Genomic DNA, 115,343 nt, shown 5'->3' with positions numbered 1-115,343 from the left:
AGATTTTTCACGCGCGTCCCCCCTGCTCTCTGAGGCGGCCGCGGCCCTGCGCACTTCTGTTTTTCGCTGCAGGATTGCCGCTCCGCCAGAGCGTCATCAAACTGTAATATTTGGAGGCTACGCGAGTTCAGATCGCTACGAAATAGTTCTTATCAAGTACAATTTGATGCTTAAAAGATATTCATATCGCTGTTGCAATTATATCATAAGTATAAATATGCGTAACATCTTAGATTATTAATGAAAACGTCGCGCGTATATTAAATAGTTTTTTAGACCGACTCCCTCATCCCGATGCATGCCGGCACGGCGTCGCGATCGGGAGCCATTGCAGACTCGATCGCGGCGCGGATTTGCGGATCAGAATGCGAGTGGGCTCGTCAAAAGACGGGACAAGGATGATGCCTCAGAGAGCGCGCTCAGCCGCTGTGTTGCTGAGACATTGGGCCCCCACTTCTGCGCGATCCGACACATGCTTCTTCAAAATCCCACCCGCAGAAGTCACAAGTGGGATCGTCGTTGTTCGAAGTGATAATGCCGCGGCACATGCTAAGAAAAATATTATCCGCTTGAATTGCCGCGAACCCAATCATCTTTGCCAATATGGTCTTATATTCAACTTCCTATAAGGATCATATTCGGAAGAGGAGGTCGAGGATGCGGCTCGTTTTGAAGCTGACTTTGATCGCTGCTGCGCATTGCCTGGTAGGCGCTATAAGCACTCCGTCGGAAGCTCAACAATGGCGATACGCTCCCCCCGCCGAGCATTACAGCATCTATCAGAACCCGGATGGTACCTACGATTCCCCGGCCGACCTGTCGCGGGACATCTGGGGCGTCCCTTGCGGTGTCGAATGCGTACGGGAAGCGCAAGCGCGCTGGTCGCGTTATGCCGCCACGCATCCTGAAAGTGATCATCGTGCTTACCGCTATCGAGGCACAACAGCCCGCCTTCCCAGTCAATAGGGTCAACCTAGGCGTCTCGTGATCTATTTTTGCGACTTGTAGGCATCCGGCGCAGCTACAGTCTATTTTGATCGGGTCTTCTGTGCTCTTTTTTATCTGGTACTCGACAAGCTGTCATAAGTGGTATCCAGAAGCGGAATGAGCCCGGCGGCGGCCAAAAGGGCTTGTCCGCGCTCGGAGAGCAAAAACAGGGCGAACCGCAGCACGGCCGGCCGATCCGCGAGAACCGCCAGACCGAAGACCGGCGCGGGGTCGAGCGCCGGCGGCAGTGGGATTGCCGCAAGACCCGGCACTTGCCGCCCCAGCGTCGCGCTGGCGCTGCAATAGGCGATCATCACGTCGATCTTATTGGTCCGGAACAGGTCCGCCGGCGCGGCTTGCGGCTCGTCTTTCAGCGCGTCGCGCAGGGCCTGCGCCTTGTCGCGCAAAATCTTGCCGGCGCCCGGATGCAGTTTGTCGATGCGGTCGAAGATCTCGATCGCATAATCGCCGCTGGGGTCGGCGACCGGCGCCGAAGCCCTGATCCTGATCTCCTTGGCCAAAAGCCTCGGCACGAGATTGTTCGCCGTGATGCCGAGCGCGCGTGGGGCATAAAGGCACATACGATTGCGCGCGAAAGCGGTGGGCGGCAGGACTGTCCGGCCATCCGCCGCAAGCTTGCGCGGCGAGGCCATGTCGGCGGAGAGAAAGAGGTCGGGCTTTTCCCCGGCCTCGATCCGCGCCCGCAAAAGGCCGGCGCTGCTGAACGTCGGCTTCAGATCGAGGCCGGCGAGCGGGCCTTTCTCCTTCGCCAGCAAACCGACAAAAGCTTTCAACGAGCCCGCAGCGTAGATCGTGACGGGTTCGGTGGCACTTTGCGTCGCCTGTTGCGCGGCTTGCGCCGCTGTCGCGACAAGGGCCGCCAGGGCCGCCGCGCCCAACAGAGCGCGCAAAGCACGCGGGATCGTGTTCAAAGGTCCACCTGTCAGAAGTCCCCTCATCAGAAGTCCACTTGCAGGCTCGCCTCGAAGGTCCGCGGCAGGCCGAACCAGGCCGTGTCACCGCCGTTGGCGCCGACGATGGACGAACCATCGGCGATCGAGGAATAGTAGAATTTGTTGGTGACGTTCACGACCTGGAAGCGCGCTGTAGCGCGGTGACCGAAGAGAACGGTCGAATAGCGCCCGCCGATATCAAGCGTCGCATAGGGATCGGCGAAGCTGTTGTTGGTGTTGGTCGCGGCACGTGAGCTTTCATAATGTACCGCGCCCGTGACGGCAAAGCCACGCCAGTAAGCCGGGTGGAGGTCGATCAAGATGTCGCTCTTCCAATGCGGCACGCCGATCACGAGCATATTGTTGGTGGCGACATTGTCGGTTCCTTCCAACCGCGCGTCGATATAGGTGACGCCGCCGAAAGCACTGATGTCGGGCGTGATGTCGCCCTGAGCGAAGAGTTCGCCACCCCAGTTGCGCTGCATGCCCGTCACCCCGAAAATCTCAGACGTGGGATCGGTCGTCGCATAGGGCCGGGTCATACGGAATCCGTCGATCGTGACCAGGAAATTGGGATTGAAGGCATATTTGGCGCCGGCCTCGTACATCGTATCGTGATAGGGCGCGAGGAAAACGCTGGGATTCTTGACCGGGGTAGAGGCCGAGGACGTCGGCGCCTGATCGCTTAATTCAGTGCTGTTCGCCCAGGTAAAGTACGTCATGAGCTGCGGGTTTGGCTTGTACATCAGGCTGACGGTCGGGCTCAGCGCGCCGTTCTGGCCTGTCGAACTCGTCAACGCGCCGGTGCCGGCATAACTCGAGGAGTGAATGAACGAGGTGTTCAACACCGCCTGCAAAGCCCACTGGTGATTGAAGTGGATCGTATCGCCGGTGATGATCGACTGTTCGAAAAGTTTGCCCGCCTCATATTCCGGGCCGTGAACCAAGGCCGAGGAGAGCGCTGGCGAGAGCACGGTCGGCGAATAGAGATTGCCGCATGCCACGGTCACCGACCCGCAGGTAAAGACCTTGAGAGACGGATTATAATTGTACTGGCCGTTGATGAAGCCATTCGTGCCAAGGGCAATGTCGTTCTCCATTCCATAGAGCCAGACACGGCCGTTGAGATAGGCGCTGTTGCTGCCGATGGTAAAACGCGGAACGGAGGCAAAATTCTTGCTTACGTAGTAATCGCCGCTGTTGTTGATCATCGTGTCGGTGATGCCGTAAACGCCGCGGTTGGCGTTTTCGTACAAGCCGCCGGCCTCGAATCTCCAGTCCTGATTGATCTGATGCGTGATCTTCACCATGCCGGTGTCGCTGATCAGATTCGAGCCGGCGCCCGGCTGACCGATACCCATCTGGGACGGATCGACGGCTTGCGGCAGGATCGTGCTTTTGTTGCTCTTATTCGTCGAGTTGCCGTTGTAGGAAATTTCCCCCGCGACGCCGGTGATGTCCGTCGCGTAATGGCCGAAATAGGCCTCGACATCGGTGTTGTTGTCGAACCGATAGTCGAGATCGATGCTGCCGAGCGTGCGGTTGACCGAGCTTTCGTCAACGTAGCTTTCGCCACCGCCGTGGACGATATTGATGCGATAGCCGAGCTTCTGATCCGGCCCGATGCGGCCGCCGGCGTCGATCTGCTCGGTCAGGACGCTCTGCGATTGATAACTTTCGGTATAGGTGAAGAACGACTGATCCGTCGGATGCTTCAACAAGTAATTGAAGACGCCCGAGGGCGATTCCGGCCCGTAGAGCGCGCCAGCGAGACCGTTCAGAACTTCGATGCCGGAAAGGTTCTCGCCGGCGATCGCCGAGGTGCCGATATAATTGAGGCCGTCGAGCCGGACGTTCTGGACGATCGAGCCCATGAAGCCGCGCGATTGCGGCCGCGACACTTCGAGGCCCTGCTGATCGCGCACTTCGACCGAGGGCAGATAGCGCAGGATATCGTTGACCGTCTCGGCCTGCTGATTGTCGATCAGCGATTCGGGAACAATGTCGACCGATTGCGGGGCGTTAGCGATGTCCTGTGTGCCTAGCGGGCCGAGATCGGCCGGCGGCGGCTGATAAGGCGCTTGATAAGCGTCGGTCGGCGCCGTCGTCTTATTGGCGCCTTCGACATTGATCGTCGGCAAGGCGGAGGGAGAGCTTGACGTCTGCGCCTGCTGCGCCCGCGCCGCGCCGGCGGCGAAAACCGAAAGAATCAAGGCCAAGCCACGACCAGTCAGGCGCGCCAGCGCCTTTTGATTCCGGGACGCGAATATAGACAAGCATCTGCGTGACATTTTCCGATAGCCCCCCGGCCTCGTGCGACATTTGCTGAGCGGTCGATTCCAAGGAGGCGAAAACCACGCCGGAGGAAATCTCAGACCCTGACATCAGCTATATATGGCTATATATAGCTTTGTATAGCAATTAAATTTTTCTACAGACTCTTGAACTGGAGCTTGAGGCCGACATCAACATCACCCGTCTGGAGCACGGGCGACACATCGCCGAAGCCTGTCGGCTTCGAGGCCACGACGATCGCCGGAAACTCCGCGAAGCCTATTTCGTCGCCATCGTCAGCAAGGATATTGCGAGCCTGACTGGCGCAGATTGACGCCGGGCTGGGGAACCCGGATCAGGTCTTCCGGTCCGTCCGCGGTACATAACCGCTGAGTTCCATCCCCGCGTCGTCGGCAAATTTCATGTTCCAGTAATTCGCCAGCAGCGAGATGGCGGTCACGATGAGGAAAGCGGCCGTGAAATGCCATAGCAACGGGATCGGGCTTCCGCTGATCAGCATCGCAAATTGCAGCGAGGCGGAGCCAAGGCAGACGCCGAACGACAAGGTCAGCTGCTGAAAGGTCGCATAAAAGCTCGTCGCGGCGCTTATGCGCGATTTCGAAATTTCGGCATAGGCGATCGTGTTCAGCGCGGTAAATTGAAACGACATGAAAGTGCCGCAGACGAACAGAATGCCGAAGATAAGCGGCACCGGCCAGGAGGGTCGGAAGAAACCACAGACCGCGTAGCCCACACTCGCAGCGACGCCATTAAAGATGAGACAGCGGCGGAAGCCGAAACGGCGCAGCACACCGGGAGCGATGCTCTTTGTCACCAGCGAGCCGAGGGCACCGGCGACGGTGATGATCCCGCTCGTGACCGGCGGCAATCCGAAGCCAAACTGGAACATCAGCGGCAGCAGCAGCGGCTGGGCGCCCTGGGTAATTCGGGTCAACGATCCCGCGATCACCGAAAGCCGGAAAGAACGGACCGCCATCAACGACAGGTCAAGCACCGGATCCACGCGCCGGCGCGCGTAGGAGACATAGGCCAGCCCGGCAGCAAGACCCACACCGATCAGGGTCAGCGCGAGCTGTCCCTCTCCGCGCCAACTCCCCAGTTCGAAGCCGAAGAGCAAACAGCCCAGCGAAACGCCGGACAGCAAAAAACCAGGAATATCGGCCGGCGGCGCTTCCTCCCGCACCTCTGCAATAAAGAGCCGGACGAGAACGAGCCCGATAAGTCCGACCGGCACGTTGACGTAGAAAATCCAGCGCCAGCCGAAATAAGTAACGATGAAGCCGCCGAGCGGCGGTCCAACCACCGGGCCGACTATGGCCGGCGTGATGAGCCACGACATGGCCGAAATCATGTCGCGCCTGTCCACGCTGCGCAGCAGCACAAGCCGGCCGATCGGAATCATCATCGCGCCGCCCAAACCCTGAACGATGCGGGCGATGACGATGAAGCTTATGCTTCTCGCCTGCCCGGACAGCATCGAGCCGACCAGAAAGAGCACAATCGCCGCCTCGAACATGGTGCGCGAGCCAAAGCGGTCGGCAAGCCGCCCACTCGTGGGGATGAAAATCGCCAGCGCGAGAAGATAAGACGTGAGCGCAATCGACATGCTTGGGGCGGGGACGCCGAATTCATGCGCCATCGTCGGCAACGCCGTCGCCAATATCGTGCCATCCATTTGTTCCATGAACAATGCACAGCCGATAATCAGCGCGATCCAGCGATAGTTCGGAGACATCTTGAAATTGGAGATGCGTGCTGACCCGTTACGATGAGATGATCCGGAGATAGCGGCCCGGAGTTAATGAGTAGTCCGGTGGACGCGGACACTGCCCACTCATAAAGGGATCGGCGCGTTTTGCCGAGAGTGAGCGGGCGACGTTACGCCAGATGCAGCCGTCGGGCTCCGGCGATCACATCTTTTTGAGAAAATCGCTGCGGGCCTTAGGTAAGAGCAGTTCCGTGAAAGCCCGGATAAATGAAATCGCACCGAAGCTGAGACGATAAACGCCGCAGCCCCGGACGAATTCGGTTCGCGAATAGGAAAGCCGGGGAGCGTTGCCGCTCACGTATCATCGTGAAGCGGCAACGACAGGCCCCCGAAAGGAAGGCCCCTTGTTACGGCTTGGCGCCGCCAGCAGCAGCGGCTGGCGCCGGGGCGGAAACCGCCGCGGGGGCGGCAGCAGCGCCTGGCGAGGCCGCAGGCGCGCCTGCTCCCGGCTGCTGCGAAACGAGGGCGACCTTGGTAAAGCCGGCGCTGTTGATCAGGCCCATGACCTTGACGACCTGCCCGTAAGGCAGATTCGAATCGGCGCGGACATGAATGCGACGGTCCTTGGTCGGATCCTCGGCGTCGAGCGTGGCGACAAGTTGGTCCGGAGCGACAGGCTTGGTATCGACATAATATTGGCCCACCGCGTCAACGCTGACGCCGATTGGTGGTTTCTGATCGCTGAGCGGCTTCGTCTGCACCTTGGGCAGATTGATCGGCACGCCCTGCGCAATCAGGGGCGCCGCGACCATGAAGACAATGAGCAGCACGAGCATCACATCGACGAGCGGCGTGACATTCATGTCGCTCATCGGCGCGGCTTCGAAGTCGCTATCGTGTTTACGCAGCGCGAAGGCCATTGCGATCTCCCTTTCGTGAAAGCTGGCGCGACAGTTCGACTTCGAGCACGCCGATAAACGTGTGCAGCTTCTTGCCGTAGGCGCCGATGTCGGTGGTGATGCGGTTGTAGAAAATGACCGCCGGGATCGCCGCCGCAAGGCCCAGCGCCGTGGCGAACAAAGCCTCGGCGATGCCCGGCGCGACCACCGCCAGGCTGGTGTTGTTCGAATTGGCGATGCCCTGGAACGAATTCATGATGCCCCACACCGTGCCGAACAGGCCGACGAAGGGCGCCACCGCGCCGATCGTCGCAAGATTGGGCAGGCGTTTTTGCAGATGCTCGAGCGCGGCGCCGCTGGCAAGCTGCGCCACCCGATGCACCCGGTCCTGCAGATTGTCCGACTGCGCCTCGGTGTGGACGATGTCGGCGGAGCGGTTGTTCTCCTCGACCACCGCCTGATAGACGGAGACGAACGGATCGCTCGCCGGCGCATCGGCGAAGCCTTCCGCGATCGTCGCCACCGGCAGACCTGACTTGACGCTGGCGATGAGCTTGCCCGCGCGCCGGTTCAGCACCGCCAGACGCAGCAGCTTGTCGATGATGATCGTCCAGCCCCAGGCCGAGGCGAGCAGCAGCAGGATGATGACGCTTTTGACGATCGGATCGGCATGCAGAAACAGATCGACCGGCGAAAGACTGGCCGCGACAGTGGCGCTCGCCGCGCTGACGGGATCGGACATTACGGGTTCTTCCTCTGATGAAATGATTCAGTTGCGATAGGCGATGGCGCCGTAGAGCGAGACAGGGCGCGCGGTTCCCGTCGCCGGGAACGGCGCCGCCCGCTCCAAAGCTTCGGCCGCGGCACGGTCGAAGGCGGCGTTGCCGGACGGTGTAATGCTCTTCGAAATCAGATCGCCCGAGGGGCTGATCACGATGCGATAGGGCACCCGCCCGCTGCCGGTGAAGCCATCCGGTGCGGTCTCGCTGGCAACCCGCGCGATGCGGGCATGCACCTCATTGGCATAATAGGACGGCAAGGCATTCGAGGCGCGGCTGGCGCCGCTCGCAGCCGCCACATGCCGGGGGCTGGCCGTATGCGCTGCAACGGTTCTCGGCTTCGGCCTATGCTGGACGGCGACGGGCGGGGGCGGCGGCACCGGCGCGACCGTCTCCTGCTGGTCGAGCGCCGGCGGCGGCACATCCTGGTCCGGCGGCGGCGTGTCCGGCGTCGCCAGCGCGGTCTGCTCCGGCGGCGTAGGGTCGGTGACTGGCGGGGTATCCGGCGTCTGTTCGGCAACGTCCGGCGGGGTCGGCGTCGTATCCGGCGTATCCAGCGGCGCGGGATTATCGTCCGCCACCATCGTCAGCTCGATCGGATCGTCTTGCGGGATCGGCTTCGGCTTCGCAAGATAGCACAGGCCAACCAGCGCCAGCGCATACGCCACCAATGCCACACCCTGCGCAACATACGCCGGACGAACATGATAATGCTCAAGCAGTGAATGCGCGCCGCCAGTCACAGATGAGGCTGGTGCTTCCTCTTCGTCGGCAAAAGCAAAATCCCGCGGCGCCGAAACAGCCGTCATCATTGACCTCTTCCATATTGTCTACTTACTCTATAAAACTGATGGAAACATCATACAATCATTTTTTGCAGAGCAAAACGGCGCGACGGCGGGGCCAAAAGGTTGGGCCGAGCGGCAGCCGGTCTTGCCAGACATGATTGTCTGGTCTTTCAAGCCATAAAGAGGAGTCGGCGGTGCGGACTTTAGTGAGATTTGGATTTGCGGGCTTTTGGCTTTTGGCGGCGGCGCCGGTTGCGCTGCCAGCTGGGGGCGATGCGCTGCAGAAGGGCGCGGCCGCCTATAGCCACGGCGATTTCGATAAGGCGCTTCAGCTCTTGAAGCCGCTCGCCGAGCACGGCGACGCCTATGCGGCGATGACGCTTGGCCTCATCTACGCCAAGGGCCAGGGCGTGCCGCAGGATTATGCCGCGGCGGCAGGCTGGTATCGCAAGGCGGCCGAAAAGGGCAATGCCTTCGCCCAGACCAACCTCGCTCTCTTCTATGCCGAGGGCCGCGGCGTGACGCAGGATTATGCGCAAGCTGCGAGCTGGTATCGCAAGGCCGCCGATCAGGGCGTCACTTTCGCCGCCGGCAGCCTCGCCCGTCTCTACGCCAAGGGCCAGGGCGTCAAGCAAGACTATGCCGAGGCCGCAAACTGGTATCGCAAGGCGGCGGAGAAAGGCGACGTCGCGGCTGAGGTCAATCTCGCCGCGCTTTATCTGCGCGGTGAAGGCGTCGCCAGGGACGAACACGAGGCTGCGATCTGGCTGCGCAAGGCCGCCGACAAGGGCAATTCATATGCGCAATCCGCCCTCGCCTCTCTGCTCAGTGGCGAACACGCGGTGAAGCACGATGCAGCCGAGGCCGTCGCGCTCTATCGCAAGGCGGCGGAAAAGGGCGACGTCGCGGCCGAGACGCATCTCGCCGATTTGCTGGCGAGCGGCAAGGGCGCCGAAAAGGACGAAGCCGCGGCGTTCGCGCTCTATCAGAAGGCGGCAGCGCAAGGCAGCGTCTACGCGCAGAGCGTGCTCGGCACATTTTACGCGCAGGGCCGCGGCACGAAGCAGGATTATGCGCAAGCGGCGCTTTGGTATCGCAAGGCGGCCGAGCAAGGCAACGCCGCAGCGGAGGTGCGTCTTGGCCTGCTCTATCTTCAGGGATCGGGCGTGGCGCGGGATGAAGCGCAGGCGGCGCTCTGGCTGGAAAAGGCAGCGGCGCAGGGCGATGTGGCGGCTGAAGCCAATCTGGCGCGGCTCTATGCCGAAGGCCGCGGCGTGCCTGAGGATTATGCCAAGGCCCGCGATCTCTATCGCAAGGCCGCCGACAAAGGCGATCTCGCGAGCGAGATCAATCTCGCCCTTCTCCTCGCCAAAGGCGGCCCGAGCGGCGCGCCGGATTATACGGAGGCTGCGCGCCTCTTCGGCGCGGCGGCGGCACGCGGCAATGTCACCGCGCAAAGCAATCTCGCACACCTCTATGCCGCGGGGCTGGGCGTGACGAAAGACCCGGCGCAGGCGGCGGCCTGGTATCAGAAAGCCGCCGATCAGGGCGATCTCGCCGCAACGCTCGCCCTCGCGCACGCCTATGAAACGGGCGCGGGCGTCACCAAGGATTTGACGCAGGCAGCAAGTCTCTATCGCAAGGCGGCCGACAAGGGCTTTGCCGGGGCTGAAGCCAAGCTCGGCGCACTTTACGCCACCGGCGCCGGCGTGCCGCAGGATTATCAGCAGGCCACGGCCTGGTTCGAGAAAGCAGCGGCGCAAGGCGATACAGCGGCAGCGGCCAATCTCGGCCTCCTCTATGCGAAGGGCGAAGGCGTCAAGCAGGATTATGCTGCCGCAGCCAAATGGTATCGCGCGGCAGCCGAGAAGGGCGATACCTTCGCCGCCGCGAGCCTCGGCCTGCTCTACCGGCACGGCCAGGGCGTCACGCAGGATTATGCTGAGGCGGCGAAATGGTACGCCAAAGCGGCGGATGCGGGCGACCCCAGCGCGGCGTTCAATCTCGCTTTGCTCTATGCTGGAGGCACGGGCGTCAAGCAGGACTATACCGCCGCCGCAACCTATTACCGCAAAGCGGCGGAGCACGGCATTGTCGCAGCGCAGGTCGCCCTCGCCCAGCTGTATGAGAAGGGCCAGGGCGTCAAACAGGATTATGCGCAAGCCGCCGACTGGTATCGCAAGGCCGCCGATCAGGGCAATGTGTTCGCGCAGAGCACGCTCGCCCTGTTCTATGCCAAGGGTCAAGGCGTGAAGCAGGATTATACGGAAGCCGCGAATTGGTATCGCAAGGCGGCGGACAAGGGCGATCTCTTCGCCGAGACGGGCCTTGCCCTGCTCTATCAACGCGGCCAGGGCGTGAAGCAGGATTATGCCGAGGCCGCGAAATGGTACGCCAAAGCGGCGGAGCGTGGCGATGCCTTCGCGCAAAGCAATCTCGGCCTTCTCTACGCCGACGGCCAGGGCCTGAAGCAGGATTATGTCGAAGCCTACAAATGGTTCACGCTCGCCGCCGAGCACGGACCCGTGGGCAATCGCGCAACTGCGCAAAGCAATCGCGACATCATGACCGACAAATTGACCGAGGCCCAAATCAAACAGGCAAAAGACCTCGTCGCGCACTGGCGGCCACTACCGTAAAGCAATCCATATACGATCGAGAGCAACTGCGACACGCGTCGCAGTTGCTCTCGATTTTCTACCCTCGCCGAGCATGCCTTCGGCCCAGCTTTGCCATAGACCACAACAGCTCCGCTCACGGATCGGTGAAGCTGTGAAATCCGCTAAAACCGGACCAAGCCTTGTTTACGGCGATCTTGTTGGCCATGTTCCATCGCGAATCGCAAAAAGCCCGCACAATCGCGGGCAGACAGGGAGGAGCAGAAGCCGCGTTGCGGGTGGAGAATTAAGTGACCGAGCAGGAAGCCAAACAGCCTTGGCCGAGCCTTGTGATTTTCGCGCTGGCAATGGGGGGCTTCGCCATCGGTGTCACCGAATTCGCGACGATGAGCCTGCTGCCCTATTTCGCCCGCGACCTCGGCGTCGATGCGCCGACCGCAGGCCATGCGATTAGTGCCTATGCCCTGGGCGTCGTCGTCGGCGCGCCGATCATCGCCGTGCTGGCGGCGCGGATGTCGCGGCAGACCTTACTAATCCTGCTGATGGGTCTGTTCGCCGCCGGCAACGCGCTCGCGGCTTTGGCTCCATCCTTCGGCTGGCTCGTCGCCTTCCGCTTCCTCAGCGGACTGCCGCATGGCGCCTATTTCGGCATTGCCGCGGTGGTTGCTTCCTCGCTCGTACCCGCCAACAAGCGCACGCAAGCGATAGGACAGATTTTCCTCGGCCTGACCGGCGCGACGGTTCTGGGCGTTCCCCTCGCCAACTGGTTCGGCCAGGCGGTGGGCTGGCGCTGGAGCTTCGCCCTCGTCGCGCTTCTCGGAATCGCAGCTTTGATCGGCGTCGCTTTGCTCACGCCGCGCGATGCGCCGGACCGAACGGCGAGCCCGCTCGCCGAACTTGCGGCGCTGAAGCGCCCGCAGGTCTGGCTCACGCTCGGCATCGGTGCGATCGGCTTCGGCGGCCTTTTTTCCGTCTATACCTATCTCGCTTCGACGCTCGCCGCGGTCACCCATGTCTCGGCCTTCTTTCTGCCGATCGTCCTCTGCGCTTTCGGCCTCGGCCTCACGGCGGGCAATCTCGTCATCCCGCGCTTCGCCGACCGCGCCTTGATGCCGACCGCCGGCGTCCTGCTCGTCTGGACCGCCGGCACGCTCGCCCTCTATGCATTTGCGGCACATAATATCTGGACCATTACGCTCGATGTCTTTCTCATCGGCTGCGGCGGCGCGCTCGGCACCGTTCTCCAGACGCGGCTCATGGATGTGTCCGGCGAGGCGCAGGCGCTTCCCGCAGCGCTCAATCATTCTGCCTTCAACACCGCCAATGCGATCGGCCCCTGGCTCGGCGGCATCGCCATCGGCGCAGGTTTCGGCTGGACATCGACCGGCTGGGTGGGCTTCGCGCTGGCCTTCGGCGGCCTCGCCATCTGGTTTCTGTCGGTCGTCATCGACAGCCGCATCGAGGGCGAGCCGAAGCTTGTGGAAGACGCGGCGGAATAGCCGTCATTGCGAGCGAAGCGAAGCAATCCAGAGTCGCTGCTGGATTGCTTCGTCGCTAACGCTCGTCGCAATGACGGCGGCTAAGCCGCCTGCCCCTTCGCCTCGCGGCGGCGGTCGTGGAGAATCCATTCGGTATAGCCGTTCGGCTGAACCCGGCCCTTGAAGATCAGATCCTCCGCCGCCTTGAAGGCCGGCCCGTCGAAGCCAGGCGCCATCGGCCGATAGGCTTTGTCGCCATCGTTCTGCCGATCGACGACTTTCGCCATCCGCTTCAGCGTCTCGGCGACCTGCGATTCGCTGACGATGCCATGCAGCAGCCAATTGGCGATGTGCTGGCTCGAGATGCGCAAAGTGGCACGATCCTCCATCCGCGAAACATCGTGAATGTCGAGCACTTTGGAGCAGCCAATGCCCTGGTCCACCCAGCGCACGACATAGCCGAGAATGCCCTGGCAATTGTTGTCGAGTTCCTCCTGCACCTCGTCCGGCGCGAAATTGCCGCGCGAGACCGGGATGGTCAGCAGATCGGACAATTTCGCATGCGGCCGGCTACGCAATTCCTTCTGCCGGTTCACGACATCGACGCGATGGTAATGCGTCGCATGCAGAATCGCCGCGGTCGGCGAGGGCACCCAGGCGGTGTTGGCGCCGGAGGTCAGATGCGGAATCTTGTCGAGCAGCATATCGGCCATACTGTCCGGCATCGCCCACATACCCTTGCCGATCTGCGCCCGGCCCGGCAGACCGCAGCGCAGGCCGACATCGACGTTCCAATCCTCGTAGGCCGCGAGCCATTTGGTCTTCTTCATATCCTCCTTACGCACCATCGGCCCCGCCTCGATTGAGGTATGGATTTCGTCGCCGGTGCGATCGAGGAAACCGGTGTTGATGAAGACGACGCGATGTTTCGCCGCCGCGATCGCCGCCTTGAGATTGACGGTCGTGCGCCGCTCCTCATCCATGATGCCCATTTTGAGCGTGTGGCGCCGCAGACCGAGGAAATCCTCGACCGAGGCGAAGAAGCGATCCGCCAGCGCGACTTCCGCCGGCCCGTGCATCTTCGGCTTCACGATATAGACGGAACCCTTGGCGCTGTTGCGCCGCCCCTGCCGATGCAAATCGTGGATCGCGGCGAGCGACGTCACGGCGGCATCGAGCAAAGTCTCCGGGATTTGTGCACCGTTCGCATCGAGCACGGCGTCGGTCATCATATGATGGCCAACATTGCGCACCAGCAGCAGGCTGCGGCCGGACAGCGCGAGCGATGTGCCATCGGGCTCAATAAAGAGGCGGTCGTCGGCAAGATGGCGCTCGACCAGCCGGCCGTTCTTCTCCACCTGCGTGGAGATCGTGCCCCGCATCAGGCCGAGAATATTGCGATAGAGCGCGACCTTGTCGGCGGCATCGACCGCGGCAACGCTGTCCTCGAGGTCCATGATCGCAGTCAGCGCCGCCTCGACGACAATATCGGCAACGCCGGCGAGATCGTCCGCACCGATGCGGCTTTCCCGGTCAATGACAATTTCGACATGCAGCCCGTTATTGCGCAGAAGCAGCGCGCGCGGCGCGCTAACCTCGCCGCGATAGCCCCGAAATTGCCCCGGGTTCTGCAAGCCTGTTTCGGAACCGTTGGTGAGCTTGGCAACGAGCTTGCCGTCACCGATGCGATAGGCCGCGACCTCGCTATGGCTCGCGCCGGAAAGCGGCGCCGACGCATCCAGAAATTCCCGCCCCCAGGCGGTGACGCGCGCTCCGCGGATTTTGTTGTAGCCCTTGCCGCGCTCCCCGCCGTCGGCGTGGGAAATTGCGTCGGTGCTGTAGAGCGCCTCATAGAGCGAGCCCCAGCGCGCATTGGCGGCATTCAGAACATAACGCGCGTTCGACACCGGCACGACCAGCTGCGGGCCGGGCACGAGCGCAATCTCCGCATCGACATCCTCGGTCGAAATGGAGAAGTCGGCGGGCTCCGGCACGAGATAGCCGATCTCGCGCAGAAACCGCTCGTAATCCGCCGGATCGAACGGCCGGCCGCGATGGCCCAGGTGATAGGCGTCGATCTGCGCCTGCAAATCGTCGCGGATTTTCAGCTGCGCGGCGATCTGCGGCGCATATTCGCCGATGAGCCTCTCGAACCCGTCCCAAAATGCGCTCGCGGCGACGCCGGTGCCCGGCAGGGCCTCGGCCTCGATAAAATCGTAAAGATCCTTCGCGACTTTGAGGCCGCCGACTTCCTGATAATCACGCATGCGCAAGTCTCCCCGGCGCACCAAATTCAGACCGGACGCGAGCCCGCGAATTTGACGAAATTGTCCTCGAACAGACCGACGAGCCGGCGCGCCTGCGCGGCATAGGCCGCGGGGTCGGGCCAGGCGCGCGCGGGATCGAGAATCTCGTCCGGCACGCCCGGAACATGCAGCGGCACGCTCAGACTGAAATAGGGCTCCTCGCGGAATTCCGCGCCGTCGAGCGCGCCACTGAGCGCCGCGCGCAGCAGCGCCCGTGTATGCGCGATCGAAATGCGCTTGCCTACGCCATAGGCGCCGCCGGTCCAGCCCGTATTGACGAGCCAGGTCGCCGCACCGCTCTCGGAAAGATAGCGGCGCAAGAGTTCGCCATAGACCTGCGGCGGGCGCGGCAGGAAAGGCGCGCCGAAGCAGGCGCTGAAGGTCGCCGACGGCTCCTTGCCGAGACCCTTTTCCGTGCCGGCGACGCGCGCGGTGTAGCCCGAAAGGAAATGGTGCATCGCCTGCGCCGGGGTGAGCCGGGCGAGCGGCGGCATCACACCGAAAGCATCGGCCGTCAGCATCACCACATTGCGCGGCACCCCGCCGAGGCCGTTCGGCTTGGCATTGCCGATGAAATTCAGCGGATAGCAGGCGCGCGTATTGGGCGTCAGCGAATCGTCGTCGAGATCGAGTCCGCCGTTCGCATCGACAGGCACATTCTCCAGCACCGTGCCGAAACGGTGCGAGGCTGCCCAAATTTCAGGCTCTGCCTCGCGGCGCAGATTGATGACCTTGGCGTAACAGCCGCCCTCAAAATTGAAGACACCTTCCGGCGACCAGGCGTGCTCGTCGTCGCCGATGAGCTGACGCTCAGGATCGGACGACAAGGTCGTCTTGCCCGTGCCCGAAAGGCCGAAAAACAGGGCCGTATCGCCGGCCGGCCCGATATTGGCGGAACAATGCATCGGCAATACGCCTTTCGCCGGCAGCAGCCAATTCATCACGGTGAAGATCGCCTTCTTGATCTCCCCTGCATATTGAGTGCCGGAAATGACGATCAGCTTTTGGGCAAACGACAAAGCCACCGCCGTCGAAGAGCGCACGCCGCAGCGGGCGGGATCGACCGGCAGATCGGGCGCGTGGAGGATCACATAATCCGGCTCGAAGCCTTGCAGCTCCGCCGGCGCGGGCCGGATGAACATGTTGCGGGCAAAAAGCGCATGCCAGGCATTCGTCGTGACAAGGCGGACGCGAATGCGATGCGCCGGGGCCGCCCCGGCGTAAAGATCCTCGACGAAAAGGGTCTGGCCCTGCAGATAGCCGCGCACGGTCTCGGTGAGCGCGGCGAACCCGGCGGCCGAGAGCTTCTGGTTGACGCTGCCCCACCAGACGTCGTCATGCACATCCGGCTCATCGACGATGAATTTGTCCTGCGCGGAGCGGCCGGTATGCGTGCCGGTGCGCACGACCAGCGCGCCATCGGCCGAAAGCTTGCCCTCGCCGCGCTGAAGCGCCACCGCCACGAGCGGCGCGGCCTGAAGATTGGCGTAGACGGCGGGCGCGCCGAAAAGCCCCGTCCCGCTCAGCGCTGTCCCGCCAAGCTCCCAGGTTCGCGCAAGTGCGTTCATCAAAGCGGCCTCCGATTGTGATTCCCGTGCCCGCGGCGCACGCAGGTCATAGGTCGGTCATCACCGCAATCGCACTGCGGAACAATTGGACTTTCAGCGGATGCAACCTTGGCTTTTAGTCGGAGTGCTTGCGAAAGTCGGCGCAGCCTGTCCGGCGCTTGCCTTGTAAAGCCCGTATTTTTCAAGCAGATGGTTGAGCTTGTCGGGAGACGGCTGCCGCCAAATTGGGAAGGCGCGGAAATTCCTGCTAGGGTGGCCCAGGGTCTTTGGGACGAATGGATGGCTTTGGCGAAATCTCTCATTTGGCTGCGCGGCACGCTGGTCGAGCTGGTGGATGTGCTTGTCCCCAAGCCGGCGCTGCGGCTGCTGGCGCACCCCAGGCTCCACGCATTCATTGGCCTTGACCGGATCGACGCGGTCGGTAACTGGATCGACAATAATTTCATGCTCAAGCGGCGGCAGAAGCGGACCGCCGAGCAGCGCATCAACGTCAGCACGCAGGATTATCTCAAGACGCATTTCTGCGCCGCGCCCTTCGAACAGCTCGAAACCGCGCCGACGGGCCTCGCCTATGCCTGCTGCCCGGTGTGGCTGCCAACGCCGATCGGCCGCCTCGACACGCCCGCGCACGAGCTTTGGAACAGCACGCCCGCGCGCAACATCCGGGAGTCGATGATCGACGGCTCATTCCGCTACTGCAACCACGTGCATTGCCCCGCGATCTCCGGCCGCAGACTGGAGTCCCGTGATTCCGCGCACGCCAAGGCGATCATCGCGCGCTACCAGTCCGGCGTCGAGACATTGCCGGAGCATGTGAAGCTGTCGCACGACAAATCCTGCAATCTCTCCTGCCCGTCCTGCCGGACGAGCACCTATGTCGCCAATTCCGCCAAGCAGGCCAAGCTCGATCAACTCACCGAAGCGACGCTCGTGCCGCTGCTGCGCGAGGCGAAATCCGTCCTCGTCACCGGCTCGGGCGATCCCTTTGGCAGCAAGCACTTCCGCAATCTGCTCAAGCGGCTGAACGGCGGCGATTTCCCCGATCTGAAAATCGACCTCATCAGCAATGGCCAATTGCTCGACCCGCGCGCCTGGTCCGAACTGGGGCTGAAAGGCCGTGTCAGAAACGTCGAGATTTCGGTCGACGCCGCGAAGGCCGACACCTATGCGATCGTGCGCCGCGGCGGCACGTTCGAGCGGCTGTTGAAGAATCTCGCCTTCCTGCGCGACATGCGCCGGTCCGGCGAAATCTCATCACTGCATTGTTCGATGGTCGTCCAGGCGCTGAATTACCGGGAAATGCCTGAGTTCGTGCGCCTGTGCGAGGATCACGCCGCCGACCTGATCATCTTCAACATGATCCGCCAGCGCGATATTTTCGGCAAAGAGGAATATATCGAAGCCTTCATCGGCAGCCCGGATCATCCGGACTACGCCGACTTCCTCAAAGTTCTTGAAGCGCCGGAACTGGCGCAGCGCAATGTGCTGATCGGCAACGTGCGTGAATATGCGCCGCGCGGGACATTCGCCGAAGCCGCGGAGTAATTGGCGTCATTCACCAAAGCGAAGCAATCCAGAAGTCGTCTGAATCGCTTCGTCGCTTTCGCCCCCCGTAATGACGGCTTTTCTGCCTACGCCCGTCCGATGGACAAATATTTGAATCCCTGCCGGCGGACTTCGTCCGGGGCGTAGATGTTGCGCAGATCGACGAGGACCGGCTCGCTCAGCAGCGATTTGACGCGGCCGAGATCGAGCGCGCGGAACTCGTCCCATTCGGTGACGATGACCAGCGCCGCGGCATCCTTGCAGCAGGCATAGGGGTCGCTGCAGTAATTGAGATTATCGAGATAATGGCGCGCCTGCTCCATGCCCTCGGGATCGAAGGCGTTGACCTTGGCGCCGGCGTCCTGCAGCGCGGTGATGACCGAGATGGCCGGCGAATCGCGCATGTCGTCGGTGTTCGGCTTGAAGGTCAGCCCCAGCACCGCGATCGCCTTGTTGCGCACCGAGCCGCCGCAGGCGGAGAGCACCTTGCGGGCCATGGCGCGCTTGCGCTGATCGTTGACCGCGGCGACCGTCTCGACGATGCGGACCGGCGTGCCGTAATCCTGCGCCGTCTTGATCAGCGCCTGGGTGTCCTTGGGGAAGCACGAACCGCCGTAGCCGGGCCCCGCATGCAGGAATTTCGCGCCGATGCGGTTGTCGAGGCCGATGCCGCGAGCGATATCCTGGACATTGGCGCCGACCTCTTCGCACAGGCTCGCGATCTCGTTGATGAAGGTGATCTTGGTGGCGAGAAAGGCATTGGCCGCGTATTTGGTGAGTTCCGAGGTGCGCCGGTTGGTGATGAGAATCGGCGCCTGATTGAGATAGAGCGGCCGGTAGACTTCGCGCATCACCGCCTCGGCGCGCTGATCCTCCAGGCCGAGGACGATGCGGTCCGGCCGCTTGAAATCGGAGATTGCCGCGCCCTCGCGCAGGAATTCGGGGTTGGAGACGACGGCGAAATCGGCGTCCGGCCGCGCCTCGCGGATGATCCGCTCGACTTCGTCGCCGGTGCCGACCGGCACGGTGGATTTGGTCACGATCACCGTGAAACCCTCGATCGCCGCGGCGATCTCGCGCGCCGCCTGATAGACATAGGTGAGGTCGGCATGGCCATCGCCGCGCCGCGACGGCGTGCCGACGGCGATGAAGACCGCCTGCGCGCCGCGCACCGCCGAGAGATCGTCGGCAAAGGTCAGCCGGTTCTGCCGCACATTGGTCATCACCAGTTCGGCAAGGCCCGGCTCGTAGATCGGCATCTTGCCGGCCTTCAGCGCCTCGATCTTCCCGGCATCCTTGTCGATGCAGCAGACCTTGTGCCCGAAGTCCGCAAAACAGGCGCCCGAAACGAGGCCCACATAACCAGAGCCAACCATCGCGATCTGCATTTTCCGCTCCTAAAGCGTCGCCCACACCCCGCGGGGGCTTGCGACCGAAACGCTGCCAGTGCCATTTTCACGACCGGGAGGCAACCGAACCGAAACACCCAAATGACGAACCGGGCGCCACAGATTCCCAACCGCGTATTTCGCTTCCGCCAAGTCTTTGTCGACATCAAGTCTTTGTCGACATTAGGGAATGACAGGCAAGCGTGGCGTTGGGCAGCGATAATGGGTTCCCATTACGAGAAAGCCGCATGACAGACGTATTACACTGCGATCTCTGCGTGCTCGGCGGCGGCGGTGCCGGCGTGGCCGCGGCGCGGACTGCGGCGGCGCTGGGCGCCAAGGTCGTCATCGTCGAAAAGCGGGCTCTCGGCGGCGCTTATCTCACCAAGACCGTGCCGGTGCTGGCCTTCTGCACCGCCGCCTTGCAGGCTGCCAATGGCGCGCATGGCGCTGATTTCGGCACTTCGGCGTCGCGTAAGATCGATTTTGGCCGTTTCCGCGCCCAGGTGCTTGCCGCGATAAAGATTTTTGCGCGCGACTTCACACCCGGCTCGCTGACAGCTTCAAATATCGAGCTGATCCGCAGCGTCGGCAGCTTCAGCGGCTCGACGCGGCTCGACGCCGGCGGCCGGACGATCGAAGCCAAACATTTCCTCCTCGCGACCGGGGCCACACCGGCGCTGGCTTCCCTGCCGGGCCAGGAGCTGATCCGGTCGCTCGCGCCGGAGGATCTGCTGACGCTCGATCGGCCGCCGGAGGACCTCATCATCGTCGGCGCGAGCTTCCAGGGCCTGACCCTCGCGCAAGCCTTCCTGCGGCTCGGGACGCGGGTGAGCCTGATCGAAGGCGGCCCCATCCTGCCGAGCGAAGACGCCGAACTCGTCGCCCCCGTGTTGACGCAGCTCGCCCGCGAGGGACTGACGCTCCATCCGCACGCGCAAATCACCCATGTCGAACCGCTGCGTGGCGGCCTGCGAGTCCATCTCAAAGGGCTCCCCGCTCCCCTCGAAGCCGCGCATATCCTCTTTGCTGGCGCGGCGCCGCCGCTCGTCGAAGGGCTCGGATTGAAAAATGCGGGGATCACCTATGCCAATTCCGGGGCTCTGATCGACGCCGACGGCCGTACGAGCAACCGCCGGGTCCACGCGATCGGCAGCGCCGCGGGCGGCCCCGAGTCGGCGCTCTCGGCGCTGGGCCAGGCCGAGCGCATCGCGCGCCGCCTGTTCGGCCAGGCGGGTGGCGGCACGATACCGCCCGCGCGCGTCCTCGACACCAGTCCGGAAATGGCCATCGTCGGCCTTACTGAGGCGCAAGCGCGGGAAAAACACCGCAGCGTGCGGGTTTTGCGCGCGCCCCTCGGCGATACGCCCCGCGCCCGGCTGACCGGCGCGCCGGCGGGGCATGTCAAGATCGTAACGAATTCAGTTGGTTATATTCTCGGCGCCGGAATAACGGGCGCTCAGGCGCGTGAGATCATCGGGATTTTCGGCCTGGCGATCGGCAAGGACATAAAAGCAGCGGATCTCGACATCATCGCCAACGCGCCAATTCTGGGGGAAGCCATCTCGAAGGCCGCGCTTGCATCGTCACCGCAACTCGGCAAAGCTCCGCGGCGGCGCGCATTTTTCCCGCGCCGGGCGAGATAGGCCCAAGATAGGCCCAATGCGCGATTTCATCACGATCAAGCAGCAGTCCGACCCGGACGATAGACAGGCCGAACAGCAGGGCTTGCACGGACACCGGCCGCGTTTCGGCTTGGCGACGCGCGTGGTGCTTGTCGTCGCCGCTTTCATCATGGCGACGGAATTCATCATCTATGTGCCCATTGTCGTCAATTATCGCGACAATTGGCTGCGCAACCGCCTGGCTGCCGCCTATACCGCGACGCTGGTTCTGGAAGCCGGGCCGCGCGCAATGGTTTCGCCGCAACTGTCGCGCGAACTGCTGGACAGCGTCGGCGCGCGCATCATCGTCCTGCAGACCCACGGCACCCGGCGAATTCTTGCTGCGACGAGCCTGCCACCAGCAGTCGACGAATTCTACGACCTGCGCCACCCGACCTTCCCGCAGGCACTGGCTTCGACATGGCGGACCTATTTCGCCAAGGACGATCGCGTCGTCACCGTCCTTGGCGCCGCGCCCATGGGCGATGAAGCGATCGAAGTCACGATGGACGAAGGGCCGGTCAAAGAGGCGCTGCACATCGTCGCCGTCCGCGTCCTGACAATCTCGCTGACAATATCGGCGCTCGTCGCGGCCCTCGCCGTCGGCGTCCTCAATTTCATGGTGCTGCGGCCGATGCGCCGCCTGACCAACAATATTACCGAATTCGGCGCCGATCCGGAAAATGCGAGCCGCATCATCGTGCCCTCGGGCCACACGGATGAGATTGGCCGCGCCGAAGAAGCGCTGGCGACGATGCAGGACACGCTCGTTCGCGAATTAACGCAGAAGAAGCATCTCGCCGCGCTCGGCCTCGCCGTCGCCAAGATCAATCACGATCTGCGCAACATGCTGGCCTCGGCGCAACTGCTGTCCGATCGCCTCGCCAATGTCACCGATCCTCTGGCGCAAAGACTGGCGCCGAAACTGGTCGCCACGCTCGACCGCGCCATCCGCTTCTGCCAGGCGACCTTGACCTATGGGCGGGCGACGGACGAGGCGCCGAAGCCGCGGCTGGTCGATCTGCGCCCCGTCGTCGCCGAGGCTGCCGAAGCCGTCTGTCTCAGCGGCGGCCGGGTGATGATCCTCAACAAGGTTTCCGACGGCTTCATACTTTGGGCCGATCCGGAACATCTTTTTCGGGTCATGATGAACTTGCTGCGCAACGGTGTGGAAGCGCTCGACCGGGCCGGCCCGTCCGGCGGCCAACCGGCGCAGATCATCGTCTCCGCCTCCGCATGGGAGGAATTCGCCATTCTCGAAATCGCCGATACCGGGCCGGGCGTGCCGCCGAGCGTGCGGGCGCAATTATTCACGCCTTTTTCGAGCTCGTCGCGGCCGGGCGGCTCGGGACTCGGCCTCGCCATCGCCGCCGATCTCGTGCGCGCCCACGGCGGCAGCATCGAACTGATGCCCGAGACGGACGAGAATATCGGGGCGCGGTTCCGGATCACTTTGCCACAGCGCCGCACCGGCGCTGCCTGAAAACGTCAGGGCACCGGCGCGTCCGCGAGCACTTCCGGCAGTTGCCATGCCCTGCCCGAGTCGCTAAAGGGAAGCCGTTCGATCCTTGGGATCGGCACCTTCCACTCATCGGCAAGCTTTCGGCTTCCCTTGAGACTCTGCGCGCCCGTAGCTCAGCTGGATAGAGCACTAGACTACGAATCTAGGGGTCGGGAGTTCGAATCTCTCCGGGCGCGCCACTTCACGCCGTTCCAGAATAAAACCGGGCGCTAACGTCCGCATCCGACCGGCCGGTGCAAATCCGACGAAGGCTTGCTGGCCGACAGCTTCGGGCAGTTTTGCCCGAGCGTTGCCGGGATTCGGAGCAGCCTGTCGCGGGACCATGTGGACGGTCGCTGCATCGACAAGGCTGGCGCAGCGTCAGCCGCGAAGAAACGCCAGCAGATCGACATTGACTTGGGCCTTGTGGGTCGTCGTCATGGCGTGCGGAGCCTTAGGATAAATCTTGAGTATCGAGTCGGGGACGAGTTTGGCCGCGATGTAGGCGTTTGCCACCGGGGCGATCTGGTCATCATCGCCATGAAGGATCAGCGTGGGGACGTCGATCGTCTTGAGGTCCTCGGTCACATCGGTCTCGGCAAACGCGGCGATCCCGAAGTAGGAGGCCGGGAAGCCGGAGAGCATCGTCATGGTCCAGTTCTGGTCCAGATCGCTCTGCGGAACGGTCGACCACTCGCGGTTGACGGAGAAGTGCGCCGCGATCATCGCCTTGAAGTGCTGGCCGCGGTCCGTCAGGACCCTCTCCCGCAGTCCGTCGAAATAGGCGGACGGCGCGCCATCCGGGTTTCCCGGCGTCTGCATGACCACGGGGATCGTTGCACAGATAAATACCACCTTGGCGACGCGGCCCGTGCCGTAATTTCCGATGTAGCGTCCGACGACTCCGCCACCCGTGGAGTGGCCGACCAGGACGATATCGGTCAGATCGAGAAATTCCAGGAGTTCGTTGAGGTCGTCGACATAGGTGTCGACGTCATTGCCTCCCCAGGGCTGTCCGGAGCGCCCGTGCCCGCGACGATCGTGAGCGACGACCCTGTAACCCTTGGATGCGAGGAAGAACATCTGGTCCTCAAACGTGTCGGAGTTCAGGGCATAGGCGTGGAGGAAGACGACGGGCAGTCCTTTTCCCCAGTCCTTGAAATAGAGGTCGGTGCCGTCCTTGGTGGTGAAGTAGCTCATGGCTTTTCCAATTGTTGACGGCCTTGATCAGGCGGGGCATCGCCGCTGCTTGCATGCGCGAACTAGCCGCCCGCGCATGCAATTGAATTGCGGCCCACACGAAACGCTTCACTCAAAGCGGGCGAGGTAAGACTGAGACCGGTCGATTTCGGGCCGGCGTCCGACTGCTCTTTCCACGGTGAAGGGCTTGCCCGCCAGAGTTTCAGCACGATCGCGCAACGGATTGCCGATGGTCCGGACGCTTGCAGCTTCATCGCCGGGATTTTCCCGCCTGAAGGCCTTGCCTTCCGCGTTTTCCACGGTGAAAGCCTTACCCGCCAGCGTCTCGGCGCGATTGCGCAGCGGGTTGCCAACTATCCGGGCGCCGGCAGCTTCAGCACCGGGATTTCGATTGAGCGCGCCACCTTCGGTGCGTTCCACCGTGAACGCCCTGCCGCCTAGCCGCGCGACGAAGTCCGCTTCCGGATTGTAAGGTGATGCCGCGATCGCTGACTGGCTGCCTGCCAGGACGAGAGCGCCGAGAATTGGAAGAATGCGGGAACGTGTCATTGCTTTCATTCCTTGAATTTGAGGCCGAAACAAACCGATTGGCTTGCTGCATTGAAGTAGCTATGAATTAGCAAGTCACTTTTCAATAGGTATCGACTTGTAAAACTTTAGCGACGGGACTATTTTGTGATTATGAGAAACGGCTACGCGCTGGACTGCCCGATCGCCCACACGCTCGACGTGGTGGGCGAGAAATGGAGTTTGCTCATCCTCCGGGATCTCACCCTGAAGGGACCGCTACGGTTTCAGGACCTGGAGGCAGGGCTCGGCGGTGTCGCGCCAAACACGCTGTCCGCACGGCTAAAAACCCTGGAAGCGCAAGGTGTTATCGGAGCACGGCTCTACGAAGCGCACCCGCCAAGATATGAATATTTCCTCACCGCCAAGGGTCAGGCTCTCGGCCCGGTGCTACAGGCGCTTCGGAATTGGGGCGAGCACTACGCGCCGGACGTCGCAGCGCCTCAATCGCGGTAGACAGCGGTCATTTTGCTATCTCCGATTGACTTACATCCGCGCTTGCCCTATCCGGAACACGCTGCGTCGCAGCATGAGGCGCTCCAGCCGCGTAGATCAGGACTTCGCCCTTTCGGCGTCCGATTCGCTGTCGAGCCTCCCCATTCTTCAGTTGACGGCCAGTTTACGCGAGGCACGTCTCCCTTCTCCCCGATCGATAGACCGCGCGGTGTCCAAACTCGCGGCATGCGATCCTATGAAAGACACCTCGTGACAAAATTTTCCGATCTCGGTCTCGCCGAGATGCTGCTTCGCGCTCTCGACCGTGAAGGCTACGAAACTCCGACTTCCATCCAGGACCAGGCCATCCCGCTTCTGATGCAGGGCCGCGACCTTCTCGGCATCGCTCAGACCGGCACCGGCAAGACCGCCGCTTTCGCCCTGCCGATCCTCAACCGGCTGATCGCCGATCGCCAGCGGCCGGCGCCCTTTACGGCCCGTGTGCTCGTGCTTGCGCCGACGCGCGAACTCGCTGCGCAGATCGCCGATAGCTTCCGCACCTATGGCCAGTTTCTGCGCCCGAGCGTCGGCGTCATCGTCGGCGGCGTCTCGCACCGTCCCCAGAATGACATGCTGGCGCGCGGCCTCGACGTGCTGGTCGCGACGCCCGGCCGCCTGCTCGATCATCTCGGCTCCGGCCGCTTCAAGCTTGCCGCGACCGAGGTTCTCGTGCTCGACGAAGCCGACCATATGCTGGATCTCGGCTTCATCGTCCCGATTCGCCAGATCGTCGCCAAGCTGCCGAAGCAGCGTCAGACGCTGCTGTTCTCCGCGACCATGCCGAAGGAAATCGCCGGTCTCGCGCAGGATATGCTCAACAATCCGGCCGAGGTGTCGGTTGCACCGACCGCCACGACGGCCGAGCGCGTCGAGCAGCATGTGTTCCTGGTCGATGGCGCTGCCAAGCGCGATATGCTGGTCGAACTGATGAGCGGCGCCGACGTATCGCGCGCCATCGTCTTCACCCGCACCAAGCGCGGCGCCGATCGCGTGGCGCAGCATCTCGATGCCGCCGGTGTCGGCGTCGAAGCGATCCACGGCAACAAAAGCCAGAGCCAGCGTATTCGCGCGCTCGACGGCTTCCGCCGCGGCCGCACGCGCGTCCTCGTTGCCACCGACATCGCCGCGCGCGGCATCGACGTCGACGGCGTGACACATGTCGTGAATTACGAATTGCCGGAGACGCCCGAAGCTTACGTCCATCGCATTGGCCGCACCGCGCGCGCCGGTGCCTCGGGCCGCGCGTTCTCGCTGTGCGATAACGGCGAGCGTGGCTTGCTGCGCCAGATCGAGAAGGCAACCCGCCAGACATTGGCCTTCACCGACCGCCGCAGCGCCGACGCCCGCAATGCGGACGCCGAGCCGGCACGTCACAATCCAAGAGCCCCTAGGGCCGGCGCCGCCAAGGATGACGGCGGCCGCGGTGCTCAGCAGCGTCCGCATCGCGAAGGCCAGCAGCTTGACGGCCATCGCCCCGGCGGCAAACGCCCCGCACGCGCCGCTCAAGGGCGCAAGCGCCGGCCTTTTAACGGCGAAAGCCGTCCGCAATTCTCCCGGCCGGGATGATGCACGCGCTTTAGAGCGTGTTCCGGAAAAGTTGGATGACTTTTCCGATCAGAACACGCTCCAACGTTTTGAATCGGCGCGATTTCCTATCGACCGGAATGATTCCATCCGGTCGGAAAGCGCGCTAGTGCATCTTCATTCCATTCATACCGCCGTCCATCTTCATCGCGTCCGGTGCCGTGGCACCCATGCTACTGGCCGCGACGAAGGTGACGGCGATCTTGCCGGCCTTGGCGAATTCAAGCACCGCGTGGATCGCATCCCCCGGCTTCACCGCCCGCTTCAGGTCGGTGAACATGATGTGATAGCCGCCGGGCTTGATGGCCACGGTCGCGCCGGCGGGGATAACAAGCCCGTCCGGCAGCTCTGTCATCTCCATGATGCCGTTTTCCATCTTGGTTTCATGGATCTGCGCGCCCGCGGATAGGTCCGATGTCACCGCGACCAGCCGGTCGTCGGTCTTGCCCGTATTGACGATAGTCACATAGCCGACCGCCACGGTCGCGCCGCCGGGCGTCGGACGCGTGAAAGCCCCTTCAATCGTGAGCGTACCCGCCGCCGTGCTCTGCTCGGCGGCGAGAACGATCGGCATGGCAGACGGCATTTCCAGAACCGGATTGGCGAAAGCAGGCACGGCGCAAAGCGCTGCGAACGCGCAGCCGAACAGATGAGACTTCATAGATGTTCTCCTAAAGCGGGCGCGAAGGCCGGCTAAGCGATATGGACTGAGGCCGCAGCGGAATGCGGCGATCCATCTCGGGAGAAGCGGGGTGGCGCGCGAGCCTTCGCCGCTCCGACAGGCTGCGCGCGCGTCGCGGCGTAGGCCCAAAGCGACGCGCGCATATCGATGGACGACGGCGCGGCTGCGAGCGCCTGCGGCGAAGCGGGCGGGGCGAAGGTCGCGTGAGCCTGTGTGTAGAAGGCGCAGCAATCCTGGGAATGATGGCCACGGTCAGGCGGTGCTTGCGGCACATTGGAGCTCGACGCGCAGATCGGCCAATCTGCCTGCGGCGCGCGGGCAATGGCGAAACCGGCCGTGACGGAAGCAAAAAATTGCCCCAACAGCGCGATCAAAAAGAACGGCGCTATCCAGTCCAGGCTGCGGCGCAAATCATTTCTCCTTTTTACGAGACTGGGCTGCTCGCTTGTGTCGGTCAAGCGTCCGGCTGGAATCGCGAGTATTATCGCTGTCGCGAAAGCGTGACCGGCGCAAATGCACATCCCGGCTGCGAGTTGCAAAAACAGAACAATCACAGGCTTTTGAAAAATAAAGAGTTTCTGTCTGCTAATTTGGCCGCGCCATTTATCCCGCCCGGAAGTCCGGACCCAATCTTGCCAATCTCTTATGTGGAATGCGAAGGAAAGGCCTTGCCGCGAGGGTCGGCAGCGAGGCGTCTTAGTGGCCCGCATCGCGGCGATGAGTTTCAGCCATTGAGTTTGCCTTCGCTTCATTCCCTGCCGCGAACCGGCGCGAGACTGCGGGCCATCGTCTGCATCATCGCGGGCGTGTCTCTCAATGCCTGCACGATGGGGCCGGACTACGTCCGCCCCGCCGCGCCGATCACGCCGAAGTTCAAAGAGGCAAAAAAGGGCTGGAAGATCGTCGACCCGCGCGATGCGCTCGACCGCGGCGAGTGGTGGAGCGTCTATCGCGATCCGCGACTCTCGTCCCTGCTCGGCCAGGTGGAGATTTCCAACCAGACGGTGAAGGAGGCGCTTGAATCCTATCACAATGCGGTCGCCCTGATCCGCGAGGCGCAGGCCAACTACTTTCCGACGGTCACCAACAGCTATAGTGCGACCTACCAGCACGAAGGCAGCGCAAACCTCACGGGTTCAGCTATCGCCGCGCGTTCGGAAACTTTCACCACCTATAATCCGGTCGCCAACATGACCTGGGATATCGATGTCTGGGGCCGCATCCGGCGCCAGGTGGAAAGCCAGGCTGCGGCAGCGCAGGTGAGTGCGGCCGATCTGCAGAACGCCAAGCTCTCCGAGCAGGCGGCGCTCGCCACCGCCTATTTCGATCTGCGCGCGGCGGATTCGCTCAAGGCGCTGCTCGATCGCACAATCGTCGCCTACAAGAAGACGCTGACGATCACCCAGAACCAATACAAGGTTGGCGTCGTCTCCAAGGCCGACGTCATCACCGCCGAGACGCAGGTTCTGCAGACAGAAGCGCAGGCCATCAACGTCGGCGTCGAACGGGCGCAATACGAACATTCGATCGCCGTTCTGATTGGGCGCCCGCCGGCTGATCTTTCGCTCGGCCCGGCGGAACTCGCCAAATATCCGCCGCGGATTCCGATAACCGTGCCTTCGCAGCTCCTCGAGCGGCGCCCCGACATCGCCGCCGCCGAACGCCAGTTGCAGCAAGAAAATGCTTTGATCGGCGTCGCGGTCGCCAATTTCTATCCCGACATCAACCTCACCGGCGCCTTCGGCTTTGCCGGGACGACGCCGTTGCCGGTTTCCGCCGCGGCGGAGGCCTGGTCGATCGCCGGCAGCGCGACGCAAACGATCTTCGATGGCGGTCTGCTCGCCGCCGATCTCGCCGCAGCCCGCGCGACCTATGCACAGAACGTCGCGGGCTATCGGCAAACGGTTCTGACGGCCTTCGAGCAGGTCGAGGATGAACTCGCCGCGCTGCGCATCCTGGCGAAAGAGGCAGCCAAAGAAGCTCAGGCCGTCGACGCAGCCAAACAGGCCGTGCAGATTTACCTTAACCAGTATCAAGCCGGCACCGTTTCCTTCACCACCGTGGTGACGGCCGAAGCCACGCAGCTTGTGGATGAGGAGAATTTGCTGACGACACGGCAAAATCTTTTCATCGCCAGCGTCGCCTTGATCGAGGCCTTGGGCGGCGGCTGGGATGCCTCGCTCCTGCCGAGCTTCGACCGTCTTTCGAAAGTGCCGACGCTCACCCCGCCCCTCTAGGAAATGCCGTAGAGGCTTACAAATCTCACCAAGAAGTAATTTGCTTTTTTCGACCCCAATGCGAATTGGATGCGGAAAGGTTATATATTTATTGGACTTGCGGGCCCTTGGAACTGCCTTTCGCCCGTTTTGATCAATTCGACGACTGATCTGCGCCGTGCGGGTTGCCCATCGCTCGGACCTTTTGGATGGACAAAAAGCCAATGGACGAAAAAGTCGACCCGACGCGCCGACCGCCGCCGCCCGGCGATGCGCGCGAGCCGGGCCCGGCTCAGGCTGAGCCGCTGGCGCGCAAGACGCAGCCGGAAATCCCGGCTCCGGCCGTGTCGCCACCGCCGGAGAAAGAAGGCCCGCCGGAGCCTCGGCGGCGCCGTTCGTTCGTCGGCTTTCTCATCGGCCTCATCGTCATCGGCGGCCTTGGCTATTACGGCTATCGCGTCTTCTTCGCGCCCGCCCCCGCGACGCACACGCATGGCCAAAGAGCCGGCGGCGCGCCGCAATCGGTCGGCGTCGCCACCATCGGCACCGGCGACATCAAGATCATTTACGGCGGCCTCGGTACGGTTACGCCGCTCGCAACCATCACCGTGCGCACGCAGATCAACGGCATATTGATGGAAGTGCCCTTCAAGGAGGGCCAGTACGTCAAGAAGGGCGACCTGCTCGCGCAGATCGACGACCGGCCCTACAAATTGGCCAAGGCGCAATACGAAGGCCAGTTGGCGCATGATCAGGGTCTGCTGCAGCAGGCGCAGACCGATCTCGTGCGCTATCAAACCCTCGTCGCACAGAATTCGATCGCCAAGCAGCAGGCCGAGGATCAGGTCTACATCGTCAAGCAATATCAAGGCTCGGTGCAGACCGATCAGGCGCAGATCGATACGCAGACGCTCAATATCGCCTATTGCCATATCACCGCGCCGGTCACCGGCCGCGTGGGCCTGCGGCTGGTCGACCCCGGCAATTACGTGCAGACCTCGGATACGACCGGCATCGCGGTGGTGACGCAATTGCAGCCCATCTCGGTCATCTTCTCGCTGCCAGAGGACGACATTCCCGATGTCATGGCGCAGATGAAAAGCGCGACGGCGCTCACCGCTACAGTTTACGACCGCGCCAACGTGCATGAATTGGGGACCGGCGACGTCACGGTGCTCGACAACCAGATCGATACGACGACCGGCATGGTGAAATTCCGCGCCGAATTCCCCAATGCCGACGAATCGCTGTTCCCCAACCAATTCGTCAATGTGCAAGTGCTGGCGCGGACGCTGAAGGGCGTCGTCACCGCGCCGGTGCCGGCGATCCAGCGCGGCGCGCCCGGCACTTTTGTCTATCTCGTCAACGCCGACAATACCGTCTCGGTGCGCAAGCTGACCCTCGGGCCGACCGAGGGCAACATGGTGCAGGTCCTCTCCGGCCTCAAACAGGGCGACCGCGTCGTCACCGATGGCACCGACCGCCTGACCGATGGCGCAAAGGTTTTCGTGCCCGGCGCGCAATCGACGGCGGCACCGGAAGGCGCGGCCGGCCATCACCACCATCATCAACGGAACCCCGAGTGAGTGCTGATCGTGCAGCGGAGCGGCTGGGATGAATCCATCGCAGACCTTCATTCTGCGGCCGGTCGCGACCTCGCTTCTGATGGTGGCGATCCTGCTCGCCGGCGCCTTCGCCTATAAGTTTCTGCCGCTCTCCGCCCTGCCCGAGGTCGATTACCCGACGATCCAGGTGCAGACCTTCTATCCCGGTGCAAGCCCGGAGGTGATGACCTCGTCGGTCACCGCACCGCTCGAGCGCCAGCTTGGCGAAATGCCGGGCCTCAGCCAGATGACCTCGGCGAGTTCGGCCGGCGCCTCGGTCATCACGCTGCAATTCGATCTCAGCCTGACGCTCGATGTCGCCGAACAGGAAGTCCAGGCCGCAATCAACGCCGGCTCGAACCTTCTGCCCTCCGATCTGCCGACTCCGCCGATCTACGCCAAGGTAAACCCGGCCGATGCGCCGATCCTGACCATCGCCATAACTTCGGATACCTTGCCGCTTACCTCGATCGAAGACCTGGTAGAGACGCGGCTCGCGCAGAAAATCTCCCAGCAGCCGGGCGTCGGCCTTGTCAGCATCTCTGGCGGCAACCGCCCGGCGATCCGCGTTCGCTTCAATCCGCGCGCGCTTGCCGCCTACGGCCTCAATATCGACGACGTCCGCACGACGATTGGCAATGTGAACGTCAACACGCCGAAGGGCGGTTTCGATGGACCGGCGCAATCCTCGACCATCGACGCCAACGACCAGATCACCGACGCCGCCCAGTTCAGCAACGTCATCATCGCCTATCGAAACGGCAATCCGGTCCGGCTGTCCGATGTCGCGACGGTCGTGCGCGGCCCGGAAAACACCAAGATCGCCGCCTGGGCAAATCGCACGCCGGCGATCCTGCTCAACATTCAGCGCCAGCCGGGCGCCAATGTCATCGCGGTCGCCGATGGGATCAAGGCATTACTGCCGCGGATCGAGGCGAGCCTGCCCTCGAGCCTCAATATCGCGATCCTGAGCGACCGCACCAATACGATCCGCGCCTCCGTCGCCGATGTCGCCTTCGAGCTCGGGCTTGCCGTCGTGCTGGTGGTGCTCGTCATTTTCGTCTTTCTGCGCAATCTGCCGGCGACGCTCATTCCGAGCCTTTCCGTGCCGATTTCGCTCGTCGGCACACTCGTCGTCATGTATCTGCTCGGCTTCAGCCTCGACAATCTCTCGCTGATGGCGTTGACGATTTCGACCGGCTTCGTCGTGGACGACGCCATCGTGATGATCGAGAATATCGCCCGCTATGTCGAAGGCGGCGAGGCGCCTTTGCAGGCTGCGCTCGAGGGCTCGGCCCAGATCGGCTTCACCATCATTTCGCTCACGGTGTCGCTGATCGCGGTGCTCATTCCGCTTCTCTTCATGGGCGAGGTCGTCGGCCGGCTGTTCCACGAATTCGCCATCACACTGACGGCCACAATCCTTATCTCCGCCTTCGTCTCGCTGACACTTGTTCCGATGCTCTGCGCCAAGCTGTTGCGTCATCAGCCGGAGGCGCAGCGCAGCCGCCTGGCGATCGCCGCCGATCGCGGTTTCCAGTGGATCATCAATCAATATGCTGCGGCGCTGCGTGTCGTGCTTGATCACCAGCCGCTGACGCTGTTGATCGCCATCGCGACGCTGGTTCTGACCATATTGCTCTACATCGTGATCCCGAAGGGGTTTTTCCCGGTTCAGGACACGGGGTTGATCCAGGCGATCACCGAGACGAGCCAGACGGCTTCCTTTGGTGCGATGGCCGGGCGCCAGCAGGCGCTCGCGGACGTTCTGCTCAAGGATCAGGACGTCGTAAGCCTCAGCTCCTTCATCGGCGTCGACGGCAGCAACATGACGCTGAACAGCGGCCGCTTCCTCATCCAGCTGAAGCCGCGCGATGCGCGCACCGCGACGGTCACCGACATCATGCGCCGGCTGCACCGCGAGGCGCGCGCGGTCCCGGGCATCAACATCTACATGCAACCGGTCCAGGATTTGACGATCGATTCCTCGATCAGCCGCGCGCAATATCATTTCCTCATCGAAAATGCCGACGGCGACCTGTTGCGCACCTGGGTGCCGAAACTCGTCGCCAGCCTCGCAAGCCTGCCGCAGATCACCAATGTCGCGAGCGATCTCGCCCAGCAGGGCCGCGCGCTCGACATTACCATCGACAGGCAGACGGCGAGCCGTTTCGGCATCACGCCGGCAACGATCGATAACGTCCTTTACGACGCCTTCGGCCAGCGCATCGTCTCGACGATCTATACGCAATCGAACCAATATCGCGTCATCCTGGAAGCCGATCCGGATTTGCAGCATACGCTGACGGCGCTGAATACGTTCTATCTGCCGTCATCGACCTCGACGACCAACGGCCAGGTGCCACTCTCGGCCATCGTCCATGTCAGCGAACGGCCGGGGCCGCTGCAGATCACGCATTTTGGCCAGTTCCCCGCGACCGATATTTCCTTCGACACGGCGCCCGGTTATTCGCTCGGCGCCGCCGTCGATGCAATCAACAAGGCGGAGAAGGATCTCGATCTGCCGCCAAGCTTCGTCTCGATCATGCAAGGCAGCGCCGCGGCCTTCAGCTCTTCGCTCGGCAACGAAGTCTTGCTCCTCGTCGCCGCGATCGTGACGATGTATATCGTGCTTGGCGTGCTCTACGAGAGCTTCATCCATCCAATCACGATTCTCTCCACTCTGCCTTCGGCCGGTGTCGGCGCGCTTTTGTCCCTGATCCTCGCCGGCGACGATCTCGATGTCATTGCGATCATCGGCATCATTCTGCTCATCGGCATCGTCAAGAAAAACGCGATCATGATGGTCGATTTCGCGATCGATGCCGAACGCAACCACGGCCTGCCGCCGCGGGAGGCGATCTATCAGGCGTGTCTCTTGCGCTTCCGCCCGATCCTGATGACGACCATGGCCGCTATCCTCGGCGCTTTACCGCTGATGCTCGGCACGGGTACTGGCTCTGAATTGCGGCGCCCGCTCGGCATCGCCATCGTCGGCGGCCTGATCTTCAGCCAGGTGCTGACGCTGTTCTCGACGCCGGTGATCTATCTTTATTTCGACCGTTTGGCGCGGCGGCTCTCGCCCTCCGGCGGCAACGCCCGGCTGACACCGCGCGAGGCCGGCGAATGAGTCTTTCGTCGCCCTTCATCCGGCGGCCGGTGGCGACAACCTTGCTCACCGTCGGCATTTTCATCGCCGGCGCGCTGGGCTTTACGAAATTGCCGGTTTCGCCGCTGCCGCAGGTCGATTTTCCGACCATCGCGGTGCAGGCGCAGCTCCCCGGCGCGAGCCCCGACACGGTGGCGACGAGCGTCGCGGAGCCTCTGGAGCGCCACCTCGGCGAGATCGCCGATGTGACCGAGATGTCCTCGTCGAGCGGTCTCGGCCAGACGCGCATCACTTTGCAATTCAACCTGAACCGCGACATCGACGGTGCGGCGCGCGACGTGCAGGCGGCGATCAATGCCGCGCGCGCCGATCTGCCCACGGCGCTGCGCAGCAATCCGATCTATCGCAAGATCAATCCCGCAGACGCCCCCATCCTGATCCTTGCGCTGACCTCGAAAACCTTGTCGCGCGGGCAGCTCTACGATGCCGCCAGCAATGTTTTGCAGCAGCGGCTTTCTCAGATCAGCGGCATTGGCCAGGTTATGATCGGCGGCGCCGCTCTCCCCGCCGTGCGCGTCGAACTCAATCCCACCGCGCTCTTCAACTATGGCGTCGGGCTTGAGGATATCCGCGCCGCGCTTGCCTCCGCCAATGCCAATAGCCCGAAGGGCGCGATCGAAGACAGCGGCGTTCATTATCAGGTCTATACCAACGACCAGGCCTCCAAAGCCGCCGATTACAAGCCCCTGATCGTCGGCTATCGCAACGGCAATGCCATCCACCTGTCCGACCTCGGCGAGATCGAGGATTCGGTCGAGGACCTGCGCAACGAGGGACTGGCCAACGGCCAGCCCTCCGTGCTCGTCATCCTCTCCCGCCAGCCGGGCGCCAATATCATCGACACGGTCGACCGAGTGTACGCCGAACTGCCGGTGCTCCAAGCGGCGATGCCAAGGGGTGTGAAGATCACTTCCGCCATCGACCGAAGTCTGACCATTCGCGCCTCGCTGCACGACACCGAGCGCACGCTTGTCATCGCGGTCCTGCTCGTCACGCTCATCGTTTTCATCTTTCTTGGCAATCCGCGCGCCGCCCTCATTCCCATCGTAGCGGTACCGGTATCGATCGTCGGCACGTTCGGCGTCATGTATCTTCTCGGCTTCAGCCTCGACACCCTGTCATTGATGGCGCTGACGATCGCGACCGGATTCGTCGTCGACGATGCGATCGTCGTCTTGGAAAACATCACCCGTTATGTCGAGGCTGGCGTGCCGCGCTTTCAGGCGGCGCTGCGCGGCTCCAGCGAGGTCGGCTTTACCGTTCTCTCGATCAGCATTTCGCTCATCGCGGTCTTTCTCCCGATATTGCTGATGGGCGGCCTGCTCGGCCGCCTGTTCCGCGAGTTCGCGCTGACCCTGTCGATCGCCGTTCTGGTGTCCCTGGTGATTTCCCTCACCACGACACCGATGCTGTGTTCGCTGATCCTGAAGGCATCGCCGCCGCGCGCCGAATCGCGCTGGCGCTGGCATCCGTTCACTCTGTTCCTCGAATTCTACGAACGCACGCTTGGCTGGGCGCTGCGGCACAGCGCGATTGTCATGCTGGTGCTCGCCGGTGCGATCGGCCTCACTGTCATTCTCTTCGCCATCATTCCGAAAGGCTTCTTCCCGCAGCAGGACACCGGCCGTCTGGTCGGCGCCATCCAGGCCGATCAAAGCATCTCCTTCCAGGCGATGGAAAAGAAGATGGCGCAATTGATGGCAACAGTGCAGGCCGACCCCGCCGTCCAGAGCGTTGTCGGTTTTACGGGCGGCGGCAGCGGCGGCGGCCGGTCGAGCACCAATACCGGTTCTGTCTTCGTCTCTCTCAAGCCGTTGTCACAGCGCACGGCGTCGGCCGATCAGGTGATAGATCGTCTGAGGCGGAACCTCGGGAGGATTCCGGGGGCGCGGCTGTTCCTCCAATCTGTGCAGGACATCCAGGTCGGCGGCCGGCAGAGCAACGCCCAATTCCAATATACGCTCCAGGGCGATACGCCCGAAGAGCTGAACGAATGGACGCCGAAGCTCGTCGCCGCCTTGCAGAAAAGCCACGTCCTGACAGATGTGAATTCGGACCTTCAGCAGTCCGGGCTTGAGACCGTCGTGCAGATCGACCGGGATACGGCATCGCGCCTCGGCATCACGCCCGTTCAGATCGACAACACGCTGTATGACGCCTTCGGCCAGCGGCAGGTCTCGACCATCTATAGCGCGGTCAATCAATATCATGTCGTCATGGAAGTCGCGCCGCGCTACTGGCAGGACCCGGAATCGCTCAAGGGTATCTATGTCAGCACAGCCGGCGGCAATCCGAGCGGGACGCAGACAAGCGCGATCCCCGCTGGCGCCGTCGCTGCCACGGCTCCCCCGGTTGGTTCGCCTTCAACGTCAACGACAGCCGCCACGAGCGCCGCAGCCGCGGCGATCAATACCGCGCGCGACGCATCGGTGAACGCCATCGCGGCGACAGGCCACGGCGGGACATCGACCGGTTCGCCGGTCGCCACGCAGGTCGAGACCATGGTGCCGCTTGTCGCCTTTGCCCATTTCGCGCATGGACACACGCCGCTCGCGGTCAACCATTCCGGCCTTTTCGTCGCCTCGACCATCTCCTTCAACCTCGCCCCCGGCAGATCGCTTGGCGATGCGACGACGGAAATCGACAACGCCGTGCGCGCTGTCGGCCTGCCGTCGAACATCCACGGCAGTACGCAAGGCACGGCGGCGATGTTCCAATCCTCGCTCTCGAACGAACCTCTGCTGATCCTCGCGGCGCTGGCGGCCGTCTATATCGTGCTCGGCGTTCTCTACGAGAGCTACATCCATCCGATCACGATTCTTTCGACCTTGCCCTCCGCCGGGGTCGGCGCGCTTCTTGCCCTGCTTCTGTTCAAGACAGACTTCAGCATTATCGCGCTGATCGGCGTCATCCTGCTCATCGGCATCGTCAAGAAGAATGCGATCATGATGGTCGATTTCGCCATCGCGGCGCGGCGCGACGAGGGGATGAACGCGCGCGATGCGATCTTCCAGGCCTGCGTCCTGCGCTTCCGGCCGATCATGATGACGACGGCCGCCGCCCTTCTCGGCGCGGTACCGCTGGCGCTGAGCTTTGGCGAAGGCGGCGAAATCCGCCGGCCGCTCGGCATTTCGATCGTCGGCGGCCTGATCGTGAGCCAGATGCTGACGCTCTATACGACGCCGGTGCTCTACCTGCTCCTCGACCGGGTGCAGGAGGCGTTCAGAGGCCAGCCCCGCGGTAGCGCCCTGCCGCCGCGACCGGCGCCGAGCCCGGCGGAATAGCTCAGCCCGGCGCCAATTCGCTCGCCTGCGCTTCCAGAAACCATTGGTACGTGCTGGCGATGCCGGCATCGAGGCCGATGCGCGGTTTCCAGCCAAGCGCCTGGATGCGGCTCGAATCGATGAGCTTGCGCGGCGTCCCGTCCGGCTTCGAGGTGTCGAAGACGAGACGGCCCTCGAACCCGACAGTGTGCGCGATCTTCTCGGCAAGCTCGCGGATCGTGAGATCGAAACCCGCGCCGCAATTCACCGGCTCGGCGCCGTCGTAAGCGTTGAGCAGAAACACCGTGCCATCGGCGAGATCGTCGACATGCAGAAATTCGCGCAGCGGCGTGCCCGTCCCCCAGACCACAACCTCGTCGCGGCCCGAAACCTTCGCTTCGTGGAACTTGCGGATCAGCGCCGGCAGCACATGGCTCGTCGCGAGATCGAAATTGTCGTTCGGTCCATAGAGATTGCACGGCATGACCGAAATGTAGTGCCGGCCGTATTGGCGGCGATAGGCCTGGCAGAGCTTGATCCCGGCGATCTTGGCGATCGCATACCATTCATTGGTCGGCTCGAGCGGGCCGGTCAGCAGCGCGTCCTCGCTGATCGGCTGCGGCGCGAATTTCGGGTAGATGCAGGACGAACCGAGGAAGACGAGCCTGTCGATGTCGGCGCGATGCGCCTCGTGGATGACATTCGCCTCGATGACGAGATTGTCGCGCAGAAATTCCGCCGGATAGGTGTCGTTCGCCAATATGCCGCCGACTTTCGCCGCGGCGAGGATGATCGCGTCGGGTTTTTCCCGTTGCAGAAAAGCGCTGACGCCCCCGGCATCGCGCAGATCGACCTCGCTGCGCGAGGCCGTCAATATCTCGACGTTCTCCCGCGCCAGCCGGCGCACCAGCGCCGAGCCGACCATGCCGCGATGACCGGCGACGAAAATGCGCGATGGCTTCATGCGTGAACTGGCTCCCGTCCGTGTGACCGACGCGCCCTATATATGGCCACGCTTCTTCATCAAGACGAGATCGCTGGCGACCATTTCCTTCACCAGATCGGCAAAGCTCGTCTTGTGGACCCAGCCGAGCTTGGCGCGCGCCTTCGCGGGGTCGCCGAGCAGGAACTCGACCTCCGTGGGGCGGAAATATTCAGGATCGATCTCGACCAGCACCCGGCCCGTCTTGGCGTCGAGGCCCTGTTCGGCGATGCCCTCGCCACGCCAGGCGATCTCGATGCCGATTTCGGCGAAGGCGCGCTCGACGAATTCGCGCACCGAATGCGCCTCGCCGGTCGCGAGAACATAATCGTCCGGCTCCGGCTGCTGGAGGATGCGCCACATGCCCTCGACATAATCGCGCGCATGGCCCCAGTCGCGCTTGGCGTCGAGATTGCCGAGATAGAGCTTGTTCTGGAGGCCGAGCTGGATCGCCGCCACGGCGCGCGTGATCTTGCGGGTGACGAACGTCTCGGCCCGCGTCGGTCCCTCGTGGTTGAAGAGAATGCCATTCGAGGCGTGCATGCCATAGGCTTCGCGGTAGTTGACCGTGATCCAGTAGGCGTAGAGCTTGGCCGCGGCATAGGGCGAGCGCGGATAGAAGGGCGTCTTCTCGTCCTGCGGCACCGCCTGGACCTTGCCGTAAAGCTCCGAGGTCGAAGCCTGATAGAAGCGCGTCTTGCCGCCGAGATTGAGAATGCGGATCGCCTCAAGCAGCCGCAGCGTGCCGAGCGCATCGGAATTGGCGGTATATTCCGGCGTCTCGAAACTCACCTGCACGTGGCTCTGCGCCGCGAGATTGTAAATCTCGTCGGGCTGAACCTCCTGAACGATACGGATCAGGTTGGTCGCATCGGTGAGGTCGCCATAATACATGAAGAAGCGGACATTGGCCTCGTGCGGGTCCTGGTAGAGATGATCGACCCGGTCCGTATTGATGAGCGAGGAACGGCGCTTGATGCCGTGGACGATATAGCCCTTGTTGAGCAGGAGTTCGGCGAGAAGCGCCCCATCCTGGCCGGTGACGCCGGTGATGAGCGCGACTTTGGGTTCTGACATCGAGGCTTCCGCGAAATTCAAGAGCGCCCTGGCCCATGCCAGCGCGGGGGACATGCTCTAGCGCGGAATTGTCGCCCTGACTACGCACGCGCCGGCCGAGGAGCCGCCTTGCCCCGGCCGGCGCAGGTAAGTGACTGAAAAAAGCTAATTTATGGCTTCAAGTAGTCGTGGATGACGCGGCCATAGGGCAGGCTCAGATCGGCGATGAAGTGATGCGCGCCAACGATATGGCGCACCGGAAAGTCCCCGACCGGCGCATTGACATGCGATACGAGATGCAGCCGCGCCGGGCCGAGCCAGGAGCCCTTCACCGTGATCTCGGTGAGATTATAGGCGACGAGCTGACAGATGCCGTGGCCGCCATCGACGCCGGGAATGATTTTGAGATTGACCTGCGTCTTGGACAGGATCGCCGTCGTGCCGACGCCGTTGCCGGCCATGGCCTCGTGCTTATAGCCCATCGTTCCCAGCGCGACGAGTTGCTCGCCGTAATGCAGCGTGCCGGTCAACGTATCCTTAATGACCCGCAGCTTGGGATGCGCGTATTTCTTCGGAAAGCCCCAGATCTCGCGACCACCAGCGATCGGCGGGTCGTCATCAAGGTACATCTGGCTGACGAAATTGACGTCCTCGCCCTGAAATTTGCAGGGGATGACGAGGCCGCTTTCGGTATAGCTGCCGAAGCCGGATGAATCCGGCATGTTGATCCACTCATAGCTGACGATCGGCTTGTCGAGCGGTTCGAGCGGCTCCGGCAATTGATGACGGATGACCTCCGGATCGGTCTCGTAGGTGATGACCATGTATTCGCGATCGATGAAGCGATACGGCCCCTTGGGATAGCTCGGCCCGGCGAGCGGCATGGACGGCAGTTGCAGGATTTCTTCGGCGCGCATGGTGAGCTCCCTCGGCTGCAAAAAGGGGCAGCAAGTCTGATGCCGCACCACACGGCAACGCTCCGCTTCTGGCGACTTACCTTGAAAATGGTATGACGCGGCGGCGTCACATTCCTGCAATCCGGGCTGCCTAGCCTGCACGCGGAGACAAAACGTGGACGCAAAAGCCCCCCTCAACACTGCAAAACCCGGCCAGCGCTCCCCGGAGCCGGACAAATCCGGCACCTGGCGGCCCGATCGCTGCGATCAGATCGCGCTGATCTTTCAGGGCGGCGGCGCGCTCGGCGCGTATCAGGCCGGCGTCTATGAAGCGCTGCACGAAGCCAATATCGAGCCGGATTGGGTGACGGGCGTTTCGATCGGCGCGATCAATGCCGCGATCATCGCCGGCAACCCGCGTGAGCAGCGGCTGGAAAAGCTGCGCGCCTTCTGGGAGCGGATCACCGACCGCCACGTCTGGGCCTATACGCCGGACGGCGACATCTACCGCCGCGCGCGCAACGCGACGAGCGCGATGATGACCATGACGCTCGGGCAGCCGGGGTTCTTCAAGCCGCACGACGTCAACCCCTGGCTCAACGCCGCGGGCGCCAAGGCGGCGACGAGCTTCTACGATTCAGCGCCGCTCGGCGCGACGTTGAGCGAATTTGTCGATTTCTCACTCATCAACGACGGCAACACGCGCTTCGCCGTCGGCGCGGTGAATGTCATGAATGGCAATTTCATTTATTTCGACAACCGCAATGAGGAAATCGCAGCGGAGCACATTATGGCTTCGGGCGCATTGCCGCCGGCGCTCCCGATGGTCAAGATCGGCACCGATTATTATTGGGACGGCGGCATCGTCTCGAACACGCCGTTGCAGCACCTGCTCGATCAGGACGATCTGCGCCACACGCTTGTCTTCCAGGTCGATCTCTTCTCGGCGCAAGGCGCATTGCCGCGGGACATGCCCGACGTTCTCGCCCGCCACAAGGACATCATGTATTCCTCGCGCACCCGCTACAACACCGACATGTATCAGCGGCTGCGCGCCTGGAAGAACCGCGCCTATGAGGCGCTGGCAAAACTGCCGGACCATTTGCTGACGGACGATGAGCGCAAGCTGCGCGACGAACTGGCGGACATGCCGAATATCGCGATCCTGCATCTGATCTATCAGCAGAAAGCCTATGAAGGCGACGCCAAGGATTACGACTTTTCCGGCACCTCGATGCGTGAACATTGGCAGAGCGGCTACGAGGACACCAAGCGCACGCTGATGCACCATGCCTGGTTCCAAATGCCCGAGAACGGCATCCTCGTCCATGATGTGCACCGTCTGCGGGACAACGAACGCCGCTAGGCAGGCATCAGTCTAATCAGGTATGCCGACGTGGAGCTTGCGGTTCCGCTCGACGATTTCCTCGCGCATTTCCTTGCGCATCTTGCCGGCCTCGAAAAGACGGCGATCGAGATCCGTCTCGACCAGCAGCGGCGGTACGTCGATGGCTTTGCCGTCCGGTCCCCTGGCGACCATGGTGAAGTAGCATGAGATCACGTGGCGCGATGCCTTGGTCGTCAAATTCTCGGCGATGACCTTGATGCCGATTTCCATCGATGTGCGGCCGACGTAATTGACGTTTGCCTTGAAGGTGACGAGTTCGCCGACCTCGATCGGCTCGCGAAAGATCACCTGATCCAGCGAGGCGGTGACGACATAGCTTTTGCAATAGCGCGCGGCGCAGGCATAAGCGACCTGATCGAGAACCTTGAGGATCGCGCCGCCATGCACATGCCCGGAGAAATTGGCCATGTCCGGCGTCATGAGAAAGGTCATGAACAAGGATTTTTCTTGGGTGCTCATCTGCCTCGGATAAAGTTGGCGCGCTGGTCTTGCTCTAATGCACCTGCGGCGTAAAACTCAAGAGGGGTATTGGCGGGCGATCGCCGCGAGTGGGATGGCAATCCGCAATTTGCCGGGGCTCGAAAGGAAAGTCGTTTCGGCTGACAGCTTGGAGGCCGCAAGCCGCGCAGCACCTGGCGATATTTTCGCGATCGTAGTACCGGAAACAAAAGCTCCCGGCCGTTAAGACAGCCGAGAGCCAGTTAGCCTGCATAACATCCCTGCGCGGTGCCCACCGCGCATCTACGCTTGCGTAGCCTTGATGTTCGGCCGATGCTTAGTGAAGCCGGTCCAGCCGATATAATTCTTCGAGAATTTTCCTGCGCGCCGCCATCCGCCGGTCTTCCAGCGCCACCAAAGCGACTTGCACACGCAGGTCCCGCGGTTCTTTCCAAACGCCGAGAAGATGCGAAAAACGCCGCCGCTGCATTTCGGCCATCTCCGTCGCAGAGGCCGCAACCTCTTGTAGAGCCAGGAGAACGGGCGAATTTGTCTTTGGGTCTATCATGCTCCACCTCCGTGTCGTTGGTGGTGCGGAACGCCGCATGAAAACGATAGGCACAAATGTCATGCACAGAGAACGCGCAAATGCGCTTTCGGCTGCGAGGAGGCGCATTTTGCCGCGCACTGTTGCGCGTTTGCAACCTATGCGAGGGGAAACGCAAGCATTCGCCGAGACTCGCGGCGCACTTCACGCGGATAAATGCGCGCCGCCATCGACCGGAATGATCGTCCCTGTGATCCGCTCCGCCGCATCGCTGACGAGGAAGGCGGCCAGGTTTCCAACGTCCTCGATCTCGACGATATGATGCTCCGGCGCCCGGGCCGCCGCTTCCTCGAGGAGTTCGTCGAACCGATCGATGCCGCTCGCCGCGCGCGTCCGAATGGGCCCCGGCGAAATCGCATGCGCGCGAATGCCCTTCGGCCCAAGCTCGGCAGCGACATAGCGCATAGAACTTTCAAGCGCGGCCTTGACCGGCCCCATCAAGTTATAATGCTCCACCACCCGCTCGGAGCCGTAGAAGGTCACGCCGAGCAGGCAGCCGCCATCCTGCATCAAAGGCTCGGCAAGGTGGGCCATGCGGATGAAGGAATAGCAGGAAATGTTCATCGCGACGTCGAAGCCCTCCATGGAGCAATCGGTCACCCGGCTATGCAAATCGGCCTCCGGTGCGAAGGCGATCGAATGAAGCAGGAAATCGAGCCGGCCCCATTTTTCTTTTACGGCCTCGAAGACGGCCTCAAGCTGGCCCGGCTCCCGCACGTCGCAGGGTAGCACCAGGTCGCAGTCCAGCCGGTCGGTGACAGCTCGGACGAAGGGTTCAGCCTTGGCATTGAGATAGGTCGCGGCGAGGCGCGCGCCTGTCCGTGCGAAAGCCTCGGCGCAGCCGGCGGCAATGCTGTGCTCATTGGCGATACCGATGACAAGTCCATGCTTGCCGCGCAGATCTACGAGGGGCGCGGGCTGCGTTAATGGGGTCGCGTGCGTCATTCCTGATCCTTTGCACTCTCGCTCCAGCGGGCCGCAGGCCAAAACGCCCCGGCGCGAACCGGAGCTCTTCTCCTGCATTTTTCCACCCTTTAGAGAGCGGGCGCGGGAGCGCCAACCGTGTCGCGCGTATGTCGCGCGATCATCACTTCCTCGTCGGTCGGGATCGCCCAGACTGCGACGCGGCTTTGCTTATCGCCGATATGTATTGCGTTCCTGTGATTTGCCTCAAGATCGAGCTTCACGCCGAGCCATTCCACCCCGGCGCAAACGCGCGCGCGAATTTGCGGCGAATGTTCGCCGATGCCCGCGGTGAATATGAGACCATCGAGACCACCGAGCGAACTTGTCAGCGCGCCGATTTCGCGCACGATCCGATAGACAAAGAGATCGATGGCTTCCTTCGCACGCGGATCGTCGCTGGCTTCGAGCGTGCGCATATCGCTCGAAATCCCCGAGACGCCGAGAAGGCCGGAGCGGCGATAGAGAATATCCTCGATTTGTTTTGGGTTCAGCCCGCGCTGCTGCCCCATATAGAGGATCACGCCAGGATCGAGAGCGCCGCAACGCGTGCCCATTACAAGGCCGTCGAGCGCCGTGAAGCCCGTTGTCATCTCGACGCTGCGGCCGGCTTTCATCGCGCAGAGGCTCGCACCATTGCCGAGATGGGCGGCAATGACGCGACCTGCCGCCAGATGCGGTGCCAGGACGCTGATCCGGCCGGCGATATATTCATAGGACAGCCCGTGGAAGCCATAGCGCCGCACGCCCTCGGCCTCGTATTCCGGCGGCAGCGCAAAGCGCTTTGCGACCATCGGCACCGTATGATGGAAAGCCGTATCGAAACAGGCGACCTGCGGCAGCTCCGGGCGTGCCGCGAGGATCGCACGGATCGGTGCGAGACTATGCGGTTCGTGCAATGGCGCGAGGGGCGTCAATTTATCGAGTTCGTCGAGGAGTTCCGGCGTGACCCGCTCTGGCCGGTAATGTTTCGGGCCGCCGTGGACGACGCGATGGCCGATGGCGAACAGTTTATCCTGCCCAAGATGCGTCTCGGCCCGTTCGATAAGCGCACCGAGCAGCTCGTCAAATCCCGCCGCCCGGTCCCATTTGCGATCGCTGAGCGGCGCGCCCTTGGCATCGACCGAAAATAAATGCGGCGCATTGCTTTCGATCTCTTCGATCTCGCCCTTGGCGAAAAGCTCGAAATTCTCGGAGTCCGCGAGTCTGAAGAGCGAGAACTTGATGCTCGACGAGCCGGCATTGAGGGTGAGGACCGCGTCCGCCACGCTCAGGCCCCTGGTGCCGAAGGTGTCGCGACAGCGCCGCCATGCGCAATGAGAACCGCAAGCGCGCAGGAAGCCATGCGCGTGCGCTCGGCGTCGGCCCGGCTGGTCAGAATGATCGGCACGCTGGCGCCGAGTACGATGCCGGCGGCATCGGCACGGGCGAGATAGATCAATTGCTTGGCGAGGATATTGCCGGACTCGAGATCGGGCACGACAAGAATGTCCGCCTGACCCGCAACCCTGGAGACGATGCCCTTCTCCGCCGCCGCAGCGGCGCTCACCGCATTGTCGAACGCGAGCGGTCCGTCGACGATCGCACCCGTAATCTGGCCGCGCTCCGCCATTTTACTGAGCGCCGCCGCATCGAGAGCCGATTGCAATTTGGGACTGACCGTCTCGACCGCCGAAAGCACCGCGACCTTTGGCTCCGCCACGCCCATGACATGCGCGAGGTCGACGGCGTTTTGAACGATGTCGGCCTTCTCTTCGAGCGTCGGCGCGATATTGACGGCGGCATCCGTCACCAGCAGCGGACGCGGATAGGTCGGAACGTCCAGAAGATAGACATGGCTCAATCGCCGGTCCGTGCGCAGCGTGCTGCCCGGCGCCAGTACCGCATGCAAAAGCTCGTCGGTGTGCAACGAGCCCTTCATCAGAAGCTTGGCCTCACCGTTTTTAACAAGGGCCACGGCCGCCGCTGCAGCATCTGCACTGCGCGCCGCATCGACGATGCGGAAAGCCGAAATATCCACCTTGGCCTCGGCCGCGGCCGCCAGGATTTTGTCCTTCGGCCCGACGAGAATCGGCGCGATGAGGCCCGCCTGGGCGGCTTCGGCCGCAGCGCCGACTGAGTTGGCGTCGCAAGGATAGGCGACGGCCGTCGCCACAGGCGCGTGTCCCGCGGCAGCGGCCATCAACGCCCGGAAACGATCGTGCCGGGAAATCTGCACTTCCGGCAATTCGACGCGCGGGCGGCGCACCTTTTCTCGCGGCGCGCGCACGAAGGCCTTGCCGCTGATGACGACACGGCCCTTTTGGTTCGTGCAGGAGCAGTCGAGGACGAGGTCGCCCTTCTCGGGATGCTTCTCGGCGACCGTCAAAGTCGCGGTGATCGTATCGCCGATATCGACGGGCGCTGTGAAGCGAAGGTCCTGGCCGAGGTAGATCGTCCCCGGTCCGGGCAATTTTGTGCCGAGCACATTGGAGATGAGCCCGGCGCTCAGCATGCCATGCGCAATGACGCGATGAAACATGTCGGTCTGCGCATAAGCGGGATCGAGGTGCGCGGGATTAACATCGCCCGAGACGATGGCGAACAAATCGATATCCTGCTGCGAAACTGTCTTCGCGACGCTCGCCTGATCGCCGACCGCGATTTCATCGAACGTGCGATTCTCGATCATCTGCACGGGCGGTGGATTGAAATTCATGCCTGCCCCCGCTCACATTTCCCGCACATAGGTTCCCGGCGCGTCACAGATCGCCGGATAGCCCCGGTCCGGCGCAGCCAGGCTGGGTGGCACTACAGGCTCGCTTGAATATTTGGCAAGCCAATCAACAAGATTTGGCCACCAGGACCCCTCGTATTGCGTTGCCGCCGCTTTCCATTCTTCCGGCGAGACGAACCGCCCATGCGCCGGACGATGCGCGAGGCGGAATCGCCGGTTCCGATGCCCCGGCTCGCTGACGATGCCGGCGTTATGGCCGCCGGAGGTCAACACGAAGGTGATGTCGCCCTCATTGAGCAGATTGATCTTGTAGACCGAGCGCCAGGGCGCGACGTGATCCGTTTCGGTCGTCACCGCGAAAATCGGCACGCCGATCGCGGAGATCGCAATTGGTTCGCCGCCGACCCTGAAACGCCCTTCGGCGAGGTCATTGTGCAGAAACATCGCGTGCAGATATTCCGAATGCATGCGGTAGGGCATACGGGTCGCATCGGCGTTCCAGGCCATGAGATCGAACGGCTTTTCGCGTTCGCCAAGCAGATAAGTCTTGATGAGCCGCGACCAGATGAGTTCGTTCGAACGCAGAACCTGAAAGGCGCCGGCCATCTGCGTGCTGTCGAGAAAACCTTGCTGCCACATCACATCGTCGAGAAGCGCGAGCTGGCTCTCATCGGTGAAGAGCTGCAATTCGCCCGCTTCGGTGAAATCCGTCTGCGCCGCCAGCATGGTGACGGTCGCGAGCCGTTCGTCGCCATCGCGCGCCATCGCCGCCGCGGCGATCGAGAGCAATGTACCGCCCAGGCAATAGCCGACGCCGTGAATTTTCTTAGCACCGCAAATCGCCGTCACCGCATCAAGCGCCGCCATCACGCCGAGGCGGCGATAATCGTCGAGGGACGTATTGCGCAGCTCGGCCCCCGGATTACGCCAGGAGACGCAAAAGACGGTGAACCCCTGCGCGACAAGATAACGAACGAACGAATTGTTGGGTGAGAGATCGAGGATGTAATACTTCATGATCCATGCCGGCACGACAAGAATCGGCTCCGGCCGCACCGATGGTGTCGTCGGCGAATATTGGATCAATTCCATCAGCTCGGTCCGCAGCACGACCTTTCCCGGCGTGACCGCAAGATTTTTGCCGACTTCAAAGCCGTCCATATCATCAAGCGATTTATGCTCGGCGAGGCGCTGCAGATCCTCGAAAAAATTGTGGCCGCCGCGAATGAAATTAAACCCGAATTCCTCGGCGGTCGTCTTGATGACCTCGGGGTTTGTGAGCGGCGAATTCGACGGCGACAGAAGGTCGAGCACCTGGCGGGCGGCGAAGGCGACGATATTGCTATGCTGCCTGGCGACGCCCGGCATAGCGGCGGTCGCGGCGCGCCACCATTCCTCGCCGAGGACGGTTGCTTGGGCAAAGAAATTGAACGGCGAATGATTCCAGCTTTCATTGCTGAAGCGGCGATCCCCCGGCGCGGGTGCGTCCCATTGGGATGGCGTGAAGAGCTGCATCCATTTATGCGCGGCATCCTGCGCCAAAGTCACCCTACGGCCAGGGGAATTGGCCAGATGCAAAGACCAATCGAGATAGGCAAGCAGTAAGGAGATGTAGGAGAGCGACGATGTTAACGGCGCCTCGCGCGCATGCAGAAGCCGATCGACATGGTCTTCCGGAATATCTTCAGACGCAGTCGAGTCGGGGGCCTTATCATGCTGGAGCGCAATAGCAGCGGGCGCCGCATTCAACGCCTCGGGATCCACGGGAGCTCTCTTCTGCGCCAAATTTACGACTTCCGACATCGCCAGACTCCAGCATCGCCAAGAGCAATGATTAGTACCTGAAACGAAAGAATAATTGATAAATATCAAACACCCTACCGTCCCATCGTGTCTTTCTTACGAAAGTAAATTCGCGCGAGGAGGATTCCATGGTTGACCCGACAAAAATTACGGCTGAACTTTCTACCATCCGAACTGATCTGCCGTTTCATCTGGCCGACGCGCAGAAGCAGGCCGCGACGTTCTTTTCGGATTTCAATGAGCTGACCTGCAAAACCTGGCGCAGCGTCCTCGAAAGCCAGACGGAACTGTTCCGGCTTGAAACGAGCCAGGCATCGAAGGCTTTTCTTCTGCCGAAGGTGAGTGAAAAACCGGAGGCTGCCTTGTCGGGCTATCTCGATAATCTTCACGCGCAGACCGAACAGGTCGTCAACCAAACACGGCAATTGACCGACATCTGGCGCAATTATAGCTGGGGCCTGCTTTCGCTTTGTGCCTGCAATTATCGCAACGGCCTCGGCAACGTGGCACCGAATGCGCCGGCCGATGAACACTAGGGCTTGGGTGCTACGCCGAGACTGGGTAACCAGTTTCGGCGCGTGCCGAAAACTTGAGATGACCAATTGCCGAGTCTAAGCGTTAAAATCCCGCAGCGCTTCGAGATTCCTCAGGCGAATCTGCCGCGCTGAGGGCATTTCGATCAGCTTTTCACGCTCAAGGTGCGATAGCGTGCGCGAAACGGTTTCGATGGTCAGGCCGAGATAATCCGCGATGTCCTGGCGCGTCATCGCCAGGCTGACCGAACGATGGTCCGCGGAGTAATCGGCCCAATCGACAAGGAAGGCGGCGACCTTTTCGACCGCGCTACGCCGGCCGAGCAAAAGCGCATGTTCTTGCGCCCGCGCCAGCCGATGCATGAGATGTTCGAAGAGTTGGTCGGCGATCTGGCCACCTGCGGTGGTCACATCGGCGCCACGCCGGCGATAGGAAATCACGGTGCAATCGGAGACGGCTTCGGCCGAAAGGCTGTGCAGCGACTCGCCCTCGATCCCGAAAATGTCGCCCGCCTGATAAAAAGCGTCGATCTGGCGGCGCCCGTCGCTGAGGAATTTGCACGTGCGCACGACGCCCGACACAACTTTATAAAACGTCTCGGCCGCGCCGCCCTCGGCGTAAATCTCGCGATCCTGTGCGAAATTCTGAACCGACCCGGCCAAGCCCAGAACGCTCTCGCGCGGCTCGACGAACTTTACCTGCCCTGCAACGGGCTCGCGATCCAAACGATGAGCGAACTGAATAGTCATGCGACCCTCCCACAAATTCAACGAGGGTCAGGCTAGTGACTGCAACCGCGGCCGGATATTGTGTTAGCTCCCTACGGGATTATACGTAATCACCTGGAGAATCGCGCAAATTTCACTAAAATTTAGCTGCTCAGAAGGCTCTGGATATTCTCCATCAGCGCACCGTCGGACAGCGGCTTCTCCAGCACCTGGTGGACGCCGACACGCTCGGCGCGACGGCGCAGGGCATCGCTGGCATTGCTTGTTATAAGGATGACGGGCACGCCGACGCGCTGCGCCACAAGGCAGTCAAGAACTTCGAATCCGTCCATCCGCGGCATCCGGTAATCGAGAATGAGGCAGCGCGCGCGAGCGAGGTCCGGGTGTTTCAATAATTCATGGCCTTCGGCGCAGGTGCGCACCGCGTATCCCTCAAGCTCCAGGGAGAACTTGAGCGATTCGCGCACCGCTTCATCATCGTCGAGGACGAAAACAACATCCTTCTCCTCTGTGCTCATCATCTCGTCTCCGGCTTCCACCATCGGGCAACTTTGGAGGCAAGACCGCCTTGATGTAGCGCAAGGTCGCGGGGGAGAGACTGTTTGGGATTGATGGTGAAGGCCGGCCGCAAATTTAATCGGTCGGCAGCACTTTCGCTGTAAGCGCCATCCGCACGAGGCTGGAGAGGCTCGTCGCGCCCATCTTGGCCATGACGTTGCCACGATGCACTTCGACGGTGCGGGGGCTGAGCTTCAGGTCGTAGGCGATGGTCTTGTTGGGATAGCCCGCCAGCAGCCCGTCGAGAACCTCGCGTTCGCGCGGCGTGAGGGAATTGAGCCTGCCGCGGATCTCCGCCCGTTCGGCATCGCGATCGCTGCTCGCCTCGTAGGACTCGAGCGCGATACGGATGGCGCGAAGCAGCGTCTCGTCATCAAACGGCTTCTCGATGAAATCGCTGGCGCCGGCCTTCATCGCCCCGACCGCCAGAGGCACATCGGCGTGACCGGTGATGATGATGACCGGCATATCGACGCCAAGCTCGCGCAATTTGCGCAGGAGTTCCAGCCCGTCGACTCCCGGCATGCGGACATCGCTGACGATACAGCCCGGCTGCAGCGTCTGGAGGGCGGCAAGGAAGGCGCTGCCCGATTCATAGACGCGCACCGCATGGCCCGCCGCCGTCAGGACGAAAGCGAGGGAATGACGCACCGCCCCGTCATCGTCGATGAGATGCACCACCGCGTTACTCGGCATCGCTCTCCTCGTCGAAGATCTTAAGCGTCAGCCGGAAGATGGTTCCGCCGCCGGGATTTGACTCCGCCCAGAGCCGGCCGCCATGCGCTTCGATGATGGTCCGCGAGATCGAGAGTCCTACCCCCATGCCGTGCCGCTTGGTCGTGATGAAAGGCTGAAAGAGCTGGGCCGCGATCTCGGGTGCGATACCGGGCCCTGTATCAGCCACATCGATCCTCACCGTTTCATTGTCAAGTCTGCGCGTGGAGACTGTCAATAAGCGCCGATCGGTTTCCTGCATGGCTTCGACGGCATTGCGCATCAGATTCAGCAGCACCTGCTCGACCTGAATTTTCGAGGCGAGAACGGATGTTGCCCGAGGGTCGAGATCGAAGGCGACGTGCACGCCCAACTCACGCACCCCGACCAGCGCCAGTGCGCTCGCCTCCTCGATCAGGCGCGGCAGGTTTTCGATCTGGCGATCGCTCTCGCCACGGGCAACGAACTCGCGCAACTGGCGGATGATTTGCCCGGCGCGCAGGGCCTGCTCGGCGGCGCGTTCCAGCGCCTCGCTTATCTTGGGAACGGCATCGCTCTGACCCGAGTCCAGCAACCGGCGACTGCCCTTGAGGTAATTGGCAATCGCTGTCAGCGGCTGGTTCAGCTCATGCGCCAGCGTCGACGCCATTTCGCCGAGCGCCGTGAAACGCGACATATGGATGAGTTCCGACTGCAACTCCTGCAGCCGCCGTTCTGCCTGCCGACGCTCGGTGAGATCACGAATGAAGCCGGTGAAGAAACGGCGCCCCCCGGAATTGACTTCACCGACCGAAAGCTCGATCGGAAAGGTCGCGCCGTCCCTATGGCGTCCGACGACAATGCGGCGGATGCCGATAATGTGGCGCTCGCCCGTCCGCAAATAACGATCGAGATGATCGTCGTGCTGTTCATGATACGGTGTCGGCATCAGAATATTGACATTTTTGCCGATCGTCTCGGCCGCCCTGTAGCCGAAAAGCCGCTCGGCGGCGATGCTGAAGGACTGGATGGTTCCCCGCGTATCGATGACGATCATCGCATCGGGAACGGTATCGAGCACCGATTGTAAATGCGCCTCGCGCTCGGCCAGCGCGCTCTGCGAATGTTTAATATCGGTAATGTCACGCGCAACCTTGGAGACGCCGACAAGCCGCCCCTCGGCATCGCGAAGCGGCGACAGGGTCAACGAGATATCGATCAGCGTGCCGTCCTTGCGCTGTTGCCGGGTTTCGAAATGCTCGATTTTCTCGCCATTTTTCACGCGACCGAAAAGGCCGTTGTGCTCCTCCTGCGCGTCCGGCAACAGAAGAACGGAAATCGGCGCACCGATGATCTCGTCCTGCGGATAGCCGAAAATCGCCTCAGCACCACGATTCCATTCGGTGATGATCCCCTCAAGGGTAGTGCCGATGATGGCATCGTCGGACGCGGCGGCGATTGCAGCAAGCCGCGCAATCGTTTCGTCGGTCGGCGCGCGGATATCGATAATGATGCCCGCAAAACCCGCACCCCCGGCGCGTCCGCGCATCCGCCGCCAGCGCACGAAGGCGTGCTGCACGAGGCGAACGTCGGCTTCCCAGCCGACCTCGGGCGAATGGATGCCACGGAAGGAAAGGTCGAAGGCCGCGCGATCCTCAGGGTGAAGCAAAGCCAGGAAGTCGGGATAGGGAACAAGGATGTCCTGCGCGCCGACCAGCGCACAGGCACGCGGCGACAGATGGACAGTGCTTGCCGCCGCGTCCCATCGCCAGGTGCCAACACCGCCGGCTTCGAGCGCGTCGAGGCGATCCTCGCTCGACATCGCCTCCGCCGCGCTATCCCGCGCCATTACCGCTCCTCATCGCCAATCCGTCGCGTGGCTTATAGCGCAGCCGCAGGCGGCAAGAAACCGGCACGCGCCGGCACGGCTCCCCGCTCGGGCAGGCTTGCTTAAGCGGCCTTATTTGCCGGCCGCTTCGGGAATGCTCGGCTCGACGAGCCGCAAATGCCATCCGTCGGCGTCGCGCGCATAGATCGCCACGATGTGCCCCTGTTCGCGGCGGAACTGTCCTTTGCCATGCGGCGCGTTGACGGAGAATTCGGCGACGCCATAGCCCCCGTCGCCCTGCACATGCACCTCAAGCACCTTGATCGCATGTCCGTAGGCGCCGGACGCGAACCGTTTGGCATAATAGACTTTAAGCGCATCGCGGCCGCGGATGATCGCGCCCGCCGGAGAGACCAGCACCCCGTCGTCGGCGTAGAGCGCGGCCATGGCGGCGGGATTTTTTGCGGCATAATTCGCATCGTAGCGATGGCCGAGGTCCACCGCCGCGTGGAGCAAATCCGCCTCCGTAACTTCCGCCGCCTGCGCACAGGTGCAGGGCAGGATCATCGCCAGGGCGAGGATTGCCACTTTCATGTCTATATCTCCCGAGATGCGCATTAAAGCGCGCGCGAGGCTGCGGGAAAACGAAAGCGCATTCACGTTGCGGTGATAAGCGACGGCGTCTAGGTCGCGCCGGGCTCGCGATGCACCGGAAGCGGCCCGAAAGCCTGCGTGACCGGCATCATCTCGATCGCGTTGATATTGACGCGCGCCGGCAGCGTGGCGACCCAATGGACGGCCTCAGCGATGTCCTCCGGCGTGAGCGCATCCGCGCCTTCATAGAGCTTTTCCGCCCGCGCGCTATCGCCGTGAAAGCGCCGCGTCGAGAATTCCGTTCCGCCAACAAGCCCCGGCTCGATGTCGGTGACACGCACGCGCGTGCCGAGAAGGTCGGCGCGCAAATTCAGTGAGAACTGGCGCACGAAGGCTTTGGTCGCGCCATAAACATTGCCGCCGGGATAGGGGTAGGTCGCCGCAATCGAGCCGAGATTGATGACATGGCCGCGATTGCGCGCGACCATCCCCGGCAGCGCGGCGCGGGTCGCATAGAGCAGCCCCTTCACATTGGTGTCGACCATTACCTCCCAATCGTCGAGGTTGGCCTTGTGGGCGGGTTCGAGGCCGAGCGCGAGGCCGGCGTTGTTCACGAGCACGTCGATCTCGGCGAAGGCGGCGGGAAGATCCGCGAACGCCCGCTCCACCGCCGCGAGGTCGCGTATATCGAAAACGATCGGATAAACGTGATCGTGGCCGAGTTCGTCGGCCAGCGCCGTCAGCCGGTCCTCACGCCGGCCCGTTGCGACGATCTTGTGGCCATCTTTCGCGAAGCGCCGCGCGATCGCAGCGCCAAAACCGGAGGTCGCGCCGGTTACAAAAATGATCATGAATCCCTCGTATACGGGTGGCGGCATCTTAGCTGCGGTCCAAAAGTCCCGCACCACATTTGCGCAACGGCTTAACCGGCTGGTGCCGCCTCCGCAAGACGGGACGTCGGCAATGGATCAGGCGGCGGGCTGAGCCGTCTCAGCCTGTTTCCAGCGGCTGATTTCCGCCAGTTCGGCCTGCGGCGTCTCGACCGCAACCTCGCCCTTGCCGAGGAAAACCTGACCCGATTCGCCATCGAGGGAAAGCCAGTCGCCTTCGCGAAGATCGCGGCCGGCGAGCCGCGCCTTTTGCCGCGCGGGATCGACCTCAAGCGCGGCGCAGCCGACAATGCAGGGCTTTCCCAATTGGCGGGCCACCAGCGCCGCATGGGCGGTGCGGCCGCCGACGGCCGCCAGAATGCCCGCACACGCCGCAAAGCCGCCGACATCCGCCGTGTTGATATTGGGCCGGACCAGGATCACTGGCTCGCCAGTCTCCGCCAGCCGCATCGCGCTCGCCGAATCAAAAGCAACCCGGCCTATGGCGATGCCGGTCGATGCTCCCTTGCCCTGCCCCACAGGCGTGCCGACGCCGACCAGCGTCTTGCGTGCCAGAGCCTGCAGATCGACGCCGGCGATGCGGCGCAAGGCTTCAGCGGGGGTGATGAGCCCCTCCTTGACGAAATCGATCGCGAACCGGACGGCCGCATCGGGCGTGCGTTTCGCGGCGCGGGTCTGCAACAGCCACAGTTTCCCGTCTTCGATAGTGAACTCGACATCCTGAACGTCACGGAACTCGCGCTCCAAGGTCTGCAACGCCGCGCGCAGGGTACTGTCGACTTCCGGAAGCAGACGGGCGATCGCCTCCTCCGTATCGGGATTGCGCCGCCCGGAGACGACATCCTCGCCCTGCGAGGCAAACAGCACATCGATGACCGGCTCGGCCCGTCCGGTCGATGGATCGCGCGAAAAGGCGACGCCCGCGCCCGAGCGGGCATTATGATTGCCGAAGATCATGGCCTGAACCGTGACCGCCGTGCCTTGCAGATCTTCGAAATGCTCGATCTTGCGATAGGTGCGCGCCCGCTCGCTCATCCATGACAGATAAACCGCCTCGGCCGCAGCGCGGAGATCCTGACGCGGATCGTCGGCGGCGACGCTTCGTGCTTCCTCGATGGTTTGCTGATGGGTCGCGGCAAGCCGTTCCAGAGCTTCGCTATCCAGGTCCTGTTCCTGCGTCACCCCCTCGGCGGCGAGCAGGGTCTTGAGCGGCGCCGCGAACGCCTCGTCGGCGATGCCGAGCACGACGCTGCCATAGCTTTCGAGAAAGCGGCGCCGGCAATCGTAGGCGAAATGCGGGTTGCCCGTCGCGCGGATGAGGCCGCGGACGGCGCCAGGCGTACAGCCGACATCGAGCACCGTATCGAGCATGCCGGGCATGGAGCGCGCGGCGCCCGAGCGGACCGAAACGAGCAACGGATGGCGGCGGTCGCCGAATGCCTTGCCCGTCGCGTGTTCGAGAAAGGCAATGCCTTCGTCCAACCCTTCCGCCAGCTTCTGCCTGGCGCCCGCCTCGCCCCTGGTGATTGCGGCACAAAGTTCGATGGGCAGAACAAAGGCGGGCGGAACCGGCAGCCCGAGCGCCGCCATATGCGCGAGATTGGCCGCCTTGGCGCCGACGACATCCGCCGGATAGAGCTTGGCCGCACCGTCGCCGATAAGGAGAACTTTCATGGACACACCCGTTAGGATGAAAGGTCGGAGAGCACGTAGTCGCGCAGGGAATGGCCGAAGCGCGCCAGTTGATCGGTCGCGCGCTCGAGCGGATGCGCCAGACTGAGGATCGCGAGGCTCGCCTTGAGATCGTAAGAGCCGCCGAGAATTTTCGCCGTCACCGTTCGCTCGGCCGTATCGCCCCTGTGCTCGTCCTCGACGAGACGCGTCGCCGCGGCGAGCGCATCCTCATAATCGACGCGCTGCCCTTCGGGGATCTCGGCGGCCGCGGCCGCGCCGATGACGGCGGCCGCGGTTCCGGAGACAGTCACGGCGGAGAGCTCGGCAAGACAGTCGAGCAACTCCGGCGCAGTATCAGTGGGCGTGAGCGAGGCGATAAAGGCAGCTTCTTCGAGTTCGTCGATCGTCTGCTCGATCAGATCGGCGAGACGCTCAAGGCCGCGATCGACCCCGAAGCGGGCGATCTCGCCGCGCGCGTCGAAAACGATCCGGTCGGCCTTTTCCTCGATACGCCCGGCATGGCGCGCAAGCGCCTCGGCATCCGTGGGCAGCTTGCGGCGCCGATCGGCGATGAACTGCGCGATGGCCACCGCGATGTCGCGGGCAAGCCCTGCCTGGCGGATGACCACCGCCAAGAGGCCGGTGTCGCCACGCTGCAAATGCGTGACGAGCGCCTCCTCGATGCGCGCCTTTGCCGAGCGCAGCGAACTGCCCTGCTGCAACGCCTCGACGGAAATCCGCAAGACCGCCTTCAGGAAATCGACGGCCGCCTCGCGCCCCAGCGCCTGATCGAAATGCTCGCCGAAGCCAATGCGCGCCGGGGCGGCATGACGCACGGCGGCGTTGATGAGATCGGCACCGCCGAGCTGGAGAAAGCCGCGATGCCCGACCCGCTGTGCCGCCGCCCATTCGAGGAGCCGCACCGCATCGGCGTTGCTGACAAACGCGCGCAGGACTTTGCGTGCCTTGTTCCAATCGATCTGGAAAACCAGCGATGCGCCAAGCTCACGCAGGAAGGAATCGCGCGCTTCGGCGTCCGCATAGGGATAACGGCCGGTGATGAGATAAAAAGCTTCCTGATCCTTCAGCGCCGCCGACGTCTTGTCGTCGAGACCACTCCATTGAACGGAGAAGTCGCGGAACAAACGGGTGAAGAATTTCGCCCGGGCGTGATGAACATCGGTGTAGGTGATCGTCACGGTTGCGGGTTCCACCCCGATCACCACGACATGCGCGTCGGTTTCCCCGATGTCGTTCTGGATCGTGAAACGCGCGCCCGCGCGCAGCGCTGTGGTTCCGAGGCCGGGATGATCGAATTTCAACGCGCGCGTCGATTCGACGCCCTGCATGAAAGCTTCGAGCGCCTGTTTGTCCTCCGCCGTCAGGCCGTAGCTATGTGCGCCGGCCACCACTTCCTGCGCATGCGTGGCGGCGAGCGCGTTGAGCGCCCGATGCAAATCCATAATCAAGCGGTGCAAACTGTCGGCCTCGGAAATCGCCGTGAGCCGGGCGATCTCGGCGCTCGCGACGGCGTCCGCGCCGAGTTGACTTGCGGCTTTGATCGCGTCGAGCCGCGTACCGTAGGTTTCAGCCTTGGTCGGGTCTCCGGCCTGAACCGCGCGGAGCATGGCCGCTATATCGTCCCAGATGGCGTTACCGAGGCCGCCGAGCCCGGCCGCCGTGACCTTCGCGCCCTCCGCCAGCGTCGCGGAATTGGCCAGTGCTTGCAGCGGGATCGGGTCGAGCCCGGCGGCGCGACATTCCTCCGTCAGATCGATCCGGGTGCCGTGCGGATCATGCGCGTGCAGCGCCGCCGCCTGGAGGACGCTCAGTCGGGCCTTGACCCGGTCATTCGCCGCGAGCCCTTCCGCAATCAGTTGCGGCAAAAGCAAATCAGATTGGCCGAGCCATTCGACGATCTCGGTTTTCACGCTGCCTCGCAGTCCAGCCCAAGGCGGGATTCGCCAAATAGGTCGCTGCCACTACCTTTTTCGCGCGCTCGTTACATTTCTTTGACATAGGACAAGGCTTGTGCCCCCAGTTCTTGAAAATTGCAGCGGTAACGCTCGCGCGCATGAACCCACGTCCATTTTCAACGGAGGCAGAATTGAAAAACGTCAGAATCCCCTGGGGAGCCTGGGTCGTGGTCTGCGACGGGCAGAAAGCCCTTTTCCTGCACAATGACGGCGACGCTGAATTGCTCAATCTCAGGCCGCTCGAGGTTCTTGCCGAAACGCATCCTTCGACGACCGAACTCGGGACGGGCAAGCCGGGCCGGACATTTCAATCGCACGGGCCTGGCCGGAGTGCCGTCGAGGCGCCCGATTATCACACCGAGGCGGAAGTGGATTTTTTGCGCAAGGTCGCGGGGATCATCGACACCGCCGCGAGCGAGGGAAAGACCAAACATCTCGTTTTGATCGCGCCGCCGAAGGCTCTCGGGATCGTCCGCGAGGCGCTTACGCCGGCTGCGCGCGCGATCATGACGGCCGAGATTCACAAAGATCTCGTACATCTGCCGATCGGCACGATCGAAACGCATCTGGCGGCGGCCGAGTAAAGGCCTTCGAGCCGGCGAGATCGCGGCCTCTCAGGTCGCCTCCGGCTCGTGAGGCGTCAGGCTGAACGTGCGGTGCGGCCCGTCATAGGCGAAACAGTCGGCGTAACGGCCCCAGTCTATAACGATGTTGAGGGTGCGTTCGGCATCCTCGCGGCCCAGGTGATCTTCCAGCTCGGCGAGGAAGCGGCTGCGCGGCGCGATATGGTTCGGCCGTTCGTCGAGGACATGCCGGATATGCGCGGCCAGCGGAACCGTGCGCAGCAAATGCTCCGCGAAAATGCGTTTGCGGTCGCCCATATCGGCTTCGGCGAACGCGCGCCCCGCTGCCGTCAGGTGCAAATCACCATCACGCAGTTCGGCGAAGCCAAGCATCTGCGTTATTTCCACCAGATGGAAAAGATCGGCGGTGGGAAGATGCAGGCGCGCCGTGAGCGCGGGCAGATCGGCCTGACCGCCGAAGGGCGGGGAAAGCAGGATCTCCGGCATTCCGGCGATCCGCGCCGCCGATATGATCGGCAGTTGCGTCCCGATGCTCGCGAGCGGCGCGCGCGCCTTGCCATCGGCGCCCGGCACTGGACCCGCCGTCATGCGGGCATAGATATCATCGACCATGTCGCGGAACTCGTTGCTCAGCCGCTGACGCGGCCGCGGCAGGGCGACTGTGAACTCAGCGGCGATCCGGCCCGGATTTGGCGCGAGAATGAGGATGCGGTCGCTCATGAAGACCGCCTCCTCGATATTGTGCGTCACCAGAAGGAGCGATTTGATCGACAGGTGTCCGGCGACCCAGAGGTCCATGAAGTCGCCGCGCAAGGTCTCGCCGGTGAGCACGTCGAGCGCGGAAAACGGCTCGTCCATCAACAGAACCGTCGGATCGACGACGAGCGCGCGTGCGAAACCGACGCGCTGACGCATGCCGCCGGAAAGTTCGCGCGGATAGGCGCCCTCGAATCCATCGAGGCCGATAAGCTCGATGGCCGCAAGAGCCCGCTTGCGCGCCTCCTCTTCCGGAACGCCCTTCGCGTCGAGCCCGGCCTGCACGTTTTGCAGCACTGTCAGCCAGGGAAACAGGGCGAAGGTTTGGAAGACCATTGCGATTCCATCGACCGGGCCATCGACAGCCTTGCCCCGATAAAGCACCTCGCCGGAGGCCGGCGCCGCGAGGCCGGAGACGAGGCGCAGCAGCGTCGATTTTCCGCATCCGGAACGGCCAAGCAGGCCGACGATTTCGCCTTCCCGAAGTGTCAGGTTGATATCGTCGAGGACGAGAAGCGGCGCCCCGGACGTGCGCGCATAGGTCTGCCGGACGTGGCGGATGTCGAGTTCGACATCGCCGGTCGCGGCGCTTGTTTCACCTGTCTTGCTCATGACACGTCTCAATCCAGCCTGAACCGGCGCTCGCCGTAGGCATAAAGGGGTCGCCACAACAGGCGATTGAACAGAACGACAAAGGCGGACATGGTCGCGATGCCGAGGACGATGCGCGGATAATCGCCCTGCGCGGTCATCTGACTGATATAGGCGCCAAGGCCGTGCGCGAAGAGCCGGTCGTGTCCCCAGGAAACGACTTCGGCGACAATGCTGGCGTTCCACGCGCCGCCCGAGGCCGTGATCGCGCCGGTGATGTAGTAGGGAAAAATTCCCGGCAGAATGACGATCCGCCACCATTGCCAGCCGTGGAAGCGAAAGTTGTCGGCCGCCTCCAAAAGGTCAGTCGGCAGGGCTGTCGTGCCGGCGATGACATTGAACAGAATGTACCATTGCGTTCCGAGGATCATCAGCGGCGTCAGCCAGATGTCGGTATTGAGGTTGAACCTGACGATCGGAATGACGAACAGCGGAAAGAGCAGATTGGCCGGGAAGGCCGCGAGAAATTGCGCCAGCGGCTGAACCCGCTCGGCAAGCTTCGGCCGCAAGCCGATCACCACGCCGACGGGCACCCAGATCAGCGATGCCAGAACGATCAGGACCACGACGCGCAGCAGCGTATATGTGCCGAGCCGCACCACCGTGAAGACATCGCTCCACCCTGCTCCCTGCGCGATGAAGCGGACGATGATCGCGGCAATCCCGAGGGACGCGACGGCGACGAAAATATACCAAAGGTCATCGACCGCCTTTGACGCGCGCGAACGGACAGCCAGGGGGCGCGACGTCGGAATGATGTTGAGGATCCGCGCGCGGAACAGCCGCCGCAGGCAGAACGATGCCGGCACGGCCGCGGCCCGTGCCAGATGCGAGTGCCGCAGCAATTCCAGAAACCAGGAATGCGGCGTGCTTTGCGATGCGGTCTGTTCGACGCGAAATCGATCGGCCCAGACGACGAGCGGCCGGAAGAGCAATTGATCGTAGATCAGGATGACGATCGTCATCGCCGCGATCGCAAAGCCGATGGCAAGCAGATTCCGCTGCGCGATTGCCAGCGCCACATAGGAACCTATGCCCGGCAGCGCGATCTGGCGCTGGTCCGCGGTGATCGCCTCCGAAGCGACGACGAAAAACCAGCCTCCCGACATGCTCATCATCATGTTCCAGACGAGGCCGGGCACCGCGAAAGGAAATTCAAGCCGCCAGAATCGTTGCCAGGCGGAGAAGCCGAAGGCGCGGCTCGCCTCGTCGAGATCGACCGGAAGGGTGCGCAGCGCCTGGAAGAAGCTGAACGCCATGTTCCACGCCTGGCTGGTGAAGATCGCGAAAATCGACGCCAGTTCGAGCCCCAGCACCCAATGCGGCGCGAGCCCGACGAAGAACACCACGGTGAAGGAAAGATAGCCGAGCACGGGCACCGACTGGAGAATGTCGAGCAGCGGGACAAGCACGACTTCCGCGCGCCGGCTTTTGGCAGCCAGCGTTCCGTAGACCAGCGTGAACAGAAGCGAGGCGCCCATGGCCGCGAGCATGCGCAACACGGTGCGCACGGCATATTCCGGCAGGCGCAAGGGATCGAGCGAGATCGCCTTAAGGCTCGAGACCGGCGCGAAAACCTCGCTGATTCCGTAGGCCAGCATCGCAGCCAAGGCCAGAACGATCGCCGCGACCGTCAGTTCGAGAGAATCGGCCGGGAGTGCCAGCCGCGGCCTCCCGGGCGCGTAGACCCGCGGCCCGACATGATGCTGCTGCGAGCGCAAAAACAACGGAGGCTTGAGCCAAATCGGACGCGACATCCCTCGACCTCAATTCCGCACTCTGCTCAATAGGCCGGCCAGCCTTCAGTTTGCCGCCCCCACCCAGGTCGTGAGGCTGCGGACCACATCCGAGAAGGCCTTGTTGAAAGCCGCAACGCTCGCCGCGACATCCGTGCCGGCCGCTGGGGCTGCCGCATGAAAGTCCCGGGTCGCGACGATCTTGCCTGTTGCCGATACGATCTTCGCCGAGAAGGCGATCTCCGCGGTCGGCTGGGGACCCGTCGTGAGCGCAAAGTTTTGCAGGTCGATGACAAGTTGAGGCCCCGTAGCGGTGGCGGCCTGATCCGGCGTCGTCGCCTGCGCCTCGACACCGGCCTGTGCGAGTGCCTGCACCAGCTTCGCTTGCAGCAATTTCGGAATGTTGTCGCTCCATTGCGCATTGCCGAACTGGGCGATCTGGCCGCTGTCCGAGCGGGTCAACATCCGCTGCGTATCGAGCGCGAGCACGGCGGTCGGCTCCGGCACCGAGAATTGATCCTTGACGTTAATATGCGGAATCGCGGCAGCATCGACGGCGAGATCGTAGATCGGCTTTGGCTGTTCCGCGGGGCTGCCGCCGGTCATCTTTTCGAGGCCGGCCAGAATCGTATCGACCCGATTCGAATTGCGCGCCAGTGCCGCCGAGAAGGTCTTGAGGCTGCCGATCGTATCCTTGATCGGGGCCGCATTGTCCTCGAGGATCTTGTCGATGCGGTTCAACGTGCCGCGCGCCGTCTGAGTCAAATCCTGCCCGGCGCTGACATCGGCCTCCAAGACAGGCGGCTTTTGCGGATTGGGGACGAGCACCGGCGAACCGGGGCTGCCGCCCTTCAGCGAGATCAGCGGCGTGCCCATCAAGCCCTGGAAATCGACGCTCACGCCCGTGTCGGCGCGCAACGTCATGCCTTTGAGGATGGCAATCGTCGCAACGACCTGATTATCTTTGTCGAGGCGCAGACTGGTCACTTCGCCGACGTGAATGCCGTTGAGCTGTACCGCGGCTCCGTTCTGCAAGCCGGATACCGGCCCCAGAAAGTGGATCTGATAGGATTCGCGCTCACCGACCGCGCCATTATTGTTGAGCCAATAAACGAAGCAGAAGCCCACCACGATCGCGATGAGGGTAAAGAGCCCGACGAGAATATAGCGTGCGCTTGTTTCCATGTGCCGTCTCAATGTCCTCGTGATGCGGAGGCTTCCGCGTCGCGTGCGCGTTTGCCTTGGAAATAGGATTTCACCCAGGGGTGCTCGCAGGCCAACATGACGGACATGGGCCCTTCGGCGACGACCTTGCCGTCGGCAAGCGCCGCGATGCGGTCGCAGACCGTGTTGAGACTGTCGAGATCATGCGTGACCATGAACACGGTGAGACCGAGCGTCTGTTGCAACGTCTTGATCAAGGCATCGAATTCGCCGGCGGAAATCGGATCGAGCCCTGAGGTCGGCTCATCGAGAAAGACAATCTCCGGATCGAGCGCCAAAGCGCGCGCCAAGGCCACGCGCTTGGTCATGCCGCCGGAAAGCTCAGCCGGAAACTTTTCCGCATCGCTCGCGGAGAGGCCGACCATTTTGAGCTTGGCGAGAGCGACTTCCTGGCGCAGCCCGTCGGAAATATCGAGATATTCCCGCATCGGGAATTCGACATTCTGGCGCACCGTGAGCGATGAGAACAACGCTCCCTGCTGAAACAAAATGCCCCATCGCCGTTCGATCAGGCGAATCGCCTCCGGCTGGACGTGATCGCGATCGACATCCAGAATCGTGATGCTGCCGCCGCGCTTGGGCAAAAGGCCGATGATCGTCCGCATGAGAACCGTCTTGCCGCCGCCCGACGCGCCGACGACACCGAGAACCTCGCCACGCCGGACATCGAGCGACAGATGGTCGAGCACGATCTGGTCGCCGAAACCGACGGTGAGATCATGCACGCGAATGGCCGGTGTCGTCGTCGCCGCGGTCATGCCTTACATACCCATCCAGGCGAAGAACATCGCAAAGAATCCGTCAAGCAGGATGACGAGGAAAATCGATTTCACGACGGAGGTCGTTGTCTGCGCGCCGAGCGATTCGGCGCTGCCTTTGACGGCAAATCCCTCGATCGACGAGACGATTCCAATGACCAGCGCCATGAACGGCGCCTTGTACATACCGACCTCGAAATGCGTGACCGAAATTGCATCATGCAACCGCGCCATGAAAATCGCCGGGCTTATGCCGGCGTAAATCCAGCCGACGAGTCCCGCCCCGAAAAGCGCTGCGATCCCGCCGATGAGGCCCAGGATCGGCAGAGCGATGACCAGCGCCAGCAGGCGCGGCAGAATGAGCACCTCGGCCGGATCGAGGCCCATTGTCCGCAGCGCGTCGATTTCCTCGCGCATTTTCATCGAGCCGAGCTCCGCCGTATAGGCGCTGCCGGAGCGGCCCGCGACCATGATCGCGACGAGCAGGACGCCAATCTCGCGCAGCACCAATATGCCGGTGAGGTTCACCGCATAGCTCTCTGCGCCGAATTTGCGGAGCTGGAATATGCTTTGCTGCTGAATGATCCCGCCGATCAGAACGGTAATGAGCAGAATGATGGGAATGGCACGCAGGCCGACGCGATCCAGTTGCGCGACGAGCGACGTAAAGCGCATCCGCCGCGGATTCGCGATGACCCGCAAGAGCGCGGCGACAACCGCCCCGAGCATATTCAGGAATGTCGCGATATAGGCGAAGGCCGCAAAAATGGCCCGCCCGATCGGCTCAAGAACCGGGAATTCCCGACGCCGCCGGACCGGAACATCCGGAATTGTCTCGACGCGCTCGACTTCTGCCATCAGCCCGCGAAAACGTGGCGGCAGGCCGCTGACTTCGACAGGAGCGGCTTCACGCCATTTGAGCGTCAGCCTCTCCAGGAGGCAAGCGCCAAACGTATCGATCTCACTCAGCCCGTGAAGATCGAGCGACAGCGCACGGGTGTTGCGCGAGGCCAGCAATGTCTCGATCTGCGGCTCGAGCGCCGCGGCTTCGTCCGACGTCCAGGCGCCATCTGCGGCGGCGTCCACACGATCGTCCAATATGGTTGTTGAAAGCGGCATGGCGCGGTTCAAAGGTTCATGAGGATTGAGCGGCGGAGGTCCTGAAGCGCAGCAAGGCAAGAAACAAGAAGAGTCCGCCGGTGAAGGCGACATAGAGATAATCCCGCCAGACGACGGAGAAGCCCGCGCCCCGGAACAGGATGGACTGGGCAAACGAAACGAAATGCGTCGAGGGCGAGAATTGCATGATCGTGCGCATCAGATAGGGCATGGATTCGAGCGGCGTGTTGCTGCCCGAAAGGATGTTCATCGGAAAGGCGACGAGAATATAGAGGAGCCCGAGCTGTGGCATGGTCCGCGCGATGGTCGCGAGGAAAATGCCGACGGAGGTCGAAAAGAAAAGATAAGTTGCGGCGCCTGCAATGAAAAGCGGGACCGAGCCGATCACCGGAATATGCAGAATCCACTTGACGATGATTTCGAGCGACAGGGCGACTGCAAGCGTGATCACAAGCCCGTTCGCCCAGATTTTCGACATCGCGATCTCGAACGGTGTCACCGGCATGACGAGCAGATGATCCATTGTCCCATGTTCGCGCTCGCGCACAACGGCAGCGCCCGCGAGAATGATCGCAAGCATCGTGACATTATTGACGATACCCATGACGCTCGTAAACCACGCGGTGTTGATGTTCGGATTATACATCACGCGGACGGAAAGCGTGACCGGCGTCGTCGTGACATTCTGGGATCGCGAGAGATACGTCCCCTCGTTGCGATTGACGTATTTCTGGATCTCGGCGGACAGAATCTGCTCGATATAGCCCGACCCGAGCCCGGCCTGAACCATAGCTGTCGCATCGATATTGAGCTGAATTTCGGGCGCTCTGCCGCCGAGGACGTCGGTTTCGAAATGCGGTGGAATGATGATGATGAACGTATAGGCCGCAACGTCGAGAAGATGATCGACATCGCTATAGGAAACCGCCACCGGCTTCTTGAAATACGGCGGCAGGAAAGACGAGATCATCTGCCGCGACAAATATGAATTGTCCTGATCGACGACACCAATCGAGGCGTTATGAACCTCTTGCGCATTGCTGTGCGCCTGCACATAGACGGCCAGCGAAAATGCGTAAATGACGAGACCGAGCAACACCGCGTCGCTAAAAAAGCTGCGCAGCTCCTTCGTCCCAAGCCAGAAGATATTGCTGAGCGACAGACCCATTCAAACCTCTTCAGGATTCCTGCTTCGGAAGCAGCAGGACGCTCGCGATGGTAAGGATCGGAATAAAGACGGCGACGGCGAAAATGTTCTGATAGAGATCGGCAAAACCAAGCGATTTCGTAAATGTGCCGACGCTGACCCGAAGGAAATAGGTCATTGGAAAACCGCGGCCCATGACCGCAGCAAAACCTTCCAGAGACGAGACCGGCACCAACATGCCGCAGAACTGCGTCGCCGGCAGAACGGTCAGAATCGCGGCGCCGAAAAGCGCCGCGATCTGCGTCGAGCAAAACGCCGAAATCAGCATCCCGATTCCGGTCGTCGCGATGACATAAAGGAATGCCGCGAAAGCCAACGTCAAAAAGCTTCCCTTCAAGGGCACATTGAACAAGTAAATGGCCATCAGGCACATGAGCCCGAAATTTATCATCGCGACGGCGACATAGGGAAGCTGCTTCCCGAGGAGAAATTCGACGCGGCTGACCGGCGTCACATAAAGATTGATGATGGAGCCCAGCTCTTTCTCACGGACGATCGAGAGCGCCATCAAGATCGCGGGAATTTCGACAAGCAGCAATGCCAATGTACCGGGGACCTGAGCGTAGATGCTGTCGAAATTCTGATTGTAGCGGAACCGCGCCTCGATCCGCGCCGGCGCGGCCGCGAAAGGATTGTTCGGTACGAACATCGTGAAATTGTTGCTGCGCCGCGCGTCGTAGAAATCATCGGTCGTCACGTCGGGCGCAAGTCCGTTGCGAACCGCATAGTCGGAGAGAAATTGCGCATGGACGGCGATCAGATAGCCGCGGATCGTCTCGGCGCGAAACGGCATCGCCCCATCGACCCAGGCGCCGACCTCCGTCGGCGCGCCCTTCTTGAGCAGGCGGCCGAAGTCGGGAGGAATCTCGATTGCGGCGGATGTATCGCCCGTCTGCATGCGCCGTTCGAGATCGGCCTCATTCACGATCGGCGGCTTTTCGATGAAATAGCGCGAACCGCGCAGCTCCTCGAGATAGGTCCGGCTTTCGTGCGAATTGTCGCGGTCGAGCACTGCAAATGACAGATTGTCCACATCGGTCGAAATGCCGGTGCCGAAAATCGCCATGAGGAAGACCGTGCCCAGCAGCGCAAAGCCCATGCGGATCGGATCGCGGACGAGTTCCAGCGCCTCGCGCATCGCATAGGCATAGAGACGACGCAGGCTGAACCAGCTCGCTTCGGTGGGCGCTGCCGGGCGCGTGTGCGTCACGACACCGGTAAGGGACGTCGATGTGGACCGTTCCTGCTGGGCTTTTTCGAGGTAATCGATGAAAGTATCTTCCAGCGTGGTGAACCCCCGCGCCTTCACTAGATCCGCCGGGACTCCCATCGCCAGGACCTTGCCGGCGTTCATCAGCGCGATCCGGTCGCAGCGCGCAGCCTCGTTCATGAAATGGGTGGAGACAAAGATCGTCACGCCATCCTTGCGGGACAGATCGCTCAGCCTCTGCCAGAATTCGTCGCGTGCCAGAGGATCGACGCCGGAGGTCGGCTCATCGAGGATGAGCAGCTTCGGCCGATGCACGATCGAGACGGCGAGCGATAAACGCTGGCGGATGCCGAGCGGCAAATCGCTCGCACGCTGATTGAGATAATTCGTCAGCCCGAATTGCGAGATCAGCTCATCGATACGGCTCTGCGCATGCGAGAGGTGAAACAGGCGCGCGTGCAAGACTAGGTTTTGTGAGACGGTGAGCTCACTGTAGAGCGAGAACGCCTGCGACATGTAGCCGACCTGATAGCGGGCGGCCATGTCGGTCGCATTGATTTCGTGCCCAAACAGCAACGCCGTGCCCTCGCTCGCGGGCAGCAGGCCGGTCAGCATTTTCATGGTCGTGGTCTTGCCGCAGCCGTTCGACCCGACAAAACCGAAAATCTCGCCACGTTCGATCGTGAAATCGACGTGATCGACGGCGGTGAAATCGCCGAATTGCCGCGTCAGACCCCGGGCGACGATGACAGGTTCGGTATCGCCCGCCGCCCGCGGCGGAATCGTGAAAGCCGCGTGACCGCGGCGGCGCTCTTCCGGCAGAAGCGCGATGAAGCTTTCTTCCAGCGTCGCCGAGCCGGTGCGCTTCTTGAAGTCGGCTGCTGTTCCTTCGGCCAGCGGCCGGCCGGCATCCATGGCGATCAGCCAGTCGAATTGCTCGGCCTCGTCCATATAGGCGGTAGCAACGACGACGCTCATCTCCGGCCGCCCGGCGCGCATCCCCGAAATCAGCGTCCAGAACTGACGGCGTGACAGCGGGTCGACACCGGTCGTCGGCTCGTCGAGGATCAGCAAGTCCGGATCATGAATGAGTGCGCAACAGAGCCCGAGCTTCTGCCGCATGCCGCCGGAGAGTTTGCCGGCGGGGCGGTCGCGGAAATCTTCCAGCCCCGTCGCGATCAGCAGCGCCGCGATCCGTTCTTCGCGCTCTTCATTCGACTGGCCGAAAAGCCGGCTAAAGAAGGCGATATTCTCGTAGACGCTCAAATCCGGATAGAGATTCTTGCCCAGACCCTGCGGCATGTAGGCGATACGCGCGCAAATCGCCTCGCGATGGCGCCGGTCGCCGATATTTCCGCCGAGGACATCGACCGTGCCCGTCTGCATCTTCCGGACGCCAGCGAGAAGCGCGAGAAGCGAGGACTTGCCGACTCCGTCCGGACCAATCAGGCCGACGGTGCAGCCGCTTGGAATAGCGAGCGTCATGTCGTCGAGCGCGACGACCTTGCCATAGACGAGAGAAACGTCCTCGAACGTGCCGACCGGCTGGCGTCCTGTCATCGCGCTGCCGTCAACCGCAGCGACGCCGGCCATTCGGTGTTACTATCAACCCGTACATAGGCGACGCCCGGCAAGCCTGTGCGGATACGCGCGATCCGCGGCGCCAGGAAGGACTTGTCGATGCGCACTTTCACACGGAACATCAGCTTGTCGCGCTCGTCCTTCGTTTCGACGGCCTTGGGCGTGAACTGGGCCTGCGTCGCGATGAAGGACACATGCGCGGGGATAACGAATTTCGGAAAGGCGTCCAGTACGATGCGTGCATCGTCGCCGACGCGCGCGCGGCCGGCATCCGCGGTCGGCAGATAAACGTCCATATAGACATCGGTGAAGTCGAGCATCGTGAAGACTTTGCCGCCCGCGGGCAGAACCTCGCCGACGTTGGAAATGCGATACTGGATGCGCCCGACCGTCGGCGAAACAAGCGTATCGTCGGCGATGTTCACCTTGTAGAGATCGACCTCGAATTTGGCGGCATCGAGCGCGCGATCCGCCTCCCCGGCACGATTGTTTGCCGCCGCGAGCGCCGCCGTCGTGCTCATGAGCGCCTGCTGGCGCTGGTCGAGAAGCTCGTAGGTCGCAAAACCGCGCGCGACAAGCGCAGTCGTGCGATCGAACTCCTGCTTCGCGAGTTTCAACTGCGCCGTCGTATCGGAAACATTCGCCTTGGCCTCGTTGAATGTTTCCTGCGCCTCCAGCACCTGCGCCTCGGCCCTGCTGAGTGAGGCTTGAACGTCGCGAATATCCATCCGCGCCACGATCTGGCCGGGCGAGACGACATCGCCTTCATCGACGAGAAGCTGGGCGACTCGCTCAGCGAACTTCGCATCGATGTCGATCTCTTCAGCCTCGACGCGGCCGTTGCTGAAAACAATGCCCGTGGGCCACGGCGGCGCGCGAAAATATTTCCAGTAGATTCCGCCACCTGCCGCGCCGGCGGCCAGCAGCACGGCAACGGCAATCCAGCGCCAGCGCCGGGACCGGCGCGCACGGACGTTGGCGGGAAGATGATCGGCGGGATGATCGGCGGGAAGCGGCGCCAGCTCTTTTGCCGCCGGCAACACCTCGCCTTCAAGCGGTTGAGCCTGACTGCTTGAAGGAGCGGACGGCGCCGCCGTCGTATCGATATCTTTCGGCATCGCGTAAAACCTATGCACTCGACCTATGCACTTGCATCGCGCGCCGACAAAAATCAGACGCCGTCCGAACCGCATATGTGCGACGCAACAATTAAAGCGTATTCGGGCGAAAATCTCTTGATTTCGATCAAGCTTACCGGGCTTGTGCGGCACAGAAATTGCGGATGCGCGCCGCCGCCAGGGCGGGATTGGAGCCTTATGTCGAAGCTTGATTCTGTTGTAAAAGACATCGCCGCAGAGATGCGGCAGAGACCGGATCGCGGCACGGTCGCGGATTACATTCCCGAGCTCGCCCACGTCGATCCAAATGCTTTCGGGCTGGCTGTGGCCGACGCGGAGGGCGAGCTGGCCTGCGGCGGCGACGCCGATCTGCCCTTTTCCATCCAGAGCATCTCAAAAGTCTTCACGTTGACGCTCGCCCTTGGCATGGTCGGCGACCGGTTGTGGCAACGTGTCGGCCGGGAACCATCTGGAACTCCCTTCAACTCGATCGTCCAGTTGGAGCGCGAGCGCGGCATACCGCGCAACCCATTCATCAACGCCGGGGCGATTGCGGTGACGGATGTGATCCTCTCCGGCCACCAGCCGCGCGAGGCGCTGGGCGAAATCCTGCGATTCATGCAGTTTCTCGCCGACGATCCGTCGATCACAATCGACAGGGCGGTGGCGGCCTCCGAGGATCGCACCGGCTTTCGCAACCGGGCGCTGGCCAATTACATGAAATCCTTCGGCGTGCTCGAAAACCCGGTGGATTTCACGCTCGGGGTCTATTTCCACCATTGCGCGATTGCGATGACGTGCCGCCAGCTCGCCCTGGCCGGACGTTTTCTGGCGCATCAGGGGCGCAATCCCGCGACCGGGCTCTCGGTCGTCCAACCGGAGCGCGCGCGGCGCATCAACGCCATCATGCTGACATGCGGGCATTACGATGGTTCGGGCGAATTCGCCTATCGCGTCGGCTTGCCCGGCAAAAGCGGCGTCGGCGGCGGCATCCTCGCCATCGCGCCCGGCGCAGCTTCGATCGCCGTCTGGTCGCCGGGGCTCGACGCTTCAGGCAATTCGCACCTCGGGCGGATTGCGCTCGAAATGCTCACCCGAAGGATGGGCTGGTCCATCTTTGGCGGCTAGCGGTAGCTTGAAGGAAGTCCGATACGCTTAAAAAGCGCGGTTCGCGAAACCCTTCGCCTGCGACTCGTGCTCGGCTTCGGCCCACCAAGGCGTGCTATGTGAGCTATAGACAGGAGCCACGTCCGCCTGCATCGCGGACTCGTGATACCAGCCGCTGCCGAGGGAGGCCGTCAAGACCCCATTCTCCTTGAGGCCGGCTTCTTCGCGTCGCGTGCTCTCCGCATCTCGTCCGCCGGACGGGAAAGCGAAAATCTTGGCAGAGCCAGAATAAGAGTTCGGTTCCATCGCGTATCTCAATTCATTTCGCTCAACGTGAGCAGATTGACATTCCACCGGCGACTCTCAGCTGAGATTACCACCTTTTAGGCGAAATGCAGATTTTGAAGTCAGATCGTCACGATCCAAGGCATTTTCAATGCCTCTCGCGGCCCTTCGCGCCCTAGCCCAACGCCTGAGCTGGCCTCCGGTTGCGGCCAATTACCCAACAATCTCGTTGCCACGACTTGCGCAATATCAAAAATGCGTCTTATGCAGTCCAGACCGTGGCCGGGGTCGGCCTCACTGGCATAAAAAGTGCTTAAAAATGGCGTTCGTGCTTAAAGAACAAGCATTCCCCCGCCGGTAAAGATAACGGCCTTCTAATCTAACCTTCGCCGTAAAGAGGAAACTTTGTGATGACGAAGTACAAGCTCGAGTACATATGGCTCGACGGCTATACGCCCGTGCCGAACTTGCGCGGCAAGACCCAGATCAAGGAATTCGACGTATTCCCGGCGCTCGACCAGCTGCCGCTCTGGGGTTTCGACGGCTCTTCGACGAAGCAGGCCGAAGGTCATAGTTCGGACTGCGTGCTCAAGCCGGTTGCGGTTTATCCGGACGGCGCGCGCACCGATGGCGCGATCGTAATGTGCGAAGTTCTGCTGCCCGATGGCAGCCCCCATCCGTCGAACGGCCGCGCCACGATTCTGGACGATCCGGGCGCATGGTTCGGCTTCGAGCAGGAATATTTCTTCTACAAGGACGGCCGTCCGCTCGGCTTCCCGGAGGCCGGCTATCCCGGGCCGCAAGGCCCCTATTACACCGGCGTCGGCTTCAAGAACGTCGGCGACATCGCCCGCAAGATCGTCGAAGAGCATCTCGATCTCTGCCTTTATGCCGGCATCAACCACGAGGGCATCAATGCCGAAGTGGCGAAGGGCCAGTGGGAATTCCAGATTTTCGGCAAAGGCTCCAAGAAGGCCGCTGACGAAATGTGGGTTGCCCGCTATCTGCTGCAGCGCCTGACCGAGAAGTATGGCGTGGATATCGAGTACCACTGCAAGCCGCTCGGCGACACCGACTGGAACGGCTCGGGCATGCATTGCAACTTCTCGACGACCTATCTGCGCGAGACCGGCGGCAAGGAGTATTTCGAGAAACTGATGGCCGCCTTCGATGCGAACCGCGAGGAGCACATCGCCGTCTACGGCCCGGACAATCACATGCGCCTCACCGGCAAGCACGAGACCGCCTCGATCCACGAGTTCAGCTACGGCATCGCGGACCGCGGCGCGTCCATCCGCGTGCCTCACAGCTTCATCAAAAACGACTACAAGGGCTATCTTGAGGATCGCCGCCCGAACTCCCAGGGCGACCCCTACCAGATCGCTTCGCGGGTTCTGAAGACGATCGCTTCCGTATCGACGGGAAGCAGCGTTTCGGCCGCCGCCTGATGCACTTGTCGCGGCGTGCTTGCCACGCCGCGACCCTCGCCTGCGGGCCATATCCGGACGCACCGCTGCTGCTCTGAAGCGCGGGTCCACCTTCTCCCATTCAGCAAAATAAGCAATTTCTCAGCCTGGCCCCGGCCAGGCTTCCGCGCGTTCTCCCTCTACCCCGCGCGACGGGCGGGCTTAGGCTTGGCTGGCAAGGACTCAAAGATATTGTCATATTCCGCCCCGGGCTGTGCTAACAGCACGTTCCAGAATTCACCTGGCGTCCGGAGAACATGATGCCCCCCTATCGTTCGCGCACGACGACCCACGGCCGCAACATGGCCGGCGCTCGCGGTCTTTGGCGGGCGACGGGCATGAAGGATGAAGATTTCGGCAAGCCGATCATCGCCGTGGTCAATTCGTTTACCCAATTCGTCCCGGGTCACGTGCACCTGAAGGACCTCGGCCAGCTCGTCGCCGGCGAAATTCAAAAGGCCGGCGGAGTCGCGAAGGAATTCAATACCATCGCCGTCGACGACGGGATCGCGATGGGACACGATGGAATGCTTTATTCGCTTCCGTCGCGCGAGCTGATCGCCGACAGCGTCGAATATATGGTCAACGCGCATTGCGCCGACGCGATGGTCTGCATCTCCAATTGCGACAAGATCACGCCCGGCATGCTGATGGCGGCGCTGCGGCTCAACGTCCCGACGGTTTTTGTGTCGGGCGGTCCGATGGAAGCGGGCAAAGTCGTGCTGCATGGCAAGCAGGCCGCGTTGGATCTGGTCGACGCGATGGTCGCGGCGGCCGATGACCGCGTGAGCGACGAAGATGTCAAAGTCATCGAGCGTTCGGCGTGCCCCACGTGCGGATCGTGTTCCGGCATGTTCACCGCCAATTCGATGAACTGCCTCACCGAGGCGCTTGGCCTTTCGCTGCCCGGCAACGGTTCGACGCTCGCGACACACGCGGCGCGCAAAAGTCTTTTCGTCGAGGCGGCGCATCTCATCGTCGATTTGAGCCGCCGTTATTACGAGCAGGACGATGCCGGCGTGCTGCCGCGCGCGATCGCCAACTTCACCGCCTTCGAGAACGCGATGACGGTCGACATCGCGATGGGCGGTTCGACCAATACGGTGCTGCATCTGCTCGCCGCCGCGCGCGAGGCCGAAATTCCATTTTCCATGACGGATATCGATCGCCTGTCGCGGCGCGTGCCCTGCCTCTGCAAAGTCGCCCCGGCGAAGTCCGACGTGCATATGGAGGACGTTCATCGCGCCGGCGGTATCATGGCGATATTGGGCGAGCTCGACCGCGCCGGATTGATCCAGGCGGACGTGCGCACCGTCCATTCATCGACGCTCGCCGAGGCCCTGGAACGTTGGGACGTTCGGCTCACCAAGAGCGATTCCGTGCGAACCTTCTATCGCGCGGCGCCCGGCGGCGTTCCGACGCAAACGGCATTCTCGCAAGATCGCTATTACGACGCGCTGGATCTCGACCGGGAGCACGGCGCGATCCGCGACAAGGAGCACGCTTTCTCGCAGGACGGCGGCCTCGCCGTGCTCTATGGCAACCTCGCGGCGGATGGCTGCATCGTGAAGACGGCGGGCGTTGACGATTCGCTTCTCAAATTCGCCGGCACGGCCCGCGTGTTCGAGAGCCAGGACGCGGCTGTGGACAGCATTCTCGCCGGCAAGGTCAAGCCCGGCGACGTGGTGGTGATCCGCTACGAAGGCCCGCGCGGCGGCCCTGGAATGCAGGAAATGCTCTATCCGACAAGCTATCTGAAATCCAAAGGTCTCGGAAAACTCTGTGCGCTCGTCACCGATGGCCGGTTTTCGGGGGGATCGAGCGGGCTTTCCGTGGGTCACGTCTCGCCCGAAGCGGCCGAGGGCGGCACCATCGGCCTTGTTCGGGACGGCGATCTGATTGAGCTCGACATTCCCAACCGCCGCATAAATCTCGTCGTCGCCGAAGATGAGCTGGCGGCACGCCGCGCGATCCAGGATCAGCAGGGATGGCAGCCGGCCGAGCCACGCAAGCGGGCCGTCTCGCGAGCATTGAGGGCCTATGCCGCGATGACGACCAGCGCCTCCGAGGGCGCGGTTCGGCGCATCTGAGTCTGCCACCCTCCAAGCGCTCATAAATCGACGGCCCGCGCGGGTCACCGCACGGTGCCGGGCCGGTCGATCTTGTAAAAATTTCCGCTCCGGCTTTGCCGGGCGTTTTCTGGCCCAGCATGAATAACAAGACTGGACGTTTCTGCGGAGCCAGTTCTGTCCCTAAAAATAGACATGCTGACCGATGACCCTTCCGCCTCGCCGTGTGGCACGCCGCACTCCACCGGCAGCGACGGCAGCGCGACAATCCAGCCGTTCGCGGAACCCCTGGCGATGGTTGAGTTTTTCCTGAACGGCGCGGCGGTCAGCGCACTACCGGACGAAAGCGTGCTTGCCGCCTGTCAAAGGTCCGGTGTGGCGCTGGCGACAGTGTGCAAGGGCCGCGGAATCTGCGGCGCGTGCCGCGTGTCGGTGGAAGCTGGGCTTGATGCCTTACCGGAGCCTTCCACGAATGAGATCCGGCTGCTCGGCTATCTCGCCCGCGGCGAGGATGCGCGGACCCATCGTCTCGCCTGCCAGATCATCTTGACCGAGCCGCTCTCCGGCCTGCGGCTCAACGCTTATCCCGTCGCCCCCAAGTCCTAACCCGAAGTCCTAACAGGAGACCTCAGCATGAACGAAGTCCTCGACAAGCAGAGCCAGTTGGAAGCCGTCGGGCCGGCCTTTCTCAAGGAGAAGATGCTCGAGATGCGGGCGAAGACGCGTGCCACTATCCACGCCGTCGCCGCCAAGTGTAAGCCGGGCATGGTGGAAGAGGATGCCGTGGCCATGGCCAAGGAAATTCTGGCCGAGGGCGACATGGTGCGCGGCTGGCATGATGTCTATGTCCGCTTTGGGCCCAACACGCTGAAGACCTTCGGCGCGGCGTCCGACCCTGGAGTCGTACTAAAGGAAAACGACATCTTCTTCCTCGACATCGGCCCGGTCTGGGGCGAGTTCGAGGGCGACGGTGGCGAAACCTTCACCGTCGGCACCGCGCCGGAGATGGCAAAATGCGGCGAGGACGCCAAGAAGCTTTTCCACATCGTGCGCAAGAAATGGGAATCGACCGGCATGAGCGGCCGCGAACTCTATGAATTCGCAATCGAGGAAGCGAAGAAGATGGGCTGGGAACTGAACATGGACCTTTCCGGCCATCGGCTCTCGGACTTTCCCCATGCCGCGATCTACGATGGCCCGATGGCGGAGGTCGATTTCAAGCCGTCGCCGTTGCTGTGGGTTCTGGAAATTCACATCCGCCATCCGACGGCTGGCTACGGCGCGTTCTTTGAGGACATGCTGCTCGACGACAGCTACTTCGCTTGATCGTTACATAATGCCCCGGTAGGCTTATTCGATCTGCCGGGGCTGTGCGGTTGACCATCGTCTCTTGCATTTCCGCCAATTGGCAAAAGGCCCTGCCGGTGCTCGCTGCCGTCGGCGCCGTGGTGTGGATCGCGCTTTTTCGCGACGATCCCCTGAGCGAGCGCGCCTTGTTCGCGGCGCTGCTCGTGATCTATTTCTTTCATCAGATCGAGGAGCACTTGTGGCCCGGCGGCTTTCGTCAATTCGCCGACGCTCACATCTTCCATAGCGGCAACGACAATTGGCCGGTCGATATGGGCGGCACCGCGCTCGTCAATATCGGCTATGTGTGGCTGCCGATAGGGCTCGCCGCGCTGTTTCCGGAGACGTTGCGGTGGCTCGGCCTCGCCTGGATCGGGCTGACATTGATCAACGGCATTATTCATGTCGCCGCCGGGATGGCGCTGCGTATCTACAATCCCGGGCTCGTCACCGGTCTCGTCTTGTTCATTCCCTTTACAGTCTTCGTGCTCGTCCATGAGGTGGCGCGCGGCGCGCTGTCCGGCGCGGAGGTCGCGCTGATCGCCTTGCTCGGCGTCGTCCTCCACGTGCCTGCCGGAGGGCTGTTCGTGATCTCGTTCCTACGCCGCCGCAGGACCAAGGCTTAGCGCGCGGCCGTCAGCCACTGGAATCCTTGGCGCTCCCTAGGGGACTCGAACCCCTGTTTTCGCCGTGAGAGGGCGACGTCCTAGACCGCTAGACGAAGGGAGCGGGAAGCAGGCTTCTATCGCGCGATCCCGGCGCCTGCAAGGCCGCGCTTCGACCATTCTCAGGTTCCGGTCTGGTTTGTCATCTCAAGATTGGGAACCTCTTGCGACTCGCCTTCCGCCGGCGCCCGCACCGGAGGCGCCTCGCCGTTCACCGGAGCCAGCCGGACGATCGCCGCGCCGCTCTCCCCCGTTTCGGGCACATGCGCGGGCTTGGCACGCCCGCCCACCCGCGACAGCTCGGCCTCCAGGGTCTCGCAACGTCGCCGCGCGACATCCAGTGCGCCCTGCAGCGCTGAAAATTCCGCGCGCAAATTCTCGTATTTTTCGCCGAGGGCGCGTTCCGATCCCCGCAGCCTTTCGATCTGCTGGTCCCGCTGCTCAGACAGCTTCGCCTCGCGCGCCTTGGCGTCTTCCAGCGAGGCTTCCTGCACGCCGATCTTGATGTTGAGCGCGCGCAGCTTGCCCTGATCGATGTCGCGCTGCTGGCGAAGCTCGTCGAGCTCCTTGCCGAGCTGCGCCACGCGCGCCGTCCCGGCGTCGAACTTCTTTTGCAGGACGGCGTAATTGCCTTCGAGAACCTCGAGATTGCTGCGCGCGACGACCAGGGCATCGTTGAGCCGGGCCGCATGCGCGGTACGCTCGGTGAAGCGTTTTTCCGCCTCGACCAAGGTCCGGCTCAAATCGCCGAGCCGCAATTCGAGCCCGGCGGCGCGCGCATCGGCGGAAGCGTGGCTCGCAAGCCGCTCGTCGGCGAGCGCGGACAAGCTCTGATGCGCCTGATTGAGCCTGGCGAGGTCCTCCTGTTTCTTTTGATAGAGGCCGTCGGCGTCATAAAGCGCGCCGGTCAAGGCCCCGCGCTCGCTGGAAAGGGCGGCGACCTCCTGCTCCGCTTTCGCCAGAGCCTGACTATGCGTGCGGAGTTCCTCGCGCTGGACTTCAATCGTCTGCTGGAGCATCAGAAGCGCGGCCGCGCGCCGGCCCAATTCGCTGCGGTCGGCGGCATGAGCCTCGACGACCTCCTCCGTGCGAATTTCCAGACGCCGCCGCTCGATCGCGAATTCGGCCCGCAAATGATCCCGGTCCGCAAGAATTTCTTCAACGGACAGAGGGACTTGCGTCTCAAGCCGGCGCCGCGACAGACGCAGGGCGCGGCGCCAGAACGCGGGCGCGAAGGCAAGCGCCATGAGCCCTGCGACCAGGAACCCAAGCGCAAAAATCATGGCCTGTTCAATCACGCCGTTTCGCCCGCCGGTAGGACTTGCTCGGACTATGGCACCTCTGCCGATAGAGATCAAAAATCCTCAGTGCGGCGTAAGTCGGGCCGCCGCCTGTGCCGAAGGTCGCTAGGCTGCCGGTTAGAACGGGTTCCAGGTCGGGTGCGGCGTGAATTTGAGATAGCCAACGTTGACGCCGAGTCTGGCCCCGAGGCCAGTGCGAACCGGCACGACCACGACATTGTTGGCCGTAAGCGCCGTCATGCCGAACCCGCCGACGAAATAGGCCGAGCCATCGACCCCGGCAAAGCGCTGAAACACGGCGTTCACGGCCGGCAACCCGTAGACCAGCATCATCGTGCGGTCACCATCGGCGCCCGCATCGAAGCCGAGCGACGGACCTTGCCAGAAGAGTTTCAGATCGCCCGCATTGCGCGTGTACATAAAGCCCTCGCCGTAGCGCAGGCCACCAATGAAGGCGCCGCCCGCCTCCTGGCCGAGAATATAGCCGTTGGGCCGGCCCCAGCGCCGGGTCGCCTCTTCAATGACCTCGGCCAAGCCGCGCGAAAGCGTGCCGAAAAAATGATGCCCGGCATGGACCAGCTCATCGCCGGTGAATTCGCCCGGCTTGTCGTCCTCGTCGAGGGCAAGCGCGGGCTTGGGCAGGCCGCAAACCAGGCTCGAGGCCGCGATCAACGCCAGTTTCGTCGTAAATTCCCGCCGCGACGTGGGGCGCATGAACATCTCCCGCATGAGGGCTGCGCTGACTCGAAATTCGACGAATCACCGGCCGACTCTCCGCGAGTATGGTTAACGGAAAATTACGCCCTTCTTGCGCCAAGCGTGGCCTGAATCGCGGCAGGATCAGCCCATGCGACAAAGGAGCCGTTCATGAATTTGGTCGCCGCCTTGCCATAGCGCAGCGGCAGCCCGTCGCGGTCGAGCACGATGCCGCCCGCAGCCCGCAGGACGGCGTCGCCCGCCGCCGTATCCCATTCCATCGTCGCACCGAAGCGCGGATAGATGTCGGCCGAGCCATCCGCCAAAGAGCAGAATTTGAGCGACGAACCGATCATGCGCCGCTGTTTGACGTTCAGATTTTCCAGAAACGCCGAGGTGCGCGGATCGGTATGCGACCAGCTCGTCAGCGCGATGAGCCCATCCTGATCCGGCTTGCGCGTGTGGATGCGCTGGCGCTGCTCGGGCGGCGGCAATTTTCCGCCAGGTGCGACGGGGAAAGTCACGGCATGATCGCCGGCGAGCCACATCTGTTCCAAAGCTGGCGCATAAACGGCGCCAATTTTTGGCTCGCCATGCACGACGAGCCCGATATTGACCGTGAACTCGCCCTTGCCGGCAAGGAACTCGCGCGTGCCGTCAACCGGATCGACAAGGATGAAGGCATCCCCGCAGGTCGCTTTGGCGCCGGCCGCCGCAGCCTCCTCCGAGATGACCGGCAAATCCGGCAAGCGTGCCGCAAGCCCGGCGAGAATAACCGCCTCGCCTGCCAGATCGGCGTCGCAAACGGGGCTCGTGTCGCCCTTCTCGCGCGCATGGCTATCGCTGTTGTAAAACAACATGACAGCGGCGCCCGCCGCCACGGCGAGTTCAGCGAAATCTTCCGCAATCGCCCGGTAGTTTAAACTCAGCGGCTTTGGGGTTATTTGAACGGACATCGGGTCTCGCACGCTGGCGGCGCTGCACGGAGCCGCCGACCAGTGACATATTAACTTGCGAAGGCTTGTTGAAGGCCCAACGCCGCAATGTTTGCAAACATTGGCACGGGGTGTAACAAAATGCCATCGGCGCGCAAGTCGATTCGTGACCGGTTGCCTTTGGAATGGATCAGAGATTTATCTTGCACCTGCGAAGAATTTCTGCCGATCTACCGCAGCGCAACAGAATGGATTCGGCCATCAGCGTTCGTGATTAGACGCCGGCATCGCCAGAAAAAGAGTCTTTCGCGGCATCACCGCAGACTCGTGTTGGATCATCCAAGGGACGCAACATGACGGAATTCGCGCTCGGCCCTCTCGACCTCGCCGCATTGCTCTGCTCGCGCGTCTGCCACGATGTGATCAGCCCGGTCGGCGCCATCGTCAACGGGCTCGAGATGCTCGACGAGGAGAAAGATCCGGAGATGCGGGGCTTCGCGCTCGACCTCGTCAAGAAGAGCGCACACACGGCGTCAGCGCGGCTGCAATTCTGCCGTCTGGCGTTCGGCGCAGCAGGCTCTGCGGGCGCGGCGATAGATACGGGCGACGCCGAAAAGGTGACCCGCGGCCTCCTGGAGGACGATCGCACGAAGCTCGCCTGGAACGTTCCGCGCGTGCTGATGGCGAAGGACAAGGTCAAGTTGATCTTGAATCTTTGCCTGATCGCGGCCGCAGCAATCCCGCGCGGCGGCGTGATCGCGGTGAATGTCGATACAAGCGAGCCCACCCCGCGCATCGATGTCGAAGCCACCGGCATCAATGCCCGCCTGGCGAGTCATGTTCCGCATCTTCTTGCCGGAACGCCCGAGAACAACCAGGTCGATGCGCATGGCATCCAGGCCTTTTATGCGGGTCTTATCGCGCGGGCTGCCGAACTGACGCTGACGGTCGAGGCGACAACCGAAAAAGTCCGGATCGAAGCCTGCCCCGCATCAACCGCCGCTCTTGCCAATGCAACGGCCTGATTAAAACTAAATAAAATTTGAATATCAATCGGTTCGCTCTTTCCGGCGGGTCGGTCTGCGGTCTTTTTCAACGCTCCTTAACCCATTCTGCGCGATAGTTCTGCGCCGGGCCTGTCCTCGGCTGGAGATTTGGCGCAGCGATGGACGACCTGCTCAACGATTTTCTCGTCGAGACGAGCGAGCATATCGAGGCCGCTGGCGAGCAATTGGTACTGTTCGAGCGGGATCCGGCAGATCGCGAGGCGATCATCCGGATTTTCCGTCTGTTCCATACGATCAAGGGAACATGCGGCTTTCTCGGTTTGCCCCGCCTCGAACATCTGACGCATGTCACTGAATCGCTGATCAGCAAATTGCGCGACGGGGCACCGGCGACCGCCGAAACCGTGTCGCTGACATTGGCGGCGGTCGACCGCGTAAAAAATATTCTTGCCGCCCTTGCCGCTACGGGAAAAGAGCCCGGCGGCACCGACGATGATCTGATCGCCGCCTTGCAGACCCATGCCGACTTCTCAACCTCCTCGCGCGAGCCGGGAGAGGCCGCGCCCGCCCCAGCCGCCATCGAACCCGCCAAAGCGGAAGCTGACAAGGCGGAAGATGAGAAGGCCGGCCCGACGCGCAAGGAAATCCGCACGCCCGCTCACGCCCCCGCGCAAACGCGGCCGGAGACCATCCGCGTCTCGGTTAGCGCACTTGAGCGCATCATGCTCCTCGTCTCCGAGCTGGTGCTGACCCGCAATCAGCTCCTTGAGATTACGCGCCATCAGGACGATGCGGTCATCAAGACGCCGTTGCAGCGCCTCTCCAGCCTGACGACGGATTTACAAGACGCCGTGATGCGGGCGCGGATGCAATCCGTCGGCCGCCTCTTCGCGAGCTTGCCCCGGCTCGTGCGCGAGCTCGCCGTCGAGCTGAAGAAGAAGCTGCATCTCGTCACAGAGGGCGCCGATACCGAACTCGACCGCCAGCTCATCGAACTCATTCGCGATCCGCTGACGCATTTGCTGCGCAATTGCGCCGACCACGGCATCGAAACCCCGGCGGAGCGGCTGGCGCTCGGCAAGCCGGAAGAAGGCACCATCCGCGTCGCCGCAACCCACGAAGCGGGCTATATCACCATCGATGTTTCCGACGATGGCCGCGGCCTGGACGTGCAGAAAATTCGCGCCAAGGCCATCGCGAAAGGGCTCGTGTCCGCCAGCGAGGCCAAAGAACTCTCCGACGAAGACGTCGGCCGTTTTATTTTCGCGCCGGACTTCTCGACCGCCGCCGCGGTCACCAGCATTTCGGGTCGCGGTGTCGGGATGGACATCGTGCGCGACAATATCGAAGCGATCGGCGGCGCGATCTCGCTGACGACGGTGCCTGGCAAGGGCACCAGCTTCACGCTGAAGATTCCGCTCACCCTGGCGATCACGCCCGCACTCATCGTCGAGGCCTGCGGTCATCGCTTCTCCTTGCCGCAACATTCGGTCGTCGAGGCTGTCGGCCTCGGCGAGGCCGGCATCCACACGCTTGAAGACCTCCAGGGAAGCCTGGTTCTGCGGCTGCGCGAAGACATCCTGCCCGTCGTGGCGCTGAGCACCATTCTTGAAATCGATTCCGGCTCCGGCCCCGCGTCCGGCGATCTCGTCATCGTCATGCGCGTCAACAACCGCGCCTTCGGCGTTCTGGTCGATGCCGTGACCGACGTGCAGGAAATCGTCGTCAAGCCGCTCGGCAGTTCGCTCTCGGAGCTCGAGGTTTTTTCCGGCCATACGATCCTCGGCGACGGCTCCGTCGTGCTGATCCTGGACCCGACCGGCATTGCGGCCCGCATGGGCTTCGAGCGCACCAACGACTATACGGTCGGCCGCGTCGTCGAGACTTTCACGCCGGCGGACGAGACGACGCGCTTCGTTCTCTTCCGCGCGGGGGCGGGCGCTCTGAAGGCCCTGCCGCTGTCGCTCGTCGTTCGGATCGAATCGATTCCCGCCGCGGATATCCGCACCTCGGACGGCCTCATGGTCGTTCAGCACCAGTCGCATCTGATGCCGCTCGTGCCGCTCTTTTCCACGACTGAAGCCCAGCTTCAGGCGGTCAACCCAGTTCTCGTGCTCGGCATCGGCGGCGAGAGCCTGGGCCTGCTGATCGAGCAGATCATCGATGTCGTGGAGGCGCGCCTGACCATCGAGATCGCGAGCACATCGCCCGGCATCATCGGCACAGCCGAGATTCGCGGCGAGATCGCCGAAGTGCTCGATGCCACCTACTTCATGCAGATCGGCCGGCCGAACGCCTATTCGCGCGGCGTCGCCCACCAGTTCCATATCCTCCTCGTCGACGACAAACCATTCTTCCGCGACATGCTGGCGCCGCTGATCATCGCCGCCGGTTACTGCGTCAATACCGCCGCTTCAGCCTCTGAAGCGCTGACGATGTTTGAAAAAGGCGCGCACTTCGACGCCGTGGTGACAGATACCGACATGCCGCAGATGAGCGGCTACGAGTTGGCGCGCCGGTTGACGCGCGAACCGCGCCATCGCGACCTGCCGATCATCGCCCTGGCGGCACATGCCGCGCCGACGGTTCTGCAAGCGGCGCGGGAATCCGGCATGTGTGGCGCGGTCGGCAAGTTCGATCGGCCCGCGCTCGTCAAGATGCTGGGCGACGTTCTGGAACTGCGCCATCTCCACAAGAACGACCTGGAAAAAACCGTCATCGGATCGGCCGCGGCATGACACAGATTTCGACCCAGCACCCGAGCCCGGCTGCGAAGGCCGTGGGCGAGACAGCGCATTTGCAATGCTTCATCGTCTTCGTCGGCGGGGAAGCCTTTGGCCTGCCGGTCGACAGCGTCCAGACGATCTTCGGGATAGAGGCCGTCACGCCCGTGCCGCTGGGGCCGCGGGAGATTATCGGGCTCGTCAATCTGCGCGGCAAGATCGTGACCGCCGTCAGCCTGCGCCGCCGGCTCAATCTGCCGGAGCCGCCGGAGACCCGCTCAACCTTGGCTGTAGGCATGGATCATCGCGGCGAGAATTTCGCGCTGGTCGTCGACGAGGTCGGCGACGTCATCCATCTCGACCCGAAAACCGAAATTTTACTGCCCCCTCACCTTGGGGAACGCAGGGCAAAGTTTACCAAAGCGGCCTATCGTCTCGAGACTGAGATTCTTTCCCTGCTCGACGTGAGTGCCGTTTTCGATTTCCCGCGTCACTTGTGACGCATCGCGACGGGCAAACGACAGGACGGGATGTGAGGAAGACAGCATGAAACAGATCCTGGTGGTCGATGATTCGACCGTAATCCGGAAAGTTGCGCGACGCATACTTGAAGGAATGAACTTTCAAACCGTAGAGGCCGAAGACGGCCGCAAGGCGCTCAACGCCTGCACCTTTTTCATGCCCGACGCGATCCTGCTCGACTGGAACATGCCGGTCATGGACGGCTTCGAGTTCCTGCACGAGCTCCGCAAGATGCCCGAGGGCCTCAAGCCGAAGGTCGTCTTCTGCACGACGGAGAACGACGTCGCGCATATCGCCCGTGCGATCCATGCCGGCGCTGACGAATACATCATGAAGCCCTTCGACAAGCAGATTCTGCAATCGAAACTGGAAGAGATTGGCCTGCTCGATTCCGCTGCTTGATTCTGCGTCGATTTAAAATGGCATGCTCGTATGGGTCACCGGGGCAATAATCTGGATCTCGACCGAGCCAGCGCATCGCCGGCGGCAGTGTCCGTGCGCGAGTTGAGTGAGCTTGAGCAGGCGCCGCGGCCCGCGGTGATCGTTATTGGCGCGTCAACGGGCGGTCCGCAGGCTTTGCCAGTCGTGCTCAATGACCTCGCACCGATCCTGGCGCAGCTTCCCGTTCTCATTGCCTTGCATATTCCAGCCGAATTTACTCACACGGTCGCCGCCTGGATCGAAGCTGCCACCGGTCTTCCGGCACGGCTCGCGCGCGATGGCGAGGAAATTCTGCCCGGCCACGCATATCTTTCGCCTGGCGACCGCCATATCAGCATCGCCCGCAAAGGCGAGAGCACAATTATCCGCCTCCTCGATACCCCGCCGGAGAATTTCTGCCGTCCATCGGTCGACGTTCTCTTCCGCTCCGCGGCCGATACTTTCGGCGCCGGCGTTCTCGGCATTGTTCTGACCGGCATGGGCAGCGACGGCCTCGCCGGGACGCGGGAGATCGTCGCCGCCAAAGGTACGGTTGTCGCACAAGACGCGGCTTCATCCGCTGTCTGGGGCATGCCACGCCTGGTCGCGAGCGAGGGACTCGCCCAAGCGGTTCTTCCATTGAAGGAAATTGGCGCCTGGGTCTGCCGCCTGGTGCGCCTGTCCCAGCTTCGGGAAAAGCGGCCATGAATTCAGATTTCGACGTCTTGCGCCAGTTGCTCAATCGGCGCTCCGGCCTCTCCCTCGATGCCGAGAAGGCTTATCTCGCCGAGAGCCGGTTGCAGCCTCTGGTTCAGCAACTCGGCGTCGCCGGACTTGGCGGACTCGTCAAGCTGCTGCTCTCCGGCTCGCACGAAGATGTGGAGCGGGACGTCGTCGAGGCGATGACGACCAACGAAACCTTTTTCTTTCGCGATCGCGTGCCGTTCGACAATTTTCGCAAGGTCATCCTCCCGCATCTTTTGCAGGCGCGGCAGGACAGCCGCAAAATCCGCATCTGGTGCGCCGCCTGCTCGTCAGGCCAGGAGCCCTATTCGCTCGCCATGCTGCTCGACGAAGAGGCGCATCGCCTTGCCGGCTGGAGCGTCGAAATCCTCGCCACCGATCTCTCCCGCAGCGTTGTCAACACGGCGCGGCAAGGCATTTACACGCAATTCGAGGTCCAACGCGGCCTGCCGATCTCGCAGCTCCTGCGCTATTTCCGCCAGGAGGGCGAGCGCTGGCGTATCAACGAACATTTGCAATCGCGAATCCGTTTCACGGAGTTCAATCTCCTTTCCGACTATGCCCCGCTTGGCCGCTTCGACGTCATTTTCTGCCGCAACGTGCTCATCTATTTCGACGTGCCCACCAAGAAGGAAGTCCTCGACCGGATGGCAAAAGCTCTCGCTCCGGATGGATTCTTCATCATGGGCGCGGCGGAGACCGTGATCGGTTTGACCGACGCCATGGTGCCCCACCCCGAGCACAGATCGATCAGCATTTTACGGGCCGCAGCCCCGAAGCCGCCGCAGCGCCTCACCCTCGTCGCGAGTTGAACCCTCGTCGCAAGTGGAAAAAGAAAAACCCCGCTCAACGAGCGGGGTTTTTCATTTGGGGAAATTGTGCGCCCGATTACGCGGTGATCAATTCATCGTCCTCGGCCGGCTCGCGCAGCACATAGCCGCGGCCCCAGACCGTCTCGATGTAGTTGCGGCCGTGGCTCGCATTGGCGAGCTTCTTGCGCAGCTTACAGATGAAGACGTCGATGATCTTCAGTTCCGGCTCGTCCATGCCGCCATAAAGGTGGTTGAGGAACATCTCTTTCGTCAGCGTCGTTCCCTTGCGCAGCGAAAGCAGTTCCAGCATCTGATATTCTTTGCCGGTGAGATGAACCCGGTTGCTGGCCACCTCCACCGTCTTCTGGTCGAGATTGACGATCAGATCGCCGGTCGAGATCACCGACTGGGCATGGCCCTTGGAACGACGGACGATCGCGTGGATGCGGGCGACCAGTTCGTCCTTGTGGAAGGGCTTGGTCAGATAATCGTCAGCGCCGAAGCCGAGGCCCTTCACCTTGTCCTCGATGCCGGCGAGACCGGAGAGAATCAGGATGGGCGTCTTGACCTTGGCGACCCGCAGTGTCCGCAACACTTCGTAGCCGGACATGTCGGGAAGATTGATGTCGAGAAGAATGATGTCGTAGTCGTAGAGCTTACCAAGATCGATGCCTTCTTCGCCGAGATCCGTCGTATAGACGTTAAAATTCTCGGACTTGAGCATCAACTCGATGCTTTGCGCGGTGGCGCTGTCATCTTCAATCAGGAGCACGCGCATTTGGAGCCCTCAGCCTTCCCTTGTCGGTCGGCACGCAGCGCGGATACCTTTGGAGCCGCCCGCGAAGCAGCGGTCTGAAGAAATGACCCGGCCGAACCACTTTCTTAAAGTTAACGGGCATTGGTTAACAAAATCATTCCAGACGCCGCCCCACCCGCTCCGAATCAGGCACAACGGAAAATATACTCGATCATCCGCCAACCGCCAGCGCTGCCGCCTCGAAGTAAGAAAGCAGCAACTTTAATGGGTCACATTCACCATCGTCTCTCGAAGAAAAATTGACTAAACACGGACCTGCCTGCGTTTCGGAGTCAGCAAGTTATGAAGTCGCGGGATACCCTTATCCGACTGAAACGCTTCCACGTTGAAGAACGCCGCCGCCGGCTGGCGCAAATCGAGGCCATGATCGGCGAATTCGCCCGGATGGCCTCCGACCTCGACCGCGAAATCGCGCTGGAGGAACAAAGGGCCGGCATTTCCGACACGTCGCATTTCGCCTATCCGACCTATGCCCGGGCGGCGCGGACGCGGCGCGACAATCTCTTGCGGTCGAGCGGCGAATTGCGCGATCAGCTCGAGGAGGCCAAGACCCACTTCGACGATGCTATCGCCGATTTGGCCAAGATGACCAGCCTCGAAGGGCGGGAAAAGGCCATCGAGCGCAGCCACGAGACGGCGGAACTCGGGGCGATAGGCGATTTTGACCTGCGCGCCGCGCGCGCTTAATCTCCCGGGTAGACCTTCTGCCAATCCGGTGCCGGCGCGAAAGCGCCGGGGCTGGGTATTTGCCGTCAAATCGCCGCTTCTGCGGTGAAATGAGCGCTTGCATTGCGCGGCGCTTTCGGGTCTGCACCGGCGGGAGCGAGGCGACATCGCCGCCATCGGTCGATCGCTGGCACGGCGGCATCGCGGGAGTAACATGAAACGGCTCATGGAATTCGTCTGGCCGGCGCTCGGCCTGATTGCCTTGGCCGTCTCGGTGTGGCTTCTGCATCAGCAGCTTAGCGGCCAAGCCGTCGGCCCGAAGGTGCTCGCCGACCTCAGGACGATTCCACCGCAGCAATATTGCCTGGCGATACTTGCAACGCTCGTCGCCTATGCCGCGCTCGCCTGGTATGACCAGATCGCTCTGCTGCACCTTGGCGTGAAGCATATTTCCTGGCTTTTCATTGGCCTGTGCTCTTTCACGACCTATGCACTCGCCCATAATGTCGGCGCCTCGGTCTTTTCGGGCGCCATGGTGCGCTATCGCGCCTATTCGACCAAAGGGCTTTCGGCGGCGCAGGTCGCCCTTCTCGTCGGCCTCTGTTCGCTGACCTTCAGCCTCGGCGTTCTCCTGCTCGGCGGCATCGTGCTGGTGGCAGACCCGGCGCTATTGCGCCGGCTCGGCCGGTTTCTGCCACATGTCTTTACCGACCCGGCAACGGCGCGCGTGATCGGATTTATCTGTCTGGGGCTCGTCGCCGCCTATGTCGCGGGGTCGGCGCTGCGGCTCAAACCCCTGACGATCGGCCGATTGCGAATCGAATATCCGCATCTCGGCATTGCCCTGCGCCAGCTTGTCGCCTCGTCGACGGAGTTGCTCGGCTGCGCCGGCATCATCTATTTTGCCCTGCCGCAACAGGCCAATCCCGGCTATCTCGTCGTCCTGGGTATTTTCATCGCCTCGTTTTCCGTCGCGCTGGCGTCGGAAGCACCCGGCGGCCTCGGCGTTTTCGAGCTTCTGTTCATCAAGGCAATGCCGGCGGTGCCGCACGACAAGGTGCTCACCGCCCTTCTGGTCTTCCGGCTGCTTTACCTGGTCCTGCCGCTGGTCTTTGCGACTTTCGTCGTCATTTTCTTCGAGCGTACGCGGCTCGAACAGGCGCTCCACGCCCACCCGGCCGCGGGCAATCCCAATTCAGGAACGGAAATCGAACACAGAGAAACAGAGCACAGGAAGGAAAACGCGCCGAAGGCCGCCGAATTGCCGGCGAGCCCGGCCGATTCCTGAGCGCAACGCCGAGCGCGCCCGGCGCCTATTACATGCGATATTGCTGGATGCGAGTGGTGCGCAGCCCCGCCAGGCCATATTGGTCGATTGACATTTGCCAGGACAGAAATTCGTCGACCGTCAGTGTATAGCGGTTGCACGCCTCTTCGAGCGAAATGAGGCCGCCGCGCACGGCGGCGACAACTTCAGCCTTGCGCCGGATAACCCAGCGCTTGGTCGTGACTGGCGGAAGATCTGCCACAGTAAGGGGGCTCCCGTCTGGCCCGATGACGTACTTGACCCTCGGGCGGCTCAACTCGACCATATCGAAAACTCACACACTGACTGAACTTTACCCACTGAGAATAGAAAATCGAACTTAAGATTCGGCTAAGCGCCATCCTTATGTTTAGTCAAATGGTGGGCATACAAATTAGTATAATCTCTATGAATGTGGGTTACCGCCTTGGGATAACCTGTGTCTTCTTGAAACGAATTCTTTCCGAGTTCTTAACTGACGCCCGGTTTGACCCGCGCCGCGCTTAAGGCAGACGCCAGCCCCAAACTTGCGTTGCAAAGCCGCGAGCGGGATGGTTTAGATGCGGAACGCCGCCAATGTCCTATTTTGGACAAAACGATAGAGTGCCGAAAAGACAGCCGGTGCTTATATAGGGACAATCCGGGCGGCCCGAGGCTGCCCAAGCTCTGCTGAACCATCGGTCGCCGCTCAATGAGCCTAGAGAATCGAAACAGTCTCGATTTGCCCAAGGCACCCGCCGACACGCGGGTGGTCGTGGCGATGTCGGGCGGCGTCGATTCCTCCGTCGTCGCGGCGCTGCTCAAGGAACAGGGCTACGATGTCGTCGGCGTTACCTTACAGCTCTACGATCACGGCGCCGCCGAGCATCGCAAGGGCGCCTGCTGTGCCGGTCAGGACATTTATGACGCGCGCCAGGTGGCCGCGCGGCTCGATATTCCGCACTATGTGCTCGACTATGAGCAGCGGTTCCGGGAGAAGGTGATCGACCGCTTCGCCCAGAGCTACGCCGAGGGCGAGACACCGGTCCCCTGCATCGCCTGCAACAGCGACATCAAATTCGCCGATTTTCTCGACACGGCGAAGGACCTCGGCGCCGACATTCTGGCGACCGGGCATTATATCGCCTCGCGGCCGGATGGCGCAGGCGGCCGGGCGCTTTTCCGCGCGGCGGACACGAACCGCGATCAGAGCTATTTTCTGTTCGCGACGACGCGCGAACAGCTTGAACGCCTGCGCTTCCCGCTTGGCGAGATGCAGAAGCCGGAGGTGCGCGCCATCGCCCGCCGGCACGGGCTGCTTGTCGCCGACAAGCCCGACAGCCAGGACATCTGCTTTGTCCATTCCGGCAAATACAGCAGCTTCATCGAGCAGATGCGGCCCGACGCAGCGCGGCCGGGAGAGATCGTTCATGTCGACGGCCGGGTGCTCGGGCATCATGCCGGGATCATCAATTACACCATCGGTCAGCGCCGCGGCCTTGGCATCAGTCACAATGAGGCCGGAAGCGGTCAACCGCTGTATGTCGTGCGGATCGACGCCGCCCATGCGCAGGTGATTGTCGGGCCGCGTGAGGCACTGGCGACGCGGCGCGTGCAATTGCGCGAGGTCAACTGGATCGGCGACGGTGCTCTGGCCGATATCGGACCGGTCAGCCGCGATGTTTTCGTGCGCGTGCGCTCGACCAAGCCGCCGGTCGCAGCCTTCCTCACTATCGAAGATGGTGAAGCGAGCGTCGCTTTCGTCAGCAGCGAGGATGGCGTCTCGCCGGGCCAGGCCTGCGTGTTATATGACAGCGACCGCCCCGATGCGCGTGTCCTCGGCGGCGGTTTTATTTGCGCGACCCAATCCGACGCGGCCGACGCGCGGATTCTGCATGGCGCGACGCTCGCCGCCGCTGGCGGATGATGAGCGAACGCGGGGGAAGTCACCACTTGTCCGAGCGCAGGGCGTCCGTATTTCCCGGGCGGCGCAAGGCTGCGGTGCAGCATCTCAAGCGCGTTGCGACGCTCGACAATTCCGCCGTCGCCCAAGCCTATGCGCGATGGGCGCCGGTTTACGACCTCGCCTTTTCCGAAACCATGCGGCCCGGCCGCAAAGTCGCTGCCGCCATCGCCAACCGGCATAAGGGCGCACTCGTGCTCGATGTGGGCGTGGGAACCGGCCTCGAACTGCCCATGTTCGCCCCGTCGTGCCGGGTTGTCGGCATCGACCTCTCGGAGCCGATGTTGCGGCGCGCAGCGCGGCGCACCGCAACCGGCGCGCTGCACCACGTCGCTGGCCTCTCGGCGATGGATGCCTGCAACCTCGCCTTCGCCGACGCGACCTTCGACGTCATTGTCGCGCCTTATGTGCTGACCGTGCTGCCGCGGCCCGAGGCGAGCCTCGACGAATGGGTGCGTGTGCTGAAGCCGGGCGGCGAGATTGTTCTCGTCAATCACATCGGCGCAACGAGTGGCCCCGTCGCCTGGGTGGAAGCCAAACTCGCCGAACGCAGCGCCGCGCTCGGCTGGCGGCCGGAGTTCCCCTGGCGCATCCTGGGGGACTGGCTCGCCGGGCATCCCGACCTGCGCCTCATTGAGCGCCGCGCACTGCCGCCCTTCGGCATTTTCACTTTGGTGCGCATCACCAAACGTTGAATGCGCGTTGCACCGCACTGCGCGCTTTTTTCAGAAGACATGCTTTGAATACTTGAGAAGTATCGCGAAAGACGTCTACTGTCGAAACGAGAGTATGACGCCTTAGAACAAAATATATTCCGGGAGGAAAAAGTGTTTCATCAACTGCTCGCCCCTGTTGCGGGCAACCTTGGTTTGTCTTTCGCGGCGGCCATCCTGCCCGTTTTGGCGGTTCTTCTCCTCCTCGGCGTCTTGCGTCGGCCAGCATGGCAAGCGGCCTTGGCCGGGCTCATCGTCGGCCTGATTATCGCGATCGCGATCTGGAAGATGCCGGCGGGGCTTGCTGTCAATTCCGTCGCCGCCGGCGCTGTCTTCGCCCTGTGGCCGGTCATGTGGATCGTGCTCAACGCGCTGCTGCTCTACAACATCGCTGTTGAATCCGGCCGCTTCGACGCCTTTCGGGCCTGGCTCATCAATCACGTTCCGAACGACCGGCGCGTCGTGCTCGTCGTGATCGGTTTCTGCTTCGGCGCTTTGCTCGAAGGCATCTCCGGCTTCGGCACGCCGGTGGCGATCACCAGCTCCCTGCTCATCCTCGTGGGATTTCCGGCGCTGGAAGCGCTCGTCTTCGTTTTGATCTTCAATACCGCGCCCGTCGCCTTCGGCGCGCTCGGCGTGCCGATCACCGTGCTTGGCGCCGTCACCGGCCTGCCCGCCCATACGCTCGGCGCCATGGTCGGACGCCAATTGCCGGTGATCGCGCTGCTGCTGCCGTTCTATGTCATCACGCTCTATGGCGGCCTGCGCTCGTTGAAAGCCCTGTGGCCGCTGCTGCTGGTCGCGGGTCTGAGCTTCGCTATCTCGCAATTCCTCGCGTCCAACTACCTCGATTATGCGCTGACGGACGTTTTCTCGGCGCTCGGCTCGCTCGCCTGCACCCTGCTCTTCCTGCAGGTCTGGCACCCTGAGAGAGACCCGGAATTCGCCATTTCCGACGCCGACGAGAAGGACGCGACGACGGCGAAACCCATCGCCCCCTGGCAGGGCTGGATTCCGTGGATCATCGTCTCGGCCGTGGTGATCATCTGGACGCATTACGCGGTCGCGACGGTCGGCGCGCAGGCGATCCACTGGCCGGGCCTCGACAAGGCAATCTCGATCACGCTCTACAACAACAAGCCCTATGCGGCGATCTGGGCCTTCCAGCCACTCGCCACCGGCACGGCGATTCTCGTCGCGGCGATCATCACCGCTCTCGTCATCGGCCTGCCGGTGCGTGATTTCTTCGCCTGCATCGGCCATACGGTCCGCCAGGCGTGGATCGCCGTGGTCACGGTGATGCTCATCCTCGGCCTCGCCTATCTGATGAATTATTCCGGCATGGCCTATACGCTCGGCAAGGCGGTCGCCTCGACCGGGGGGTTCTTCGTGCTGCTCTCGCCATTCCTCGGCTGGGTCGCAGTACTGCTTTCGGGCAGCGACACCTCAGGCAACGCGCTCTTCGGCAATCTTCAGGTGGTGGCAGCGCGGCAACTCAACCTCAACCCGATCCTGTTCGCAGCGACCAATTCGTCCGGCGGCGTGATCGGCAAAATGGTTTCGCCGCAGAATATCGCGACCGGCGTCGCCGTCACCAAGCTGAAAGGCCAGGAGGGCGTCGTCTTCGCCCGCACGTTCTGGCACAGCATCACCCTGACGATCGTGCTCGGGCTGCTGGTCGCGATCCAGCAATTCGTCATTCCGTGGATCATCCCGGTCGTCGGGGCAGGACATTAACGCGCGATCATCCCGCAACGCGCTGCGGCTTGACTTTGCCGAGAGCGGCGGCCTATACGCAGGCCGCCGCGCCGTCTCGCATTTCCCGAGGCCGCCGCGCGTAAATCGCCCAAACCGATGGGGCGGAGTAGCTCAGCCGGCTAGAGCAGAGGAATCATAATCCTTGTGTCGGGGGTTCGAGTCCCTCCTCCGCTACCAAGCTAATTCAATGGCTTAGCTGGCAATTTCTTCGATTATCTCGAAAAGTCATGTCGCAGGGCCTGACAAGCTATCTCCTTGATTTTCCTACTTTCGCGAATTTTACGGGCAATTCCGTGCGACATGAAACGCGACATGGGCGGTTTGCGATGGCGGCCGGCCTTGGCACGTTTCCGCCCTTGACCATCGTCGTTACTCAATGGCTTTTTGAATCGAACGCGCGGAGATTCGCCGGATGATCGGGCGGGGACTTGGCGTCGGCGCCGCGCAGTCCCCGTGAGCGCGACGGAGAGCGGAGGATGCAATGACTCCAATTCTAAAATTGGTAATTTCTTCGATATTCGGCGTCGCGGCCATCGGGCCTGCCTGTGCTTACGAACAATCCTCGGCAAAATATGCTGCGAAGGTCCCGTCGTACATTACGACGCCCGATACGGTGCAGACGCGCATTGGAACGTTAAAATTCTTCGACGGCTTGCCGGACGCGCAGACGGTGCAAAAGGTCTACGACAATCTCGATTTTGCACGCGGAGTTGAGACATTTCTTTCCGGCATACCTGCCGCATCGGTCTACGCGGCGTGCGAGGGTCTCAGCAAGGCAGGAGTAAAACGCAACAGCGACATCGGCATCATGGAAAACCTGATGGATGCGCGTTCATTGTTTCTGACTGCGCAATCGACCACCCCGTACGTATTTACGTGCCTTGACCTCAAGGACGGTCCGGTTGTAGCGCAAGTGCCGCCCGGAGTTCTCGGTCCTGTTGACGATGCATTTTTTCGGTTCGTGACGGATGTCGGCTTAACTGGCCCCGACAAAGGCAAAGGTGGAAAGTATCTCTTCTTGCCACCCGGATACACCGGAGCAATTCCTTCCGGCGGCTACTTCGTGGTGAAGTCTCCGACCTATTCTAATCTGATATTTTACCGCGCGTTCGTGAAAAACGGCGACATCGCCGCCGCTGTGAACGGTGTCAAAGCCGCCGCGCGCGTCTATCCACTATCAGAGGCAGCGAACCCGCCGTCGCAGACTTTCCTCAACGTTTCGGGCAACCAGTTCAACACCATTCACGCCAACACGTTCGAGTTTTACAACGAGTTGAACGAAGTAATTCAGCATGAGCCGGCCGACGCCTTCGATCCTGAGTTAGTCGGGTTGTTTGCTTCGATAGGAATTAAGAAGGGCCAACCCTTCGCGCCGGACGATCGGATGAAAGCCATTCTTACCGACGCTGTAGCGGTCGGTAACGCGACCGCCCGCGCAATCGTTTTCGCGCCCCGCGACAAACGAGTGATGTTCTATCCTGATCGTCAGTGGGGCACTGGATTTGTGGGAGGCAGTTATCAGTTTCTGAACAATGGCGAACGCATGCTCGATGCCCGGACGCTGTTTCACTATTACGCCACGGGTGTTACTCCGGCTATGGCATTCTCTAAGCCCGGCAGCGGATCGGCCTATGCCTACGCTACTCGCGACTCCAAGGGCCGCTATTTAGACGGCGGCAAGACCTACAAGATCACTTTGCCTGCGCCGATTCCTGCCGCGCAGTTCTGGTCATTTATGGTCTACGACGGCCAGACTCGCTCGATGCTAGAGACCGACCAGAAAACCGCTGGCCTTGATAGCAATCAGAAGGGCATCCAGAAAAATGCGGATGGCTCGGTGACAGTTTGGTTCGCGCCGAAGGCTCCAGCGGGCCACGAATCGAATTGGGTACAGACCGTTTCAGGAAAGGGATGGAATACTCTCCTTCGGCTTTACGGGCCGCTCGAACCCTGGTTCGACAAAAATTGGAAGCCGGGCGATTTCGAATTGGTGGAATGAGCTGGATGGGGTTATGCGCAGTTCAACTATGACCATGTCTCTCGCGCGTTTTCCCCGGAGGGCACGGGTTCCGACTGCGGGTATGCCTGTCATACGATTGTGACCGCAAAAGACTACATTTTCACAGGGTATCCGGATCGTTAGCCGCGACCGCGAGACGAGGACAATCGCTTATTCGTTGAGCGATCTCGGACCGCTGACATAGGGACTGCCGCGAAGATAAAATCGCAGGAGACGGTTTGCATCCTGCGAAATGCCGATCCTGATGCTCTGCCCGATTTCACCGGGTTCGTTCTCGCCGCGTGCGAGCCATAAGGGGCCTTCCCGGCAAAGATCGAGCCCATCGAGCGAACGATCAATCCGCAGCGCCGCGGCGAGCCTTCCCGGCCCCCACGCCAGGTCGCGCAAGCGCTCGACGCCGCGATTGAGTCGCATGATCGGGAGACCTTCGAGCGGCTCGAGCGCCCGGATCAGGACGCCGGCTCCAACTCCGGGCTTCTCGCTCGAGACATTGAGCATATAGGAGACGCCATAGGCGAGGTAGACATAGGCGCGTCCGCGCTCGAGAAACAGCGTTCGATTGCGCTGAGTCATCCCACGGAAGGCATGCCCGGCGGCATCGCCGACGACATACGCCTCAGTCTCGACAATACGGCCACTGGCTATGCCTTCCGGCAATTCCCGCACCAATATCTTGCCAATCAGATACCGGGCGAGAGCGGCCGTATCAATCGGTAGCTCCGCGCGAGCCAGCGGCACATAGGGCTTCTTCTGGCGGCCGGCTTTCAGAGGCTCCTCTCGACCCTTTGCGTTTTGCCGGACTTGTCATCGCCGGAATTCATGACGCTGCGGCTTTTCGAACGACGCAGCGGAATCCAAGATGACTGGTCGAGGTGTCGACGGCCTCGGCGTGGCGGGCTGCCGGCCGGTAGCGGCGGCAATAATTCGGCGCGCAGAGATGCGATCCGCCCTTGATGACTTTGCGCGGGATTTTAATGGCGGGCTGGCACGGATCGTAGCTTTCATCGGCCCTCGCGCCGCGCGGGTTCTGCGGAATGCAGCAAGCCTTCTGCGCATCCGGCCTATGCTTTTGGGAAAACCAATCGTCGGTCCATTCCCAGGTGTTGCCGATCATGTCGTAGAGGCCGTAGCCATTTGGCGGGAAGGCGCCGACCGGTGATGTGCGCTCAAAGCCGTCGGGCTTCAGGTTTTCGCGTGGAAACTCGCCATGCCACGTGTTCGCCATGAGCTTTCCATCGGGCTGAAACTCGTCGCCCCAGGCGTATTCCACCCCGTCGAGTCCCCCGCGCGCGGCGAATTCCCATTCGGATTCCGTCGGCAATTCCTTGCCCGCCCATTGGGCGTAGGCGGCAGCATCGGCATGGGCGACATGCACGACAGGATGATCATCCAGTCCGTCGATATCGCTTCCCGGTCCATAGGGGTGGCGCCAATCGGCGCTTTTCAGGAACCGCCACCATTCTCCCCAATTGCGGAGATCGACGGGACGCGATGGCGGCGTGAATACAAGCGAACCCGCATAAAGCATGTGCGGCAGAGCGCCGGGATAATCCTTGGGGTCCGGCGGGATTTCGGCGAAGGTCACGTGTTCCGTCGCGCGGACGAATTCGCTGAACTGGCGGTTGGTAACCGGCGCCTTGTCGATCCAAAACCCGTCGACAGTGACGCGATGGACCGGTGCTTCCTCAGGATAGTGGTTGTCGGATCCCATGCGGAACGTGCCGCCGGGAATCCACGTCATCCCCAATGGCGCAGCGGCTTTATCGCGGTCAGGCACCAATTCATAACCCGATGCGGATGTGGGCATTTCCACTCCCCACGATCACGTTCTCCGACGTGCATTGATGCGACAAAAACGCAAAAATATCAATTAAGACAATTATACAAAAGCCTGCGTGCGTCCCGTTAAACCAACTCACCGGCCGGCGACGATCGCGATCGAATTGCCCAGAATATTCACGGGAACGGTGACGACCGAGGTGAGCGAACTTTTGAGTTGCTCTGTCTCTTCGTCGGATGCCACTTGCGTCTTGCCGATGCCATTCTGGAGTACCTGCCGAAGCTGCGGCGAAATTTCCGCAAGCTGCGCATATTTGTTGTGATCGGTCGGATCATCGCCTTTGACATTCGTCAGGTCGATGACGACAGCGCCCAGTTTCGCCAATTCATCGTCGTGTTTGATCGCGCCGACGCGGCTTTCGCCGCCGCTGAGGAATTTCGACAACGCCAGGGCTTTGTCGTCGCGGGACAGCACAACGTAATAGGGCCGCTTCAGCTTGCCGAAAGCGCGCAGTTCCGATTTGAAGACATCGATATCGATATCCGGCGCGGCGAGCACGACCACGCCGATCTTGTCCGAACGCTTCAGGCCGCCTTCCATTTTGATTTGCCGCATCGCTTCGACGAAGACCCAATTGCCCATTGAATGGGCGAGAATATTGACCTTCTCCGCATTGCTGGCGACGAGCAGACGGATCGTGTGGGCGAGTTCATCGCGCGCCGCGGTGGCGCTGTTTTGATCGTAGAGATAATCCGTCACGCTGCCGCGCGAGGCCCAGGAGAAGAGGACCGGCACCGCCTGCGTATGCGAATCATGGACGACCTGCGTGAAGCCGTAGAGCCCCTCGGCAAACATCGTGTTGAAGCCGTGGACGAAGAGAAAGACCTGACGATGACCTCGTGGTCTTTGTGCCAGTTGCGCGTTGAGCGCCTGCAGAAAGGCCTTGTCGCCGTCGACGTAATTGGACTCGTGAACGGTGAAATCCTTGCGCGGATCGCCGGGCGGGGTTTGCGGCCACTCAATCTTACTGGCGACATGCGTCGGCGGCACCGAGACGGTCACCGAAGCAAAATCGAGCCAATCGGCGCGCGATCCATTGTACAGCGTCCCCGGCCGGGGATCGCGTTGCCGCGTGGTCGCAACCAGAATCGTGTGTTCCGTCGCTTGCGGCGGATCATAGGCGGCATTAGCGAGAAAGCCGCTTTCCGGCCGCGAGGCGCACCCCATCATCAGGCTGGAGGCAGCCAGGACGAGGGCGATCAAGAGAGTTCGCCGTAGCGCATCCATTGTCGCTGAGAACAACGAGCCCCCCGAATGACGCCGTCTGTCACATTTGGCTGATCTGTCTACCAGCCTTCGCCCAGCCCTGCCTAGCTGTTGCAGGGATCGGCGCGCCCGGGAAGCTTGATGGCAATAGGTGAAGGATTTCCCGCGCTCACCCAGTCGCGCGCGGGGACGGATTGCCAACCATCTGTTTCTATTGAATTTACGGGACAAGCGCCCGCGCGCGCCGTAGCACGACCATCGTTTTTGGCAAATGTTCGGTAAACGGGGCGCCAACGTCGGGGGCCATTTAGCCGCCGGTCGTCACACAATTATCACGGCTGCCAGCAGGGGCGCGGCCGTGCGCCGTCCATCCCTAAGTTCTGTTGCGTTCAATGCGCGACGTGAAAGCCGAACCAGATCGCGAGCAGAACGACGATCGCCAGCGCCATGCTGAAAACGAGAACATAAAGTACCGGCAGGCCTCTCCAGCCGCCTCGCGCACGGCGCGGCGGAAGCTCGATGGGATGTTCTGGATCGGCGCGCGCGGCGCGCTCATTGTGCGTATTCGACATGCGCGGCTCCTTTGCCGCCGCAACGCCGGGCGGCAAACGGAGTTCCTGCCCGCACCGCACACAGACCCTATTTGCCGGGCAAGCTCTGCCGCAGCCGGAAAAATCCGTCCCACGGATCTTTGGCGAGATGTTGCAGCCGCTTGCTGAAATTGCCGATGGTGAACTGGCTGCCGCTCACCACGCTGTCGAGTTCATCCCAGGTAAGCGGCGTCGAAATACCGGCCGGCGGCCGCGCGCGCGTCGAATAGGGCGCGACGGCTGTCGCACCGCGGGCGTTGCGCAGATAGTCGATATAGATGCGCTTGGGCCTCTGCGTCTTCGTCGCCGTCGCAGTGTAGAGTTGCGGCGCATCATGCGCCATGGAATCGGCCAGAGCCCGGCAGAAGTCCTTCGCCACCGTCCATGTTGCGCGGGGCGTCAGCGGCGCGACGACATGAAGACCCTTGCCGCCGGTCGTCTTGACGAAGCTTTTGAGTTTGGCTTCGGCCAGACGCCGGCGAACCTCTTTCGCGGCAGCAATGATTTCCGCGAAGGCGACGCCCTCCCCCGGGTCGAGATCGAAAATCAGGCGATCGGGATGATCGAGGTCGTCGCTGCGCGCGCCCCAGGGGTGGATTTCGAGCGCCGCCGATTGCACCAGTGCCATCAACCCGTCGAATGAATCGATGCCGAGGATTGGCTCCTTTTCGTGTGGATCGTGGATTTGCAGAATATGGGGATCAATCCCGGCCCAGGGATGCTTCTGGAAGAAGCCGCCTTGCACGATGCCGTTCGGACACCGCAGCAGGACGAGCGGCCGGCCAAGCAGGTATTTTTCGATCCACGGCCAAACCATCGTGTAATAATCGGCAAGGCCCTGCTTGGTGACGCCGGCCTCGGGCCAATAGACTCGGTCGCGATGGGTGAACGTCACGGACGTCGCGGGAGCCTCGGCTTCTTTGGCCATTGGTGCGACCCTTTCGCGAACGATGTCCTTGGGATTTTTGTCCTCGCGCAAGCCCTTGAACGATGCCTGCCGCAGATTGGCATCCGCCGTCCAGCCGCGAAATTCAACCTCCGCGACCCGGTCGGGCTTTACCCAGACGGCATTGCGCCGCGCCTCGCTGCTGAGCGGCGACTCGAATGCCGGCTTTTCGATCCGCTCGCGCGAGAGCAGCGCGAAGAGGTCGAGTGCCATTTTGCTGGAATAGCCCGTGCCGACGCGCCCGGCGTGGCGGAGCTTGCCGTTCTCGTAATAGCCGAGCACGAGCGAGCCGATGGCCTTTCGCGTCGTCGTCGAGGGCACATAGCCGGCGATGACGAATTCCTGCCGGTTGGCGCATTTGATCTTCAGCCAGTCGGTGCTGCGCTTGGAAAGATAGTGACTCTCCCGCTTCTTCGAGACGACGCCCTCGGCGCCGAGCCGGCAAACATGCTGCAGCATGAGTTCGCCATTTTCGTCGAAATGATCGCTGTAGCGCAGGATCACGTCCGGCGTGGCTTTCAGCAGCGATTGCAGAATCTCTTTCCGCGCGACAAGCGGCAGACCCGTCAGATCGTAGCCGTCGATATGCATAAGATCGAAGGCATAATAGACCATGCTACCAGTCTCGCCCTCGCTGAGCGCGTTTTGCAGAGCCGAGAAATCCGAAATACCGTTCGCCTCCTCGACCACGACTTCGCCGTCGACGATGCAATCCTTGACCGGCAATTGCGCGAAAGCAGCGGCGACGGTTGGGAAGCGGTCGGCCCAATCGAGCCCCGTTCGCGTGCGCAGCTTCACCTTGCCGGCCTTCACGACCGCCTCGATGCGATAGCCGTCGAATTTGACCTCATGAATCCATTGCGCTCCGGAGGGCGGCGTGGCGACGAGCGTCGGCAGCATCGGCGCGATGAAATCCGGCAGCGCCTTCCGCTTCGCGCCTTTCGGCGGCGAGAAGGCGAACGGCGCCCGCTTGACCGGCGGCAATGCGCGCTTCTTCTTCGCTGGCGGATCCGATTTGATGCTCTCGACCGGTGCCATGGCGCGGGCGCGCGGCGAACCGGGCGTTTCGACCCGCGGCTGGGCCGCCTTCCCCGAGGTCCAGCGCCGACTCTTCTTGTCGCCGGCAATATCTTCAAGCGAGCGGCCGGTGATGACCGAATTCGGCTCCTCTTCGAGGATGTCCGGATCGCCCGGCCCGCGCGCTTGGTCGTCTTCGCCCTTGATGAGCAGCCAATTCTCGCGCTTCTCGCCCGGACGCGGGTGCATGCGGACAAGGTGCCAGCGGCCTTTCAGCTTCTCGCCATGAAGCGTGAAGTCCAGGTGACCTTTGGCATAGGCTTTCTCCGGATCGCCCTCCGGCGTCCAGGTGCCACGATCCCAGACCAGCACTGTGCCCGCGCCATATTGCCCCTCCGGAATTGTCCCCTCGAAGGAGCCGTAATCGAGCGGATGATCCTCGACATGGACGGCGAGGCGCTTCTCGCCCGGCACAAGGCTCGGCCCGCGCGTCACCGCCCAGCTCTTGAGGACGCCGTCGAGTTCGAGCCGGAAATCGTAATGCAGCCGTGTCGCGTCGTGTTTCTGCACGACGAAGGCATTGCCGGACGAACGCCCCTTAAGGCCGCGCGGCTCCGACGTGACAGTGAAATCACGCTTCTTGCGGTAGGTTTCGAGGGCCAATGGAGCCTCGCTCTAGCTTGCCTTCTTCACCCGCTTCTTGGCGGGGGATTTGGCCGCAACCTTCTTCGCCGGGGGATTCGCCTTGGCCGCCGGCTTGCGTCCCGATTCAGCCGCCACGCTGCGGCGCAAAGCGTCCATGAGATTAATGACATTGCTCGGCGTCTTCGGCTGCGGCGCCGCGGGCACGGGCTTGCCGGCGCGCTTGGCGCGGATCAGGCCGACGAGCGCATCCTGATAGCGATCCTCGAACTTCTCCGGATCGAATTTGCCGCGCTTGGTTTCGATAATATGCGCGGCAAGATCGAGCACGTCCTTCGAGAGCTTGAGATCGGGAATCGATTCAAAATAGGGCTTCTCGTCCCGGACTTCGTATTTGTAATGCAGCGTCGTGGCGAGCAGGCCCTTGTCGCGCGGCTCGATCATGACGATACGCTCGCGCCCCGCGAGCACGACGCGCGCCAGCCCGACCATATCGGCCTTGCGCATGGCATCGCGGATGACGACGAAAGGCTCATCTGCAACTTTGTCGTCGGGCGCTAGATAATAGCTCCCGTCGAGATAGACCTCATCGATCTCCTCGCGCGGCACGAAGGTCTCGATATCGATCGTATGCGTGCTCTCGAGCGCCTGTTCCGCGATCTCGCTCTCTTCAAGAGTGATGTAATCGTTCTTGCCGACCTCATAGCCGCGCACCTGTTCGTCGCGCTCAACAATATCGCCCGTAACGGAATCGACATATTGCTGGCGGAGCCGATGCCCGGTGTCCCGATTTATGAGATGAAAGGAAATTCGCTCCGTCCGGCTGACGGCGGGGAAAAGTGCGACGGGGCAGGAAACCAGCGAAAGCTTGAGGTAGCCCTTCCAATTCGCGCGTGGTGCCACGGCTCAACCCTCTACTAACCGAGAGGCGAGACGCCCGCCTCCGGCAACGCTGAACTCTTATCCATTACACCACATAAGCCGCGACGGCGCCACGCGAATTTCAAGGGGCGCAACTTCGTAAAAAGGCCGGTCTCCGACAAACGCACTGATCGCGAATGTAGTTCCAGATCGTCCGATTGTGGTTTAACTTTCATCGGATCACATTAAGGGTAGCCGGGCTGGAGAAAGCCGCGGCGTTCAAGTGTGGCAAGGCACTTCCCGCCTTCCGGCACGGAAATATGAAACATTCGCCTCACACATTGGAAAGGATTCGCCTTGTCGGGTGACAGTCTCTTGATCATTCTCGTCGTCGGCCTCGTCGCGGGCTGGCTCGCGGGTCAGATTTTACGCGGTACCGGATTCGGCCTCGTCGCCGATCTCTGCATCGGTGTCATCGGCGCCTTCATCGGCAACTGGCTTTTGCCAAGGATTGGAATTCATCTTGGCGCGCATCTTCTCGAACAGATCATCTCGGCGACGGTGGGCGCGATCGTCCTGCTGCTGATCCTGGGCTTGTTCCGACGACGGCTGTGATTTAATCCCTGCAAGCCGGCCCGGGCCGCGACGCAAAGGCGCCGCGGCCTTTAAATTTCAAAAAGGGCGAATCGGCGCGGAGACACGAAGGCCATGTTGTCGGATTTTTTGCAAACGGCCTTCGTCACGCTTCTCGTCACGCTGGATCCGCCCGGGCTCGCACCAATCTTCATCGCCCTGACTCTGGGGATGACCTCGAAGGAAAAGAAGGAGGTGGCGCTCCGTGCCGCGATCATCGCCTTTGCCATTCTTCTGGTCTTCGCGATCGGCGGCGCGGCGCTGATGAAGGCGCTGGGCATTTCGCTGCCCGCCTTCCGAATCGCCGGCGGCCTCTTGCTGTTCTACACGGCCTTTCAGATGGTCTTCGCCGAGCGGGGACAACGCAAGAGGGAACTCGCGGACGATGCGGTAGCGATCGACCACGTCCGCAACCTCGCCGCCTTCCCGCTCGCCATCCCGCTGATGAGCGGCCCGGGCTCGATCACCGCAGTCATCCTTCTCGCGGGAAAGGCCAGCGGCAATTGGGAAGCGCAGACCAGCCTCGTGCTCGTCATTCTTATCGTGATCGTGCTTTGCTACCTGACATTTCTGCTCGCGGAACGCATCGCGCGGCTCTTCGGAGCCACTGGCACTCTGGTGCTTGGCCGGATGCTCGGCGTGGTGCTCGCGGCGCTTGCGGCGCAATTCGTTATCGATGGGATACAGGCGATCGTCGGCTGAGCGGGATCTACCGGCTCGCGAGATAGGTCAGCCAGTTGCGATAGAGGCCGTCAGAGGATGCGCGCCAAGTCTTGGCCGGATGCACATCGTCGAGCAGATTCGCCAATTCCCGATGCGGATGGCGGCTTTGCCGCGTGGCCACGCGCTCGGCAAAGGCCGCGAGATGCTTCCCCGTGAGTGGATCGAAATAGTCTTCCGGCGTCTGCGGGAAACTCGCCCGCTCGCCGCGCAAATAGCGCACCACATCGCGTCGATATTCGCGCAAGAGCGAATCCGCATCGTATTCCGGATGGCCCTGCAGAAAGACGAATAGACTTTCCTGCTGCCTTACGAACATGTCCGCGCCGAAGCGCGGCGAAGAAGTCAAAATCCGGTAACCGTGCGCGGAAAGCTCTTCGGCCGCGAGATCGTTGAGCCGCGAATGCGGAATACGCAATTCCGGCCCGAGCCCCTCAAGCAGCGGATCCTGCGCAACGACGGCACAATCGAAAACGCCGGAGAGCTTCCGGCCGAACGGCACGCGGCTGATGCCGTCGAGGTGCAGCACCGCGGCATGCGCCGCGAGGCAAGAGAAGATCGTCGAACGGGTATTTATCGCCGCCCAATCGATGACGCGCGTGAGACCGGGCCAATAGACCTCGTCCGCGAGCGAGGCGGTCTTCGGCTCGCAGCCGGTGATGATGAGCCCATCGAGCTTTTCGTGCCCGAGTGCGCCGATATCGCAGTAATGCGCCGCGATATGCTGCGCGGCGCCCTCGCCACGCGCAATTCCGTCAAGCGCATAAAAGCGCAGACGCACAGGCAGCGCGCCCGCGGCCTGGACGATCAAATCCTTGAACTGGCGTTCCGTCGCCAGCAGCGAGGCGTCGGGCATGTTGTTGACAACGCCGATCTCAAGACATTTCGCCGCCACCGGACCTTCGACATCGCGAGATCGCGACTCCGCCGCCTCACTGATAGACTGGGGCGCAGTCAGGGCGGCCTCGTGCCCGCGATCTGTCACTCGGCCGCCTCGTTGTCTTTCGGCGCGGACGCGGCAACCGCCAGAGCCTGGTCGAGGTCTTCGATAATGTCGCTCGCGTGCTCGATACCGACACTTATCCGGATCATCTCCGGCCTGACGCCCGCCTTGATCTGCTCATCGGCCGTCATCTGGCGATGCGTCGTCGAGGCGGGATGGCAGGCGAGCGATTTCGTATCGCCGATATTGACGAGCCGCTTGATGAGTCCCAGCGCGTCGTAGAAGCGCTTGCTCGCCGCAAAGCCGCCCTTCACGCCGAAAGTCAGCAGGGAGGATGCCTGACCGCCGAGATATTTTTGAGCGAGCGCGTGATAGGGGCTGTCCGGGAACCCGGCATAATTAACCCAGGCGACGCGGGGATCGTCGCGCAGAAACTGTGCGACCTTGCGCGCGTTCTCGACGTGACGTTCGATACGCAGCGCGACGGTTTCGATGCCCTGCAGCAGCAGGAAGGCGCTATGCGGCGAGAGCACCGCGCCCGTCGTGCGCTGATAGACGCTGCGGCAGCGCTCGATATAAGCGCGCGGGCCGAAGTGCTCCGTATAGACAAGACCGTGATAAGAGACGTCCGGCGTATTAAACATCGGGAATCGCGTTGCCGAGTCGCGCCACGGGAAATTGCCCGAATCGACAACGGCGCCGCCGAGCGTCGTGCCATGACCGCCCATGAATTTCGTCAGGGAATGGATGACAATATCCGCGCCATGTTCGATCGGGCGCCACAGGATCGGGGTCGCGACCGTATTGTCGACGACAAGCGGCACCCCATGACGATGCGCCACCTTCGCCAGAGCTTCGATGTCGCAAATATTCCCGGCCGGGTTGCCGATCGTCTCGCAGAAGACAGCGCGGGTCTCGTCATCGATCAGCCGCTCGATCGCGTCGGCGGCGTCGCTGTCCGCGAAACGGACGTGAATCCCCTGCCGCGGCAGGACATGCGACAGCAGAGTATGCGAGGTTCCATAAAGCTGCGGCACGGACACGATATTGCCGCCGCAATCGGCGAGGTTGACAATGGCGAAATGCAGCGCCGCCTGTCCGCTTGCCACGGCCAGCGCCGCGACGCCGCCCTCAAGCGCGGCGACACGTTTCTCCAGCACATCGACGGTCGGATTGTTGATGCGGCTGTAACGGAAGCCATCGATCTCGAGATTGAACAGCGCCGCGCCGTGATCGGCACTGTCGAACTCGTAGGAAACCGTCTGATAGATCGGCACCGCGACCGCCTTGGTCGTCGGTTCCGAGGTATAGCCGGTGTGAATGGCGATGGTTTCCGGCCGCAAGGTTCTGGTTTTCGGCATTTGCGAGCTCAAATCAAAGCTTCCGTTTCATTCCGGGACGGCAACGTTTTAGAATGACCCCGGCGTCTTCGCACGCCGCGCGCAAAGAGCCAGCGCGCAGGAACCGTGCCGGTCAACCATAGGAGCAGAGGCGCTAAGAACCGCTTAGCCTTTGGCGTAACTTCTACGCTATATTCCAAGCGCTTCTTAACCTTCAAGCTCAAGGACTTTTTTGTGGCCGGGCCGGGTGTGCGCGATACCTTTTCAGCGTCAAAGGCGTGGCTGCGCGCGCTTGAGTTGACCGCGCGTATTGAGCGCGAGCCGCAGCGCACCTTGCCCATTGTGATCGACGAATTGGCCGCGCAATTTGGTGAGGCGCCTGCCCTGCTCTCGGATCGCGGCACCCTCAGCTTCAAGGCTCTTGCCGCGCGCATGAATGCCGTCGCGCGCTGGGCTTTGGCGCAAAACCTTGATGGCAAGACCGTCGGCTTGCTGATGACCAACCAGCCGGATTACCTGACCATCTGGCTCGGCATCACGCGCGCCGGCGGCAGCGTCGCGCTCCTCAACACAAACCTGCGCGGTGCCCCGCTGTCGCATTGCATCGCCATTGCCGAATCGCGGCACATCATCGTCTCGGCCTCGCTGCACGAAGGTCTCGAGGCTGCGCTCGGCCAAGCGAAACTCGCAGCCCAAGTTTGGATTCACGAGACGGACCTCGACGTCGCGTTGAAAAGTTTCGCGACGACGCCATTGCCAGCCGCAGAGCATCCCGGACCGCGTCTTTCGGACCGGGCGCTGTGCATTTACACCTCCGGCACGACGGGCCCGCCGAAAGCGGCCAATATCAGCCATCGCCGCATCATGACCTGGAGCTATTGGTTCGCCGGGATTTTGAACACGTCGGCCAACGACAGGATGATGAATTGCCTGCCGATGTATCACAGTGTCGGTGGCATCGTCGCGATCGGCAGCGTGCTCGTCAGCGGTGGCGCGGTCGTCTTGCAGGAGAAATTCTCCGTGCACCGTTTTTGGGATGATGTCGTGCGTTGGGACTGCACGCTGTTCCAATATATCGGCGAACTCTGCCGCTATCTGCTGAAGGTGCCAGAGAATCCCCACGAGCGCGCCCATCGCTTGCGGCTCGCCTGCGGCAACGGCCTTCGCGCCGATGTCTGGCGGCCGTTTCAGGAGCGTTTCCGCATCCCGCACATCATCGAATTCTATGCCGCGACCGAAGGGACGTTCTCACTCATCAACGTCGAGGGAGAGCCCGGCGCCATCGGCCGCGTTCCGCCCTTTCTCGCGCACCGCTTTCCCTCCGCGATCGTGAAGTTCGATGTGACGCATGGCGAGCCGTTGCGCGATGAAAACGGCTTCTGCATCCCCTCCGCGGCGGGCGAGGCTGGCGAGGCCATCGGCCAGATTGCGGCAAGGGACACGACGGGCGCACGCTTCGAGGGCTATACGAGCGCCGCCGACAGCGAGGCGAAAGTCCTCCGCAATGTGTTCGCCGAGGGTGATGCTTGGTTTCGCACTGGCGATCTGATGCGCAAGGATGCGCGCGGCTTTTATTATTTCGTCGATCGGATCGGCGATACCTTCCGCTGGAAAGGTGAGAACGTCTCGACCTTCGAGGTCGCTGAAGCACTGGCCGCCTGCCCGGGCGTCGTCGAGGCGACAGCCTATGGGGTCCTCGTGCCGGGTGCCGATGGCCGCGCGGGCATGGCGGCGCTCGTCCTCGACGCGGCGTTCGATCTCGCCGCCTTTCATGCGCATGTGCAGGAACATCTGCCGCCCTATGCACGGCCTCTGTTTCTGCGCATCTGCGAGACGATCGAGACCACGGAAACCTTCAAGCAGAAGCGAGCACAGCTCGCACGCGACGGGTTCAACCCCACAGAAATTCGGGACGTGCTCTATTTCGACACGGGGGACGCCTATGTTCCGCTCGATGCAAGCTTGTTCGCGCACATCGCGGCGGGAAAGCTGCGCTTATAGACGCGCCAGCCAGGTGGCCAGTTCTGCGCCGATCTCCGGCACGGCTTTCCGCGCATAAGGAATGACGCTCCCCAGCGCGTAGAAAAGATGCGGCATGGCGGCGTGACAAGTGTGATGCACCTCAACGCTCGCCGCCCTCAACTTCTCCGCATAGGCCGCGCCTTCGTCGCGCAGCGGATCGCATTGCGCCGTATGCAGAAACGTCGGCGGCAGATGCGCAAATTCCGACGCGCGAAGCGGCGATACGCATGGGTCCGAAACCGGCACATGGCCCGCTGTGTAGAGCATCGCGTCATGGTCGAGCGTCGCCTGGTCGAGGATCGGCGATTGGAACAAGCGGCTCGATTGCATCTGCCCGGCGAAGTCAAAGATCGGGCAAAGCAGAAGCTGAAAGGCGAGCTTCGACGTCTGGCGTGCATTCCATTGCGCCGCTGCGACAGCGGCAAGCGTCGCACCGGCGGAATCACCGCCGATGCCGATCCTGCTCACACCGTGCTGATCGGCGTTGGCGAATGTCCAAATCAGCGCCGCGCGGGCATCGTCCACCGCCGCCGGAAACGGGTTTTCCGGCGCGAGACGATAGTCGACAGCGAAAATGGCACAGCGGCTTGCGGCCGCGAGCGCCCGGCACAAGGCATCATGCGTCCCGAGGTCGCCTGCGACGAGGCCGCCGCCGTGGAAGAAGACGAGCGCCGTGGTCGCTTCCCCGTCTGGCCAATAGGCGCGAATCCGGGGGTTGCGGGCGCCCGTCTCGACCGCACGGATTTCCGGCCCCGGGCCGCCAAGGCGCATCAAGCCCGCGAAAGCGGCGCGCCGCTCTGCGATCGAGAGCGAAGCCGCATCGCCGCCCTGAAGCGCGAGCATATCGATCAGACGCCTGGCATAGGGATCGAGCAAATCCGTCACAAACTGTTATCCCTGCCGCAGGCAATCTTTCCGCGCGCGACGATAAAGTGGCAAAATGAGTATTGCCTTAAAAATCCCGGCAGAGTCATAAGCTTGGTCATAAGCCCGACCGCGAAACTATCCGAAGGTTTTCCTCGTGCGCAACCAAGTTGGCTCCGCTCCGACCAAGACGTGGACGTTCTTTGAAGACGATTGGCACGAGGGCAACGTCGCCATCATGGGGCCGCGAACCCACGGCGCCTGGCTCGGCTCGGTCGTCTTCGACGGTGCCCGCGCCTTCGAGGGCACGACGCCTGATCTCGACCGGCATTTTGTCCGCGTCAACGTCTCGGCGGAACGCTTTCTGCTGAAACCCGTGGTGCCGATCGAAACCTGGCTTGGCCTCGCGCGCGAGGGCCTCAAACGGTTCGATCCCACTGCCGCGCTCTATATCCGCCCCATGTATTGGGCCGAACTCGGCACGACCGGTGGCGGTGTGCGCTTCGACCCCGAGTCGACCCGCTGGTGCCTCTGCATCTATGAAGCGCCGATGCCGGCGCCGAACGGCCTTTCAGTTACGCTGTCGCCCTTCCGCCGTCCGACCCTCGAATGCGCACCGGTCGACGCGAAAGCAAGCTGCAACTATCCAAACAATGCCCGCGCGCTGATCGAAGCCTATCGGCGCGGCTTCGACAATTGCCTGATGCGCGACATGCTCGGCACGATTGCCGAGCTCGGCAATGCCAATGTCTTCATGGCCAAGGATGGTGTCGTCTACACTCCGGCGCCGAATGGCACATTCCTCGACGGCATCACGCGGCAGAGAGTCATCGCTCTGTTGCGCGGCGACGGCGTGTCGGTGGTCGAGAAAACGCTGAACTATGCCGATTTCGAACAGGCCGACGAGATTTTCTCGACCGGCAATTTCTCGAAGGTCATCCCGATCATCAGAATTGACGGCCGCCAGTTGCAACCTGGGCCGTTCTTCCAAAGGGCGCGCGAGCTTTATTGGGCTTTCGCCCACAATGGCTAGAACCGCGCCCGCGCCTGCTCGCGAATATGCGTCAAAGTCGTCGCCGGGGTCACGGCATCGACATCGATCTTGAGATGGATGATGGCCGGCACGCCCGCCTCACGCGCGGCTTTGAACGCCTCCGGAAAATCCTCCGTCCGCTCCACCGTCACGCCGAACCCGCCGAAGGCACACGCATAAGCGGCGAAATCCGGATTGCGGAGATCTGTACCCACGACACGCCCGGGAAATTCGCGCTCCTGATGCATGCGGATGGTGCCATAGCTCGCATTGTCGCAGACGATGAAGACGATGGGCAGATTATATTGCACGGCGGTCGCGAACTCCTGCCCATTCATCAGGAAATCGCCGTCGCCTGCGAGCGAAAGCACGAGGCGCTCCGGCCTCAGGAGCTTCATCGCCACGGCAGCGGGCACGCCATAGCCCATCGACCCTGACGCCGGCGCGACATGCGTGCCGAAGCGGCGGAAGCGATAAAAGCGGTGAACCCAGGCCGCGTAATTGCCGGCGCCATTGCACAGGATCGTGTCAATCGGCAGGGCCTCGCGCAGCCAGACCATGATCGCGCCGAGATTGACGCTACCCGGCTGCGGGGTCGCCACGTCCGTCCAGGCGAGATAGTCGCGATGGAGAGTTTCCGTGAGGCTACGCCAGGCAATGTGCTTCGGCGTTGCCAGCGCGCCGAGCGCCGCGCAGAACCGTGTCGGCGTGGCATTGATGGCAAGATGCGGACGATAGACACGGCCGAGCTCTTCGACGCCCGGATGCACATGGACGAGCATTTTCGGTGCGGGAATATCGAAGAGCCGGTAGCCCTGGCTCGGAATATCGCCCAGCCGCCCGCCGAGCGCGACGATGAGATCGGCCGATTTGATTGCGGCGACCAATTTAGGATTTGGCCCGATGCCGAGATCGCCCGCATAGCTCGGATGCAGCGGGTCGAAGAGTGGCAGGCGGCGATAACTCGTTACGACCGGAATATCGAAGCGCGCCGCGAAATCATGGATGGTCTGATAGGCCGCCTCGTTCCAGCGGCTGCCGCCGAGTATGAAGAGCGGCCGCTCGGCGCGCAGCAGAATGTTCCGGAATTGCGCGATTTCCGCCTCGCCCGGCGCGATCTCGACTGGGGCGAACGGCGGCGCGTCCACGACATTGATCTTTTCGTCGAGCATGTCGCGCGGCAGACCAAGGACCACGGGCCCCGGCCGTCCGGCCGTCGCCGCATAAAATGCGCGCGAGACGAGTTCCGGCACGCGCCGCGCATCATCGATCTCGCTCGTCCATTTGGTCATGCTGCCGAAGACGGCACGCAGATCCAGCTCCTGAAATGCCTCGCGTTCGCGAAACCCACGCTCGACCTGACCGACGAACATGAGGAGCGGCGTCGAATCCTGCTGGGCGATGTGGATGCCATGCGTCGCATTGGTGGCACCCGGCCCGCGCGTGACGAAGCAGACGCCCGGCCGTCCCGTCGCCTTGCCGATGGCTTCCGCCATCATCGCAGCGCCGCCTTCCTGCCTGCAGATGATGACCTTGATGGGGCTGTCGCGCAGCGCATCCAGCACGGGCAGAAAGCTTTCGCCGGGCACGCAAAACGCATGTGTGACGCCATTGCCGACCAGTTGGTCGACCAGAACCTGTGCGGCGCTACGCGATGTCATGACCCGAACACTGCAAGTTCGCTATAGGCGAGATCGCCAAACCGCGGCGGCTTCGCGCCCCTGAAGTATTTGCGGCCCAGCCTTTCGGTATAGAAGCCACGCAGCCCCGGAATCGTGCCGTCGGCGTCGAGCAGAACCGCGACGATGCCCCGCCAGAGCAGAAATCGGCCGAGCGCACCGACGCAAGCGATGAAATCCGCCATATCGCGGCAATAGAGGAGCCGCGCGCAGGGGAGCCGAATACGGCCGGCGCGGATGCTGAAGCCGGTAAAGATGAAAGGCAGATCGCCGCCCGGCGTATGGCAGACGAGGCTGAGGCAACCGAAAGCCGCGTGATCGGCGAGGAGCTGCCGTTCGTCGTCGGATAGCCCCGCGTAATTCGCTGCCGATGAGAATTGCGCGACGGAGACGCCGCGGCTAGTCGGTTCGAGCGCCGGAAAAGCCACGAATTGACCGGCGGCATAGCGTTTGAACCCTTGCGCTTCCACGATCGGCCAGGTTGGCGGCGCCGGCGAAATGTTGATGTAAGTGACGTCGCGGCGCTTGAGCGCGATAGAGATCAATAGCGACGCATAAGGACGGAAGGCCGGCACAACATACCAGCTCGAGAGATTGCAGCGCACGGACTCCACCGCATCGCCGCTCAGATGGTACAGGGTCAGGATCACGCCGACCGGCACCCTGCCACTCTCCATGATGAGGCCGAAGCGCGGATAGCCGGCAGGAACGTCCAGCGCCGCCATACGCGCGAACCCTTGCGTCCAGTAAGATGCGCGACGGCCGGGGAAGCCGCGCATCAGCAGATCGACAACAGCGCCGAGATCAGCTTCGCCAATTTCGCGGCAGCGCAGAGCCGTCGGGCGCACCGGCGATAACGCGTTCACCATGAAGGCCCTAGCTAATTGTATCGTCTTTGAATTTAATGTATCTGGCAAAGATGCCAAGTGAAAGCGTCACATCCGTCTCTGTTAGGTTAACGATCTTCTCCGAGATCGAGCGGATCGCGGCTGAACAAAAGCTCAAAATTCAGCCCCTGCACGACGATCTGCTTCTAGCGGACTCCGGGCTCGATTCGCTTGGCTTCGCCACCCTTGTCGCACGGCTCGAAGATCATCTGGGCTATGATCCATTTGCGACCTCCGGTGACCTCGATTTTCCGGTCACGCTCGGCGACTTCGTCAGGTTCTACGAGAATGCCGCTGCCTGAGCCAGGCACATTGCGCCAGATTCTCGCCGCCAACACGGCTGGGACGGAGCGCATGTTGTGGGGCGCGCATGGCAGCGTCGCGCTGGCCGCCCTGGCGCAGGGCACAGCAATTGAAGACGACGCCGCGCTCGCGGGCGGATCGGTGGTGCTCGCGACGCGGGATCAGCTTACGGCGGCTCAGGCGCTTGTCGCGCTCGATGGCACCGTGCGCCGGCTCGTCATCTGCCCGCCGGACCTGCCGCTCGCTCATCTTGCGGCAATTGCGGCGACGGCAGAAGCGCAGGCGATTATCACCGATCGCGACGCCGCCGAGTTCGATGGCGTCGATCTGCCTGCCCTGATTGCCTGCAAGCTGCCGCTGCGCCCGGTTCATTCCAATTTCAACCCAGTCGCGACCGAATGGGTTTTGCTAACCTCCGGCACGACCGGCGTACCGAAAATGGTCGTCCATTCACTCGCGGCTTTGACGGGCGCGATCAAACCGGCGCAGCCCGACGAGCCGCCCGTCTGGGCAACGTTCTATGACATCCGCCGCTATGGCGGTTTGCAGATATTGCTGCGCGCTCTGCTCGGCAATGGATCAATGGTCTTGTCGGACGCCCACGAGCCCGTCCCCGAACATCTGCAGCGGCTTGCGGCGCACGGCGTGACGCATATTTCGGGAACGCCGTCGCATTGGCGCCGTGCGCTGATGAGCTCGGACAGCAATCTGATTGCACCCCGCTATGTGCGCCTCTCTGGCGAAATTGCCGATCAAGCCATTCTCGATGCGTTGAAGCGGCAATATCCAGAGGCCGCCATCGGTCATGCCTATGCCTCGACGGAGGCCGGGGTCGGCTTCGAGGTCAACGACGGGCTGGAAGGTTTCCCCGCGGAAATCCTCGACGGCGATCGCGATCCCAGTTTCAAAGTCATAGAGGGCACGCTGCATATCCGCTCGAGGCGCACCGCGAGCCGCTACCTCGGCGCATCGCAAACGCTGATGGACGAGGATGGCTTTATCGACAGCGGCGACTTCGTAGCCGAACGTGGCGGACGCTATTATTTCGTCGGGCGGCGCGGCGGCATCATCAACGTCGGCGGCCTCAAGGTACACCCTGAGGAGGTCGAACAAATCCTCAACAAGCATGCGCAGGTCAAGATGTCGCTTGTCAGCGCGCGGCGCAATCCGATTACCGGCGCGATCGTCGTCGCTGACATCGTGCTGAACGATTCGGTCGCGCCCGGCGATTCGAGCGATGCGCTGAAGCAAGACATTCTCGCCTTTTGCCGCGCGGCTCTGCCCGCGCACAAGGTCCCTGCCGCGATCAAATTCGTATCGTCGCTTGCTGTGACGCCGGCGGGAAAGCTCGTGCGCCAAAATGCTTAACGTTCTCGTCACCGGCGGCAGTCGCGGCCTCGGTCTCGGCATTGCACGGCGCCTCGCGAAGGCAGGCTACCGCGTCATCGTGATCGCCCGGCGCGAAAGCGATGCTCTCAAACACGCGATCGCCGAGGCGGATGCGGCAGCGACCGGAAAGATCGCCTTCGTGCCTTTCGACTTGAGCGAGACCGGCGCGCTTCCGGCGCTTGCAACGCGCCTGCGCAAAGAATTCGGATCGATTTATGGGCTCGTCAACAATGCCGGTATCGGCACGGCGGGCGTTCTCGCGACAATGCCGAACGATGACATCGAACGATTGATCCGGCTCAACATCCTATCGCCGATACTGCTCACCAAATATATCTCGCGCGCGATGCTCGCCAGTGGCCGCGGGCGTATCATCAATATCGCCTCGATCGTCGCGAGTTCGGGGTTCAGCGGCCTCTCGGTCTATTCCGCGACCAAGGCCTCGCTCATTGGCTTCACCCGCTCGCTCGCGCGGGAACTCGGCCGGATCGGGATCACGGTCAATGCCATCGCGCCGGGCTTCATCGCCACGGAGATGACCCATGCACTCAGCGAGGATGATCGCGCGAAAATCGCACGCCGCAGCGCCCTGCAACGGCTGGCGGACGTCGAGGACGTAGCAAATGCAGTGGAATTTTTGCTCGGCGACGGCGGCCGTAACATTTCCGGCACCGTCATGACCATAGACGCCGGTGGTACTGCCTAGAGCATCGGACCGAAAAGTGCGTAGCGGTTTTCGGGTAAATCCGATGCGGCCGAAAACACTCGAAAGCAAACGACGATTCGATACGAACATCTAGCGTTCTAGAGGCTCAGCGCTTCTCTTACGCTCGCCGGCCATCGCGCGACATCCACGCCATGCGCGCGGAAAAGCGCCAGTGTCAGACGGTCCATGCCGAAGGCGACGCAGCAGGTATGCGCGACGTCGCCGGCATGGTCGTAGAGGCCCCATGTCAGACCGAAATGATCGCGATGATAATTGAAGCTCACGCAAGCCGTCGGTGAATCGCCGGAACGTACCGGAATCAGCAATTCAAATTTCAGCGCCTGTTGAAGCTGGCTCACCGCCATCATCTGACCGGTGCGGCCAAAGAAAGGATCGCTCGCCGGAGCGACCGTGTAAGAAAGCCCGAGCGCCGCGATCAAATCCTTGGCGCGTGCGATCCAGCCTTCGCGGAAATCGTCGGCTTCATCGGGAGTTCCGATGCAGACATATTCGCGCATCCGGAAGGATTGCAGGCGATCGAGATCCCGTGACGGCTCATGCCGAAAACAATCGGCGGCAACGTCGAAATAAGCGCCCCCGTGCGTCACGGGACCGCGCTCCGCCGCAATCGGATAGAGCGGATAGCATGCGGCGGGCGTCAGGACGAGATCCGCCGGCGAGAGCGCGCTGGTCCAATTGCCGTCCGCCCGCTCCGCCGCAGCACGGATATCCGTTTCCGAGCCATGCAGCGCGCACACGCAGCCAAGCAGATTCGGGAAGCTTTTCAGATAGCCGTTCTTTTCGAGATCACGGCGGCTCATCACCGGCGGAAAGCGCAGCACCTCGGCGCGTGGGT

94 protein-coding genes, 3 tRNA genes and 2 pseudogenes (1 of these 99 cut by a window edge) are annotated in these 115,343 nt (G+C 62.2%); 42 read left to right on the top strand and 57 right to left on the bottom strand.

The annotated features are described in order from the left end of the window. Nucleotides 1-1,058: 1,058 nt before the first annotated feature. From CWB41_RS08770 to CWB41_RS08745, 6 genes are all read right to left on the bottom strand, one after another. Nucleotides 1,059-1,946, bottom strand: coding sequence for a substrate-binding domain-containing protein (locus CWB41_RS08770; protein WP_115837061.1), 888 nt, complete (start codon nt 1,944-1,946; stop codon nt 1,059-1,061). Further along, entirely contained in the window at nt 1,946-4,153 is a 2,208-nt protein-coding gene (locus CWB41_RS08765) for a TonB-dependent receptor (RefSeq protein ID WP_165204191.1), read from the bottom strand. Before CWB41_RS08765 ends, CWB41_RS08770 begins: the two co-directional genes overlap by 1 nt. Nucleotides 4,154-4,569: 416 nt before the next feature. Then, entirely contained in the window at nt 4,570-5,970 is a 1,401-nt protein-coding gene (locus CWB41_RS08760; protein ID WP_115837063.1) for an MFS transporter, read from the bottom strand. Between the two features lie 380 nt (nt 5,971-6,350). Continuing rightward, on the bottom strand, nt 6,351-6,863 hold the full coding sequence (locus tag CWB41_RS08755) for an ExbD/TolR family protein (protein ID WP_115837064.1): 513 nt from the start codon (nt 6,861-6,863) through the stop codon (nt 6,351-6,353). Further along, nucleotides 6,844-7,584 (bottom strand): MotA/TolQ/ExbB proton channel family protein, encoded by a 741-nt coding sequence (locus CWB41_RS08750; RefSeq protein ID WP_129396450.1) that lies wholly within the window; start codon nt 7,582-7,584, stop codon nt 6,844-6,846. Before CWB41_RS08750 ends, CWB41_RS08755 begins: the two co-directional genes overlap by 20 nt. Before the next feature lie 27 nt (nt 7,585-7,611). Continuing rightward, entirely contained in the window at nt 7,612-8,433 is an 822-nt protein-coding gene (locus CWB41_RS08745; protein WP_115834657.1) for a TonB family protein, read from the bottom strand. Nucleotides 8,434-8,615: 182 nt separating this feature from the next. Between CWB41_RS08745 and CWB41_RS08740 the strand changes: the two genes are divergently transcribed. Both CWB41_RS08740 and CWB41_RS08735 read left to right on the top strand, forming a co-directional pair. Beyond that, nucleotides 8,616-11,048, top strand: a complete 2,433-nt coding sequence (locus CWB41_RS08740; protein WP_165204188.1) for a tetratricopeptide repeat protein — start codon at nt 8,616-8,618, stop codon at nt 11,046-11,048. Nucleotides 11,049-11,374: 326 nt separating this feature from the next. Then, nucleotides 11,375-12,526 carry an MFS transporter gene (locus CWB41_RS08735; protein WP_181902942.1) on the top strand — a complete coding sequence of 384 codons (1,152 nt, stop codon included), beginning with the start codon at nt 11,375-11,377 and terminating at the stop codon, nt 12,524-12,526. An 80-nt stretch (nt 12,527-12,606) separates the two neighbouring features. Here CWB41_RS08735 and CWB41_RS08730 read toward each other — a convergent pair whose 3' ends face one another. Together CWB41_RS08730 and pckA are read right to left on the bottom strand one after the other, a co-directional pair. Beyond that, nucleotides 12,607-14,772, bottom strand: coding sequence for a malate synthase G (locus tag CWB41_RS08730; RefSeq protein ID WP_115834660.1), 2,166 nt, complete (start codon nt 14,770-14,772; stop codon nt 12,607-12,609). A 26-nt stretch (nt 14,773-14,798) separates the two neighbouring features. After that, a complete protein-coding gene (pckA, locus tag CWB41_RS08725; protein ID WP_115834661.1) occupies nt 14,799-16,379 on the bottom strand; it encodes a phosphoenolpyruvate carboxykinase (ATP) in 1,581 nt (526 codons plus the stop codon). A 252-nt stretch (nt 16,380-16,631) separates the two neighbouring features. On the opposite strand from pckA, the gene CWB41_RS08720 reads away from it, so the two are divergent. Continuing rightward, entirely contained in the window at nt 16,632-17,924 is a 1,293-nt protein-coding gene (locus CWB41_RS08720; protein WP_165204185.1) for a radical SAM protein, read from the top strand. An 86-nt stretch (nt 17,925-18,010) separates the two neighbouring features. On the opposite strand, the gene CWB41_RS08715 is transcribed toward CWB41_RS08720, so the two are convergent. Next, the gene (locus CWB41_RS08715) at nt 18,011-19,312 is read right to left on the bottom strand and encodes a UDP-glucose dehydrogenase family protein (RefSeq protein ID WP_129396448.1); all 1,302 of its coding nucleotides are present in this window, start codon (nt 19,310-19,312) and stop codon (nt 18,011-18,013) included. 248 nt (nt 19,313-19,560) lie between these two features. Between CWB41_RS08715 and CWB41_RS08710 the strand changes: the two genes are divergently transcribed. The 3 genes from CWB41_RS08710 (at nt 19,561) to CWB41_RS08700 (ending at nt 22,677) form a co-directional block, all read left to right on the top strand. Beyond that, nucleotides 19,561-20,958, top strand: coding sequence for a dihydrolipoyl dehydrogenase family protein (locus CWB41_RS08710; protein ID WP_115834663.1), 1,398 nt, complete (start codon nt 19,561-19,563; stop codon nt 20,956-20,958). A gap of 16 nt (nt 20,959-20,974) precedes the next feature. Beyond that, nucleotides 20,975-22,459 carry a sensor histidine kinase gene (locus tag CWB41_RS08705; RefSeq protein WP_115834664.1) on the top strand — a complete coding sequence of 495 codons (1,485 nt, stop codon included), beginning with the start codon at nt 20,975-20,977 and terminating at the stop codon, nt 22,457-22,459. Nucleotides 22,460-22,600: 141 nt separating this feature from the next. Continuing rightward, nucleotides 22,601-22,677, top strand: a tRNA-Arg gene (locus tag CWB41_RS08700). A 181-nt stretch (nt 22,678-22,858) separates the two neighbouring features. Here the strand turns inward: CWB41_RS08700 and CWB41_RS08695 are convergent. Both CWB41_RS08695 and CWB41_RS08690 read right to left on the bottom strand, forming a co-directional pair. Continuing rightward, on the bottom strand, nt 22,859-23,677 hold the full coding sequence (locus tag CWB41_RS08695) for an alpha/beta fold hydrolase (RefSeq protein WP_115834665.1): 819 nt from the start codon (nt 23,675-23,677) through the stop codon (nt 22,859-22,861). Between the two features lie 108 nt (nt 23,678-23,785). Next, nucleotides 23,786-24,226, bottom strand: coding sequence for a hypothetical protein (locus tag CWB41_RS08690; RefSeq protein ID WP_129396447.1), 441 nt, complete (start codon nt 24,224-24,226; stop codon nt 23,786-23,788). Between the two features lie 132 nt (nt 24,227-24,358). Between CWB41_RS08690 and CWB41_RS08685 the strand changes: the two genes are divergently transcribed. Continuing rightward, on the top strand, nt 24,359-24,700 hold the full coding sequence (locus CWB41_RS08685; protein ID WP_115834667.1) for a winged helix-turn-helix transcriptional regulator: 342 nt from the start codon (nt 24,359-24,361) through the stop codon (nt 24,698-24,700). Nucleotides 24,701-24,949: 249 nt separating this feature from the next. Continuing rightward, nucleotides 24,950-26,305: a DEAD/DEAH box helicase gene (locus tag CWB41_RS08680; protein ID WP_245411086.1), complete on the top strand. Its 1,356-nt coding sequence runs from the start codon at nt 24,950-24,952 to the stop codon at nt 26,303-26,305. 124 nt (nt 26,306-26,429) lie between these two features. Here the strand turns inward: CWB41_RS08680 and CWB41_RS08675 are convergent, their stop codons facing one another. Then, nucleotides 26,430-26,984: a copper chaperone PCu(A)C gene (locus CWB41_RS08675; RefSeq protein ID WP_115834669.1), complete on the bottom strand. Its 555-nt coding sequence runs from the start codon at nt 26,982-26,984 to the stop codon at nt 26,430-26,432. Nucleotides 26,985-27,016: 32 nt separating this feature from the next. Next, nucleotides 27,017-27,415, bottom strand: coding sequence for a hypothetical protein (locus CWB41_RS16370; RefSeq protein WP_245411087.1), 399 nt, complete (start codon nt 27,413-27,415; stop codon nt 27,017-27,019). Between the two features lie 321 nt (nt 27,416-27,736). Here CWB41_RS16370 and CWB41_RS08670 point away from each other — a divergent pair, with 321 nt between their 5' ends. The 4 genes from CWB41_RS08670 to CWB41_RS08655 all read left to right on the top strand — a co-directional run bounded on the left by CWB41_RS08670 (nt 27,737) and on the right by CWB41_RS08655 (nt 37,278). Next, nucleotides 27,737-29,242, top strand: a complete 1,506-nt coding sequence (locus CWB41_RS08670; protein ID WP_245411088.1) for an efflux transporter outer membrane subunit — start codon at nt 27,737-27,739, stop codon at nt 29,240-29,242. A gap of 188 nt (nt 29,243-29,430) precedes the next feature. Continuing rightward, nucleotides 29,431-30,807 carry an efflux RND transporter periplasmic adaptor subunit gene (locus CWB41_RS08665; protein ID WP_245411089.1) on the top strand — a complete coding sequence of 459 codons (1,377 nt, stop codon included), beginning with the start codon at nt 29,431-29,433 and terminating at the stop codon, nt 30,805-30,807. A 28-nt stretch (nt 30,808-30,835) separates the two neighbouring features. After that, nucleotides 30,836-33,955: a multidrug efflux RND transporter permease subunit gene (locus tag CWB41_RS08660; RefSeq protein ID WP_115834671.1), complete on the top strand. Its 3,120-nt coding sequence runs from the start codon at nt 30,836-30,838 to the stop codon at nt 33,953-33,955. Then, nucleotides 33,952-37,278: an efflux RND transporter permease subunit gene (locus CWB41_RS08655; RefSeq protein ID WP_115834672.1), complete on the top strand. Its 3,327-nt coding sequence runs from the start codon at nt 33,952-33,954 to the stop codon at nt 37,276-37,278. Before CWB41_RS08660 ends, CWB41_RS08655 begins: the two co-directional genes overlap by 4 nt. Nucleotide 37,279: 1 nt before the next feature. On the opposite strand, the gene fcl is transcribed toward CWB41_RS08655, so the two are convergent. From fcl to CWB41_RS08640, 3 genes are all read right to left on the bottom strand, one after another. Continuing rightward, nucleotides 37,280-38,221, bottom strand: coding sequence for a GDP-L-fucose synthase (gene fcl, locus CWB41_RS08650; RefSeq protein ID WP_115834673.1), 942 nt, complete (start codon nt 38,219-38,221; stop codon nt 37,280-37,282). Between the two features lie 36 nt (nt 38,222-38,257). Then, nucleotides 38,258-39,316, bottom strand: coding sequence for a GDP-mannose 4,6-dehydratase (gmd, locus tag CWB41_RS08645; RefSeq protein WP_115835431.1), 1,059 nt, complete (start codon nt 39,314-39,316; stop codon nt 38,258-38,260). 149 nt (nt 39,317-39,465) lie between these two features. Then, entirely contained in the window at nt 39,466-40,212 is a 747-nt protein-coding gene (locus CWB41_RS08640) for an acetoacetate decarboxylase (RefSeq protein ID WP_115834674.1), read from the bottom strand. Nucleotides 40,213-40,366: 154 nt separating this feature from the next. Between CWB41_RS08640 and CWB41_RS08635 the strand changes: the two genes are divergently transcribed. Further along, on the top strand, nt 40,367-41,557 hold the full coding sequence (locus CWB41_RS08635; protein ID WP_115834675.1) for a patatin-like phospholipase family protein: 1,191 nt from the start codon (nt 40,367-40,369) through the stop codon (nt 41,555-41,557). Nucleotides 41,558-41,569: 12 nt separating this feature from the next. Here CWB41_RS08635 and CWB41_RS08630 read toward each other — a convergent pair whose 3' ends face one another. The 5 genes from CWB41_RS08630 to CWB41_RS08610 all read right to left on the bottom strand — a co-directional run bounded on the left by CWB41_RS08630 (nt 41,570) and on the right by CWB41_RS08610 (nt 48,126). Beyond that, nucleotides 41,570-42,058 carry an acyl-CoA thioesterase gene (locus CWB41_RS08630; RefSeq protein ID WP_115834676.1) on the bottom strand — a complete coding sequence of 163 codons (489 nt, stop codon included), beginning with the start codon at nt 42,056-42,058 and terminating at the stop codon, nt 41,570-41,572. Nucleotides 42,059-42,788: 730 nt separating this feature from the next. Beyond that, nucleotides 42,789-43,589, bottom strand: a complete 801-nt coding sequence (gene fabI, locus CWB41_RS08625) for an enoyl-ACP reductase FabI (protein WP_115834677.1) — start codon at nt 43,587-43,589, stop codon at nt 42,789-42,791. 89 nt (nt 43,590-43,678) lie between these two features. After that, on the bottom strand, nt 43,679-44,875 hold the full coding sequence (locus tag CWB41_RS08620) for an acetate/propionate family kinase (protein ID WP_115834678.1): 1,197 nt from the start codon (nt 44,873-44,875) through the stop codon (nt 43,679-43,681). A 2-nt stretch (nt 44,876-44,877) separates the two neighbouring features. Then, nucleotides 44,878-46,305: a bifunctional enoyl-CoA hydratase/phosphate acetyltransferase gene (locus tag CWB41_RS08615; protein WP_245411090.1), complete on the bottom strand. Its 1,428-nt coding sequence runs from the start codon at nt 46,303-46,305 to the stop codon at nt 44,878-44,880. Nucleotides 46,306-46,317: 12 nt separating this feature from the next. Beyond that, nucleotides 46,318-48,126 carry an alpha/beta fold hydrolase gene (locus tag CWB41_RS08610; RefSeq protein ID WP_115834679.1) on the bottom strand — a complete coding sequence of 603 codons (1,809 nt, stop codon included), beginning with the start codon at nt 48,124-48,126 and terminating at the stop codon, nt 46,318-46,320. Between the two features lie 128 nt (nt 48,127-48,254). Here CWB41_RS08610 and CWB41_RS08605 point away from each other — a divergent pair, with 128 nt between their 5' ends. Further along, a complete protein-coding gene (locus CWB41_RS08605; RefSeq protein ID WP_115834680.1) occupies nt 48,255-48,662 on the top strand; it encodes a hypothetical protein in 408 nt (135 codons plus the stop codon). Between the two features lie 75 nt (nt 48,663-48,737). Here the strand turns inward: CWB41_RS08605 and CWB41_RS08600 are convergent, their stop codons facing one another. From CWB41_RS08600 to CWB41_RS08565, 8 genes are all read right to left on the bottom strand, one after another. Continuing rightward, on the bottom strand, nt 48,738-49,409 hold the full coding sequence (locus CWB41_RS08600; protein ID WP_115834681.1) for a helix-turn-helix domain-containing protein: 672 nt from the start codon (nt 49,407-49,409) through the stop codon (nt 48,738-48,740). A 122-nt stretch (nt 49,410-49,531) separates the two neighbouring features. Next, complete coding sequence (locus tag CWB41_RS08595; protein WP_245411091.1) at nt 49,532-49,909, bottom strand: response regulator transcription factor; 378 nt, start codon at nt 49,907-49,909, stop codon at nt 49,532-49,534. 112 nt (nt 49,910-50,021) lie between these two features. Then, the gene (gene fixJ / locus CWB41_RS08590; RefSeq protein WP_115834682.1) at nt 50,022-50,642 is read right to left on the bottom strand and encodes a response regulator FixJ; all 621 of its coding nucleotides are present in this window, start codon (nt 50,640-50,642) and stop codon (nt 50,022-50,024) included. After that, nucleotides 50,632-52,488, bottom strand: coding sequence for a PAS domain-containing sensor histidine kinase (locus CWB41_RS08585; RefSeq protein WP_245411092.1), 1,857 nt, complete (start codon nt 52,486-52,488; stop codon nt 50,632-50,634). The genes fixJ and CWB41_RS08585 overlap by 11 nt, the downstream gene beginning before the upstream one ends. Before the next feature lie 111 nt (nt 52,489-52,599). After that, nucleotides 52,600-53,061: a YybH family protein gene (locus CWB41_RS08580; protein ID WP_115834683.1), complete on the bottom strand. Its 462-nt coding sequence runs from the start codon at nt 53,059-53,061 to the stop codon at nt 52,600-52,602. 89 nt (nt 53,062-53,150) lie between these two features. Continuing rightward, nucleotides 53,151-53,912, bottom strand: a complete 762-nt coding sequence (gene ydfG / locus CWB41_RS08575; RefSeq protein WP_115834684.1) for a bifunctional NADP-dependent 3-hydroxy acid dehydrogenase/3-hydroxypropionate dehydrogenase YdfG — start codon at nt 53,910-53,912, stop codon at nt 53,151-53,153. Between the two features lie 117 nt (nt 53,913-54,029). Then, on the bottom strand, nt 54,030-55,625 hold the full coding sequence (locus CWB41_RS08570) for a pyruvate, phosphate dikinase (RefSeq protein WP_115834685.1): 1,596 nt from the start codon (nt 55,623-55,625) through the stop codon (nt 54,030-54,032). A gap of 11 nt (nt 55,626-55,636) precedes the next feature. After that, a complete protein-coding gene (locus tag CWB41_RS08565) occupies nt 55,637-57,556 on the bottom strand; it encodes a hypothetical protein (protein ID WP_115834686.1) in 1,920 nt (639 codons plus the stop codon). 176 nt (nt 57,557-57,732) lie between these two features. Here CWB41_RS08565 and CWB41_RS08560 point away from each other — a divergent pair, with 176 nt between their 5' ends. Further along, nucleotides 57,733-58,185 carry a baeRF12 domain-containing protein gene (locus CWB41_RS08560; RefSeq protein WP_115834687.1) on the top strand — a complete coding sequence of 151 codons (453 nt, stop codon included), beginning with the start codon at nt 57,733-57,735 and terminating at the stop codon, nt 58,183-58,185. A gap of 30 nt (nt 58,186-58,215) precedes the next feature. Here CWB41_RS08560 and CWB41_RS08555 read toward each other — a convergent pair whose 3' ends face one another. The 8 genes from CWB41_RS08555 to CWB41_RS08520 form a co-directional block, all read right to left on the bottom strand. Then, nucleotides 58,216-59,553: an ABC transporter ATP-binding protein gene (locus CWB41_RS08555; protein WP_115834688.1), complete on the bottom strand. Its 1,338-nt coding sequence runs from the start codon at nt 59,551-59,553 to the stop codon at nt 58,216-58,218. Between the two features lie 8 nt (nt 59,554-59,561). Next, the gene (locus CWB41_RS08550; protein ID WP_245411154.1) at nt 59,562-61,193 is read right to left on the bottom strand and encodes an ABC transporter permease; all 1,632 of its coding nucleotides are present in this window, start codon (nt 61,191-61,193) and stop codon (nt 59,562-59,564) included. A 201-nt stretch (nt 61,194-61,394) separates the two neighbouring features. Further along, a complete protein-coding gene (locus tag CWB41_RS08545; protein ID WP_115834690.1) occupies nt 61,395-62,513 on the bottom strand; it encodes an ABC-type transport auxiliary lipoprotein family protein in 1,119 nt (372 codons plus the stop codon). A gap of 8 nt (nt 62,514-62,521) precedes the next feature. Then, complete coding sequence (locus CWB41_RS08540; RefSeq protein ID WP_115834691.1) at nt 62,522-63,310, bottom strand: ABC transporter ATP-binding protein; 789 nt, start codon at nt 63,308-63,310, stop codon at nt 62,522-62,524. A gap of 3 nt (nt 63,311-63,313) precedes the next feature. Continuing rightward, entirely contained in the window at nt 63,314-64,429 is a 1,116-nt protein-coding gene (locus tag CWB41_RS08535) for an ABC transporter permease (RefSeq protein ID WP_181902928.1), read from the bottom strand. A gap of 16 nt (nt 64,430-64,445) precedes the next feature. Continuing rightward, on the bottom strand, nt 64,446-65,597 hold the full coding sequence (locus tag CWB41_RS08530; protein ID WP_115834693.1) for an ABC transporter permease: 1,152 nt from the start codon (nt 65,595-65,597) through the stop codon (nt 64,446-64,448). A 10-nt stretch (nt 65,598-65,607) separates the two neighbouring features. Next, nucleotides 65,608-68,406: a ribosome-associated ATPase/putative transporter RbbA gene (gene rbbA, locus CWB41_RS08525; protein ID WP_115835435.1), complete on the bottom strand. Its 2,799-nt coding sequence runs from the start codon at nt 68,404-68,406 to the stop codon at nt 65,608-65,610. Beyond that, complete coding sequence (locus CWB41_RS08520) at nt 68,403-69,545, bottom strand: HlyD family secretion protein (RefSeq protein ID WP_115834694.1); 1,143 nt, start codon at nt 69,543-69,545, stop codon at nt 68,403-68,405. The genes rbbA and CWB41_RS08520 overlap by 4 nt, the downstream gene beginning before the upstream one ends. Nucleotides 69,546-69,743: 198 nt before the next feature. Here CWB41_RS08520 and CWB41_RS08515 point away from each other — a divergent pair, with 198 nt between their 5' ends. Beyond that, nucleotides 69,744-70,673 carry a glutaminase gene (locus CWB41_RS08515; RefSeq protein WP_115835436.1) on the top strand — a complete coding sequence of 310 codons (930 nt, stop codon included), beginning with the start codon at nt 69,744-69,746 and terminating at the stop codon, nt 70,671-70,673. Between the two features lie 27 nt (nt 70,674-70,700). Here CWB41_RS08515 and CWB41_RS16365 read toward each other — a convergent pair whose 3' ends face one another. Continuing rightward, the gene (locus CWB41_RS16365) at nt 70,701-70,847 is read right to left on the bottom strand and encodes a hypothetical protein (protein WP_245411170.1); all 147 of its coding nucleotides are present in this window, start codon (nt 70,845-70,847) and stop codon (nt 70,701-70,703) included. A 6-nt stretch (nt 70,848-70,853) separates the two neighbouring features. Next, a pseudogene (locus CWB41_RS16360) lies at nt 70,854-70,958 on the bottom strand (hypothetical protein); the annotation flags it as partial. 389 nt (nt 70,959-71,347) lie between these two features. Here CWB41_RS16360 and CWB41_RS08505 point away from each other — a divergent pair. The 5 genes from CWB41_RS08505 (at nt 71,348) to CWB41_RS08485 (ending at nt 76,445) form a co-directional block, all read left to right on the top strand. Next, complete coding sequence (locus CWB41_RS08505) at nt 71,348-72,385, top strand: glutamine synthetase beta-grasp domain-containing protein (RefSeq protein ID WP_115834696.1); 1,038 nt, start codon at nt 71,348-71,350, stop codon at nt 72,383-72,385. Nucleotides 72,386-72,663: 278 nt separating this feature from the next. Next, on the top strand, nt 72,664-74,493 hold the full coding sequence (gene ilvD, locus CWB41_RS08500) for a dihydroxy-acid dehydratase (protein WP_115835437.1): 1,830 nt from the start codon (nt 72,664-72,666) through the stop codon (nt 74,491-74,493). Nucleotides 74,494-74,667: 174 nt separating this feature from the next. After that, entirely contained in the window at nt 74,668-75,078 is a 411-nt protein-coding gene (locus tag CWB41_RS08495) for a 2Fe-2S iron-sulfur cluster-binding protein (RefSeq protein ID WP_115834697.1), read from the top strand. A gap of 27 nt (nt 75,079-75,105) precedes the next feature. After that, nucleotides 75,106-75,798 carry a M24 family metallopeptidase gene (locus CWB41_RS08490; protein ID WP_115834698.1) on the top strand — a complete coding sequence of 231 codons (693 nt, stop codon included), beginning with the start codon at nt 75,106-75,108 and terminating at the stop codon, nt 75,796-75,798. 50 nt (nt 75,799-75,848) lie between these two features. Further along, nucleotides 75,849-76,445, top strand: coding sequence for an HXXEE domain-containing protein (locus tag CWB41_RS08485; protein WP_165204182.1), 597 nt, complete (start codon nt 75,849-75,851; stop codon nt 76,443-76,445). Nucleotides 76,446-76,472: 27 nt separating this feature from the next. Here CWB41_RS08485 and CWB41_RS08480 read toward each other — a convergent pair. The 4 genes from CWB41_RS08480 to cysQ form a co-directional block, all read right to left on the bottom strand. Next, nucleotides 76,473-76,548: transfer RNA gene (locus CWB41_RS08480), tRNA-Glu, on the bottom strand. A 58-nt stretch (nt 76,549-76,606) separates the two neighbouring features. Further along, nucleotides 76,607-77,767, bottom strand: coding sequence for a coiled-coil domain-containing protein (locus tag CWB41_RS08475; protein WP_129396446.1), 1,161 nt, complete (start codon nt 77,765-77,767; stop codon nt 76,607-76,609). Nucleotides 77,768-77,902: 135 nt separating this feature from the next. Then, the gene (locus CWB41_RS08470; protein WP_115835438.1) at nt 77,903-78,499 is read right to left on the bottom strand and encodes a DUF1134 domain-containing protein; all 597 of its coding nucleotides are present in this window, start codon (nt 78,497-78,499) and stop codon (nt 77,903-77,905) included. Nucleotides 78,500-78,582: 83 nt separating this feature from the next. Next, nucleotides 78,583-79,437: a 3'(2'),5'-bisphosphate nucleotidase CysQ gene (gene cysQ, locus CWB41_RS08465; RefSeq protein WP_115834701.1), complete on the bottom strand. Its 855-nt coding sequence runs from the start codon at nt 79,435-79,437 to the stop codon at nt 78,583-78,585. A 332-nt stretch (nt 79,438-79,769) separates the two neighbouring features. Between cysQ and chpT the strand changes: the two genes are divergently transcribed. The 6 genes from chpT (at nt 79,770) to CWB41_RS08435 (ending at nt 85,644) form a co-directional block, all read left to right on the top strand. After that, nucleotides 79,770-80,441, top strand: coding sequence for a histidine phosphotransferase ChpT (gene chpT / locus CWB41_RS08460; protein ID WP_115834702.1), 672 nt, complete (start codon nt 79,770-79,772; stop codon nt 80,439-80,441). Between the two features lie 140 nt (nt 80,442-80,581). Further along, nucleotides 80,582-83,161, top strand: a complete 2,580-nt coding sequence (locus CWB41_RS08455; RefSeq protein ID WP_115834703.1) for a hybrid sensor histidine kinase/response regulator — start codon at nt 80,582-80,584, stop codon at nt 83,159-83,161. Further along, complete coding sequence (locus CWB41_RS08450; protein WP_115834704.1) at nt 83,158-83,646, top strand: chemotaxis protein CheW; 489 nt, start codon at nt 83,158-83,160, stop codon at nt 83,644-83,646. Before CWB41_RS08455 ends, CWB41_RS08450 begins: the two co-directional genes overlap by 4 nt. Nucleotides 83,647-83,692: 46 nt before the next feature. Beyond that, nucleotides 83,693-84,070 (top strand): response regulator, encoded by a 378-nt coding sequence (locus CWB41_RS08445; protein ID WP_115834705.1) that lies wholly within the window; start codon nt 83,693-83,695, stop codon nt 84,068-84,070. Between the two features lie 93 nt (nt 84,071-84,163). After that, the gene (locus CWB41_RS08440) at nt 84,164-84,796 is read left to right on the top strand and encodes a CheB methylesterase domain-containing protein (protein ID WP_165204179.1); all 633 of its coding nucleotides are present in this window, start codon (nt 84,164-84,166) and stop codon (nt 84,794-84,796) included. Then, a complete protein-coding gene (locus CWB41_RS08435) occupies nt 84,793-85,644 on the top strand; it encodes a CheR family methyltransferase (RefSeq protein WP_115834707.1) in 852 nt (283 codons plus the stop codon). Before CWB41_RS08440 ends, CWB41_RS08435 begins: the two co-directional genes overlap by 4 nt. Nucleotides 85,645-85,720: 76 nt before the next feature. Here CWB41_RS08435 and ctrA read toward each other — a convergent pair whose 3' ends face one another. Next, on the bottom strand, nt 85,721-86,422 hold the full coding sequence (ctrA, locus tag CWB41_RS08430) for a response regulator transcription factor CtrA (RefSeq protein WP_115834708.1): 702 nt from the start codon (nt 86,420-86,422) through the stop codon (nt 85,721-85,723). A 321-nt stretch (nt 86,423-86,743) separates the two neighbouring features. On the opposite strand from ctrA, the gene CWB41_RS08425 reads away from it, so the two are divergent. After that, complete coding sequence (locus CWB41_RS08425; protein WP_115834709.1) at nt 86,744-87,148, top strand: flagellar export protein FliJ; 405 nt, start codon at nt 86,744-86,746, stop codon at nt 87,146-87,148. 193 nt (nt 87,149-87,341) lie between these two features. Next, a complete protein-coding gene (locus CWB41_RS08420) occupies nt 87,342-88,415 on the top strand; it encodes a putative bifunctional lysylphosphatidylglycerol flippase/synthetase (RefSeq protein ID WP_245411093.1) in 1,074 nt (357 codons plus the stop codon). 28 nt (nt 88,416-88,443) lie between these two features. Here CWB41_RS08420 and sciP read toward each other — a convergent pair whose 3' ends face one another. Then, on the bottom strand, nt 88,444-88,719 hold the full coding sequence (gene sciP, locus CWB41_RS08415; RefSeq protein ID WP_115834710.1) for a CtrA inhibitor SciP: 276 nt from the start codon (nt 88,717-88,719) through the stop codon (nt 88,444-88,446). A 405-nt stretch (nt 88,720-89,124) separates the two neighbouring features. On the opposite strand from sciP, the gene mnmA reads away from it, so the two are divergent. From mnmA to CWB41_RS16355, 6 genes and pseudogenes are all read left to right on the top strand, one after another. Beyond that, nucleotides 89,125-90,339 (top strand): tRNA 2-thiouridine(34) synthase MnmA, encoded by a 1,215-nt coding sequence (mnmA, locus tag CWB41_RS08410; RefSeq protein ID WP_115834711.1) that lies wholly within the window; start codon nt 89,125-89,127, stop codon nt 90,337-90,339. A 74-nt stretch (nt 90,340-90,413) separates the two neighbouring features. Then, nucleotides 90,414-91,070, top strand: a complete 657-nt coding sequence (locus CWB41_RS08405) for a class I SAM-dependent methyltransferase (RefSeq protein WP_245411155.1) — start codon at nt 90,414-90,416, stop codon at nt 91,068-91,070. 132 nt (nt 91,071-91,202) lie between these two features. Then, nucleotides 91,203-92,825 (top strand): L-lactate permease, encoded by a 1,623-nt coding sequence (locus tag CWB41_RS08400; RefSeq protein ID WP_115834712.1) that lies wholly within the window; start codon nt 91,203-91,205, stop codon nt 92,823-92,825. A 121-nt stretch (nt 92,826-92,946) separates the two neighbouring features. Next, nucleotides 92,947-93,023 (top strand) — tRNA-Met (locus CWB41_RS08395). A 304-nt stretch (nt 93,024-93,327) separates the two neighbouring features. Next, complete coding sequence (locus CWB41_RS08390; RefSeq protein WP_115834714.1) at nt 93,328-94,845, top strand: DUF1254 domain-containing protein; 1,518 nt, start codon at nt 93,328-93,330, stop codon at nt 94,843-94,845. 57 nt (nt 94,846-94,902) lie between these two features. Further along, nucleotides 94,903-94,989 (top strand): annotated as a pseudogene (locus CWB41_RS16355) (cytochrome P460 family protein); the annotation flags it as partial. Nucleotides 94,990-95,016: 27 nt separating this feature from the next. Here CWB41_RS16355 and CWB41_RS08380 read toward each other — a convergent pair. The 6 genes from CWB41_RS08380 to ku form a co-directional block, all read right to left on the bottom strand. Then, entirely contained in the window at nt 95,017-95,604 is a 588-nt protein-coding gene (locus CWB41_RS08380) for a DNA-3-methyladenine glycosylase (RefSeq protein WP_115834715.1), read from the bottom strand. A gap of 79 nt (nt 95,605-95,683) precedes the next feature. Then, nucleotides 95,684-96,607 (bottom strand): formylglycine-generating enzyme family protein, encoded by a 924-nt coding sequence (locus CWB41_RS08375; protein ID WP_115834716.1) that lies wholly within the window; start codon nt 96,605-96,607, stop codon nt 95,684-95,686. A gap of 174 nt (nt 96,608-96,781) precedes the next feature. Further along, entirely contained in the window at nt 96,782-97,909 is a 1,128-nt protein-coding gene (locus CWB41_RS08370; RefSeq protein WP_207206602.1) for an alpha/beta hydrolase, read from the bottom strand. A gap of 392 nt (nt 97,910-98,301) precedes the next feature. Next, nucleotides 98,302-98,484, bottom strand: a complete 183-nt coding sequence (locus CWB41_RS08365) for a hypothetical protein (protein ID WP_129396445.1) — start codon at nt 98,482-98,484, stop codon at nt 98,302-98,304. Between the two features lie 67 nt (nt 98,485-98,551). Next, nucleotides 98,552-101,128 (bottom strand): DNA ligase D, encoded by a 2,577-nt coding sequence (ligD, locus tag CWB41_RS08360; protein WP_115834719.1) that lies wholly within the window; start codon nt 101,126-101,128, stop codon nt 98,552-98,554. A 12-nt stretch (nt 101,129-101,140) separates the two neighbouring features. Then, on the bottom strand, nt 101,141-102,010 hold the full coding sequence (gene ku, locus CWB41_RS08355; RefSeq protein ID WP_115834720.1) for a non-homologous end joining protein Ku: 870 nt from the start codon (nt 102,008-102,010) through the stop codon (nt 101,141-101,143). A gap of 315 nt (nt 102,011-102,325) precedes the next feature. Here ku and CWB41_RS08350 point away from each other — a divergent pair, with 315 nt between their 5' ends. Beyond that, nucleotides 102,326-102,583 carry a GlsB/YeaQ/YmgE family stress response membrane protein gene (locus CWB41_RS08350; RefSeq protein WP_115834721.1) on the top strand — a complete coding sequence of 86 codons (258 nt, stop codon included), beginning with the start codon at nt 102,326-102,328 and terminating at the stop codon, nt 102,581-102,583. 93 nt (nt 102,584-102,676) lie between these two features. Continuing rightward, nucleotides 102,677-103,303, top strand: a complete 627-nt coding sequence (locus tag CWB41_RS08345) for a MarC family protein (protein ID WP_115834722.1) — start codon at nt 102,677-102,679, stop codon at nt 103,301-103,303. A 7-nt stretch (nt 103,304-103,310) separates the two neighbouring features. Here the strand turns inward: CWB41_RS08345 and metA are convergent, their stop codons facing one another. Then, nucleotides 103,311-104,216 carry a homoserine O-succinyltransferase MetA gene (metA, locus tag CWB41_RS08340; RefSeq protein WP_245411094.1) on the bottom strand — a complete coding sequence of 302 codons (906 nt, stop codon included), beginning with the start codon at nt 104,214-104,216 and terminating at the stop codon, nt 103,311-103,313. Between the two features lie 86 nt (nt 104,217-104,302). Continuing rightward, entirely contained in the window at nt 104,303-105,607 is a 1,305-nt protein-coding gene (locus tag CWB41_RS08335) for an O-acetylhomoserine aminocarboxypropyltransferase/cysteine synthase family protein (protein WP_115835440.1), read from the bottom strand. 294 nt (nt 105,608-105,901) lie between these two features. On the opposite strand from CWB41_RS08335, the gene CWB41_RS08330 reads away from it, so the two are divergent. Then, complete coding sequence (locus CWB41_RS08330) at nt 105,902-107,605, top strand: long-chain-acyl-CoA synthetase (RefSeq protein ID WP_245441013.1); 1,704 nt, start codon at nt 105,902-105,904, stop codon at nt 107,603-107,605. On the opposite strand, the gene CWB41_RS08325 is transcribed toward CWB41_RS08330, so the two are convergent. After that, on the bottom strand, nt 107,600-108,511 hold the full coding sequence (locus CWB41_RS08325) for an alpha/beta hydrolase (RefSeq protein WP_115834725.1): 912 nt from the start codon (nt 108,509-108,511) through the stop codon (nt 107,600-107,602). The two genes, CWB41_RS08330 and CWB41_RS08325, sit on opposite strands and share 6 nt — an antisense overlap. A gap of 217 nt (nt 108,512-108,728) precedes the next feature. Here CWB41_RS08325 and CWB41_RS08320 point away from each other — a divergent pair, with 217 nt between their 5' ends. Continuing rightward, complete coding sequence (locus CWB41_RS08320) at nt 108,729-109,523, top strand: branched-chain amino acid aminotransferase (RefSeq protein WP_245411156.1); 795 nt, start codon at nt 108,729-108,731, stop codon at nt 109,521-109,523. On the opposite strand, the gene CWB41_RS08315 is transcribed toward CWB41_RS08320, so the two are convergent. Together CWB41_RS08315 and CWB41_RS08310 are read right to left on the bottom strand one after the other, a co-directional pair. Then, on the bottom strand, nt 109,520-111,184 hold the full coding sequence (locus CWB41_RS08315) for a thiamine pyrophosphate-binding protein (RefSeq protein WP_115834727.1): 1,665 nt from the start codon (nt 111,182-111,184) through the stop codon (nt 109,520-109,522). The two genes, CWB41_RS08320 and CWB41_RS08315, sit on opposite strands and share 4 nt — an antisense overlap. Beyond that, the gene (locus CWB41_RS08310) at nt 111,181-112,071 is read right to left on the bottom strand and encodes an acyl-CoA acyltransferase (protein ID WP_245441012.1); all 891 of its coding nucleotides are present in this window, start codon (nt 112,069-112,071) and stop codon (nt 111,181-111,183) included. The genes CWB41_RS08315 and CWB41_RS08310 overlap by 4 nt, the downstream gene beginning before the upstream one ends. Nucleotides 112,072-112,121: 50 nt before the next feature. On the opposite strand from CWB41_RS08310, the gene CWB41_RS08305 reads away from it, so the two are divergent. From CWB41_RS08305 to CWB41_RS08295, 3 genes are read left to right on the top strand one after another with little or no spacing between them, the layout of a single operon-like run. Next, nucleotides 112,122-112,391: an acyl carrier protein gene (locus CWB41_RS08305; protein WP_115835442.1), complete on the top strand. Its 270-nt coding sequence runs from the start codon at nt 112,122-112,124 to the stop codon at nt 112,389-112,391. Further along, nucleotides 112,378-113,760, top strand: a complete 1,383-nt coding sequence (locus CWB41_RS08300; protein ID WP_115834728.1) for an ANL family adenylate-forming protein — start codon at nt 112,378-112,380, stop codon at nt 113,758-113,760. The genes CWB41_RS08305 and CWB41_RS08300 overlap by 14 nt, the downstream gene beginning before the upstream one ends. Continuing rightward, nucleotides 113,753-114,487 carry an SDR family NAD(P)-dependent oxidoreductase gene (locus CWB41_RS08295; RefSeq protein WP_115834729.1) on the top strand — a complete coding sequence of 245 codons (735 nt, stop codon included), beginning with the start codon at nt 113,753-113,755 and terminating at the stop codon, nt 114,485-114,487. Before CWB41_RS08300 ends, CWB41_RS08295 begins: the two co-directional genes overlap by 8 nt. A gap of 98 nt (nt 114,488-114,585) precedes the next feature. On the opposite strand, the gene CWB41_RS08290 is transcribed toward CWB41_RS08295, so the two are convergent. Next, a protein-coding gene (locus CWB41_RS08290; protein WP_115834730.1) for an amino acid--[acyl-carrier-protein] ligase crosses the window boundary here: on the bottom strand, nt 114,586-115,343 show its 3' portion. Its footprint extends 169 nt past the window's final position; only the last 758 of its 927 coding nucleotides appear in the window; the start codon falls outside the window, past its right edge; the stop codon is at nt 114,586-114,588.

Origin of the sequence: Methylovirgula ligni, from assembly GCF_004135935.1 — a bacterium.
Taxonomy (GTDB): Bacteria; Pseudomonadota; Alphaproteobacteria; order Rhizobiales; family Beijerinckiaceae; genus Methylovirgula; species Methylovirgula ligni.
Note: the sequence above shows the minus strand (reverse complement) of the source record. Positions and strands in the feature narration are given on the sequence as shown.

Coding starts and splice junctions, on each gene's coding strand:
- CWB41_RS08735 (WP_181902942.1), top strand. CDS start 11,375: ATGGGGGGCTTCGCCATCGGTGTCACCGAATTCGCGACGATGAGCCTG.
- CWB41_RS08755 (WP_115837064.1), bottom strand. CDS start 6,863: ATGGCCTTCGCGCTGCGTAAACACGATAGCGACTTCGAAGCCGCGCCG.
- CWB41_RS08760 (WP_115837063.1), bottom strand. CDS start 5,970: ATGTCTCCGAACTATCGCTGGATCGCGCTGATTATCGGCTGTGCATTG.
- CWB41_RS08585 (WP_245411092.1), bottom strand. CDS start 52,488: ATGGCGCGGGATAGCGCGGCGGAGGCGATGTCGAGCGAGGATCGCCTC.
- CWB41_RS08300 (WP_115834728.1), top strand. CDS start 112,378: ATGCCGCTGCCTGAGCCAGGCACATTGCGCCAGATTCTCGCCGCCAAC.
- CWB41_RS08745 (WP_115834657.1), bottom strand. CDS start 8,433: ATGATGACGGCTGTTTCGGCGCCGCGGGATTTTGCTTTTGCCGACGAA.
- CWB41_RS08610 (WP_115834679.1), bottom strand. CDS start 48,126: ATGTCGGAAGTCGTAAATTTGGCGCAGAAGAGAGCTCCCGTGGATCCC.
- CWB41_RS08490 (WP_115834698.1), top strand. CDS start 75,106: ATGAACGAAGTCCTCGACAAGCAGAGCCAGTTGGAAGCCGTCGGGCCG.
- CWB41_RS08455 (WP_115834703.1), top strand. CDS start 80,582: ATGGACGACCTGCTCAACGATTTTCTCGTCGAGACGAGCGAGCATATC.
- ilvD (WP_115835437.1), top strand. CDS start 72,664: ATGCCCCCCTATCGTTCGCGCACGACGACCCACGGCCGCAACATGGCC.
- CWB41_RS08310 (WP_245441012.1), bottom strand. CDS start 112,071: ATGGTGAACGCGTTATCGCCGGTGCGCCCGACGGCTCTGCGCTGCCGC.
- ydfG (WP_115834684.1), bottom strand. CDS start 53,912: ATGATCATTTTTGTAACCGGCGCGACCTCCGGTTTTGGCGCTGCGATC.
- CWB41_RS08730 (WP_115834660.1), bottom strand. CDS start 14,772: ATGCGTGATTATCAGGAAGTCGGCGGCCTCAAAGTCGCGAAGGATCTT.
- CWB41_RS08320 (WP_245411156.1), top strand. CDS start 108,729: ATGGGGCCGCGAACCCACGGCGCCTGGCTCGGCTCGGTCGTCTTCGAC.
- CWB41_RS08675 (WP_115834669.1), bottom strand. CDS start 26,984: ATGAAGTCTCATCTGTTCGGCTGCGCGTTCGCAGCGCTTTGCGCCGTG.
- cysQ (WP_115834701.1), bottom strand. CDS start 79,437: ATGTCCGTTCAAATAACCCCAAAGCCGCTGAGTTTAAACTACCGGGCG.
- CWB41_RS08615 (WP_245411090.1), bottom strand. CDS start 46,305: ATGAATTTCAATCCACCGCCCGTGCAGATGATCGAGAATCGCACGTTC.
- CWB41_RS08660 (WP_115834671.1), top strand. CDS start 30,836: ATGAATCCATCGCAGACCTTCATTCTGCGGCCGGTCGCGACCTCGCTT.
- gmd (WP_115835431.1), bottom strand. CDS start 39,316: ATGTCAGAACCCAAAGTCGCGCTCATCACCGGCGTCACCGGCCAGGAT.
- CWB41_RS08475 (WP_129396446.1), bottom strand. CDS start 77,767: ATGATTTTTGCGCTTGGGTTCCTGGTCGCAGGGCTCATGGCGCTTGCC.
- CWB41_RS08770 (WP_115837061.1), bottom strand. CDS start 1,946: ATGAGGGGACTTCTGACAGGTGGACCTTTGAACACGATCCCGCGTGCT.
- CWB41_RS08450 (WP_115834704.1), top strand. CDS start 83,158: ATGACACAGATTTCGACCCAGCACCCGAGCCCGGCTGCGAAGGCCGTG.
- CWB41_RS08690 (WP_129396447.1), bottom strand. CDS start 24,226: ATGACACGTTCCCGCATTCTTCCAATTCTCGGCGCTCTCGTCCTGGCA.
- CWB41_RS08495 (WP_115834697.1), top strand. CDS start 74,668: ATGCTGACCGATGACCCTTCCGCCTCGCCGTGTGGCACGCCGCACTCC.
- sciP (WP_115834710.1), bottom strand. CDS start 88,719: ATGGTCGAGTTGAGCCGCCCGAGGGTCAAGTACGTCATCGGGCCAGAC.
- CWB41_RS08535 (WP_181902928.1), bottom strand. CDS start 64,429: ATGCCGCTTTCAACAACCATATTGGACGATCGTGTGGACGCCGCCGCA.
- CWB41_RS08580 (WP_115834683.1), bottom strand. CDS start 53,061: ATGAAAGTGGCAATCCTCGCCCTGGCGATGATCCTGCCCTGCACCTGT.
- fabI (WP_115834677.1), bottom strand. CDS start 43,589: ATGACGCACGCGACCCCATTAACGCAGCCCGCGCCCCTCGTAGATCTG.
- CWB41_RS08750 (WP_129396450.1), bottom strand. CDS start 7,584: ATGTCCGATCCCGTCAGCGCGGCGAGCGCCACTGTCGCGGCCAGTCTT.
- CWB41_RS08425 (WP_115834709.1), top strand. CDS start 86,744: ATGAAGTCGCGGGATACCCTTATCCGACTGAAACGCTTCCACGTTGAA.
- CWB41_RS08530 (WP_115834693.1), bottom strand. CDS start 65,597: ATGGGTCTGTCGCTCAGCAATATCTTCTGGCTTGGGACGAAGGAGCTG.
- CWB41_RS08715 (WP_129396448.1), bottom strand. CDS start 19,312: ATGCAGATCGCGATGGTTGGCTCTGGTTATGTGGGCCTCGTTTCGGGC.
- CWB41_RS08390 (WP_115834714.1), top strand. CDS start 93,328: ATGACTCCAATTCTAAAATTGGTAATTTCTTCGATATTCGGCGTCGCG.
- CWB41_RS08570 (WP_115834685.1), bottom strand. CDS start 55,625: ATGAAAGTTCTCCTTATCGGCGACGGTGCGGCCAAGCTCTATCCGGCG.
- CWB41_RS08365 (WP_129396445.1), bottom strand. CDS start 98,484: ATGTCGAATACGCACAATGAGCGCGCCGCGCGCGCCGATCCAGAACAT.
- pckA (WP_115834661.1), bottom strand. CDS start 16,379: ATGAACGCACTTGCGCGAACCTGGGAGCTTGGCGGGACAGCGCTGAGC.
- fcl (WP_115834673.1), bottom strand. CDS start 38,221: ATGAAGCCATCGCGCATTTTCGTCGCCGGTCATCGCGGCATGGTCGGC.
- CWB41_RS08555 (WP_115834688.1), bottom strand. CDS start 59,553: ATGAGCAAGACAGGTGAAACAAGCGCCGCGACCGGCGATGTCGAACTC.
- CWB41_RS08595 (WP_245411091.1), bottom strand. CDS start 49,909: ATGATGAGCACAGAGGAGAAGGATGTTGTTTTCGTCCTCGACGATGAT.
- CWB41_RS08710 (WP_115834663.1), top strand. CDS start 19,561: ATGACAGACGTATTACACTGCGATCTCTGCGTGCTCGGCGGCGGCGGT.
- CWB41_RS08445 (WP_115834705.1), top strand. CDS start 83,693: ATGAAACAGATCCTGGTGGTCGATGATTCGACCGTAATCCGGAAAGTT.
- CWB41_RS08545 (WP_115834690.1), bottom strand. CDS start 62,513: ATGGAAACAAGCGCACGCTATATTCTCGTCGGGCTCTTTACCCTCATC.
- CWB41_RS08420 (WP_245411093.1), top strand. CDS start 87,342: ATGAAACGGCTCATGGAATTCGTCTGGCCGGCGCTCGGCCTGATTGCC.
- CWB41_RS08600 (WP_115834681.1), bottom strand. CDS start 49,409: ATGACTATTCAGTTCGCTCATCGTTTGGATCGCGAGCCCGTTGCAGGG.
- CWB41_RS08515 (WP_115835436.1), top strand. CDS start 69,744: ATGTCGAAGCTTGATTCTGTTGTAAAAGACATCGCCGCAGAGATGCGG.
- CWB41_RS08685 (WP_115834667.1), top strand. CDS start 24,359: ATGAGAAACGGCTACGCGCTGGACTGCCCGATCGCCCACACGCTCGAC.
- CWB41_RS08505 (WP_115834696.1), top strand. CDS start 71,348: ATGACGAAGTACAAGCTCGAGTACATATGGCTCGACGGCTATACGCCC.
- CWB41_RS08705 (WP_115834664.1), top strand. CDS start 20,975: ATGCGCGATTTCATCACGATCAAGCAGCAGTCCGACCCGGACGATAGA.
- CWB41_RS08540 (WP_115834691.1), bottom strand. CDS start 63,310: ATGACCGCGGCGACGACGACACCGGCCATTCGCGTGCATGATCTCACC.
- CWB41_RS08640 (WP_115834674.1), bottom strand. CDS start 40,212: ATGCGCGCCGAAGAAATCCTGCAACTGCCGTCCATGCCGCTCGCCGGG.
- mnmA (WP_115834711.1), top strand. CDS start 89,125: ATGAGCCTAGAGAATCGAAACAGTCTCGATTTGCCCAAGGCACCCGCC.
- CWB41_RS08605 (WP_115834680.1), top strand. CDS start 48,255: ATGGTTGACCCGACAAAAATTACGGCTGAACTTTCTACCATCCGAACT.
- CWB41_RS08305 (WP_115835442.1), top strand. CDS start 112,122: ATGCCAAGTGAAAGCGTCACATCCGTCTCTGTTAGGTTAACGATCTTC.
- CWB41_RS08630 (WP_115834676.1), bottom strand. CDS start 42,058: ATGAGCACCCAAGAAAAATCCTTGTTCATGACCTTTCTCATGACGCCG.
- CWB41_RS08655 (WP_115834672.1), top strand. CDS start 33,952: ATGAGTCTTTCGTCGCCCTTCATCCGGCGGCCGGTGGCGACAACCTTG.
- CWB41_RS08295 (WP_115834729.1), top strand. CDS start 113,753: ATGCTTAACGTTCTCGTCACCGGCGGCAGTCGCGGCCTCGGTCTCGGC.
- CWB41_RS08315 (WP_115834727.1), bottom strand. CDS start 111,184: ATGACATCGCGTAGCGCCGCACAGGTTCTGGTCGACCAACTGGTCGGC.
- CWB41_RS08375 (WP_115834716.1), bottom strand. CDS start 96,607: ATGACGTGGATTCCCGGCGGCACGTTCCGCATGGGATCCGACAACCAC.
- CWB41_RS08665 (WP_245411089.1), top strand. CDS start 29,431: ATGGACAAAAAGCCAATGGACGAAAAAGTCGACCCGACGCGCCGACCG.
- chpT (WP_115834702.1), top strand. CDS start 79,770: ATGACGGAATTCGCGCTCGGCCCTCTCGACCTCGCCGCATTGCTCTGC.
- CWB41_RS08345 (WP_115834722.1), top strand. CDS start 102,677: ATGTTGTCGGATTTTTTGCAAACGGCCTTCGTCACGCTTCTCGTCACG.
- CWB41_RS08520 (WP_115834694.1), bottom strand. CDS start 69,545: ATGCCGAAAGATATCGATACGACGGCGGCGCCGTCCGCTCCTTCAAGC.
- CWB41_RS08550 (WP_245411154.1), bottom strand. CDS start 61,193: ATGCTGGCCTACGGAATCAGCGAGGTTTTCGCGCCGGTCTCGAGCCTT.
- fixJ (WP_115834682.1), bottom strand. CDS start 50,642: ATGCCGAGTAACGCGGTGGTGCATCTCATCGACGATGACGGGGCGGTG.
- rbbA (WP_115835435.1), bottom strand. CDS start 68,406: ATGACAGGACGCCAGCCGGTCGGCACGTTCGAGGACGTTTCTCTCGTC.
- ctrA (WP_115834708.1), bottom strand. CDS start 86,422: ATGCGCGTGCTCCTGATTGAAGATGACAGCGCCACCGCGCAAAGCATC.
- CWB41_RS08470 (WP_115835438.1), bottom strand. CDS start 78,499: ATGCGCCCCACGTCGCGGCGGGAATTTACGACGAAACTGGCGTTGATC.
- CWB41_RS08435 (WP_115834707.1), top strand. CDS start 84,793: ATGAATTCAGATTTCGACGTCTTGCGCCAGTTGCTCAATCGGCGCTCC.
- CWB41_RS08695 (WP_115834665.1), bottom strand. CDS start 23,677: ATGAGCTACTTCACCACCAAGGACGGCACCGACCTCTATTTCAAGGAC.